82 protein-coding genes and 2 pseudogenes (1 of these 84 running past the window's edge) are annotated in these 115,343 nt (G+C 61.8%); 42 read left to right on the forward strand and 42 right to left on the reverse strand.

The window, feature by feature from the left end:
* Positions 1-443: 443 nt before the first annotated feature.
* Positions 444-1,400, reverse strand: a complete 957-nt coding sequence (locus L6D74_RS23215; RefSeq protein ID WP_236190576.1) for a threonine dehydratase — start codon at positions 1,398-1,400, stop codon at positions 444-446.
* 94 nt (positions 1,401-1,494) lie between these two features.
* Here L6D74_RS23215 and L6D74_RS23220 point away from each other — a divergent pair, with 94 nt between their 5' ends.
* The 3 genes from L6D74_RS23220 to yghU all read left to right on the forward strand — a co-directional run bounded on the left by L6D74_RS23220 (position 1,495) and on the right by yghU (position 4,088).
* Positions 1,495-2,337 carry a helix-turn-helix transcriptional regulator gene (locus L6D74_RS23220; protein WP_236190577.1) on the forward strand — a complete coding sequence of 281 codons (843 nt, stop codon included), beginning with the start codon at positions 1,495-1,497 and terminating at the stop codon, positions 2,335-2,337.
* A gap of 242 nt (positions 2,338-2,579) precedes the next feature.
* Complete coding sequence (locus tag L6D74_RS23225) at positions 2,580-3,056, forward strand: hemerythrin domain-containing protein (protein WP_039770748.1); 477 nt, start codon at positions 2,580-2,582, stop codon at positions 3,054-3,056.
* Between the two features lie 192 nt (positions 3,057-3,248).
* Positions 3,249-4,088 (forward strand): glutathione-dependent disulfide-bond oxidoreductase, encoded by an 840-nt coding sequence (gene yghU / locus L6D74_RS23230; RefSeq protein ID WP_085648953.1) that lies wholly within the window; start codon positions 3,249-3,251, stop codon positions 4,086-4,088.
* A gap of 57 nt (positions 4,089-4,145) precedes the next feature.
* Here yghU and L6D74_RS23235 read toward each other — a convergent pair whose 3' ends face one another.
* From L6D74_RS23235 to L6D74_RS30170, 3 genes and pseudogenes are all read right to left on the reverse strand, one after another.
* Positions 4,146-4,637: a DUF2269 family protein gene (locus tag L6D74_RS23235; protein WP_039770753.1), complete on the reverse strand. Its 492-nt coding sequence runs from the start codon at positions 4,635-4,637 to the stop codon at positions 4,146-4,148.
* A 2-nt stretch (positions 4,638-4,639) separates the two neighbouring features.
* A complete protein-coding gene (locus L6D74_RS23240; RefSeq protein ID WP_236190579.1) occupies positions 4,640-5,767 on the reverse strand; it encodes a saccharopine dehydrogenase family protein in 1,128 nt (375 codons plus the stop codon).
* 141 nt (positions 5,768-5,908) lie between these two features.
* A pseudogene (locus tag L6D74_RS30170) lies at positions 5,909-5,983 on the reverse strand (LysE family translocator); the annotation flags it as partial.
* Between the two features lie 153 nt (positions 5,984-6,136).
* Between L6D74_RS30170 and glcD the strand changes: the two are divergent.
* The 4 genes from glcD to L6D74_RS23260 all read left to right on the forward strand — a co-directional run bounded on the left by glcD (position 6,137) and on the right by L6D74_RS23260 (position 12,609).
* Positions 6,137-7,636 carry a glycolate oxidase subunit GlcD gene (gene glcD, locus L6D74_RS23245; protein WP_236190581.1) on the forward strand — a complete coding sequence of 500 codons (1,500 nt, stop codon included), beginning with the start codon at positions 6,137-6,139 and terminating at the stop codon, positions 7,634-7,636.
* On the forward strand, positions 7,636-8,700 hold the full coding sequence (gene glcE / locus L6D74_RS23250) for a glycolate oxidase subunit GlcE (RefSeq protein WP_236190583.1): 1,065 nt from the start codon (positions 7,636-7,638) through the stop codon (positions 8,698-8,700). The genes glcD and glcE overlap by 1 nt, the downstream gene beginning before the upstream one ends.
* A gap of 3 nt (positions 8,701-8,703) precedes the next feature.
* The gene (gene glcF, locus L6D74_RS23255) at positions 8,704-9,921 is read left to right on the forward strand and encodes a glycolate oxidase subunit GlcF (RefSeq protein ID WP_236190585.1); all 1,218 of its coding nucleotides are present in this window, start codon (positions 8,704-8,706) and stop codon (positions 9,919-9,921) included.
* A gap of 105 nt (positions 9,922-10,026) precedes the next feature.
* Positions 10,027-12,609: a bifunctional diguanylate cyclase/phosphodiesterase gene (locus L6D74_RS23260; protein WP_236190587.1), complete on the forward strand. Its 2,583-nt coding sequence runs from the start codon at positions 10,027-10,029 to the stop codon at positions 12,607-12,609.
* Positions 12,610-12,636: 27 nt separating this feature from the next.
* Here the strand turns inward: L6D74_RS23260 and L6D74_RS23265 are convergent, their stop codons facing one another.
* Positions 12,637-12,852 (reverse strand): hypothetical protein, encoded by a 216-nt coding sequence (locus L6D74_RS23265; RefSeq protein ID WP_064595557.1) that lies wholly within the window; start codon positions 12,850-12,852, stop codon positions 12,637-12,639.
* 257 nt (positions 12,853-13,109) lie between these two features.
* Here L6D74_RS23265 and L6D74_RS23270 point away from each other — a divergent pair, with 257 nt between their 5' ends.
* Positions 13,110-13,880 (forward strand): helix-turn-helix transcriptional regulator, encoded by a 771-nt coding sequence (locus L6D74_RS23270; protein ID WP_064595555.1) that lies wholly within the window; start codon positions 13,110-13,112, stop codon positions 13,878-13,880.
* Positions 13,881-13,948: 68 nt separating this feature from the next.
* Here the strand turns inward: L6D74_RS23270 and L6D74_RS23275 are convergent, their stop codons facing one another.
* The 5 genes from L6D74_RS23275 to L6D74_RS23295 all read right to left on the reverse strand — a co-directional run bounded on the left by L6D74_RS23275 (position 13,949) and on the right by L6D74_RS23295 (position 45,013).
* Positions 13,949-15,904, reverse strand: a complete 1,956-nt coding sequence (locus L6D74_RS23275; protein WP_236190589.1) for a MacB family efflux pump subunit — start codon at positions 15,902-15,904, stop codon at positions 13,949-13,951.
* Between the two features lie 2 nt (positions 15,905-15,906).
* Positions 15,907-17,055 (reverse strand): macrolide transporter subunit MacA, encoded by a 1,149-nt coding sequence (macA, locus tag L6D74_RS23280; RefSeq protein ID WP_074687877.1) that lies wholly within the window; start codon positions 17,053-17,055, stop codon positions 15,907-15,909.
* A 66-nt stretch (positions 17,056-17,121) separates the two neighbouring features.
* Positions 17,122-25,422: a non-ribosomal peptide synthetase gene (locus tag L6D74_RS23285; protein ID WP_236190590.1), complete on the reverse strand. Its 8,301-nt coding sequence runs from the start codon at positions 25,420-25,422 to the stop codon at positions 17,122-17,124.
* A complete protein-coding gene (locus L6D74_RS23290; RefSeq protein ID WP_236190591.1) occupies positions 25,419-38,417 on the reverse strand; it encodes a non-ribosomal peptide synthetase in 12,999 nt (4,332 codons plus the stop codon). Before L6D74_RS23290 ends, L6D74_RS23285 begins: the two co-directional genes overlap by 4 nt.
* Before the next feature lie 185 nt (positions 38,418-38,602).
* On the reverse strand, positions 38,603-45,013 hold the full coding sequence (locus tag L6D74_RS23295; protein ID WP_236190592.1) for a non-ribosomal peptide synthetase: 6,411 nt from the start codon (positions 45,011-45,013) through the stop codon (positions 38,603-38,605).
* A gap of 492 nt (positions 45,014-45,505) precedes the next feature.
* Here L6D74_RS23295 and L6D74_RS23300 point away from each other — a divergent pair, with 492 nt between their 5' ends.
* The 4 genes from L6D74_RS23300 to L6D74_RS23315 all read left to right on the forward strand — a co-directional run bounded on the left by L6D74_RS23300 (position 45,506) and on the right by L6D74_RS23315 (position 49,010).
* Positions 45,506-46,300 carry a helix-turn-helix transcriptional regulator gene (locus tag L6D74_RS23300; RefSeq protein WP_064595544.1) on the forward strand — a complete coding sequence of 265 codons (795 nt, stop codon included), beginning with the start codon at positions 45,506-45,508 and terminating at the stop codon, positions 46,298-46,300.
* A 62-nt stretch (positions 46,301-46,362) separates the two neighbouring features.
* Positions 46,363-47,778 carry an AdeC/AdeK/OprM family multidrug efflux complex outer membrane factor gene (gene adeC, locus L6D74_RS23305; protein WP_236190593.1) on the forward strand — a complete coding sequence of 472 codons (1,416 nt, stop codon included), beginning with the start codon at positions 46,363-46,365 and terminating at the stop codon, positions 47,776-47,778.
* A 150-nt stretch (positions 47,779-47,928) separates the two neighbouring features.
* Positions 47,929-48,534, forward strand: a complete 606-nt coding sequence (locus L6D74_RS23310; protein WP_039770777.1) for an SCO family protein — start codon at positions 47,929-47,931, stop codon at positions 48,532-48,534.
* Positions 48,534-49,010, forward strand: a complete 477-nt coding sequence (locus L6D74_RS23315; RefSeq protein ID WP_236190595.1) for a copper chaperone PCu(A)C — start codon at positions 48,534-48,536, stop codon at positions 49,008-49,010. Before L6D74_RS23310 ends, L6D74_RS23315 begins: the two co-directional genes overlap by 1 nt.
* A 51-nt stretch (positions 49,011-49,061) precedes the next feature.
* On the opposite strand, the gene L6D74_RS23320 is transcribed toward L6D74_RS23315, so the two are convergent.
* Positions 49,062-49,478, reverse strand: a complete 417-nt coding sequence (locus L6D74_RS23320) for an organic hydroperoxide resistance protein (RefSeq protein ID WP_236182834.1) — start codon at positions 49,476-49,478, stop codon at positions 49,062-49,064.
* 158 nt (positions 49,479-49,636) lie between these two features.
* Positions 49,637-50,650, reverse strand: coding sequence for an ABC transporter substrate-binding protein (locus tag L6D74_RS23325; RefSeq protein WP_236190597.1), 1,014 nt, complete (start codon positions 50,648-50,650; stop codon positions 49,637-49,639).
* Positions 50,651-51,088: 438 nt separating this feature from the next.
* On the opposite strand from L6D74_RS23325, the gene L6D74_RS23330 reads away from it, so the two are divergent.
* Positions 51,089-53,299, forward strand: a complete 2,211-nt coding sequence (locus L6D74_RS23330) for an LTA synthase family protein (RefSeq protein WP_236190599.1) — start codon at positions 51,089-51,091, stop codon at positions 53,297-53,299.
* Positions 53,300-53,348: 49 nt separating this feature from the next.
* Here the strand turns inward: L6D74_RS23330 and L6D74_RS23335 are convergent, their stop codons facing one another.
* A complete protein-coding gene (locus tag L6D74_RS23335; RefSeq protein ID WP_236190601.1) occupies positions 53,349-55,385 on the reverse strand; it encodes a TonB-dependent receptor in 2,037 nt (678 codons plus the stop codon).
* 325 nt (positions 55,386-55,710) lie between these two features.
* Here L6D74_RS23335 and katG point away from each other — a divergent pair, with 325 nt between their 5' ends.
* The gene (katG, locus tag L6D74_RS23340) at positions 55,711-57,978 is read left to right on the forward strand and encodes a catalase/peroxidase HPI (RefSeq protein WP_236190603.1); all 2,268 of its coding nucleotides are present in this window, start codon (positions 55,711-55,713) and stop codon (positions 57,976-57,978) included.
* A gap of 323 nt (positions 57,979-58,301) precedes the next feature.
* On the opposite strand, the gene pepN is transcribed toward katG, so the two are convergent.
* The 6 genes from pepN to L6D74_RS23370 are packed head-to-tail and all read right to left on the reverse strand — an operon-like array spanning position 58,302 to position 64,815.
* Positions 58,302-60,959 carry an aminopeptidase N gene (gene pepN, locus L6D74_RS23345; RefSeq protein ID WP_236190604.1) on the reverse strand — a complete coding sequence of 886 codons (2,658 nt, stop codon included), beginning with the start codon at positions 60,957-60,959 and terminating at the stop codon, positions 58,302-58,304.
* A gap of 10 nt (positions 60,960-60,969) precedes the next feature.
* Entirely contained in the window at positions 60,970-61,800 is an 831-nt protein-coding gene (locus L6D74_RS23350; RefSeq protein ID WP_064595529.1) for a DUF2797 domain-containing protein, read from the reverse strand.
* A complete protein-coding gene (locus L6D74_RS23355) occupies positions 61,797-62,057 on the reverse strand; it encodes a YeaC family protein (protein WP_011333626.1) in 261 nt (86 codons plus the stop codon). Before L6D74_RS23355 ends, L6D74_RS23350 begins: the two co-directional genes overlap by 4 nt.
* A 30-nt stretch (positions 62,058-62,087) precedes the next feature.
* Entirely contained in the window at positions 62,088-62,957 is an 870-nt protein-coding gene (locus L6D74_RS23360; protein WP_236190605.1) for a rhomboid family intramembrane serine protease, read from the reverse strand.
* Entirely contained in the window at positions 62,954-63,928 is a 975-nt protein-coding gene (locus tag L6D74_RS23365) for a metallophosphoesterase (RefSeq protein WP_172829526.1), read from the reverse strand. Before L6D74_RS23365 ends, L6D74_RS23360 begins: the two co-directional genes overlap by 4 nt.
* Positions 63,925-64,815, reverse strand: a complete 891-nt coding sequence (locus L6D74_RS23370; protein WP_011333623.1) for an NAD(+) kinase — start codon at positions 64,813-64,815, stop codon at positions 63,925-63,927. The genes L6D74_RS23365 and L6D74_RS23370 overlap by 4 nt, the downstream gene beginning before the upstream one ends.
* A gap of 115 nt (positions 64,816-64,930) precedes the next feature.
* Here L6D74_RS23370 and L6D74_RS23375 point away from each other — a divergent pair, with 115 nt between their 5' ends.
* Complete coding sequence (locus L6D74_RS23375) at positions 64,931-65,881, forward strand: DUF1853 family protein (RefSeq protein ID WP_236190606.1); 951 nt, start codon at positions 64,931-64,933, stop codon at positions 65,879-65,881.
* Between the two features lie 74 nt (positions 65,882-65,955).
* Here L6D74_RS23375 and L6D74_RS23380 read toward each other — a convergent pair whose 3' ends face one another.
* Positions 65,956-67,239, reverse strand: a complete 1,284-nt coding sequence (locus L6D74_RS23380; protein WP_064595516.1) for an arsenic transporter — start codon at positions 67,237-67,239, stop codon at positions 65,956-65,958.
* Positions 67,240-67,407: 168 nt separating this feature from the next.
* The gene (locus L6D74_RS23385; protein ID WP_007956924.1) at positions 67,408-67,965 is read right to left on the reverse strand and encodes an NADPH-dependent FMN reductase; all 558 of its coding nucleotides are present in this window, start codon (positions 67,963-67,965) and stop codon (positions 67,408-67,410) included.
* A 185-nt stretch (positions 67,966-68,150) separates the two neighbouring features.
* Between L6D74_RS23385 and L6D74_RS23390 the strand changes: the two genes are divergently transcribed.
* Together L6D74_RS23390 and L6D74_RS23395 are read left to right on the forward strand one after the other, a co-directional pair.
* A complete protein-coding gene (locus tag L6D74_RS23390) occupies positions 68,151-68,387 on the forward strand; it encodes a hypothetical protein (RefSeq protein ID WP_007956926.1) in 237 nt (78 codons plus the stop codon).
* An 85-nt stretch (positions 68,388-68,472) separates the two neighbouring features.
* Entirely contained in the window at positions 68,473-69,366 is an 894-nt protein-coding gene (locus L6D74_RS23395; RefSeq protein ID WP_236190607.1) for a LysR substrate-binding domain-containing protein, read from the forward strand.
* On the opposite strand, the gene L6D74_RS23400 is transcribed toward L6D74_RS23395, so the two are convergent.
* The 3 genes from L6D74_RS23400 to dnaQ all read right to left on the reverse strand — a co-directional run bounded on the left by L6D74_RS23400 (position 69,332) and on the right by dnaQ (position 73,130).
* A complete protein-coding gene (locus L6D74_RS23400) occupies positions 69,332-69,946 on the reverse strand; it encodes a GNAT family N-acetyltransferase (protein ID WP_085648926.1) in 615 nt (204 codons plus the stop codon). The two genes, L6D74_RS23395 and L6D74_RS23400, sit on opposite strands and share 35 nt — an antisense overlap.
* A gap of 14 nt (positions 69,947-69,960) precedes the next feature.
* Entirely contained in the window at positions 69,961-72,216 is a 2,256-nt protein-coding gene (locus L6D74_RS23405) for an Orn/Lys/Arg family decarboxylase (RefSeq protein WP_236190608.1), read from the reverse strand.
* A 155-nt stretch (positions 72,217-72,371) separates the two neighbouring features.
* A complete protein-coding gene (dnaQ, locus tag L6D74_RS23410; protein ID WP_039770804.1) occupies positions 72,372-73,130 on the reverse strand; it encodes a DNA polymerase III subunit epsilon in 759 nt (252 codons plus the stop codon).
* A gap of 188 nt (positions 73,131-73,318) precedes the next feature.
* On the opposite strand from dnaQ, the gene L6D74_RS23415 reads away from it, so the two are divergent.
* Positions 73,319-73,624 (forward strand): DUF2388 domain-containing protein, encoded by a 306-nt coding sequence (locus L6D74_RS23415; protein WP_064595508.1) that lies wholly within the window; start codon positions 73,319-73,321, stop codon positions 73,622-73,624.
* On the opposite strand, the gene rnhA is transcribed toward L6D74_RS23415, so the two are convergent.
* Positions 73,625-74,086: a ribonuclease HI gene (gene rnhA / locus L6D74_RS23420; RefSeq protein ID WP_039770807.1), complete on the reverse strand. Its 462-nt coding sequence runs from the start codon at positions 74,084-74,086 to the stop codon at positions 73,625-73,627. It lies immediately after the preceding gene.
* A 92-nt stretch (positions 74,087-74,178) separates the two neighbouring features.
* A complete protein-coding gene (locus L6D74_RS23425) occupies positions 74,179-74,937 on the reverse strand; it encodes a methyltransferase domain-containing protein (protein ID WP_011333614.1) in 759 nt (252 codons plus the stop codon).
* A gap of 65 nt (positions 74,938-75,002) precedes the next feature.
* On the opposite strand from L6D74_RS23425, the gene gloB reads away from it, so the two are divergent.
* The 9 genes and pseudogenes from gloB to L6D74_RS23470 all read left to right on the forward strand — a co-directional run.
* Positions 75,003-75,770 carry a hydroxyacylglutathione hydrolase gene (gene gloB, locus L6D74_RS23430; protein WP_236190609.1) on the forward strand — a complete coding sequence of 256 codons (768 nt, stop codon included), beginning with the start codon at positions 75,003-75,005 and terminating at the stop codon, positions 75,768-75,770.
* Positions 75,771-75,869: 99 nt separating this feature from the next.
* On the forward strand, positions 75,870-77,345 hold the full coding sequence (locus L6D74_RS23435) for a transglycosylase SLT domain-containing protein (protein WP_064595503.1): 1,476 nt from the start codon (positions 75,870-75,872) through the stop codon (positions 77,343-77,345).
* A 365-nt stretch (positions 77,346-77,710) separates the two neighbouring features.
* A complete protein-coding gene (locus L6D74_RS23440) occupies positions 77,711-79,543 on the forward strand; it encodes an extracellular solute-binding protein (protein ID WP_236190610.1) in 1,833 nt (610 codons plus the stop codon).
* Positions 79,540-81,381, forward strand: coding sequence for an extracellular solute-binding protein (locus L6D74_RS23445; RefSeq protein ID WP_236190611.1), 1,842 nt, complete (start codon positions 79,540-79,542; stop codon positions 81,379-81,381). Before L6D74_RS23440 ends, L6D74_RS23445 begins: the two co-directional genes overlap by 4 nt.
* Positions 81,382-81,385: 4 nt before the next feature.
* Positions 81,386-82,459: a microcin C ABC transporter permease YejB gene (locus L6D74_RS23450; protein ID WP_085613068.1), complete on the forward strand. Its 1,074-nt coding sequence runs from the start codon at positions 81,386-81,388 to the stop codon at positions 82,457-82,459.
* Position 82,460: 1 nt separating this feature from the next.
* On the forward strand, positions 82,461-83,480 hold the full coding sequence (locus tag L6D74_RS23455) for an ABC transporter permease (protein ID WP_007956945.1): 1,020 nt from the start codon (positions 82,461-82,463) through the stop codon (positions 83,478-83,480).
* Between the two features lies 1 nt (position 83,481).
* Positions 83,482-85,092, forward strand: coding sequence for an ABC transporter ATP-binding protein (locus tag L6D74_RS23460; RefSeq protein WP_221399400.1), 1,611 nt, complete (start codon positions 83,482-83,484; stop codon positions 85,090-85,092).
* 19 nt (positions 85,093-85,111) lie between these two features.
* Complete coding sequence (gene fabI / locus L6D74_RS23465) at positions 85,112-85,906, forward strand: enoyl-ACP reductase FabI (protein ID WP_003202751.1); 795 nt, start codon at positions 85,112-85,114, stop codon at positions 85,904-85,906.
* A 765-nt stretch (positions 85,907-86,671) separates the two neighbouring features.
* Positions 86,672-86,874, forward strand: a pseudogene (locus L6D74_RS23470) (VOC family protein); the annotation flags it as partial.
* A 70-nt stretch (positions 86,875-86,944) separates the two neighbouring features.
* On the opposite strand, the gene L6D74_RS23475 reads toward L6D74_RS23470, so the two are convergent.
* From L6D74_RS23475 to L6D74_RS23495, 5 genes are all read right to left on the reverse strand, one after another.
* Positions 86,945-88,147, reverse strand: coding sequence for an NHL repeat-containing protein (locus L6D74_RS23475; RefSeq protein WP_236190613.1), 1,203 nt, complete (start codon positions 88,145-88,147; stop codon positions 86,945-86,947).
* 181 nt (positions 88,148-88,328) lie between these two features.
* Entirely contained in the window at positions 88,329-89,294 is a 966-nt protein-coding gene (locus L6D74_RS23480) for a sensor domain-containing diguanylate cyclase (protein ID WP_236190615.1), read from the reverse strand.
* Positions 89,295-89,355: 61 nt separating this feature from the next.
* Positions 89,356-89,934, reverse strand: a complete 579-nt coding sequence (locus L6D74_RS23485) for a hypothetical protein (protein WP_236190617.1) — start codon at positions 89,932-89,934, stop codon at positions 89,356-89,358.
* Between the two features lies 1 nt (position 89,935).
* The gene (locus L6D74_RS23490) at positions 89,936-92,098 is read right to left on the reverse strand and encodes a xanthine dehydrogenase family protein molybdopterin-binding subunit (protein ID WP_236190618.1); all 2,163 of its coding nucleotides are present in this window, start codon (positions 92,096-92,098) and stop codon (positions 89,936-89,938) included.
* 17 nt (positions 92,099-92,115) lie between these two features.
* The gene (locus L6D74_RS23495) at positions 92,116-92,571 is read right to left on the reverse strand and encodes a (2Fe-2S)-binding protein (protein WP_007956954.1); all 456 of its coding nucleotides are present in this window, start codon (positions 92,569-92,571) and stop codon (positions 92,116-92,118) included.
* 240 nt (positions 92,572-92,811) lie between these two features.
* On the opposite strand from L6D74_RS23495, the gene L6D74_RS23500 reads away from it, so the two are divergent.
* Entirely contained in the window at positions 92,812-93,642 is an 831-nt protein-coding gene (locus L6D74_RS23500; RefSeq protein WP_236190619.1) for an alpha/beta fold hydrolase, read from the forward strand.
* Positions 93,643-93,680: 38 nt separating this feature from the next.
* On the opposite strand, the gene L6D74_RS23505 is transcribed toward L6D74_RS23500, so the two are convergent.
* Positions 93,681-94,073, reverse strand: a complete 393-nt coding sequence (locus L6D74_RS23505; protein WP_236190620.1) for a GFA family protein — start codon at positions 94,071-94,073, stop codon at positions 93,681-93,683.
* A gap of 110 nt (positions 94,074-94,183) precedes the next feature.
* Between L6D74_RS23505 and L6D74_RS23510 the strand changes: the two genes are divergently transcribed.
* Together L6D74_RS23510 and L6D74_RS23515 are read left to right on the forward strand one after the other, a co-directional pair.
* Entirely contained in the window at positions 94,184-95,332 is a 1,149-nt protein-coding gene (locus tag L6D74_RS23510) for a GGDEF domain-containing protein (RefSeq protein ID WP_064595475.1), read from the forward strand.
* 38 nt (positions 95,333-95,370) lie between these two features.
* The gene (locus L6D74_RS23515; protein ID WP_236190621.1) at positions 95,371-96,042 is read left to right on the forward strand and encodes a class I SAM-dependent methyltransferase; all 672 of its coding nucleotides are present in this window, start codon (positions 95,371-95,373) and stop codon (positions 96,040-96,042) included.
* Between the two features lie 4 nt (positions 96,043-96,046).
* On the opposite strand, the gene L6D74_RS23520 is transcribed toward L6D74_RS23515, so the two are convergent.
* The 3 genes from L6D74_RS23520 to L6D74_RS23530 form a co-directional block, all read right to left on the reverse strand.
* A complete protein-coding gene (locus L6D74_RS23520) occupies positions 96,047-97,201 on the reverse strand; it encodes an NnrS family protein (protein WP_085648913.1) in 1,155 nt (384 codons plus the stop codon).
* Positions 97,202-97,203: 2 nt separating this feature from the next.
* Positions 97,204-97,452: a transmembrane sensor/regulator PpyR gene (locus L6D74_RS23525; protein ID WP_085648912.1), complete on the reverse strand. Its 249-nt coding sequence runs from the start codon at positions 97,450-97,452 to the stop codon at positions 97,204-97,206.
* 165 nt (positions 97,453-97,617) lie between these two features.
* Positions 97,618-98,964 (reverse strand): XAC2610-related protein, encoded by a 1,347-nt coding sequence (locus L6D74_RS23530; protein WP_210709508.1) that lies wholly within the window; start codon positions 98,962-98,964, stop codon positions 97,618-97,620.
* Between the two features lie 148 nt (positions 98,965-99,112).
* Between L6D74_RS23530 and L6D74_RS23535 the strand changes: the two genes are divergently transcribed.
* Entirely contained in the window at positions 99,113-99,616 is a 504-nt protein-coding gene (locus L6D74_RS23535; protein WP_236190622.1) for a VOC family protein, read from the forward strand.
* Between the two features lie 35 nt (positions 99,617-99,651).
* On the forward strand, positions 99,652-100,485 hold the full coding sequence (locus tag L6D74_RS23540; RefSeq protein WP_236190623.1) for an AraC family transcriptional regulator: 834 nt from the start codon (positions 99,652-99,654) through the stop codon (positions 100,483-100,485).
* Positions 100,486-100,525: 40 nt separating this feature from the next.
* On the opposite strand, the gene L6D74_RS23545 is transcribed toward L6D74_RS23540, so the two are convergent.
* The gene (locus L6D74_RS23545) at positions 100,526-100,897 is read right to left on the reverse strand and encodes a DUF6124 family protein (protein WP_236190624.1); all 372 of its coding nucleotides are present in this window, start codon (positions 100,895-100,897) and stop codon (positions 100,526-100,528) included.
* A 356-nt stretch (positions 100,898-101,253) separates the two neighbouring features.
* A complete protein-coding gene (locus L6D74_RS23550) occupies positions 101,254-101,841 on the reverse strand; it encodes a LysE family translocator (protein ID WP_236190626.1) in 588 nt (195 codons plus the stop codon).
* Between the two features lie 142 nt (positions 101,842-101,983).
* Here L6D74_RS23550 and L6D74_RS23555 point away from each other — a divergent pair, with 142 nt between their 5' ends.
* Positions 101,984-102,739 carry a type 1 glutamine amidotransferase domain-containing protein gene (locus L6D74_RS23555; RefSeq protein WP_236190628.1) on the forward strand — a complete coding sequence of 252 codons (756 nt, stop codon included), beginning with the start codon at positions 101,984-101,986 and terminating at the stop codon, positions 102,737-102,739.
* A gap of 8 nt (positions 102,740-102,747) precedes the next feature.
* Here L6D74_RS23555 and L6D74_RS23560 read toward each other — a convergent pair whose 3' ends face one another.
* Together L6D74_RS23560 and L6D74_RS23565 are read right to left on the reverse strand one after the other, a co-directional pair.
* Positions 102,748-104,985 carry an ATP-binding protein gene (locus tag L6D74_RS23560; protein ID WP_221399393.1) on the reverse strand — a complete coding sequence of 746 codons (2,238 nt, stop codon included), beginning with the start codon at positions 104,983-104,985 and terminating at the stop codon, positions 102,748-102,750.
* Complete coding sequence (locus tag L6D74_RS23565) at positions 104,982-105,587, reverse strand: biliverdin-producing heme oxygenase (RefSeq protein ID WP_085613048.1); 606 nt, start codon at positions 105,585-105,587, stop codon at positions 104,982-104,984. Before L6D74_RS23565 ends, L6D74_RS23560 begins: the two co-directional genes overlap by 4 nt.
* Before the next feature lie 275 nt (positions 105,588-105,862).
* Here L6D74_RS23565 and L6D74_RS23570 point away from each other — a divergent pair, with 275 nt between their 5' ends.
* A complete protein-coding gene (locus tag L6D74_RS23570) occupies positions 105,863-106,483 on the forward strand; it encodes a LysE family translocator (protein ID WP_236190629.1) in 621 nt (206 codons plus the stop codon).
* Here L6D74_RS23570 and L6D74_RS23575 read toward each other — a convergent pair.
* The gene (locus L6D74_RS23575; RefSeq protein WP_039770856.1) at positions 106,480-106,893 is read right to left on the reverse strand and encodes a VOC family protein; all 414 of its coding nucleotides are present in this window, start codon (positions 106,891-106,893) and stop codon (positions 106,480-106,482) included. The genes L6D74_RS23570 and L6D74_RS23575 overlap by 4 nt on opposite strands.
* A gap of 109 nt (positions 106,894-107,002) precedes the next feature.
* On the opposite strand from L6D74_RS23575, the gene L6D74_RS23580 reads away from it, so the two are divergent.
* The 5 genes from L6D74_RS23580 (at position 107,003) to L6D74_RS23600 (ending at position 111,000) form a co-directional block, all read left to right on the forward strand.
* Positions 107,003-108,085: a bifunctional transcriptional activator/DNA repair enzyme AdaA gene (locus L6D74_RS23580; RefSeq protein ID WP_085613046.1), complete on the forward strand. Its 1,083-nt coding sequence runs from the start codon at positions 107,003-107,005 to the stop codon at positions 108,083-108,085.
* 23 nt (positions 108,086-108,108) lie between these two features.
* Positions 108,109-108,906: an isocitrate lyase/PEP mutase family protein gene (locus L6D74_RS23585; protein WP_236190630.1), complete on the forward strand. Its 798-nt coding sequence runs from the start codon at positions 108,109-108,111 to the stop codon at positions 108,904-108,906.
* Positions 108,907-108,909: 3 nt separating this feature from the next.
* Positions 108,910-109,527, forward strand: a complete 618-nt coding sequence (locus tag L6D74_RS23590) for a DNA-3-methyladenine glycosylase family protein (RefSeq protein ID WP_236190631.1) — start codon at positions 108,910-108,912, stop codon at positions 109,525-109,527.
* A gap of 86 nt (positions 109,528-109,613) precedes the next feature.
* Positions 109,614-110,102, forward strand: a complete 489-nt coding sequence (locus tag L6D74_RS23595) for a GFA family protein (protein ID WP_236190632.1) — start codon at positions 109,614-109,616, stop codon at positions 110,100-110,102.
* 100 nt (positions 110,103-110,202) lie between these two features.
* A complete protein-coding gene (locus L6D74_RS23600; RefSeq protein WP_236190633.1) occupies positions 110,203-111,000 on the forward strand; it encodes a MipA/OmpV family protein in 798 nt (265 codons plus the stop codon).
* Between the two features lie 6 nt (positions 111,001-111,006).
* On the opposite strand, the gene L6D74_RS23605 is transcribed toward L6D74_RS23600, so the two are convergent.
* Positions 111,007-112,212 (reverse strand): molybdopterin molybdotransferase MoeA, encoded by a 1,206-nt coding sequence (locus L6D74_RS23605; protein WP_236190695.1) that lies wholly within the window; start codon positions 112,210-112,212, stop codon positions 111,007-111,009.
* A complete protein-coding gene (moaB, locus tag L6D74_RS23610) occupies positions 112,209-112,748 on the reverse strand; it encodes a molybdenum cofactor biosynthesis protein B (protein WP_039770868.1) in 540 nt (179 codons plus the stop codon). Before moaB ends, L6D74_RS23605 begins: the two co-directional genes overlap by 4 nt.
* Before the next feature lie 298 nt (positions 112,749-113,046).
* Between moaB and L6D74_RS23615 the strand changes: the two genes are divergently transcribed.
* From L6D74_RS23615 to moaC, 3 genes are all read left to right on the forward strand, one after another.
* Positions 113,047-113,946: a LysR family transcriptional regulator gene (locus tag L6D74_RS23615; protein WP_236190634.1), complete on the forward strand. Its 900-nt coding sequence runs from the start codon at positions 113,047-113,049 to the stop codon at positions 113,944-113,946.
* A 159-nt stretch (positions 113,947-114,105) separates the two neighbouring features.
* Entirely contained in the window at positions 114,106-114,948 is an 843-nt protein-coding gene (gene fdhD, locus L6D74_RS23620) for a formate dehydrogenase accessory sulfurtransferase FdhD (RefSeq protein ID WP_236190635.1), read from the forward strand.
* Positions 114,945-115,343 carry the 5' portion of a cyclic pyranopterin monophosphate synthase MoaC gene (gene moaC / locus L6D74_RS23625; RefSeq protein ID WP_039770876.1) on the forward strand. The gene runs 87 nt beyond the window's last position, so only the first 399 of its 486 coding nucleotides appear in the window; the start codon lies at positions 114,945-114,947; its stop codon lies off the right edge, out of view. The genes fdhD and moaC overlap by 4 nt, the downstream gene beginning before the upstream one ends.

Genomic DNA, 115,343 nt, shown 5'->3' on the forward strand with positions numbered 1-115,343 from the left:
ATCTGAGCCATGATCAAACTCTTCAGTTCAAACATCTTTGGGTTTTGAGAAAACCCTAAACTTGGCTCAGCAATCGTTGGTTACATCTTTGATTTCTCGCGGAGTAACTTGTGATGCTGATAATCTTTCTGACTATCAGTCTAACTCCACAAGCACCCACACGAATTGCTTGATTCAGTTGTTAAAGAGCGGTTGGTTAAGATCTTTCGTCTCAACCGAGGCGCGCATTCTACAGCAGCCTCATTTGCTGTCAAGTGATTATTTTCATTTAAATTCAATCACTTGCGTTAGAAGCAACTCAAGTTGCTCGCTAGCGGGAGGCGAATAATACAGGATCAAAACAGATGGTCAACCCCCCGAGTAAAAATTCCTTTCCATACCCGACAGGCCAGGTCGTACCTGCGAAAACTACCAAGCTCCGTACCGACTATATAAAGAAGCAATCATCCAATCACCCCCGCATAGATCGTTCGATCAACATTCCCCCCGGACAGAATCACACCGACCGTTTTCCCCTCCCGCCTTTCATGCTCCTGCATCAAGGCCGCCAACGCGGACGCGCCCGCCCCTTCCGCAAGGTTATGGGTATCGGTGTAATACACGCGCATGGCCTCGGCTATTTCCTCTTCGCTCACCGAGACGATCCGCGCCGCCCCCTTCCTATAGATGTCGAACGCCTCGGCAATAGGCCTGCGCACAGCAAGGCCGTCGGCAAAGGTGTTGGCCGACGCGGTTTCACAGATCGTTTTCGCTTCGAAAGACAGTTTGGCGGCCATTGCTTCCGTCGACACCACCCCTACTATCTCGGTACTCAGGCCCAACACATCCCGGGCAGCAATCACACCGCAGATTCCCGAACCACAGCCGATGGGCACATAGACGGTGTCCAACTCTGGCGCTGCACTGAACAGCTCAAGCGCATACGTCGCAACGCCCTTGACCAGTTCGGCATGAAATGGCGGCACCAGGTACAAGTCATGTTCCTGCGCCAGGCGAGCAGCCTCTTCGCGAGCTTCATCGAAGTCACGCCCGTACTCGACCACCTCACCGCCGAACCCGCGCATGGCGTTGTTCTTTTCCATTGAGTTGCCCTTTGGCACAACGATCAATGCCCTCAGCCCCACGGCACTGGCTGCCAGTGCAAGACTTTGGCCATGATTGCCACGCGTCGCAGAAACGATGCCTTTGACGCTCGGGTGCTCACGGCGCAGCCAGTTCATGAATGTAATGCCACCGCGCACCTTGAAGGCTCCGGTCGGTGTGTAATTTTCGTGTTTGACCCAAACCGTGCATCCCAACCGCTCGGCCAGCAAAGGCCAGCGATACTGGGCGGTAGCCGGCATCACCTGGTAAACCTGGCGGGCAGCGTGTTCGAGGTCATCGCGCGTGATTGTATGCATGAGCGTCTCCTTGGCTTTGCCCCAGTCTAGGCACGCAGGCGTCGCGTCGGCTTTCAAAAAACGAACCTGACTTTTATGCCATCCCTTCACTACTATGACGCTCATGAGTCATCGAAACCGTCAGCACATCACACCCCTTGCGGAACCGGTCCGTCGCATCGAGGCAGGTTCGTGGACGATCGAATTGCTGCCCGGCGCAGCCTACTCGGCACGCTACGTGGCGACCCAGTCAGCGATTGGCTTTGCCTTCGACAGCCAACGCGGCCTGCATGCCATCGGTACTGACCGGGTACGTCCCTTCGACGCGATGCCCAATGGCCTGGCGTTTGTCCCGGTCGGCTGTGATGTGTTGTCCGAGTCCCCCGTGGGCGGTGAATACCTGCGGGTCATCCGCACCAAAGGGGGTGCGTTGGCCGGAGATCGGCCATTCAACAACCGCATCGACCCGCAGGCCATTCTCCTCGCCCAGCGAGTGCGCAGAGCGCTGTTGCAGCCCAAATGGGACGATGACTGGGAAACCTGGGCGCTTGCGCTGGCTGAGCGCGCCGCAGTTCAGGACGTGCCAGTGCACCGCGGCTCGATCACCGACAGCCGAATGCGACGGCTGGATGAGTTCATTGACGCAGGTCTCAATGGCCCGCTCGATGTACTGTCGATGGCACACCTGCTCGAATTGTCCGAAGGCTATTTCACTCGCGCCTTCAAACAAGCCACGGGCAAAAGCCCCCATAGCTATTTGATCGACCGGCGCCTGGCCAGGGCTCGGGCGATGATATGCGACGGGAAAACGGCCTTGTCGCAGGTCGCCCTGGCCTGTGGATTCAATTCCCAGGCGCACCTGGCAAGCGCCTTCAAACAACGACTTGGCGTGAGTCCGGCACAATTACGCAAAAGTACTTGCCACAGCGCCAGCACCGGTAAACAACATCCGTCGTGATCGCTGTCTTCTGATCCGAAAAATCACGCCCACAACCCTTCGGGTCGTGTTCTGCAATGCCGATTGCACGTCGTTCATGCAGGCTGCACGAACCCCCTCAGCCCTGCTATCGCACAACCCCTGATCCAGACGCCTTTGGCCGAGACGCGCGACTGGCATGGCAAATGCGTTGTTCTTCGGGAATCCACGGCGCCGAGAGACATCGGACTGTGTTCTAACCCTGAATAGCAGAGGCAACCAACATGAACGCGATCGACCTTCTGAAAGCCGACCACGAGAAAGTCAAAGGGATCCTGAGTCAACTCAGCGAATCGACGGACCGGGCCCTGAAAAAACGTGTCGAGCTACTGGGCAAACTGGAAATGGAGATCTCGATCCACACCCGACTCGAAGAGGAAATCCTTTATCCGGCCTTCAAGGAAGCCGGCACCAAGGAACAGGACATCATGTACTTCGAAGCCAAGGAAGAGCACCGCACCGTGGATTCGCTGGTGCTGCCAGACCTCAAACTGACTGATCCGGGGACGCCCGAGTTCGCTGGTCGGGTCAAAGTGGTCAAGGAGCTTCTGGAGCATCACATCGAAGAGGAAGAAACCGAGATGTTTCCGCAGGCAAAAAAACTCCTCGGCAAAGCGAAGCTCGATGAACTGGGCGAACAAATGGAAGCGATGAAAGCCAGCTACAAAAAGGAAATGATGGCCGGCAACGTGGCGGCGTGATGTTCCCGAAACCCAGAAAGCCCGGCATCTGCCGGGCTTTTCTTTGGGTTGATATCACGCTCGATTCCCGCGAATTTTCATCCGCCCGCCGGTGGCATTCAAACGCCGTTGTGTGGTGTCCTGTCCGTCATGAGCCCGCTGTTCCCATACGGGCTCACAACATTCCGGCCATTAACCGATGAGGTCCGTTTCATGAGCAAGACGTCTTACGTGCCACCCAAGGTCTGGAAACACAGCGCGCCTTCCGGCGGCCAATTCGCCAATATCAATCGCCCGATTGCCGGGCCGACGCATGAAAAAACGCTGCCGATCGGCAAGCACCCGCTGCAGCTCTACTCACTGGCCACGCCCAATGGCGTGAAGGTAACCATTCTGCTCGAAGAATTACTGGCGCTCGGCTGCACCGACGCTGAATACGATGCCTGGCTGATCCGCATCAACGAAGGAGACCAGTTCTCCAGCGGATTTGTCGAGATCAACCCCAACTCGAAAATTCCGGCTTTATTGGACCGCAGCGTGGAACCGGGCATTCGCGTATTCGAATCCGGGTCGATCCTGTTGTATCTGGCGGAGAAATTCGGCGCCTTCCTGCCCTCCGATCCGGCGGGTCGCACCGAAACCCTGAACTGGCTGTTCTGGCAGATGGGTGCTGCGCCGTATCTGGGCGGTGGCTTCGGGCATTTCTATGCGTATGCGCCGGAAAAACTCGAATACCCGATCAATCGATTCACCATGGAAGCCAAGCGTCAGCTGGATGTACTCGATCGCCGCCTGAGCGAAAGCCCTTACCTTGCCGGCAACGACTACACCATCGCCGACATCGCGGTCTGGCCGTGGTACGGACAACTGGTGCGCAACAATGTGTACTCCGCCGCCGAGTTTCTGAGCGCCCATGAATACACCCACGTGCAGCGCTGGGCGCAAGAGATTGCCGAACGACCTGCGGTGATTCGCGGCCAGCGCGTCAACCGGACGTGGGGCGATGAAGCGAGCCAGGTTCCAGAACGGCATCAAGCAAGCGATCTCGATTGAACTTCACCTGATACGACGCAACGTCCGGTGCGAAGTCTGTATCGGGCGTTGCGTTCGCTACACCAACAAGTCAGCCCACTGTCCCGGCGTCATCTTCGTCACCATCAGCAGCACGATCACGAACATCCCCAGAAAACCGGCAACCCCCATCCAGAACCATTTTCGGTACACGCAACGGTACTCATCGGCAAGCCCGCCCCCCGTTTCGACTGCGCTCGACGCCATCATGTACAAACGCTTCTGAAGCACCAATACCGGTAACCAGAGCGACCCGACGCACAGGAAAATGATCAAGGAGGTCAGGACCCATTCCGTGGTCAGAGGCAGTCCGGCAAGCCTGGTCAACCCGTAACCCGTCACGATCTGGATAAAGCCCGCCGGCGTGGTGATCCAGGCGTCGAACCGTACGACCATTCTCGACACGTGCGCTATCACCAAAGGGTTGGCTGTACGGCTCGCGGCGATCAGGTAGAGGTACGAGCCCATGCCGAATCCGAACAGGAAAACCGCGGCGACGATGTGAATGTATTTGAGGCACAGATAGAGCACGGTCAGTTCTGCCCATCAGAGAAATGCATCGACAGGCTCAGATTCTGCGGATCGTTGATGGCCGCCATGTATTCGTCGACAGTGATCTCGCCCACGCAAGGACGCGCGCCAGCCTCGGGCGGATATCCCCGGGCGATTTTCGCAGCCAGGGCAACGGCTGCGCAGCTCGGGATCTCCGGCCCCTTGTCATTGCGGGCGGTGAGCTGGACCGTCATGGCCAGCGGATTGCCGTCGATGCCGAGCCCCTTCACGTCGATGTACATCGCGCTTTTGCCATCACCGAATCGCTCGAACCAGGTGCCCCAACGATGAAGCCGCGCCGCCCAGGGAACATGATCACGAAACGCACCAAACCTGCGGGCCAGGGCGAACAGGCCGTTGGCCACTCCACCCAGCTTAAGGCCCGCACCCGCCTTGAAACTCAAGGTTCGGGCACCATAGCGGCTGGCAAAAATGTCCATGTCCGGCACGTCGACATTCGCCAGCACCCGAACGCCCAGGTGAGGCATCTTGCGCAACGTCAGGTCGAGCCAGCCTGCCACCTCATGAACCTGGCCATTCCTGAGCTGCCTGATCGGCTTGCCGGCGTAGGCCAGAACACCTTCAACCGTCGAAAGGCCCGGCATTTTCGCCGACGAGGAAATGCCATGTTCGATCGAATCGATACGAGAGAAGCGATACTGATGCTCATCGATAAGGGCCGATGAAAGTGTCGGCACCGAACTGCAACCGCTGAGAATTGCCACGCCAGCCTGTTTCGCACGGGCATCGAGGACTCCGATGCCGTTGACGAACGTTCGGCAGTCGGACAAGTCGCAATAATGCACACCCGCGTCTATGCAGCGCTCGGCGACCGCATAGGATTGCCCTTGAAACGGGCCCCCGGTGTGGATGACCAATTGGATGTTCATCGTTTTCAGAACCGCTTCAAACCCTTCCCCCATCGCATTGCCGCACCAACTCTCGCAGACGACGCCCGACAGGGTTTTCAGCTCGTCGACTTTGCGCATCAGTTTCTGAGGGTCGCGACCGGAGATCACCAGCGTGATGTCCGGCATCGCAATCAAATGCCGGCTGACAATGCTGCCGAAATTCCCGTAACCGCCGACCACTAAAACCCTGAGTGCCACGCAATGCTTCCTTGAAATAATTGAATGATTTCAGTCGTACCTCTGTGAGCTACGCACCTGCTGACGCATCGTCAGAATCGCAGCCCCGAAGCCGATGAACCGGTCTCACCACCCGGATGGCCCAACGGGACAGCGCAGGCTAAGGGGCTCGGGTCCAGGGCTGGCAATGGCAATCGCGGCAACCTGGGTAAAGGCCAGAATCGAGTGAGAGTCCATTCCATGCTCATTGGGGTGAAGTGGCGGCATATTACAGGAGCACGCGGGACAACGAACTACCGGACGCTACGCTTTACTTCTCGGTGTCAGCGGCCCAATGATGGAAACCGGCACCGACCTCGAATAACGACAACGGAGGGTCGCCCACCGATCATGAACATTCTCTACGACGAACAGGTCGACGGCGCCTTGCCCGACGTCGACAAAGCCGCGCTTCTGCAAGCCCTGCAGCACCAATGGCCAGACCTGGACGTGCTGCATCAGCGCGAGGAACTGAAACCGTACGAGTGCGATGGCCTCTCGGCCTACCGCACCACGCCGCTGCTGGTGGTACTGCCACGGCACATCGATGAAGTTCAGGGCGTGTTGCAGATCTGCCATGAACGACGGGTGCCGGTGGTGGCCCGGGGCGCGGGGACCGGTTTGTCCGGCGGTGCATTGCCGCTGGAAAAAGGCGTGCTGCTGGTGATGGCGCGTTTCAACAACATCCTGCAGATCGACTCAAAGGCCCGCACTGCACGGGTTCAACCCGGTGTGCGCAACCTGGCGATTTCCCAGGCCGCCGCGCCGTTCGGGCTGTATTACGCACCTGACCCTTCCTCGCAAATCGCCTGCTCGATCGGCGGCAACGTGGCGGAAAACGCCGGTGGTGTGCATTGCCTCAAGTACGGCTTGACCGTGCACAACCTGCTCAAGGTCGAGATCCTCACCGTCGATGGCGAACGCCTGACGCTGGGTTCGGACGCACTGGATTCCCCCGGTTTCGACCTGTTGGCGCTGTTCACCGGTTCCGAAGGCCTGCTCGGGGTCATCACCGAAGTCACGGTCAAACTTTTACCCAAACCGCAGACGGCCAAAGTGCTGCTGGCGGCGTTCGACTCCGTGGAAAAGGCTGGCCGCGCCGTGGCGGATATCATCGCGGCCGGCATCATTCCCGGTGGCCTGGAGATGATGGACAATCTGGCGATCCGCGCTGCTGAAGACTTCATCCACGCCGGTTATCCGGTGGATGCCGAGGCGATTCTGCTCTGCGAACTCGATGGCGTTGAAGCCGATGTTCACGATGACTGTGCGCGGGTCCGACAAGTGCTCGAGCACGCCGGCGCCACCGAACTGCGTCAGGCCCGGGACGAAGCCGAACGCGTGCGATTCTGGGCCGGACGCAAAAACGCCTTCCCCGCCGTGGGCCGGTTGTCGCCGGACTATTACTGCATGGATGGCACCATCCCGCGCCGCGAGTTGCCCGGCGTACTGCATGCGATTGCACAGCTTTCAGCCGAATACGGCCTGCGAGTCGCCAACGTATTCCATGCCGGCGACGGCAACATGCATCCACTGATTCTGTTCGACGCCAACCAGCCCGGCGAGCTGGAACGTGCTGAAACGCTGGGTGGCAAGATCCTCGAACTGTGCGTCAAGGTCGGCGGCAGCATCACCGGTGAACACGGCGTGGGCCGGGAAAAAATCAACCAGATGTGCGCGCAGTTCAACAGTGATGAGCTGACCCTGTTCCACGCCGTCAAAGCCGCGTTCGATCCCGGCGGCCTGCTCAACCCCGGCAAAAACATTCCGACCCTGCACCGCTGCGCCGAATTCGGCGCCCTGCACGTGCATCACGGGCAGTTGCCCTTCCCCGAACTGGAGCGGTTCTGATGGGCGACGCGATGGATTTCGATGACAGCGCCGCGCTGCTCGAACAGGTCAACCGGGCACTGGAAAACGCCACGCCGCTGCGCATTCAAGGGGCCAACAGCAAGGCGTTTCTCGGGCGCATCGTCGGTGGCGAGATTCTCGACACCCGCGCCCATCGCGGCATCGTCAGCTACGACCCGACCGAACTGGTGATCACCGCACGCTGCGGTACTCCACTAGTGGAACTGCTGGCCGTGCTGGACGCTTCGCAACAGATGCTGGCGTGCGAACCACCGGCCTTCGCCGACGATGCCACGGTCGGCGGCATGGTCGCCAGTGGCCTGTCCGGGCCGCGTCGGCCCTGGTCGGGATCGGTGCGCGACTTTGTGCTCGGCACACGGATCATCACCGGTCATGGCAAACACCTGCGGTTCGGCGGCGAAGTCATGAAGAACGTCGCCGGTTATGACCTGTCGCGCCTGATGGCCGGCAGTTACGGCTCGCTCGGGGTGATCACCGAAGTCTCGCTCAAGGTGCTGCCCAAACCGCGAGCGTGCCTGAGCCTCAGTCTGGAAATGCCCAGCGAACAGGCGTTGCTGCGTCTGGCCGAATGGGGCCAGCAACCGTTGCCGATCAGCGCCGCGTGTCACGATGGCCAGCAACTGCATTTGCGTCTTGAGGGTGGCGAAAGTTCGGTGGCGGCCGCCCATGATCGCCTGGGTGGCGAGCTGATCGACAGTTCGTTCTGGGCCGATCTCAACGAACAACACCTGGCCTTCTTCGACGAAGACCAACCGCTCTGGCGCCTGTCCGTGCCGCTGAACACGCCGCCGCTGAACCTGCCCGGCCAGCAGTGGCTCGACTGGGGCGGCGCGCAACGCTGGCTCAAATCGACGGCCGAAGCTGCGGTCATTCGCAAAGTGGTCGACGAAGTCGGCGGGCATGCGACCTGTTATAGCCACGGTCTGATCGACGAGCCGTTCCATCCTCTGGCGCCCGCCCTGCTGCACTATCACCGCCAACTCAAACGACAACTCGACCCCCGGGGCATTTTCAATCCCGGGCGTCTGTACGCGGAGCTTTGAGCCATGCAGACCACCCTCAGCCCGCAAGCCCGGCAACTGCCCCGCGCCGAAGAGGCCGAAAGCATCCTGCGCACGTGCGTTCATTGCGGATTCTGCAACGCGACCTGCCCGACTTATCAATTGCTCGGCGATGAACTGGACGGCCCGCGCGGACGCATCTACTTGATCAAGCAAGTGCTCGAAGGCAACGAAGTCACGGCAAAAACCCAGCAGCATCTGGATCGCTGCCTGTCATGCCGCAACTGTGAAACCACCTGCCCTTCCGGCGTGGACTATCACAACCTGCTCGACATCGGCCGGGCGGTGGTGGACGCCGCCGTCCCGCGGCCGCTCGGGCAGCGTCTGTTGCGTGAAGGACTTCGACGCGTCGTGCCCGATCCACGGTTGTTCAAAGGGCTGATCAACGCCGGCCAGATGTTTCGGGCGCTATTGCCCCATACCCTGCAAGACAAACTGCCACGCAACGTGGCGCTGCCTGCCCCACGACCCGCCATCCGTCATGCGCGGCAAGTGCTGATGCTCGAGGGTTGCGTGCAGCCAGGTTTGTCACCCAACACCAATGCCGCAGCGGCGCGGGTGCTGGATCGTCTGGGCATCAGCGTGATTCCTGCTCGCGAGGCTGGCTGCTGCGGCGCGGTGGATTATCACCTTGACGCCCAGGCCACCGGCCTTGAGCGCGCCCGCCACAACATTGATGCGTGGTGGCCGGCCATCGAACAGGGTGCCGAGGCGATCGTGCAGACCGCCAGCGGTTGCGGTGCATTCATCAAGGATTACGGGCATTTGCTTCGCGCCGACCCGGCCTATGCCGAAAAGGCCAAAGCCGTCAGCGCGCTGGCAAAAGATCTGGTTGAGGTGCTGCGCGAAGAGCCGCTCGAATCCTTAGGCATCCACGCCAATCAACGTGTGGCTTTCCATTGCCCCTGCACCTTGCAGCACGCGCAGAAACTTGGCGGTGCGGTGGAGTCGGTGCTGACACGACTGGGCTTCGACCTGACTGCCGTCCCCGACGCCCATCTGTGCTGCGGCTCGGCAGGTACTTACTCGATCACCCAACCGGCACTGGCCAGGTCACTGCGCGACAACAAACTCGCTGCGCTGGAGAGTGGTCATCCCGAGATCATCGCCACCGCCAACATCGGCTGCCAGATACACCTCGACGGCGCCGGCCGCACGCCCGTCAGGCACTGGATCGAGCTGGTGGACGCGCATTGCCGATGAAAGTCCGAGGTGCCTGCTAACCTTCAAGCGGTGGCGCAGACAAGACTGAACATTGCGTCGTTCCAAATGTTCTAGATGCCGTAATCACGGATCAAGGATGAGCGAATGGACTTCTCCACTCATGCGGCCCCGCTCCCCTCGCCTCAACGTACCGCCACCCGGCGTCTCGCGTTTGCCGTAGGCGCGCTGTTCGTTGCCGGGGTCATCACGGCAGTCGGTGCCCTGTTAAGTATTGCGGCGCGGCTCGATGATGACGATGTGAACGACAACCTGTTCTATACGACCCGAGCACTGGAAAACCGCATCCTCGCATCAAAAAACTACATCACCAGTTACGCCTACTGGACGACGGCCTATGAGCATCTGAGCGGTCAGGTCGACACAAACTGGGCCTACGTTGAACAAAACCTGGGTAAAACCCTGTTCACCAGCGATGGCTATGACGGCGTATTTGTACTGAACCGGGAACAGACCAAATATGCGGTGGTGCGCGGCCAGTTGGTCGAAGCAGATATCTCCAGTTTTCTCCAGGCGTCCGCCACTGCGCTGGTCGACCAGGTACAACTGCAAAGCGACCTCACCAGGCCCGTCAATACCTATTCATTGTTTGAAGACTGGCCGGCACTGGTGACGGCGGCGGCCATCATTCCCAATGACGAGCGCCCCACCGAAGAACCCCGTAACACCTCTGTGCTGGTATTCGTCGACAAGCTGACGCCAGCCAAACTGCGAAAGATCGGCAGCGGCTTCGGCCTGAACAACCTGACCCTTGCCCCGGACGAAACCATCGAAGCAGGCCAGCCCAGAGTGCCGCTGGACAGTACCGGTTACAGCCTGGTCGCTGACCTGGAGCGGCCGGGGCAACGGTTGTTGTGGTCATTGCTGCCCACGCTTGGCAGCATTTTGCTCATTCTCATGCTGTTGACCGGTTACTTTTTCCGGCATGCCTTGCGTTCGTCGAAGTACGTGGACAACAGCCTGGAAGCAATGCAGACCTCACACCAGGCAATGCAAGCGGCCAATCAGGCCCTCGAGGCCAGCGAGGAGCGTTTTCGCGCCGTGGCTGAAGCGGCCTCCGACTGGATCTGGGAAATCGACCGGCATCTGTCTCTCACGTATCTCTCGGCGCGCTTCAGTACCGTGACCGGCTATGCACGTGAGCAGTGGCTGGGACAGGACATCATGCAGTTACTGTTTTGCGATACCACGCCGCTGGAGCTGTGGCTCAAGAAACTGAACGAAGAGGTCAACGCCAGTGACCTGCGCTGTACCTACCGCGATGAGACGGGGCAGCAACGCTATTGCCGGCTGTCCGCCCGGCCGATCGTCGAAAACCATTGCATCGTCGGTTATCGCGGCACCGCCAGCGACATCACCGATGAAGTCGCCGCCCATGCACAGATCCAGCACCTGTCCATGCACGACGCGCTGACGGGGTTGCCCAACCGCAACAAGCTGGCGCGCTACCTGGAAGAAGCCCTGCAACTCAAGGAGCATGCCGCGCCCCTGTCACTGCTGATGATCGATCTGGACAACTTCAAGCCGATCAATGACTCATTGGGCCATCCTGCCGGTGATGCGGTCCTGCAGGAAGTCGCCAGACGCCTGCGCGAATGCACACGGGATCACGACATTGTTGCGCGGCTCGGAGGCGACGAGTTCGTCGTCGTACTCAGTGGCATGGACTCGCATCAGGAAATCGACAGGTTCTGCACACGCCTGATCGGCAGTCTGCATGAGCCGGTGATGTTCGAGCATCATCCGTTGCACATCGGTGCCAGCATCGGCATCACCCTGAGCCGGCGCCACGGCTTCGAAGCCGCAGAGCTGATTCGCTGCGCCGACATCGCGCTCTACCAGGCCAAGTCGGAAGGCAAGAACACCTGGTGCTATTTCGAAGCGCACATGAGCGACCAGATCCAGACGCGCCGGCAACTGGAAGACGACTTGCGCAAGGCGCTGAAAGACAACGAGCTGGTGCTGCACTATCAGCCGCGTTACAAGGTGGACGGCAAGGAAATCGTTTCGGTTGAAGCCCTGGTGCGCTGGCAGCATCCGACGAAAGGGCTGCTCGGTCCCGATCTGTTCATTCCCTTGGCGGAGCAGACAGACCTGATCGTCCCCCTCGGTCGCTGGGTACTGCGCGAAGCCTGCCGGACCGCCCTGACATGGCCTGAAGAAATCCTCTTGTCGGTGAACCTCTCCCCTGCCCAGTTTGCACTGAGCGACGTCGTCCAGGACGTGCGCGAAGTGCTGGTCGAAACCCGTTTTCCAGCCAGCCGCCTGGAACTGGAGATCACCGAAAACGTCATGCTCAACGACACCGACGGTGCGCTGACGACCATGAACGCACTCAAAGAACTGGGCGTGCGGTTGAACATGGATGATTTCGGCACCGGCTACTCCTCGCTGGGCTACTTGCGTGCCTATCCGTTCGATGGCATCAAGATCGACAAGCGCTTCATCGCGTCCATCAGCACCGGCAGCAATGATCGTGCGGTGGTGCAAGCCATCATCGGGCTGGGCAAGGCCATGGGCCTGAACGTCACGGCCGAAGGCGTCGAGACCGAAGAGCAACTGGCCATTCTCGGCAAGGATCAATGCAACGAAGTGCAGGGTTATTTCATGAGCCGGCCCATCGACAAGACGGCGTTCGCGCGTCTCTTGCAGGCCACGGGGCGTCTTTGACTCGTCGGCCGGCACCTGGTTTGCGCTTCATCCGCTTGCCCCCGCCTCGTTGCGGGTAAACACGTTGCCCGCATCGCGCACCAACTGACGCCATTCGGCGTTGCTGATGAGCCCCTGTTCCAGCATGTCGTCGGCCCCCTTGAGCAAGTCGTCATATTGGTCCTGCGGATCGAACGGCTCTTGCGATTGTGTCGCCAGCTTGCGCCATGCCGACAGTGACTCTTTCTTGCGCTGATCGTACATTTCGAATGTCTCGCTAAGATGACACGCGGTAGAGCCGTGCTGCTTCTGCGTCGTTCTACGCATTCGACGAATGGAAGCCGACCGGGTGGCGGCCACTGAATGTTGGTTATGAGCTAATAACCCCTTCATTAAACGGTCGCTCAAACGTTGTACTAGGATAGGATCCAAATTTCCCGATTTGTGGTCGCCGGCCAAGGACTTCCGCCGGAGACTCGGGGAAAGCGCAATTCCCCCATTGCTACTCATGGATGAAACACATGAACTCACACCTGTTCCCTCACATCGGCAAAGTCATCGCCAGCACCGGCAGCCGGCATTTTCCGCGAATGCTGCACGACCTGATCCTCACCCAACTGGCCGTGGATGCCACACACATCCGGCAGATGCGCGTGGAGCCGGTCGCACGTACGCAACCGCGCACCGAGCAGGAATGCCCCAAAGAGGCGGCACTGACGGCCGAGACGGTGTATTCCGAACTGAGCACCGATCCCGGCAACAGTGACGTGCCCGCCCCCGAACCCTCCACGGTCACCGATGCTTCGCAGTTGCACCTGACCCGGCGCAAGGACGGTTACCGTTATGTGATTTCCGTGTACCGCTGCGGCCCGTCGAAGCGCTTCTCCGCGCGAGAGCGCAGTCTGTTGCAGGACATCTCCCCGGTGTTGCTGCCGATGGTGGAAAAGCACATCCACGCGCTGCAACCGGCGAGTGCGGATCCCGAGGCGCAGGCCGCAGCGACCGAAGCTTCGCTTCAAGGCCTTGAAACCCTGCGCCTGCGTTTTTGCGAGCGCGTGCAGCAACTGGGCCTGAGCCTGTCCAACCGTGAACTGGAAGTGTGCGTCGGTCTGCTGGCCGGGCGCACCGCGCCTGAACTGGCCGAGCAATTACAACTGAAGGTCAATACCGTCGAGAGCTACCTCAAGCGCGCCGCCATCAAACTGGGAATCAGCGGCCGCCATTCGCTGATGCGCTGGATGTATTCGCCTGAGGACTGCCCGGCCGCCTGCGACCCGTCCAACGCTGCCTGATCGATCACACGCCTGTAAAAAAACCGCTGTCCTGCCAGGGACGGCGGTTTTTTTTCATGTCCGGCCCCTCAGTCCCGCGCCAAGGCCTCGATCGGGTCGAGCCGCGATGCATTGCGCGCCGGCACGAAGCCGAACACGATGCCGATCAGCGTCGAGCAGATCACCGCCGTCAACACCGAGCTCAACGAGAACACCATTTCCCATTCCTTGATGAACAGCGAAAACAGGTGGCCGATGGCGTAACTCAACGAGATTCCAATCGCCCCGCCCAGCAGACAGACCATCACCGCCTCCACCAGAAACTGCTGACGAATGTCCGACTGCCGCGCCCCGACCGCCATTCGGATACCGATCTCGCGGGTCCGTTCGGTGACCGACACCAGCATGATGTTCATCACCCCGATGCCGCCGACCACCAGCGAAATCACTGCAATCAGCGACAGCAACAGCGCCAGAGAGCGGCTGGTTTTCTGCACCGTCTGCATGACGCTGTCGAGGTTGTTGGTGAAGAAATCCTTGGTGCCGTGGCGCTGCAGCATCAGTTTGTTGACGTTGTCTTCCACGACCTTGCTCGGTTGGCCGTCCTTGATCCGCACGCTGATGCTGTCCAGGTAGCGCTGGCCCAACAGCCGCCCGGCTGCGGTTTCGTAAGGCACCCAGACGTTGAGCGACTTGCTCGACGAGAAGATGTTCTTCTTTTCTGCCGCCACACCGATCACGGTGCACGGCAGGTTGCCGATCAGGATCACCTGTCCCAGCGGATCGACTCCCTCGCCGAATAACCGTTGGCGGGTGTTGTGATCGATCACCACCACCTGCGCCTGGCGTCGGGCATCGTTTTCACTGAACGCAATGCCCGACTCCATCTTGATTCCGCGCACCTGGAAGTACAGATCGCTGACGCCGTTGACCTGGGCATCGAGATCGATGTTGCGATAGCGCAGCAACAGATTGCGCCCGACCACCGGCGTGGCGCTGTCGACGTAATACAGCTGGTTGAGCGCCGTCACATCCGCCGGCACCAGGGTTTCGATGGCCGCCGAGCGACTGTCGCCGAAACTGGTGCCGGAATAGATATCGATGGTGTTGCTGCCGATGGCCTGAATGTCCTTGAGCACATAGCGCTTGGCCCCTTCCCCGATGGCCGAAATCGACACCACCGAGGTGATGCCGATGACGATCCCAAGCATGGTCAGCAGGGTGCGCATGCGATGCGAGATCAGCGCGACCCAGGCCATGTTGAAGGCCTCCTTGAACAACCCGAGGCTGGCCACCAGACGCCGCGCCCCCGTGGATTTGGGGACCGCGTCCTCATTGCTCAATGCCGTGCTGTCGCGCTCGTTGCGGCGGTCGCTAAGGATTTCGCCGTCACTGACCTCAATGATGCGCTCGGCATTGGCCGCGACCTTGGGGTCATGGGTCACCAGAATCACCGTGTGCCCGGCCGCGTGCAGCTCCAACAGGATGCGCATCACCTCCTTGCCGCTGGTGGTGTCGAGGGCGCCGGTCGGCTCGTCCGCGAGGATCACTTCGCCGCCGTTCATCAGCGCCCGGGCGATACTGACCCGCTGCTGCTGACCGCCCGAGAGTTGGCTCGGGCGATGGGTCAGGTGCCCCTCCAGCCCAAGGCGCGCCAACAATTCACGGGCTCGCGCATGGCGTTGTGGTTCCGGCGTGCCGGCGTAGATTGCCGGCATCTCGACGTTGTGCATCGCGCTCAAGTGCGGCAGCAAGTGGTAGCGCTGGAAGATGAAGCCGAAATAGTCGCGACGCAGTTCGGCCAGCGCCTGGCTGTCCAGATCGCGGGTTTCCCGGCCGTTGATCCTGTAGCTGCCGGCTGTGGCGTAATCGAGGCAGCCGAGGATGTTCATCAGGGTCGATTTGCCGGAGCCCGAGGCGCCGATGATCGCGACCATTTCCCCGGCATGGATCGTCAGGTTGATGTTCTTCAGCGCGAGGAATTCGCGATCGCCAGCCTTGAAGCTGCGGCTGATGCCGGTCAGTTGCAGCAGAGGTTCGCTCATGCTCATGCCCCTGCCACTTTCGTCACCGGATCACCGATCACCACCCGGTCGCCTTCGGCCAGGCCTTCGTTGACCTGCACCTTGACGTTGTTGTTGATCCCGGTCTGCACATTGCGCGACTGCGCCTGGCCCTTGGCGTCCAGCACCCGCACCGGGAAGCTGCCATCGCTGTTGCGTGGGCCCAGCGCGGCAACCGGAATCGTCAGCACCGATTTGGCGGTGTCGAGCACCACCCGCACCTGAGCGGTCATGGAAATACGCAAACGGTGATCGGGATTCGGCACCTCGAACAGCGCGTTATAGAACACCGCAGTGTTCTGCTTCGGCGTGCCGGCGGGCGGCGTTTCGAGGAAGTTCTGCGGCGCAGGCTCAGTGCCGCGCAGTTTGCCGTAATAACGTTTGTCCTCACCAAGAATGGTGAAGTACACCTCCTGCCCCGGTGCAATGTGAATGACATCGGCCTCCGACACCTGAGCCTTGACGGTCATGGTGTCCAGGTCCGCCAGTTTGAGCAGGATCGGTGCCAGCTGGTTAGCGATCACGGTCTGGCCTTCCTGGGTCACGATGCCCACCACATCGCCGTCGATGGGCGCGACGATTCGTGTGTAGGCCAGATTGACCTTGGCGGTGTCGATCTGGATGTGTGCGCTCTTGATCTGTGCATCCAGCGACAACAGATTGGCCTGCTGCACTTCGTAGTTCGATTGCGCGGTTTCGAAATCCTGCCGCGAGATCGAGGCGTCCTCCTGCAGGTTCTGATAGCGCTCGTAGATGGCCTTGGTCTGGCGCAGTTGAGCCTGAGTCGCCCGGCGCTGGGCTTGCAGATTCTCCTCATCGACCTGTGCCTGACGCAGGGTGTTCTGCAGCACCAACGGATCGATTTCCGCCAGCCACTGGCCCTTCTTGACCTTGTCGCCGACCTTGACCTTCAGCGACTTCAACTGCCCCGAAACCTGGGCGCCGACGTCCACCTGCTTGATGCCCTCCAGCAAACCGGTGGCCAGCACTGCGTTTTCAATGTCAGCGCGTTCGACCGTGGCGGTCAGGTATTGCGGCGCCTCGGCCGGCGCCTGCACCGTGTAGAACACCAACCCGGCCACCAGCGTCAACGCGATTCCCAGACCGACTTTGCGCACCTTCGACTGTTCCATAAATGACCACAATTCCGTTCAGGGTTGAGCCCGGCCAGCGGCCGGGTTCCAGGATAAAAACATCAATCAGGACAACACTTGCCCCGCCGCCACCGTCAGCCCGTCATGCCACCACGCTGCAAGACTGAACACGTTGGGCGCCTTGAGGATCGTGAAGTGGTTGCCCGGGCCGTACCACACCGCCAGATCCCTGGCCTCACGCTGCCAGCCTTCGAGCATCGCCGCCTGTTCGCGCTGGTTGCCCGAGGCGTCCAGCGTCGGGTCGTCCACCAGCGCCAGACGCACCGGACCGGTGTAGGCCAGCGCCGGCCGATAGACCGTGCGCAGTGCGGTGGCGAACGTGCGCACCGGGCCCTGCATCGCATCGAGTGACGCGCGTTCCGACAGCACACCCGCGCGCACCATCCCCTCGTGCAGCAGGCGCATTTGCGTGCTGTCGTCGGCTTCGGCGAACGTCAGCGCATCGATGCCCAGAGACTTGCCGCTGGACAGTTGCAGCGACTCGATCAGCCGCAACAGCGCCGCCGTCGTGGTGTAAGGCTTGCCCACCACACTGTTGCCGCCCGGCGATTCACTGTCGATCAGCATCAGGGATGCCACTTCGCGCCCCGCCGCCTGCAACTGCGCCGCCATGGCGTAGGCCACCCAACCACCGAACGAATGCCCGATCAAATGCACCGGTCCTTGCGGATACAGCTGTTCAAGCGCCCGCCGGTAGAACGTGGCGGCGCTTTCGACCCGGCTGTGCGGCACCGTCGCGCCGTCCAGGCCTCGGGGTTGCAGCCCATGAATCGGCCACTCCGGCCCCAGCGCCTCAGTCAGGTGGAGGAACCCGGTAACACTGTCGCCGGCACCCGGCACGCAGAAAATCGGTGCATGTCCGGTGTGACCGGTCTGAATGGTCAGGATCGGCTGATAGGCCGTTGGCGCTGGCGCAGTTGCCGTTTCCAGCGCCTGAGTCAGGGCCTGCCCCAGAGCCTGAACGTGCGGTGCTTTCATCATGCTCTGGTGATCGCCCGGTACGTCGATGCAGTGCAACTCGGCACCTGGCAATTCTTCAGCCCAACCGCGCGTGGCGCTGAGTCGTGACATTTGCGCCGAACGCTCCGTGGCACGCAGCAGATGCAACGGCAGGCCGATCGGGTTGATCCGGTAATGCGCCAACGCATGCCCGTGGGCCACTTCCCGGTCGAGGTAATGCCAGGCATCCGCCGACGAGACAGCCGCCAGTTCGGGCCTGAGCAACTGTTGTTCGTGACAATGGTTGAACAAATCGGCGAACGCCCACTGCTCAAGTTCGGTCTGCAACATGGCCAGACGCGCCAGTGCCTGCTGCCCCTGCGTCTCGCGTCCGGCCCAATGCGCCGTGCAATGCAGAAGCAATTGGCGCTTGTGTACATGTGCATCGTTCCACAGCGCCTTATCCGGATCGGCCAGACGTGGCACGTAGGAGTCGATCAGCCCGACGAACGCCACTGACTCGTCCATCCCGAGTAGTTGCGCCGCGATTTCATAAGCCAGCACGCCACCGAACGACCAGCCGGCAAGCCGATAGGGGCCGTGGGGTTGTGTGGCGCGGATCACCTCGACCAGCCGGGTTGCCAGGCATTCCATGGTGCGCAGTTGCGCCATACCGGGATCGATACCCGGCAAGCCGTAAATCGGGAACTCGCCGCCGATATGCAGGCCCAGCGCCGGAAAATACAGGTCCCGACCACTGAACTCATGCACCAGGAACAACGGCGTGCCCCGCTCGCTTGCTCGCACCACGACCACACCGTCATGGTGTTGCACAGCGTCATCGCGCTGGCACAACAGCGTGGCAGCAGACTCGACAGTTGGATGCTGGAACAGCTCGGCCAACGAAACCGGCATGTCGGCCTTTTGCATCAGATCGACGAGCCGCACCGCCAGCAGCGAATGCCCGCCCAGTTCGAAGAAGTTGTCATGGCGGCCTACCCGCCCGACTTGCAACACTTCAGCCCAGAGCCCGGCCAGTGATTCCTCAAGAGGATTGGCCGGCGCCTGATAGTCACGCATGACCAGCGCTTGGTGTGTCGGCGCGGGCAAGGCTTTGCGATCGACCTTGCCGTTGTTGTTCAGCGGCAGGCTCTCCAGCACCACCCAGGCGGTCGGCACCATGTACTCCGGTAACCTGGCTTGCAGCAGCGCGCGCAGAGTAGCGCTCTGCAATGCAGGATCGTGCGCCGTGTAATAGGCCACCAGCCGCGTTGGCTCCTGTCCGTCGCGTCGGGCCAGAACCACCGCTTCCTTGACCCCCGGACAGCTCAGCAGGCGGTTTTCGATTTCTCCGAGCTCAATGCGGAAGCCGCGAATCTTCACCTGGTCATCATTGCGGCCGATACATTCCAGTCGCCCCGGCGCCTGCCAGCGGACCAGGTCGCCCGTGCGATACATCAAGGCTTGCGGGTTGTCGCTGAACGGATCCCGGAGGAATTTCTCGGCACTCAGTTGAGGCCGATTCAGATAGCCCAGCGCAACCCCCTGACCACCGATGTACAACTCACCGATGACGCCGAACGGCACCGGTTGTTGCCGGTTATCCAGCACATACACGCGGGTATTGCCGATGGGGCCGCCAATCGAAACGCTGTCCGCATCCGGCGCCACCTCACGCACTTCGAAGGTGGTGGCGTACGTCGTGGTTTCGGTCGGGCCATAACAATGCACCAGGCGCAGGTCCGGTGCTTCGGCGAGCAGCTTTCGAAACGCCGCCGGATCGCCACGCTCCCCACCGCACAGCAGGATGCGCAGCCTTTTGAGCGCTTCGGGAATCAACTGCACGTACTGATTGAACAACGCGGTGGTGACGAAGAGGATCGTCGCCCCGCACCGGTCAAGCTCTCGGCCGAATGCCTGTGGGTCGAGCAAAATCCCATGATCGATCACGGCCACCTGGCCACCGTTGAGCAAGGCGCCCCAGATATCCATGGTGCTCGCGTCGAACGCCGGGTTCGAAGCGAATGCCACCCGGTCCCTCGGGTTGAAATCGGCGTAGCCGCAATCGATCACAAGGCGGGTAATGCCGCGATGCGGCACCATGACCCCCTTCGGCGTGCCCGTGGAGCCCGAGGTGTACATGATGTACGCCAGCGCCTGCGAGGACTGAGGCAGATCCGGGTTGTGCGAAGGGCTCCCGGCAAGCGCCAGGGTATCCAGATCCATTCGTCGCACCGGGTACTCGATGGCCTGATCGCTGCCGGTCAACAGCGCGACCGCCTGACAATCCTGCACCATGAATGCCTGACGCTCGGCGGGTGCGTTGATGTCCAGCGGCACATAGGCCGCCGCACACTTGATGATCGCCAACTGCGCGATCAACAGTTCCAGCGAGCGTGGCAACAGAATCGCCACATGATCGCCAGGCTGCACACCTTGAGCGATGAGATGATGCGCCAGGCCGTTGGCGCTGCGGTTCAGTTCTGCGTAACTCAACACCTGCGTCCCGTGCACCGCGGCAACGGCTTGCGGATGCTCGGCGGCCTGCATCTCGAAGACCCGGTGCACGGTAAGCACTTGCGGACAATCCCGTGCGGTAGCGTTGAATTCGTCGAGCAACTGCGTGCGTTCCTGATCATCGATTATCTGCGCGTGTTCCAGCACTGCCTGGTCGTTGTTGACCATGGCCTGCAACAGACGCTGGAAATAACCGACATAACGCCGTGCCGTCGCCTCATCGAAGAGCGCTGTGGCGTACTCCATCCAGCCATTTATCCCGTTGGGCGATTCACCCAGGGTCAGGGTCAGGTCGAACTTGGCGAAGTGACTCGGCTCCGCCACCGCTTCCAGGGTCAGATCCCCCAGCGCCAATACCGGCCCGTCGCTGTTGCGCCAGTTGAACATGGTCTGGAACAGCGGGCTGTGGGCCAGGCTGCGGGCCGGTCGGGCGATTTCCACCACTTGCTCGAAGGGCAGGTCCTGATGGGCCTGGGCTTGCAGGGTCAGCGCCTTGACCCGCGCCAGCAGCGCTTCGGTGCTCAACTCACCGGAAGTATCAATGCGTAACGCCAGGGTATTGACGAACAACCCGATCAGTCCGTCGATTTCGGCCCGGAAACGGTTGGCCACCGGCGAGCCGACCACCACGTCCGATTGCCCGGCCAAACGACCGAGCAGCATCGCCCACGCACCCAGCATCGTCATGTACAGCGTCACGCCATGGCGCTGGCTCAAGGCTTTGAGCCCGGCGCTCAAGCGCTCGTCCAGGCACACTTCGACGCTGCTGCCGGCGTAATCCTGTTGCGGTGGTCGCGGTCGGTCGGCAGGCAACGTCAGCAAGGCTGGCGCATCGGCCAGCGTGCGTTGCCAATATTCGCTCTGGCGCTGCAAAACCTCCCCGCTCAGCCAGCGTCGCTGCCAGACGGCATAGTCGGTGTATTGCAACGCCAGCGGCGGCAAAGGGTCCGCCAACCCCTGACTGAAAGCCTGATACAACGCCATCAGCTCGCGGGTCAGCACCTCCATCGACCAACCGTCGGAGATGATGTGATGCAAGGTGATCAGCAACACATGGTGATCGTCGGCCATACGCACCAGCCGTCCGCGAATCAACGGATCATCCTGCAAGTCGAACGGGCCGGAAGCTTCCCCCTGAATCAGCGCCTGCAAGGCTTCATCGGCCTGCGGGTGCTGGCGCAGGTCCTCGACCCGCAGCAGCACACCGCTGTCGGGCGGAGTAATCAGCACCTGGGCTTCGCCGTTGTACGGCGTGAAACGGCTGCGCAGGCTTTCGTGGCGGGCGACAATCCGGGCCAGCGCCCGCTGTAGCGCATCGGCGTCGAGCACACCGCGCAGACGCAGACCGATCGGAATGTTGTAAGCGGTGTTGGCACCTTCCATCTGCGCCAGAAACCAAAAGCGCTGCTGGGAAAACGACAGCGGCAATGCGCCTTCCCGTGGCACCGGCAGGATCGGTGGCTGCGTCGAGCATCCGGCCTGGGCAAGCGACTGCGCCACCGACGCCAGGTCGGCATTGGCGAACAACTCGCCGAGCGCTAGCTCCACACCCAGCCGCTGACGCACTTGCGCGACCATGCGCATGGCCAGTAACGAATGGCCGCCCAACTCAAAGAAATGATCCTGACGCCCTATCCGTTCGACCTGCAGAACCTCGGCCCAGATCTGCGCCAGCGTGCATTCGAGCTCGCCTTGCGGCGCCTCGTACTCGCGTGTGAGCAGCGCCGTGCGCTCCGGTAACGGCAAGGCCTTGCGATCGAGCTTGCCATTGGCGGTCAACGGCAAGCTGTCGAGCCTGACGAACGCGACCGGCACCATGTATTCGGGCAACTGGCCCAGCAAATGCTCGCGCAGTTGCGCCACAGCCAGTGGCTGCACCTGCGCCTGCTCGGTGAAATAGGCGACCAGCCGTGGTTGTCCGGGCTCTTCTTCACGGGCCAGCAGCACCGCTTCCTGAATGCCGGGAAGCTGGTGCAGACGGCTTTCGATTTCCCCCAGTTCTATACGCATGCCGCGAATTTTCACCTGGTCATCGTTGCGCCCCAGGTATTCGATCGTCCCGTCCCGGCGCCAGCGGGCAAGGTCGCCAGTGCGATACAGACGCGCATTCGGGCGTTGACTGAACGGGTCCGGCAGAAAGCGTTCGGCGGTCAGTTGCGCACGGTTCAAGTAACCACGCGCCACGCCTCGGCCACCGATATACAGCTCGCCGGGCACCCCGATCGGCACCGGACGCTGTTGTTCGTCGAGCAGGTACACCGAGGTATTGCTCACCGGTTTGCCGATGTGCAGCGCCTCCCCCGCCTCGATCCGTCCAGACGTAGCGACTACGGTGGCTTCGGTCGGGCCATAGTTGTTGATCACATCGAAATGCTGATTGCGCGAAAACTGACGCAAGCGATCGCCACCGATCAACAGGGTGCGCAATGTCGGGTGCTCGAGATGCCGGCTGAAGGCGTATTCGGCGACCGGCGTCGGCAGGAAACTCACGTCCAGCGGTTGCGCGCACCACCAGGCCAGCAGCCCGTCGACGTCTTCACCGCCGTCCTGCGCAGGCGCCAGGTGCAGGGTCGCGCCGACGCACAGAGCTGGCCAGACTTCCCATGCCATCGCGTCGAAGCCGAACCCGGCCAGACTCGACGTATGGCGGCCGGCACACAGGTCAAACGCGTTGCAGTGCCAGTCGACCAGATTGGCCAGTGTCTGGTGTTCGACCATCACGCCCTTGGGCAAACCGGTGGAGCCGGAGGTGTAGATCACGTAAGCCAGGTTCGCCTCGGACAGACCTGATACCACCGGGTTTGCGTCATTGCCTGAGCGCCAGGTGCACGGATCAAGATCGAGTACCGGCAGCTCCTGTCCCGGCAGCCGTGCGAGCAGGTCACTTGAGGTCAGAATCGCCACTGGCTCGCAATCGCTCAGCAGATAATTCAAGCGTTCGGCCGGATGCGCGGGGTCGATCGGCACATACCCGGCGCCTGCCTTGAGGACTGCGAGCAATCCGGCCAGGGTATCCAGCCCTCGCCGGGCGACGATGGCTACCCGGTCATCCGGCTGCACACCCAGATCGATCAAGCGATGCGCCAGAAGGTTGGCCTGGCGGTTCAGTTCGTGGAACGTCAGTTGCTTGTCCAGATGCACCGCCGCCAGCGCTTGCGGTCGCGCGACGACCTGCGCCTCGAAGCGTTGATGAATTGTCTGTCCGCGAACGTATTCGACATCGCTGGCGTTGAACCCCGTCAACAGCTGTTCGCGCTCCGGGGCGGGCAACACCGACAGTTGACTCAGCGGCGTATCCGCCGCGTGCTCCAGCGCCTGCAACAGGTTTTCCATGGCACACAACATATAGCCGCAGATGCGCTGCGCCTCGACTTCACGGGTGGCCAGCAGCGTCAGGCTGAAGTGATCGCCAAAGTCATCGATGCTCAAGGTCAGCGGGTAATTGGTGCGTTCCTCCGCATGCAGGACGCTGATCCCCTCCCAGGCCGAAAGCGCTTCGGCACTGGCATTGGCACTCGAGGTGCTGTGCCGGTAGTTGAGCAGCGAACTGAACAGCGGCGATGACCCGACCACCCCGCTGCAGCGCTGGGCCAGCACCAGCGGGGCGTGCTCATGGCGCATCAGGCTCGTCAGACGTGCCTGGGTGGCCTTCACCGCCTCACTCGCTGCCAGCGCGCTGACCTCGACCCGGAGCGGCAAGGTGTTGATGAAAATGCCCAGCGCGCGGTCGGTCGACTCCGCCCCTTGCATTCGCCCCATCAGCACGGTACCGAACACAACGGCGGACTTGCCGGTGAGTGCATTCAGGACCTGCCCCCAGCCGAGATGGAACAGACTCGCGACACTCACCCCGAGCGAGCGGGCACTGGCTCGCAGGCGCTGCCCCAGCAACGGGTCAAGTGGCACACCGCACTCTTCGATGTCGCTGCCGTCGCCATGCACGCCCTGCAGGCCGAACGGCAACGTCGGCTCGTCGATGTCACCGAGCATCTCGCGGAAAAACGCCTCGTGCTCGGACTCGCTGATGCCTAGCCGCGCCTGGGCGACATAATTGCGAAACGGTACGGGCACTCCCAGTCTGGTGCTCTGTCCTGACAGGCACGCCTGCATTTCCTCGCTGACCACAGCGAGCGCCGAGTGATCCATCGCCATGTGGTGAAACAGCAATATCGCGACGATACGCCCGGCCTTTGCATCCCAGGCATGAGCCAGGCGCAATAGCGGCGCAAGTGTCACGTCGAGACGGAAATGCCGGGCGTCGAATCGCGCATGCAACTGCTCAAGGACATCGCCCTCAGCCGCATCAAGCTGCACGTTCTCCAAAGGCAACTCGACACTTCGCAGGACCACTTGCACCGGCGTGTCCAGTCCTTCCCAGACGATGGCGGTGCGCAGAATGTCGTGGCGCTCGATGACAGTCTGCAGAGACTGAACGAATGCCTCGAACCGCTCGGGTCCGCTGAACGCGAATTTCGCCTGCATCACATACGGATCACCCTGTGCAGCGCTCGCGTGGTGGTAGAGGATGCCCTCCTGCAACGGCGTCAGCGGATAGATGTCCTGGACATTGGCGCCGCCGCCAGGGATCTGCGCGACAATTTGATCGAGGGTGTCCTGGTTCAGGTCAACCATCGTCAGCATCGCCGGGGTGACCCGTGTTGTGCCCGGTGAAATGCCATTGACCGGCACTGCAACCTGCCCTTCCCGTGCGGGCGAGTAACCGCCCGCCTCGATCAGCTCGATCAATGCCGGCTTGTGCTCGCGCAATGCGGCCAGCAAGCTCGGTTCACTCAGGGCCTGCTTGTTGCCATTGACCCGTAATTGTCCGTCCGTGATTGCCAACTGGATGTCTTTTGTCTTCAGCGTCGCCAACAGTTCATTCAGGCTCACAGGACGATCTCCATTCTTTCCGTGATAGCTGCGTAACCAGCCAGAGTCGGTTGCTCGAACAACGTCCGGACATCGGCTTCGATACCTGCCTGTTGCAGGCGCCCGATCAGACTGACCGCCAGCAACGAATGCCCACCCAGCTCAAAGAAATGGTCTTGCCGTCCGACGCGCTCGACCTTGAGCAATTCGCACCACAGGCGCGCAAGGAGGACTTCCATCTCGCCGACCGGCGCTTCGTATTCGCGAATGCTGACTGCAGCCGAATCCGGTGCGGGCAGCGCCTTGCGATCGACCTTGCCGTTGGGGCTCAGCGGCAGGCTGTCGAGCGCGACGAATGCCGACGGCACCATGTAATCGGGCAAGCGTGCCAGCAAGTGTTCGCGCAACGCCTCGATCCCCGGTTGCCCGACTTCGGCGTGCCGGGTGAAGTACGCCACCAGACGCTCCTCACGCACCAGCACCACGACTTCGCGCAGCGCTGGATGGCTGAGCAGTTGCGCTTCGATCTCACCCGGTTCCAGACGCAGGCCACGCAGCTTGACCTGGAAGTCGTTGCGCCCGATGAATTCGAGCTGGCCATCGGCGCGGTAACGCACTCGGTCGCCCGTGGCGTATAGCCGATCGCCGGCCACGAACGGGCTCGGGATAAACCGTTCAGCCATCAACTGCGACAGGCCCAGATAACCCCGCGCAACCCCGGCACCACCAATGAACAACTGACCGATCACGCCCATCGGCACCGGCCGCTGAGCGGCATCGAGGACATATAGACGGGTGTTGTTGATCGGCCGTCCGATCGGCAACGCGCTGTCCGGCACCGGCATCGACGGTTCCAGCGTCCACGCCGTGCTGTCGACCGTGGCTTCGGTCGGGCCGTAAACGTTGTGCAAACGCACCTGCGGTAAACGCTCGCGCACACGGCGAGCCAGCGCCGGCGTCAGGTCGCCGCCGCCACAGAACACGTCGGTAAGGCTGCTGCACTGGCTGACATCGTCCTGCTCGAGGAACTGTTGCAACAGCACCGGCACAAACTGGATCACGCTGATCCGCTGTTCGCGAATCACCCGCGCCAGATACGCCGGTTCACGGTGTCCGTCGGGACGCGCCAGCACCAGACGCAACCCGGCACTCAACGGCCAGAACAGCTCCCAGACCGAGGCGTCGAAACTGAACGGGGTCTTCTGCAACAAGGCGCCGTCCGTCACGACGGGACACAGCTGCGAACTCCAGTGCAGCAAATTGCCGACGCCGCGATGCTCGACCATCACGCCCTTCGGCGCACCGGTCGAGCCGGAGGTGTAGATCACGTAGGCCAGGTTCGAAGCGCTCAGGCCCGGCACTTGCGGGTTGTCCTCCGGGTTGGATGTCCATTGCGCCTGATCCAGATCGATCACCCGCGCAGTGCTCTCGTCGAGCAAGGCGCGAGTCGCCCCATGCACCAGCACCGCTACCGGCGCGCTGTCCTTGAGCATGTAATCCAGACGTTCCGCCGGGTACGCCGGGTCCAGCGGCACATAGGCACCACCCGCCTTGAGAGTGCCGAGCAGTCCGACGATCAGCTCCAGCCCGCGCTCGACGCAGATTGCCACCCGCGAATCCGGCCCCACGCCCAGCTCACGCAGGTAATGGGCCAGGCGATTGGCCTGTGCGTTGAGTTCGGCGTAGATCAGCCGCTGCTCACCGGCCTGCAACGCGATGGCTTGCGGCGTGCGTTGCACTTGCGCCTCGAACATAGCGTGAACGGTTTGCTCCAGATCGTCGGCGGTGTCGGTGACGTTAAGGTCGTAAAGCACCCGCTGACGTTCTGCGCCGTCAAGGATCGGCAAGCGGTTCAGCGGCTGATCCGGAGCCTGCTCCAGAGCATCCGCCAGTTGCTCCAGCGCGGTCTGCATGTAGTCGCAGATCCGCTGAGAGCCGATGCTCGCCGGGGTCATGGCGGTGAGCACGAACCCGCTGCCCAGATCATCGACCCCCAGACTCAGCGGATAGTTGGTGCGCTCTTCGCTGCTCAGGGTCTCGATGCCCTGCCAGGCCTGACGCCGGTTTTGCTGTTGCGCCGCGTCGGCGCTGTGCCGGTAGTTGAGCATCGAACTGAACAGCGGTGACGGCGCGGCGACGCCACTGCAACGCTGGGCCAGCGCCAGCGAGGCGTGTTCATGGCCGAGCAGCGCGCTGAGCCGCGCATGCGTCGCCCGAGCCCCATCACGCACCGGGGTTGCTCCCAGATCGACCCGCAGCGGCAAGGTGTTGATGAACATCCCCAACGCCCGGTCGGCCCCCTCGCCGCCCTGCATCCGGCCCATCAGCACCGTGCCGAACACCACCCGCTCCTGCCCGGATGTCGCGGCCAGCACCTGCGCCCACGCGAGATGAAACAGGCTGGCCACGCTGATGCCCAGTTGCCGCGCGAGGCTGCGCAGACGCTGGCCGGTGGCGGCGGTCAGGGCCTGTTGCGTTTCCTCAATGTCGCGACCGTCTCCTTGCACATCCTGCAAGCCGAACGGCAGGGTCGGCTCGTCGATGTCGCCGAGCATGTCGCGGAAGAACGCCTCGTGCTCCTGCTCGCTGACACCCAGCCGCGCCTGTGCCACGTAGTTGCGGTAAGGCACGGCCGCGCCCAACGAAGCTTCGTGCCCTTGCAGGCAGGCGAGCATTTCTTGCTGCACCACGTCCAGCGCGGTGTGATCGAGCACGACATGGTGGAAGAGCAACATCGCAACCACCCGGTCGTGGGCCGGATCACGGGCATACACCAGACGCAGCAACGGCGCCTGGCTGATGTCGAGGCGGTAGTGCCGGGCATCGAAACGCTCGTGCAACTGCTCAAGGATGTCGCCATCCGCCGGATCAAGCACGATCTCCTGCACCGGCAAGTCTGCGTGACGCCAGACCACTTGCATCGGCTCGGCCAATTTCTGCCAGATCACCGCCGTGCGCAGGATGTCGTGACGGGCAATGACCTGGCGCAGCGCCGCGACAAAGCTGTCGACTCGCTCGAGGCTGTCGAAGGCCAGCCGCGATTGCAGCAGGTACGGGTCGCCCTGCTCCGCGCTCAAGTGGTGATAAAGAATGCCCTCCTGCAACGGCGCCAGCGGATAAATGTCCTGCACGTTCGCCGCACCACCCGGCACGCTGGCGACGATGCGGTCGATGCTGGCCTGATCCAGTTCGGTCAGGCTCAGCAGCTCCGGGGTGATGCGGGTGCAGTCGGCAGGAATGCGGTTGGCCGGCACTTCGATTTCGCGACCGCTGCCCACCGCTGCCGCCAAAGCAGCCAGAGTCGGCTGGCTGAACAGCACGCGCACGTCGGTGTTCAGGCCGATCTGGCGCAGGCGTTCGATCAGGCTCACGGCCAGCAGCGAGTGGCCGCCCAGTTCGAAGAAGTTGTCGTGACGTCCGACCTGCTCCAGTTTCAACACGTCAGCCCAGATCTGCGCCAGCGCGTTTTCCACCGGGCCTTGCGGGGTTTCGTATTCGCGGCTGAGCCAGGCGCTTTGATCCGGCTCCGGCAAGGCCTTGCGGTCGAGTTTGCCGTTGGCGGTCAGCGGCAAGGCGTCGAGGCGCACGTAAGCCGCCGGGATCAGGGCTTGCGGTAGACGCGTTTGCAGATGATTGCGCAGGGCTTCGATATCGGTCGGCGCATGCTCGGTGAACCACACCAGCAACTGGCCGTCGCGCACCAGCGCTACTGCGTCCTGCACTGCCGGATGGCTGGCCAGCGCCGCTTCGATTTCCCCCAGTTCAACCCGCACGCCGCGCAGTTTGACCTGATCGTCGTTGCGGCCCAGGTACTCGATGTTGCCGTCTGCCAACCAGCGTGCGAGGTCGCCGGTGCGGTACATGCGTCCTTCGTTGAACGGATCATTCAGGAAGCGTTCGGCGGTCAGATCGGGACGGTTCAGGTAGCCTCGCGCCACACCGGCGCCGGCGACATACAACTCCCCCGTCACACCTACTGGCACCGGGCGTTGCTGGTCATCAAGCAGATAGATACGAGCGTTGGCCATCGGCCGGCCGATGTGCAGCGGCTGGCCGACTTCGACCCGGCCGGACGTCGCGACCACCGTGGCTTCGGTCGGGCCGTAGTTGTTGATGACCGCGAAAGTCTGTTCGCGGTTGAACTGCCGCAGCTTGTCGCCGCCGATCAACAAGGTGCGCAAGGTCGGGTGTTGCAGCCCGCGGCTGAACGCATATTCGGCCACTGGAGTTGGCAGGAAGCTGACCTGCAACGGCTGCGCGCGCCACCAGTCGAGCAGTTCGTCCAGGTGCTCGTTGCTCACCGTTTCCGGCGGCAGGTGCAGGGTCGCGCCGACACACAGCGCCGGCCAGACTTCCCAGGCCATCGCATCGAAGCCGAACCCGGCCACGCTGGCGGTGTGACTGCCGGCGTGCAGGTCGAAGGCTTCGGCGTGCCAGTGCACAAGGTTTTCCAGGGTCGCGTGTTCGACCATCACGCCTTTCGGCTGGCCGGTGGAGCCTGAGGTGTAGATCACGTAGGCCAGGTCGTCCGGCGTAAACTCGGCAACCTGCGGATCAGCAACCGACAGGTCTTGCCAGGCCTCATGGGCAAGATCAATCACCGGTATGCCAGCCTGATTCGGCAAAGCTACATCGCGAACCAGTACCACCCTCGGCGCACTGTCGGCCAGCATGTAAGCGATTCGCTCGGGCGGATAAGCCGGGTCGACCGGTACATAGGCGGCGCCGGCCTTGAGGATCGCCAGCAAGCCGACCAGCATGTCCGGGCTGCGTTTGAGACAGATCGCCACTCGTGTCTCGGTAGTGACCCCCAGCCCCCGCAGATGATGGGCCAGGCGATTGGCGCGCTGGTTCAATTGCCTGAACGTCAGGCGCTGCGTGCCCGCCTGAACCGCCACGGCCTCCGGCGTGCGCGCAACCTGCGCTTCGAACAGACGATGAACACCTTGCGCTGACGGGTAAACGGCGGAGCTCGCATTGAAGTCGCCAAGCAGCTGCGCGCGCGCCGCCGCTGACAGGACGTTGAGACGTTCAAAGGCCTGTCCGGGGTTGTCAGCCAACGCTGTCGCCAGCTCCGTGAGAGCGGTGTGCATCAGCTCGCAGACCCGCTGCGCCCCCACATGATCCGGGGTCAGCACCGACAGGCTGAAGCCATCGCCCCGGTCATTGATGCTCAGGGTCAACGGATAATTCGTGCGCCCGTCCTGGGCCAGGAATTCGATGCCGTGCCAGACCGGATCAACAGGCTCTCGCGCAGCGTCGTGGCCGCTGTGTCGATAGTTGAGTACCGCGCTGAACAGCGGCAAAGGCGCGGCCACGGCGCTGCAACGCTGAGCCAGTGCCAGCGACGCATGTTCGTGTCCCAGTAAAGCCGCCAGCCGCTCATGAACCGTGCGAACCGCTTCACTCACACTCTGCCCGTCAACCTCCACGCGCAGCGGCAAGGTGTTGATGAACATCCCCAAAGCCCGATCCGCGCCCTCGCCGCCTTGCATGCGCCCCAGCAGCACGGTGCCGAACACCACGTCCCGGCGTCCGGAAGTCGCCGCCAGCACCCGCGCCCAGGCGAGATGAAATAGGCTCGCGACGCTTACCCCGTATTGCCGCGCCTGGCGGCGCAGGTGCCGATTCAATTCCACCGGCAGCGCCAGCGAGTGCTCCTCGATGTTGCGGCCGTCGCCCTGTACGTCCTGCAAGCCGAATGGCAGGGTCGGTTCGTCGATGTCGCTGAGCATTTCGCGAAAGAAGGTTTCGTGTTCGTCCTCGCTGATGCCTTGGCGGGCCTGATGGACGTAGTTGCGGTAGGGGGCGGCGGGCGGCAAAGACTCAACCTGCCCCGGCAGATACAACTGCATTTCCCGGCGAACCACCTCCAGTGCGGTGTGATCCAGCACGACGTGATGGAACAACAGCACACCTGCCACCCGGTCACGCAGCGGATCTTCGGCATATACCAGACGGATCAGCGGTGCCTGACCGAGGTCGAGACGAAAATCCCGGGTATCGAAGCGTGCACGCAACTGATGGAGGATATCGCCGTCCAGCGGACTCAAATCGACCGATTGCACCGCCAGCTCGGCCTCTCGCCATACCACTTGCTGCGGGCTCGGCAATCCTTCCCACACCAGACTGCTGCGCAGGATGTCGTGGCGCGCAATCACCTTTTGCAAGGCGTTGGCAAAAGCGTGCAAGCGCTCGACGCTGGCAAAGGCCAGACATGATTGCAGCAGGTACGGGTCGCCCTGCTCCGCGCTCAAATGGTGATAAAGAATGCCCTCCTGCAACGGCGCCAGCGGATAAATCTCCTGCACGTTCGCCGCACCACCCGGCACGCTGGCCACGATCTGGTCGATGCTGGCCTGATCCAGTTCGGTCAGGCTCAGCAGCTCCGGGGTGATGCGGGTGCAGTCGGCAGGAATGCGGTTGGCCGGCACTTCGATCTCGCGACCGCTGCCCACCGCAGCCGCCAGGGCTGCCAGGGTCGGCTGGCTGAACAGCACGCGCACGTCGGTGTTGAGGCCGATCTGGCGCAGGCGTTCGATCAGACTCACGGCCAGCAACGAGTGGCCACCCAGTTCGAAGAAGTTGTCGTGGCGTCCGACCTGCTCCAGTTTCAACACGTCAGCCCAGATCTGCGCCAGCGCGGTTTCCACCGGGCCTTGCGGGGCTTCGTATTCGCGGCTGAGCCAAGCGCTTTGATCCGGCTCCGGCAAGGCCTTGCGGTCGAGTTTGCCGTTGGCGGTCAGGGGCAAGGCGTCGAGGCGCACGTAAGCCGCCGGGATCAGCGCTTGCGGTAGACGCGTTTGCAGATGATTGCGCAGGGCTTCGATATCGGTCGGCGCATGCTCGGTGAACCACACCAGCAACTGGCCGTCGCGCACCAGCGCCACCGCGTCCTGCACTGCCGGATGGCTGGCCAGCGCCGCTTCGATTTCCCCCAGTTCAACCCGTACGCCGCGCAGTTTGACCTGATCGTCGTTGCGGCCCAGGTACTCGATGTTGCCGTCTGCCAACCAGCGTGCGAGGTCGCCGGTGCGGTACATGCGCCCTTCGTTGAACGGATCTTTCAGGAAGCGCTCGGCGGTCAGATCGGGACGGTTGAGGTAACCCCGCGCCACGCCCGCACCTGCGACATACAACTCGCCCGTGACGCCCACCGGCACGGGCCGTTGCTGCTCATCCAGCAGATAGACCTTGGCGTTGGCAATCGGCCGGCCGATGTGCAGCGGTTGCCCGACTTCGACCGGGCCGGACGTCGCGACCACCGTGGCTTCGGTCGGGCCATAGTTGTTGATCACCGCGAAGGTCTGTTCGCGGTTGAACTGCCGCAGCTTGTCGCCGCCGATCAGCAAGGTACGCAGGGTCGGGTGTTGCAGCCCGCGGCTGAAGGCATATTCGGCCACCGGGGTCGGCAGGAAGCTGACCTGCAACGGCTGCGCCCGCCACCAGTCGAGCAGTTCGTCCAGGTGCTCGTTGCTCACCGTTTCCGGCGGCAGGTGCAGGGTCGCGCCGACGCACAACGCCGGCCAGACTTCCCAGGCCATCGCATCAAAACCGAAACCGGCCACGCTGGCGGTGTGACTGCCGGCCTGCAGGTCAAAGGCTTCGGCGTGCCAGTGCACAAGGTTTTCCAGGCTCGCGTGTTCGACCATCACGCCTTTTGGCTGGCCGGTGGAGCCCGAGGTGTAGATCACGTAGGCCAGATGCTCGGGGGTCAGGTCCGGCAACTGTGGATTGCTGTCCGGCAAATGCTGCCAGGCGTCGCTGTCAAGATTGATCACCGGCACGGCACCCAGCAGGTCGCGAGTGGCCGTCTGTGCCAGCACCGCCACCGGATCGCTGTCCTGCAACAGGTAAGCGATCCGTTCCGCCGGATGTGCCGGATCGACCGGGACATAACCGGCGCCAGCCTTGAGGATCGCCAGCAGCCCGATCAGCATCTGCGGACCACGCTGCACACAGAGCGCGACGCGGTCGTCCGGTTGCACACCGAGGCCGATCAGGTGATGGGCCAGACGATTGGCGCGACGGTTCAAGCCGTCGTAGCTCAGGCGTTGCCCGCCCTGCACCGCTGCCACAGCGCCAGGTTGGATCGCCGCTCGCGCTTCAAACAATTGGTGCACCACATGGCCGTGGGCAAAGTCGCGACCGGTGACATTGAAACCGACCAGCACGCGCTGGCGTTCGGCCGCCGACAGAATCGACACCTGATTCAATGGCGCATGGCGATCCTGTTCCAGCGCGCTCAGCAAATTATGCAGTGCCGTTTGCAGGTAATCGCAGACCCGCGCGCCATCCACTTCGGGCACTGCCTGGACAGAAAGCCGGAAGCCCTGTCCAAGGTCGTCGACGCTGACCACCAGCGGATAGTTGCTGCGCTCACGAGAATCGAGAATCCGGATGCCTTCCCATCCCGGCGTCGCCGTCTGTTGCGCACTGTGGCGATAGTTGAGCAAGGTATTGAACAGCGGTTGCGAACCCGTCACGCCACTGCAACGTTGAGCGAGCATCAGCGGCGCCTGCTCATGCACCAGCAGTTGCGCCAGACGCTCGTGGGTCGCCCTGACACCCGCCTCCACCGCCGTGGCCCCGACATGGACCCGCAGCGGCAGGGTGTTGATGAACATGCCCAACGAACGATCGGCGCCCTCTCCCCCCTGCATGCGCCCCAGCAACACCGTGCCGAATACCACTTCCTCGCGCCCGCAGACCTGGGCAAGTACCTGGCCCCAGGCCTGATGCACCAGACTCGCAACACTGATGCCCAACGTGCGGGCCTGTTGGCGCAGGCGTGCGGCAAGACGCTCATCCAGTGCCAGCTCGCTGTCCACGATGTTTGTGCCATCGCCGAGTACGTCCCGCAGGCCGAACGCCAGGGTCGGTTCAGCGATGTCGCCGAGCATCTCGCGAAAGAATGCTTCATGGGCCTCGGCATTCGAACCGAGACGGGCCTGAGCGACATAGTTGCGGTATTGCACGGGCGGCGGCAGCACGCCGACTTGCCCGTCAAGGGCGTCGCTCATCTCGGCCACCAATACCTCAAGCGCGGTGTGATCGAGCACGATGTGGTGCAACAGCAGGATCCCGACCCAGCGGTTTTGCAAAGGGTCCTCGGCGTAGGCGAAGCGCATCAACGGCGCACGCTGCAAGTCCAGGCGATAGTGTCGCGGATCGAAGCGCGCCTGCATTTGCTGCAACACATCACCGTCCTGCGGATCGGCATCCACCCGCTCCAGTGCCAGCGGTACCGAACGCCACACCACTTGCACCGGCTCGTCGAGGTTTTCCCTGACCACGCTGGTACGCAGGATGTCGTGCCGGGCGATGACACTGTTCAACGCGCGAACGAACGCCTTGATCTGCGCCAGTCCGTCGAAGGCGAACTGCGCTTGCAACACGTACGGGTCACCGTCGGCAATGGCCAGATGGTGATAGAGGATCCCCGCCTGCAACGGTGCCAGGGCGTAGATGTCCTGCACGTTGTCGGCACCGCCCTCGACGGTCTCAACGATACGGTCAATGGCCGCTTGATCCAGCGTGGCCAGCGGCAGCATGTCCGGGGTGATGCGGGTGCAACCGGATTCGATGCGATTGGCCGGGACGCTGACCGTGGAGACCCCACCGAGCGTCGCCGCGAGTGCCGCCACGCTTGGCTGGCCGAACAGCACACGGACGTCGCACTGCATGTTTTGCTGACGCATGCGCTCGATCAGCTTCACCGCCAGCAGCGAATGCCCGCCCAGCTCGAAGAAATTGTCATGCCTGCCCACCCGCTCCAGCCCGAGCAAGGTTTGCCAGATCACAGCGATGCGGGTTTCGATTTCGCCAAGCGGTGCTTCAAACGCCCGCCGGGCGAAGGCTTCGTTGTCCGGCTGCGGCAACGCCCGGCGATCGAGTTTGCCGTTGGCCGTCAGCGGGAAGGCATCGAGGCGCACGAACGCACCCGGCACCATATGCTCGGCCAGCGATGCCAGCAGGTGATCGCGCAATTGCGCAACGCTTGGTTCGACACCTTCGGCGGCCAGCCAGTAGGCCACCAGACGCGTGTCGCCAGGGCGGTCCTCGCGGGCGATCACCAGCGCATCGCGCACGCCGTCGCACGAGGCAAGACGTGCCTGGATCTCGCCAAGCTCGATACGGAAACCACGGATTTTCACCTGATCATCGTTGCGTCCCAGGTATTCGAGTTCGCCGTCCACCGTCCACCGTGCCAGATCGCCGGTCTTGTACAAACGCGCTTGGGCATGCCCGCTGAACGGGTCGGCGATGAAGCGCTCGGCGGTCAACGCCTCACGATTCAGATACCCACGGGCAACCCCGGCGCCACCCACATACAACTCCCCGGTCACTCCGGCCGGTACGGGTTCCCGCCGGGCATCGAGGACGTACAGCTGCAGGTCGGGAATGCGCACGCCGATCGGGCTGCTGGCGGTCAGTTGCGCGTCTGCCGCGACCAGCGGTCGGTAGGTCACATGCACCGTGGTTTCGGTGATGCCGTACATATTCACCAGCCGGGTGCCGGCGTTGCCGATCCGCGCGTACCAGGGTTTGAGTGATCCTGGCTCCAGCGCTTCACCGCCAAAAATCACCTCGCGCAGCGAATGCTGCAACGGGCTGCGGCCCTGGGCGGCGACCAACTGCCGGAACGCGCTTGGCGTCTGGTTGAGGACGGTGACGCCCGAGCGGCAGAGCAACGCGTAACACTCGTCCGGCGAGCGACTGATGTGTTGCGGCACCACCAGCAACTGTCCGCCGTAAGCCAGCGCGCCCCAGATTTCCCAGACCGAGAAATCAAAGGCAAACGAGTGGAACAACGCCCAGACGTCTTGCCCGTTGAACCGGAACCAATCGTGGGTCGCGCCAAACAGGCGGGCCACGTTGCGGTGCTCGACCATCACGCCTTTGGGCAGCCCGGTGGAGCCAGAGGTGTAGATCACGTAGGCCAGATGCGCCGGATTCAGGTCCGGGATCTGTGGATTGAACGCCGGTTCATTTTGCAAACCTTGGTCGTCGAGGTCGATCTGCGGCACAGATAGCCCGGCAATCCGATCCAGAGTCGCGGCCTGCATCAGCACCGCCACCGGCGCACTGTCTTGCAGGGTGAAGGTGATGCGCTCCAGCGGATAAGCCGGATCGATCGGCACATATCCGGCACCCGCTTTGAGCACGCCGAGCAGGCCGGCGATCATTTGCGGGCCGCGCTCGACGCAGATCGCTACCCGATCATCCGGACGAATGCCAAGGGCGAGCAAACGATGGGCCACCTGGTTGGCCTGTCGGTTGAGTGCTCCATAGCTGTAAGTACGGCCCTCGAACAGCAACGCGACCGCCTCGGGCCGAGTGTGCGCATGCGCTTCGAATTGCTGATGGATCAACGGCGTGTCGGGAAACGTTGCCTTCGGTGAGTTGACGCCATACAGCCAGTGTTCACGCTCGGCGGGCGGCAGGATGTTGAGGCTGTGCAATGCGGCTTGCGGGTTGTTCTGCAACGCATCGACGAGACTGTCCAGTGCCGTGCGCAGGTAACCGGCGATGCGTGAGGCGCCAAGCGTCACATCGGCCAGCACCGTGATGCGCAGGTCCTGACCGAGGTCATCGATGTTGACGGTCAGCGGGTAATTGGTGCGCTCGCGCGCGCCCAGCACCTGCACTCCCGGCGACAGCTCGATCACTTCGGCGACTTCCTCCACGCTGCTGTGGCGGTAGTTGAGCATGGCGCTGAACAGCGGCGTCGGGACCGCCACGGCGCTGCAACGCTGGGCCAGTGCCAGGGACGCCTGCTCATGGGCGAGCAGCGCGGTCAGGCGCCGGTGCGTCGTCAGCACGCCGTCATGAACGCTCGACGCGCCGACATCCACCCGCAAAGGCAAGGTATTGATGAACATCCCCAAGGCCTGTTCGACACCGTCAGCCGCGTTCATCCGTCCCAACAGAACGGTGCCGAACACCACCGCCGAGCGCCCGCACAGCTGACCCAGCACCCGCGCCATCGCCAGGTGCATCAGGCTCGCCACGCTCACCCCCGATTGTCGCGCGTGGGTACGCAGGCGCTGGCTCAGATCGCTGTCGAGCATGCACGAGACTTCCTCGATGCCCTGCCCGTCACCTTGTACATCGTGCAAGCCACCGGGCAGTGTCGGCTCGTCGATGTCGCCGAGCATCTCGCGGAAAAATGCCTGGTGCGCTTGCTCATCCGACCCCAGGCGTGCCCTCGCCAGATGGTCACGATATGGCACCGCCCTCGCGACTTCAGCGCCGCGGCCGGACAGATAAGCCTGAATTTCCCGGCGCACCACATCGAGCGCGAGGTGATCCATGATGATGTGATGGAACAGCAACAAGGCAGCTACCCGGTCGTTGGCCGGATCCTCGGCGAACACCAGCCGCAGCAACGGGGCCTGTTGCAGGTCGAGGCGGAAGTATTGTGGGTCGTGGCGTGCCAGCAATTGCGCGAGTACATCCTCACGGTCATTCAGATCGACTTCCTCACAGACCAGCGGGGCTTCACGCCAGACCACCTGCACAGGTTCGTCCAGATGCTCCCAGAGGATGGAGGTGCGCAAAATGTCATGGCGCTCGATCACCCGACGCAACGCTTCGGTGAATGCCTCCAGCCGTTCGCGACTGTCGAACGTGAACCGCGCCTGCGACACATAGGGATCACCCTCGGGGGCGGAAAGGTAGTGATAAAGCAGCCCCTCCTGCAGCGGCGCCAGCGGATAGATGTCCTGCACATTCGCCACGCCACCCGGCACGGTGGCGACGATCCGGTCGATGGCCGACTGATCCAGCTGCACCAGCGGCAGCATGTCCGGGGTGATGCGCAGCGCCGGGCTCGACCAGTCGCCGCCGTGGCTCGCCACCAGTTCCAGCAACTGCGCCTTGTGTTTGGCGAGGCTGTCCCACAACGCATCGTCCAGTGCGTCGTCATCGCCCAGAATGACCAGGTCTTCATCGTCCTGTTGAAGGCGGATCGCATGGGTGGAAATAACAGCCATCAGCTCGCGAAATTGCATGGGGGTAACCTGCTGTAAATTCGGAAAAAAGGAGCGCGCAGCGGCGAGTCCGTACGGCGGCGCGCAGCCTGGAAAAGCTAAAACATCGGGGCTTGGGTGTCTGACATGGGAAGCGGGGACAAGACCCGTGACCGGCCAGTCATGGCGTCGATCCGCGGGAACCGCGAATCGACGCCGGTGTCGGCTCAGAGCCGGCGTTTGCGGTTGAGCGTCGGTATGGTGGTTGGTGGGACTTCCACCTGTTTTGCCTGTTCCGAGGTTTGCGCCGCCAGCGCGGCCAGAGTCGGCTGGCTGAACAGCGTTCGCGCATCGACGTGTAGCCCGGCCTGACGCATGCGCGCCACCAGGCTGACCGCCAGCAACGAATGCCCGCCGAGTTCAAAGAAGTGATCGTTGCGCCCGACCTGCTCCAGTTGCAGCACTTCGGCCCAGATCTGCGCCAGCCGGATTTCGACTTCGCCCTCGGGCGCCTCGTAGCGGCGACTGAGCACCGCCTCAGCCCCAGGTGCCGGCAAGGCTTTGCGGTCAACCTTGCCGTTCGGGGTCAGGGGCAATGCGTCGAGTTTTACGTAAGAACCCGGTGCCATGTACTCCGGCAAACGCTCGAGCACATGGGCGCGCAAGGTTTCGATGGGGGGTGCGTCGAAGCCTTCGCGCACGGTGAAATACGCCACCAGCCGCTCGTCCCGCACCAGCACTACCGCTTCACGCACGGCGGGATGCTCAATCAGCCGTGCTTCGATTTCCCCCGGTTCCAGACGCAGGCCGCGCAGCTTGATCTGGAAGTCGTTGCGACCGAGGAATTCGAGGTTGCCGTCCGCCCGGTAGCGCACCAGATCGCCGGTGCGATACAGGCGATCACCGGCCACGAACGGGCTGTCGATGAAGCGTTCGGCCTGCATCTCCGGCAACCCCAGATAACCCCGCGCGACCCCGACCCCGCCGATGTGCAGGTGGCCGCTGACACCGAATGGCACCGGTTGATCGTGGGCGTCCAGCACGTAGAGCCGGGTGTTGCAAATGGCCCTGCCAATCGGTAGCACGGAGTCGGGTACAGGCATGTACGGTTCCAGCGTCCATGCGGAGCTGTCGACCGTGGCTTCGGTTGGACCATAGACATTGTGCAAGCGCACCCATGGCAGTTTTTTGCGCACCGCTTGGGCCAGTGCAGCGGTGAGTTCGCCACCCCCACAAAACACATCAGTGAGAGTGGTGCACTGACTGACATCGTCCAACTCAAGAAACTGTTGTAACAGCGCCGGGACGAATTTGACCACGCTGATCTGCTGCTCGCCGATCGCTTGCGCCAGATAGGCCGGTTCACGATGGCCGCCGGGACGTGCCAGAACCAGTCGCATACCGACTGTCAGCGGCCAGAAAAACTCCCACACTGAGCCATCGAAACTGAACGGTGCTTTCTGCAACAACGCACCATGCGTCCTCGGGGGACTGATCTGCGACCCCCAATGCACCAGATTGCATAACCCCCGATGTTCGATCATCACGCCCTTCGGCGTGCCGGTGGAGCCCGAGGTGTAGATCATGTAGGCCAGGTTTGAAGCGCTCAAACCCGGTATTTGCAGGTTTTCAGTTGACGCGTCCTGCCAGGTGCAACGGGAGAAATCGATGACCGGCACACCCGGATCACCCAACAGATTGCGGGTGGCGTCATGCACCAGCACCGCCACCGGGGCGCTGTCCTGCAGCATGTAATGCAGGCGTTCCAGCGGATAGTCCGGGTCCAGTGGCACATACGCACCGCCCGCTTTGAGAATGCCGAGCAAGCCGATCACCAGATCCAGGCTGCGTTCGACACAGATCGCCACCCGCGAATCCGGTTGCACGCCTTGTTCGCGCAGATGATGCGCCAGACGGTTGGCCTGTTCGTTCAGCTGTCGATAGGTCAGCTGTTGATCCCCGGCCTGCAAGGCGATGGCGTCCGGCTTGCGTTGCACTTGTTGCTCGAACAACACCTGAAGCGGCTGATCGAGCGGACAATCGACTTCGCTGGCATTGAACTCGACCAGCAATTGCTCAAGCTCCGCCGTCGGCAGGATCGACAAGCGATTCAGCGGCTGTTGCGGAGTCTGCTCCAGGGCATCGACCAGTGCCTGCAACGCGGTTTGCACGTAGTCGCCGATACGCTGAGCACCGATGCTCATCAGGGTCCGCGTGGTGATCTGCAAGGCGCTGACCAAATCATCGACGCTCAGGGTCAGCGGGTAGTTGGTGCGTTCTTTGTTCTCCAGGGTCTGGATGCCTTGCCAGGCTGGGTCTGACGCCGATTCCTGCGCCTCAAGTTCGGTGTGCCGATAGTTGAGCAACGCACTGAACAGCGGCGCCGGTGACGCAACGCCGCTGCAACGCTGGGCCAGCGCCAGCGACGCATGTTCGTGCCCGAGCAAGTCGGTCAGTCGGGCGTGGGTGAGCAGCACCGCATCGCGCGCACCTCGATCCATATCTACCCGCAATGGCAAGGTGTTGATGAACACCCCCAGCGCCCGGTCCGCGCCCTCGCCGCCTTGCATCCGGCCCATAAAAACGCTGCCGAACACCACATGTTCCTGCCCCGACGTCGCCGCCAGCACCTGGGCCCAGGCCAGGTGCATCAGGCTGGCCACGCTGACGCCGGCCTGCCGCGCCTGAAGACGCAAGCGCCGATCCAGTTCCGGTGCAAGCGTGCGTACGGCTTCATCGATGCCGCGCCCGTCGCCCTGCACATCCTGCAAACCGAACGGCAAAGTCGGCTCGTCGATATCGGCGAGCATTTCGCGGAAGAACGCTTCGTGTTCCTGCTCGCTGACACCGAATCGGGTCTGGGCCACGTAGTTGCGATACGGCACCGCCGGCGGCAGCGGCTCACTCAGCCCTAACAGGTTGGCGCGCATTTCATGGCGCAAGACTTCCAGGGCGATGTGATCCAGCGCCAGGTGATGGAACAACAGAATCGCCACGATCCGCCCGTGGACCGGGTCGCGCGCATAGATCAGCCGGATCAGCGGCGCCTGACTGACATCGATGCGATACCGCCGGGCATCGAAGCGCTCATGCAGTTGCGCGAGGACATCGCCCTCGACCGGATCAAGATTGACTTCCTGTACCGGCAACTCGGCTTCGCGCCAGACCACCTGCACCGGAGTGGTCAAACCTTCCCAGACCACCGCAGTGCGCAGAATATCGTGGCGCGCCATGACCTGACGCAGCGCCGCCGCATAGGCCTCGACCCGCTCGACGCTGTCGAACGCCAGCTGCGACTGCAGCAGATACGGATCACCCTGGGCAGCAGTGATGTGGTGATAAAGGATGCCTTCCTGCAACGGCGCCAGCGGATAAATGTCCTGCACGTTGGCCGCCCCGCCCGGCACCGTGGCGATGATCCGGTCGAGGGTGGCCTGATCCAGTTCTACCAACGGCAACAGATCCGGGGTGATCTGCGTGCAACCTGGCGGAATACGGTTGGCCGGCACTTCGACCTCGCGACCAGTGCCCACCGATGCGGCCAGTGCCGCCAGCGTCGGCTGGCCGAACAGCACGCGCACATCGCTGCTCATGCCGAGCTGGCGCATGCGCTCGATCAGGTTGACCGCCAGCAACGAGTGCCCGCCCAGCTCGAAGAAGTGATCGTGACGCCCCACCCGCTCGACTTGCAGCACCTCGGCCCAGATCTGCGCCAGGAGAATTTCGACGTCGCCTTGCGGGGCTTCATATTCGCGGCGGATCAACGCCTCCGGCCCCGGCGCCGGTAACGCCTGGCGATCCAGTTTGCCGTTGGCCGTCAGCGGCAGCGCCGTCAAACGCACATAGGCCGATGGCAGCATCGCGCTGGGCAGACGGGTCTTGAGGTGAGCATGCAGCTGCGTGATGTCCAGCGGTTGGCGTTCGGTGAACCAGGCCAGCAATTGCCCGTCGCGCACCTGCACTACCGCATCGCGCACCGATTCATGGCTGCTCAACGCGGCTTCGATTTCACCGGGCTCGATGCGCACGCCACGGATTTTCACCTGATCGTCGTTGCGGCCCAGGTACTCGAGGGTGCCGTCCGGGCGCCAGCGTGCGAGGTCGCCGGTGCGGTACATCCGCGCGTTGGGCTGGCGGCTGAAAGGATCGTCGAGAAAGCGTTCGGCGGTCAGCTCCGGCCGGTTGAAGTAACCCCGCGCCACCCCGGCGCCTCCGACGTACAGCTCGCCGGCCACGCCAATCGGCACCGGGCGTTGTCGGTCATCCAGCAGATAGGCCGTGGCATTGCTCACGGGTTTGCCGATGTGCAGCGTCCGGCCCGGTTCGATTCGCACCGAGGTCGCGACCACTGTCGCTTCGGTCGGGCCATAGTTATTGATCACCGCGAACGTCTGCTGGCGATTGAACTGGCGCAGGCGATCGCCGCCGATCAGCAGTGTGCGCAGGGTCGGGTGTTCGAGGTGACGGCTGAAGGCGTACTCGGCAATCGGGGTCGGCAGGAAACTCACGTCCAGCGGTTGCGCACGCCACCAGTCGAGCAGCGCGTCGATGTCTTCGCCGCCATCACGGGACGGCGCCAGGTGCAGGGTCGCGCCGGCACACAGCGCCGGCCAGACTTCCCAGGCCATGGCGTCGAAGCCGAAGCCGGCGAGGCTTGACGTGTGGCAACCGGTGCTCAGGTCGAAGGCCGTGCAATGCCAGTCGACCAGGTTCGATAGCGTGTGATGCTCGACCATCACGCCCTTGGGCTGGCCGGTAGAACCGGAGGTGTAGATCACGTAGGCCAGATGTGCAGTGGTCAGACCCGAAACATCAGGGTTGAGATCGTTGATCGGCCAGCCGCGCGTGTCGATTTCAATCACCGGCACGTCGAGCACCGGCAAACGTTCGCGCAGATCGTGCTGGGTCAGGACCACGGCCGGAGCACTGTCGCGCAATAAATAGCCCAGCCGTTCCGCAGGATGAGCCGGATCGACCGGCACATAACCGGCGCCGGACTTGAGAATCGCCAGCAGCGCGACCAGCGTGTCCAGCCCTCGGCGCGCGACCAGCGCCACGCGGGCGTCGGGTCGTACGCCGAGCCCGATCAAATGATGGGCCAGGGCGTTGGCCTGTCGGTTCAGCTCGGCATAGGTCAGCCGCTGTCCCTGGAATTCGGCCGCTACCGCATCCGGGCGTGTCGCCACTTGCGCTTCGATGCGCTGGTGGATGGTCAGGTTTTGAGGGTATTGGGCGCGTGTGTCGTTCCACTGCTGCAAGAGCGCCGATTCGGCCGGCAGGCTCAGGCTGAAATCACCCACCATCAGCGCCGGGTCTTCAAGCCCCTGCTCCAGCACCCACAGCAAGCGCCCGCTCAGCGCCGCGATTTCATCGGCGTCAAAGTAGGCCTCGTTGTACACCATGTACAAACTGTCTTTGTCGTTGTTGAGGGTGCTGAGCAAATGCACTGCCAGCGGCGTGCCCTCCTCGTGATTCGAGACCTTGATGACTCGCGCCTGGGCTTCGCCGTAGCGGTACTCGTGAACATCCTGCTCGTAGGACACCGTCAGTTCGAACAGCTGGGAGCGATCCTCGCGCAGCAGACCCAACGCGCGATTCATTTCGCTCAGAGGGAAACGCTGATGGCGGAAATCGCGCTTCAGCTCATCGCGAATCGCCGTGATCAATTGACCAAACGACAGGTCACGACCAAAGCCCATCCGCACCGCGCTGACCTGAGTGAACAGCCCGAGCGTTGACTTGAACCGGGCGCTGGAACGATTGAGCAGCGGTACACCCACTACCCATTCGTCACGTTGGGCGGTTCGACTGAAATACACGTGCAAGGCCGCCAGCAACACATGGAACGCCGAACCGCCGCATTCGCGGGCCACGTGCTTCATGCGCTCGTGCAAACGCGCGGGAAAGGCCCGGGAAAATATCCAGGTCGGGGCCGCATTGCCGGCAAAGCGCTCTTGATAACGGGGCAGCAGTAACGGCTCGGGAAGGTCGCCGTACTTGTCCAGCCAGTACGCTCGGTCGTGGGCATAACGTGCGGATTGGTAATACCGCGCATCGTCGTGGATGAAGTCGACATAGGACGGCGCCGAACCCGGCGGCTGTTGCCCAAGCGCCAGCGCGTTATAGATCTCGTCCAGCGACTTGAGCATCTCGCCAAAACCCCAACCGTCAACGATCAAGTGATGGGCGAGGATCGAGAGCCAATGATGGTCGGCATCGATACGAATCAGCAGGAACCGGAACAACGGCCCGCCGTCCAGTGTGAACGGCTGCTCGATGCGTTCCTGAATCAGCCGGCGTGCCGCGGACTGTGGATCGGGTTGCGTGCAAACGTCATGGATCGGCATGGGAGCCGGCAAGGATCGCGCAAAGCGCTGGAGGGGCAACCCGTGTTGGCCGGCCCCCTGCAGCAGAATCGTGCGCATCGCGTCATGCCGGGCCACGAGACCTTCAAGCGCCGCCTGCATCAGGGCCGGATCCAGCGGCCCGGTCAGTTCGACATAGCCACCGATGTTGTACATCGGCGAATTTCCCTGACGCAATTGATCGAGCCAGATGTCGCGCTGGGCGGCAGTCAGCGGAAAGGCCTCGGAAATCGCGGACAGACCGTCCGCCGCGTCGGCAGCAAATTGGTTCATAAGATCCATCTCACGTGATTTGGCGCGTATTCAAGCATCGGCCCCGAAACCCGCGTGACACGTAAAACCCGGACAACACTCCCCACTTTGTACAGTTGTGCGAACCAACAGGGCCTGAGAAGTCAGCTAATCCCCTAAAAGTTCGGAAAGAAATGACTGAAAATCCTGTAGGACAATCGCCACACTCGACTACCCGCTAGCGCCCCGCAATGGCGCGGCACCGCGGTCCGAACCCCGGAATCCGGGGTTCGTACTAGATCGTACAGTCACAAACTACGAGTCCTTACACATTGATCTGACAGAAACGTGACGCCATTTTTTCGGAAATGGTGGCACTTTGTGTCCCTGTTTTCCCCTACAGACGTAGGACAAATGCATAGGCTTAAATCCCGTTCCAGATCGATTTTCAGGAGAAACAACTGGGTGGGCGTTTCACGGGTGCATGCACGGCAGACGATTCGGCAATGGCTCTAAATCAAGGATGACAAGGATATGAATCTGACCGGCAGTCTTCGCAACATGGAAAATCCGCACTTTTACTGGCAACTGGGTGAACTGATCGCCAGCACCGGCAACGAGCGTTTTGCCACCAACATGTTCCAGCTGGTCGACAACCTCGTTCCGGTCAATCGCGTCGATCTCAGTGAGTGGACCCTGGACGAACGGGAATCCAGCGTGGTCGAGATCAAGGCGTTGGGCAGCGCCGGTTTGCCGGACACCTTCCCGCCCCCGGCCCCGTTGCAGCACCCGGACGACCACCCGCTGCTGCAACAGATGATCGAGATGAACGACTCGCTACTGATTCAATTGAAAGCCTCGCTCCAGCATCGACACCCGCACCACAGCGTTCACCAATGCAATCTGGTATCGCGCACGTCCAACCGCCGCTGCGTCATCTCGTTCTACCGCCCCCACACGCATCGGGTGTTTTCCCTGCCGGAACTGTCGTTCCTCAAGCGCCTGTCCGACACCTTGTTGCCATTGATCGAGCGCCACGCGCACATCAGTCGCCAAATCACCGCCAGGCAACCCCGCGCGCCACAAGCCGATCAACCTCAGACACCATTGCAACAGGTGTTCGACGAACGCCTGGCGTTGGGCGACATCACCTTGTCGGTGCGAGAGAAAGAGGTCTGCCTGGGCCTGCTGACCGGCGGCACCGTGCCGCAGATGGCGGAAAAGTTGCGGGTCAAAAACAGCTCGATCGAGACCTACCTCAAACGTGCGGCCGCCAAGCTTGGGGTCAGCGGGCGACACGGTCTGGCGAAATGGATGGCCGGGGCCTGATCCGGCATTTTTCTCATTCCGGGCGCCCGGCGTCCGCCCTCATTCGTGAACGAGGCTGTTTGATGTTCAGGTTGCCGATTTCCCTGCTGTCCGCTGCGCTGCTGGGCGGTTGTTCGTTGATTCCCGATTACCAGCGACCGGCATCGCCGAGTGCCGCGCAGTATCCGCAAGGTCCCGCGTATGCCGCGCAATCCCCGGTCACGCCCCGCGCCGAGGACTGGCGCGCACTGTTCAATGACCCGGCGTTGCAGCAACTGATTGAAAGCGCGCTGGTCAACAACCGTGATCTGCGGGTGGCCGCGCTGAACGTCGAGGCGTTCCAGGCGCAGTACCGCATCCAGCGCGCCGATCTACTGCCGGCGGTCTCGGCCAATGCCAACCAACTGCGTCAGCGGGTGCCGTCCAGCGTGACCCGAACCCAAGCGGCGATCACCTCGACCTACTCGGTGAATCTGGGCATCAGCGCCTATGAACTGGACTTCTTCGGCCGGGTGCGCAGCCTCAGCGAGCAGGCGCTGCTGACCTGGCTGTCCACCGAAGAGGCCCGGCGCAGTGCGCAATTGAGTCTGGTGGCCAATGTCGCCAACGCCTACCTGACCTGGCGCGCCGATCAGGAGTTGCTGGCGCTGGCCCGGGAAACGCTGGCCGCCGACGAGCGCAGCCTGCACCTGACCACCCGCAACCGCGAGGCCGGTAAGTCCTCGGCGCTGGATCAGATTCAGGCGCAGACCAGTGTCGACAGCACTCGCGCAAGCCTGGCCCGTTATCAGCGTCAGGTCGCCCAAGACTTGAACAGTCTGACGCTGCTGGTAGGCGCGCCGGTGCCCGAGCACCTGCCGGCGCGTCCGCTGGACAGTGATCTGGTGGCAACCGTGCCGGCCGGGTTGCCGTCCGATCTGCTGCAACGTCGGCCGGACATTCTCCAGGCCGAATACAAGCTGCGCGCTGCCAATGCCAACATCGGCGCGGCGCGGGCGGCGTTTTTCCCGAGTGTCAGCCTGACCGCCAATGCCGGGACGTCCAGCCGCGACCTGTCCGGGCTGTTCAAGGGCGGCTCCGGGGCCTGGACGTTCCAGCCGCAGATCAACCTGCCGATCTTCAACGCCGGCAGTCTGCGCGCCAGCCTGGACTACGCGAAGCTGCAAAAAGACATCAGCGTCGCCGAGTACGAAAAGACCATTCAGACGGCATTTCAGGAAGTGTCCGACGGCCTCGCGGCGCGCCAGACCTACGAACAACAGCTCCAGGCCCAGCGCGATCTGGTGCAGGCGACCCAGGATTATTACGACATGGCGCAGCATCGCTATCGCAGCGGCGTCGACAGCAGCCTGACGTTCCTCGATGCTCAGCGTTCGTTGTTCAGTTCTCAGCAAGGGCTGATTACCGACCGGTTGGCGCAACTGGTGGCGCAAGTGAATCTGTACACCGCGCTGGGCGGCGGCTGGAGCCCGGTCGAGTCGCCACCGCCAGCACCTTGAGTCATGTTTTCTTACACCTTTTGTCGCCAGATCCCACATTGCCCGGCGATCGAAAACCGGCGCAGCGGATCATTTTGGTATCATGCGCCGCTTTTACGGTTAACCCCCCGCCTGTCCTGCCGACCGGCGGGCTCCAAAGGGCGGTATGAAATGACGGCTTTGTTGACTCGCCGCAAGGTGCTTGCGGGAATGGGCGTACTCGGTCTCGGCCTGCTCGCCGGCTGCGACACCCGCGGCGAACTGTCGTACAAGTACGGCAAGGATCTGAGCGACAAGATCCTCGGACGCACCTTCAAGCTCAAGGACACCGAAGGCAACACCGTGACGCTGTCGAGCTTTCGCGGCCTGATGCCGATGATCTTCTTCGGCTTCACCCAGTGCCCGGCGATCTGCCCGACGACGCTGGCCCGCGCCGCGAAAATCAAGAAGCTGATGGGCAAGGACGGCGACATCCTGCAAGTGGTGTTCATCACCCTCGACCCGGAGCGCGACACCCCGGAAATCCTCGACGCCTACGTCAAGACCTTCGATCCAAGCTTCGTCGCGCTGTACGGCACCCTCGAAGAAACCAAGGCCACCGCCAAGGAATTCGACGTGTTCTACGAAAAAGTCCCGGCCGGCGACACCTATACCCTTTCCCACACCGCCACCAGCTATGTCTACGACACCCGGGGCACGTTGCGCGTGGGTCTGTCTCAATCGCTTTCTGCACAAGAGTGCACGGAAGATTTGCTTACCGTCATGGAGGTCTGCTGATGAACCCCTTTCTGAACCACATCAAACGTGCCGCACTGGGCCTGTCCCTGCTGGGCCTGGCGTTCCAGGTATCGGCGCAGACCAAGGTCGACGACGCGTGGGTGCGCGCGACCGTGCCGAACCAGTCGGCCAGCGGCGCGTTCATGACCGTCACCGCCGACAGCGACAGCAAGCTGCTCAGCGTTGCTTCGCCGGCGGCCAAGGACGTGCAGATTCATGAGATGAGCATGAAGAACGACGTGATGAGCATGGGCCCGGTGAAATCGGTCGACCTGCCGGCGGGCAAAACCGTCAACTTCGATCCGAATGGCTACCACGTAATGCTGATGGGCCTGACAGCTCAACTGAAGGAAGGCGACAGCGTGCCGCTGACCCTGACTATCGAAAACGCCAAGGGCGAAAAGGAAACCGTGGAAGTGAAAGCGCCGGTCAAGGCGCTGACCATGGAAGGCCACGATCACAGCAAGATGCATTGATCGAATGATTGAGCCGGCCTGCCCGCGCAATGCGGGCAGGCCGGTGCTGTTTCAAACCAGCTTCACCTCGGCCTGGATGTTATTGCGCGTCGCCTTCGAGTAGGGGCACACCTGATGCGCCGCTTCCACCAGTTTCTGCGCCGCTGCGCGCTCCATCCCCGGCAGACTCACATTGAGTCGGGCCTGTAACAGATACCCGCCCGCATTGGTGCCAAGGTCGACTTCGGCATCTACCGCCACGTCGGCGGGCAGACTGATCTTCTCTTGCGCCGCCACCGCTTTCATCGCACCGATGAAACACGCCGACCAGCCTGCCGCGAACAATTGTTCCGGATTGGTCCCGCCGCCACTGGAGCCGGGCGACGACAGCTTTACGTCGAGGATCCCGTCGGAACTGCGCGAGGCGCCGTCACGTCCGCCGGTGGTGTGGGTTTTCGCGGTGTAGAGGACTTTTTCGATCTGACTCATGGCGATCTCCTGAATGGAAAACAGCAGACTGTTCACTCGGCGCCTCCCGTCGCAGCCTTGAGGTGCGCCACCCGTTTCACACAGCCCTCTCACTATAGACGCGAGTTTGCCGCTTACCCGACCGGCGGACGTGCGGGTTGTTCAGAAATGACGGCCGTTCAACTCCCCGCCCCGCCATGCGCCTCTTCAAAGAAATAATCCTTCCAGCTGTCCGCCTTGTTTTTCAGCACGCCCAGCTCCTGCAATTTCTCTGCATAGATAAAGGTGCGCTGCGGCACCACGGTGAAATCGATTTCCGGATCGGTGACGATTTTCTCGACCAGTGCCAGCGGCAGCTTTGACTGTTCCACCCGAATGTAGGCCTGAGCCGCCGCAGGTTTGTCGGCCTTGATGATCTTCTCGGCCTCGGCCAGGGCGTCGTAGAACGCCTTGTAGGTTTTCGGGTTTTCGTCGTGGAATTTTTCCGTTGTGTAGAGCACGTTGAACGTGGCCTGGCCGCCGAGCACGTCGTAGGAACTCAGCACTTTATGCACGTTGGGATTCTGCAACGCCTGGTACTGGAACGGTGGGCTGGAGAAATGCGCGTTGATTTCCGAGCCGCCAGCGATCAGTGCAGCCGTCGCATCAGGGTGCGGCAGGCTGACGGAGATGTCGTCGAATTTCTTGTATTGGTCATTGCCGAATTCCTTGGCCGTTTCGATCTGCAGCGTGCGCGACTGGAAGCCCACACCCGCTGCCGGCACGGCGATGCGATCCTTGTCGCTGAAGTCCTTGAGGGTTTTGACGTTCGGGTTATTGGTCAGCAGGTAGTTGGGCATCGAGCCCAGTGAAGCGATGGCCTTGACGTTCTGCTTGCCCTTGGTGCGATCCCACACGGTAAGCATCGGCGGCACGCCCGCCGAGACCACGTCCAGCGATCCGGTGAGCAGCGCTTCATTCATGGCGGTGGCGCCGGAAATACTGTTCCAGTCGACCTTGATGTCCAGGCCCTGGGCCTTGCCATGCTTCTCGATCAAGTGCTGATCGCGTACCACATCCAGAATCAGATAACCGATGCCGAATTGCTGGGCGATGCTGATCTTGCCTTCGGCTTGTGCAGTGTTACCGAGCAATGCGCCGGCCAGCGAGGCCGCCAGCAGCGTCAGTGCAGAACGTTTTAACGGTAGGGCCATGACAACCTCGCAGTGATTTACAGGGAAATCTGTGAGGCCGGACTCTATCGCTATAAAAAACGAAATTTAAATACCGTTATCGCATATTGATATCACCTGAACGTCAGACTTGCAGAAACGCTCGCAAGTCCGCGCCCTAGCCATCGACACCGCTGCAGCCAGCTGCTCGGCGACATCTTTACGCTGACCGCTTCGGAAAGCCAATGTCACACGCAGGTGAATGCCGCTTAAACAGCCTGAAACAATAAAACCGCCGCCGCACTCAGGCCGGAAAACCGCCAGGACGGTCGCCGATCAAGGCCCCGGCTCATCCGGGTGGCTAACAGCACCCTCCGGGGAGCAGATCACCCAGCCGTTTAAAAAGGCGATCAGACAGCCGACGCTTGGTATCATCGCCCACACTTTTATGACGGTTTAATGGCTGGAAGGTCTTTTTTTGTGAGCGCTCTTTTTCAACGGCTGCGGTGCCTGGATGCCCGCCTTCTCTCTCTGGTTTTTCTGGTACTGATAGTGCCGGTGTGCCTGCGGGCGGCACTCGGCTGGTCGAGCCTGTTCGGTTACCTGTCGGACCTGGCCATCGGCAGTCTGCTGGTGGTGGTGTTGCACCGCCGTCCCTGGTGGCTGGCGCTGCCGGTATTGCTGTTCTGGGGATTGCTGGCGGTGGCGACCGCGGAACTGGTCAGCGCGGTAGGTCGCCTGCCGACCGTAGCGGATCTGCATTATCTGATCGACCCGCAGTTCGTGGAAAACTCCACCGGCGGCGGCTTCGCCCATCCCGGCGTGGCGGTTGCGCTGCTGGTGGCCCTGGCCGTGTGGCTGCTCAGTCATTGGACTCGACGTGCGACACCGGTTCGCGCTCTGCCCCGTGCAACCTGGGCGACGCCGGTGCTGCTGTTCTCCGCGTATTGGGGCGCGCAGCACTTAAACCCGAGCGATGCCGATCCGTGGCGCCTGTACAACCTGCCGCACCAACTGCTGGCCGCGCAGGTCGCCGACGTGCAGATGCAGGCCGAAGAATGGCTGGAGGGTGACACCCAAGTCGCGCCCCCACCGATGGCCGGTCTCACCGATGTCGATCTGAACGGTCACCCGTTGCTGGCGGCCAAGGGCCAGGCGCGCAATGTGCTGATCGTCGCCCTCGAAGGCATTCCCGGCGCTTACATCGGCGCCAATCGCCAGGCCATCGGCAGCCATTATCAGGAAGACCTGATGCCCAACCTCAGCCGCTGGGCCGAGCGCGGCATGAACACCCCGGATTACGTGCTGCACACCCACCAGACCATTCGCGGCCTGTACGCCATGCTCTGCGGCGATTACGACAAACTCGACAACGGCACGCCCAAAGGCGTGGAAATGCTGACCCAGCACGAACGCAATCAGGCGTGCCTGCCGGCCCAGTTGCGTCAGCACGGTTTTGCCACTCACTACCTGCAAGGCGCAGGGCTGCGGTTCATGGCCAAAGACAAGATCATGCCGCACATCGGGTTCGATGCGACCCATGGCCTGGAATGGTTCACCAACGCCAACTACCTGGAATTCCCGTGGGGCAAGGATGACAAGGCGTTTTTCGAAGGCGCACTGAAATACGTCGGCGAACTGAAGAAGCAGAAACAGCCGTGGATGCTGACGCTGCTGACCGTCGGCACCCACCAGCCCTACTCCGCGCCGGAGGATTACCTGCAACGCTACGACACGCCGAAGCAGGCCGCCGTCGGTTATCTGGACGATGCACTGGAACAGTTTCTCAGCGGCCTCGAACGCCAGGGCGTGCTGAAAGACACGCTGGTGGTGATCACCTCGGACGAATCCCACGGCATCGACGGCGTACGCCTCGCGTCGTCCTGGGGCTTCAACCTGACCCTCGCGCCGGAACAGGCGCAACTGCCGCGCCTGAACGCCGGGGTCTATGGTCACGTCGATCTGAGCGCGTCGATTCTGGATTACTTCGACTTTCCGGTGCCCTCCGCCCTCAGCGGTCGCTCGTTGTTTCGCGATTACGATTCGGGCCGCGAAATCATGTCGTTCACCAACGGCAAGCTGCGTTACCACGACGGTCGCGGCCTCCTGACCGAATGCGACATGCCGCGCCGTTGCCGCAATTACGCAAGCCAAGGTTTCATCGCCGAAAGCGCCACGTTCAAGGGCAACGCCAGCAGCCAGAATGCCCGGGATATCGCCGCCCGCGCCTCGGCCCTGGATCTGTCGCTGCTGCGCACCCCGCTCAACCAGCGTTATCAGTTCGGCAGCGCCAACGTCATCCCGCTGCAAGCGCAGATCAAGGACGACTGGGCCGACAACCTGATCGGCGCGCAGTATCTGGAAATGCCCAAGGGCTCCCATACCCGCGTGCGCCTGACCGTACGTTCGGTCGATCCGCAGCAGGCAGCGTACATTCAGCTCAAGGCCAAGGAGTTCGAACAGGACGTGCAACTGGGCCTGCCGACCGAGATGGTCGCCACGGCGGATCAGCCGCTGGAGATGGATTTCAGTTTCGACAACCCGCAACCGCGCAAGGCGTTCTCGTTCCACTTGTTGGGGTATGGGCTGGGCGCCGTGGAAGTCAGTGATTTCAGCGTGATCACCGAACTGCCGGGGCAACAGGATCTGCTGGACGAGATCCCGGAGGAAGACACCGCTCAATCGAGTTGAGGTCGACGCCAGCGTCGCAACGACGCTGGCGCCTGTCCGGTGTGACCGATCAGAACGTGGTGCGCAGCCCTACCTGAACGCTGCGCCCTTCTGCCGGCGCAATATCCCGCAGGATTGAGCTGGCGTAACGCACGGTCTGGTTGGTCAGGTTCTCGGCATTGACGAAGGCCAGCCACTTGCTCTGACCAACATCGAAGTGATAACCCACATTGGCCCCCAGCGTGGTGTAGCCGTCGGTGCTGCTTTCGTTGTCCGGCACCCGGTGCTGGGAACTGGCGTGTTCCACATCGATCCGCGCCTGCCAGCGATCCAGCTCCCACAACAACCCAGTGTTTAACCGCAGCGGCGCGATGCGCGGCAGGTCCTGGCCGTTGTCGAGGTTCTTGGCGCGGGTGTAGTCGCCCGACAGCTCCAGCGCAAACTTGCCGTAGGCGTTTTCGCCAAGGGTCCAGCGATCCTGCGCTTCGATACCGCTGAAGCGCGCCCGTACGCCGGAGTAGGTGTATTCAGGAATGCCGTCGGCGTCTTCCTCGCCTTCGTCGTTGAGCGTGCGCCCCGTCCCGAGCAGACCAATGTAGTTGGAGAAATGGCTATAGAACACGCCGACGCTGCCCTTGTGCGTACCGTTGTCGAAACGCAGGGCCAGGTCGCTGGAGACGGCTTTTTCTTTCGACAGTCCCGCGTCCCCGACTTCATAAGTGCCGGTGGCGACGTGGGCGCCGTTGGCGTAAAGCTCATAGAACGTCGGCGCGCGCTCGGTGTAGCCCAGCGTGGCGGCGACCGACCAGATCGGCGTCAGCGTGTACACCGCACCGGATGACAGGCTGCCGGCGGTGAAGCTGCTGGAGCGATCGGCATTGGCGAAACGCTCGTTGCCTTTGGCGTCCGGATCGACCGTGGTGTGCTCAAGGCGTCCGCCGAGGGTGAACAGCAGACGATCCGTGGCTTGCAGCTCTTCAAGAATGAACAGTGCACCGGCATCGGTATCGGTGTGCGGCACGAAGGCTTCTTCGCCCAGCGCCGAGAACTCGTTGCGACTGACTTGCGCGCCAATCACCCCATTGAACGGCCCCAGCGGCTGATGCCGGGCCTCGACCCGCGCCTCGTAGCCCTTGTTCTTGAACGTGGTGCCGACTTCGCCGCCCTCGATTTCCCGGTGCTGGTAATCGGTGTAGCCAGCGTCGAGTTTCACCGAGCTGAACGGGCCGTCGAGGTTGCGGATTTCCGAGGCGAACGCGTAGTGCTCCTGCTCCATGCGGATGCGCACATCGTCTTCGGCCGGCGAGCCGTAGTTCGAATCGTAATTGCTGTACGACAGCCCCGCGTAACCGTCATCCCAGGTGTAGGAACCGCCCACCGCACCACCGTCCTGACGACCGTCGCTGTTGGCCAGCCGATGCTTTTTCGAATCGCCATCGTCATTCGCCCGTTCACGGCCGGTTCTGGCGTAGCCGGGGATTTTCAGGTCATTGAACTCGCGGGCGCTGGCGTCCAGGTGCAAGGCGAACTGGCCGTTACCGGCTTCGAGCTTGCCGGCGCTGCTGCGGGTGGTGTCGGCGCCGCCGTAGCGCAACTCGCCGGCACCGTGGATGCCGTCGATGGCTTCGGTCGGGATGCGATTGTCGAAGGTGTTGACCACCCCGCCGATGGCGCTGCCGCCATACAGCAAGGCTGCGGGGCCGCGGACGATTTCGATGCGTTCGACGTTGACCGGATCCAGCGGCACTGCGTGATCGTAGGACAGCGACGAGGCGTCCAGCGCGCCGACGCCGTTGCGCAGGATGCGAATGCGATCGCCGTCTTGCCCGCGAATGATCGGCCGACTGGCACCCGGGCCGAAGTAGGACGACGACACGCCCGGCTGCTTGTTCAGGGTTTCGCCGAGGCTGCCCTTTTGTTGCAGCGTCAGGCTGTCACCGCTCAACACGGTCGAGGGCGAGGCCAGGGTCTGACTGCCCAGCGGATTGCCGGTGATGACTTGCGGTTGCAGTTCCAGCGGGTCGGCGGCAAATGCGGGCGAAGCGATCAGCAGCGCCGAGGCCATGAGCGTCAGGCGGGGTTGGAAGGTGTGGAAGCGGGAAGGCATTTCAGGAATCCGTCAGGCAGAAAAGTAAGGATCGATGCCAGCGCTACACAGGGTGTATTACCGACGCCAATCAGATGAAATCATTTTTATGTTATACAATAACATTTCCAATGACCATCCCGTTTCACCCAGACACATGCAAACCAGCGCTCAAGCACGGGCATTTCAGCGCCCTGCCCTGCAGGTTCCCTGCACTTCGCATAAGAGACTGCGCCTATCAGGCACCAATAGTCGGCCTATTAGCTGACTTGCCAAGTCGGGTCTAGCCTTACTAGTCCGAAGTCGGCACGAGCCGGCCGCAGAAGACCTGATAAGGATCCCGAACATGGCAAATGAATCGAAATGCCCGTTCAATCACGCCGCCGGCGGTGGCACGACGAACCGCGATTGGTGGCCGAATCAACTGAACCTGAAAATCCTGAGTCAGCACTCGCCCGCATCCGATCCGATGGGCAAGGACTTCGACTATGCCAAGGCTTTCAAGAGCCTGGATTTCCAGGCCCTCAAACGCGATCTGACGGCGCTGATGACCGACTCCCAGGATTGGTGGCCAGCGGACTTCGGCCACTACGGCCCGCTCTTCATCCGCATGGCCTGGCACAGCGCCGGCACCTATCGCACCGCTGACGGCCGTGGCGGCGCCGGCTCCGGCCAGCAACGCTTCGCCCCGCTCAACAGCTGGCCGGACAACGTCAGCCTCGACAAGGCCCGACGGCTGCTGTGGCCGATCAAGCAGAAATATGGCCGCAACATTTCCTGGGCCGACCTGATCGTGCTCACCGGCAACGTCGCGCTGGAATCGATGGGCTTCAAGACCTTCGGTTTCTCCGGCGGCCGCGCGGATGTCTGGGAACCGGACGAAGACGTGTACTGGGGCTCGGAAAACAAATGGCTGGGCGGCGATAACCGCTACGGCAAGGATCCGGAATCCATGCAGCCGCCGGGCGAAGGCACGCTGGTGGCCGAACCCGCCGAGCACGGCAATGAAGAGAGCCGCACCAATCAGGGCGAACGCAACCTCGAGAACCCGCTGGCCGCGGTGCAGATGGGCCTGATCTACGTGAACCCGGAAGGCCCCGAAGGCAATCCCGACCCGGTGGCCTCGGCCAAGGACATCCGCGAAACCTTCGGCCGCATGGCCATGAACGACGAGGAAACCGTCGCCCTGATCGCCGGTGGTCACGCCTTCGGCAAGACCCACGGCGCAGGCCCCGCCGACAACGTCGGACCGGAACCGGAAGCCGCCGGCCTCGAAGAACAAGGCCTGGGCTGGAAGAACAGCTTCGGCACCGGCAAGGGCGCCGACACCATTACCAGCGGCCTGGAAGTGACCTGGACCACCACCCCGACCAAGTGGAGCAACAACTACCTGGAAAACCTGTTCGGCTTCGAGTGGGAACTGACCAAGAGCCCCGCCGGCGCCCATCAGTGGAAACCGAAAAACGGCGCCGGCGCCGGCACCATCCCCCACGCCCACGACCCGAACAAACGCATCGACCCGACCATGCTCACCTCCGACCTGGCCCTGCGTTTCGACCCGGCCTACGAGAAGATTTCGCGGCGCTTCCTGGCCAATCCCGATCAACTGGCCGATGCCTTCGCCCGCGCCTGGTACAAGCTGATTCACCGTGACATGGGCCCGCTGTCGCGCTACCTCGGCCCGGAATTGCCCCAGGAAGAACTGCTGTGGCAAGACCCGATTCCCGAGGCTAGGCATCCACTGGTGGACGACAGCGATATCAGGGCGCTGAAAGGCAAAATACTGGCGTCGGGGCTGTCCATTTCGGAACTGGTTTCCACCGCTTGGGCGGCCGCATCGACCTTCCGGGGTTCGGACAAACGCGGCGGCGCCAATGGCGGACGTCTGCGTCTGGCACCGCAAAAGTTCTGGCAGGCCAACCAGCCGGAGCAACTGGACAAGGTGCTGAAAGTCCTTGAAGGCATTCAGAACGAGTTCAACGCCGGGGCGTCGGGCAAGCAAGTCTCGCTGGCGGACCTGATCGTGCTGGCCGGTAACGCCGGTGTCGAGCAAGCGGCGCAAAACGCCGGGCATACGGTGACCGTGCCGTTCAATCCGGGGCGCACCGATGCGACTCAGGAGCAAACCGACGTTGAGTCGTTCGGTTTCCTCGAACCGCACACCGACGGCTTCCGCAACTACGCCGCCAACACCTACCGCGTGCCGGCTGAAGCGCTGCTGATCGACAAGGCGCAACTGCTGACCCTTTCCGCCCCGGAAATGACCGTACTGATCGGCGGCCTGCGCGTGCTGGACACCAACGTCGGCAAAACCAGACACGGGGTATTCACCGACAAACCCGGTTCACTGACCAACGACTTCTTCCGCAACCTGCTGGACATGGGCGTGGAATGGAAACCGACGTCGAAAACCGAGTTCGAAGGCCGCGACCGTAAAACCGGCAGCGTGAAATGGACGGCGACCCGGGTCGATCTGGTATTCGGTTCCAACGCGATACTGCGGGCGCTGGCCGAGGTGTATGCCAGCTCCGATGCGAAGGAAAAGTTCGTCAACGACTTCGTTGCTGCATGGGCGAAGGTGATGGATCTGGATCGGTTTGATTTGCGGCAATAAGGGCTTTTTCATCTGGCCACAAAAAACGCCGCTCATTGAGCGGCGTTTTTTATAGCCGGTTCTGCGGAAGTAATGCGGTGTAGCTGAAACCCAACCCCCTCACCCCAGCCCTCTCCCCGAGGGAGAGGGAGCCGACCGAGGTGTATTGCGCGATACATCGACCTGAAGAATCGAGTCGATTATGGATTCGGTAAAGCAGGATCAGGTCGGCGTAAATCTGAAGCATCCCGCAATCAGTCCCCTCTCCCTCCGGGAGAGGGTTAGGGTGAGGGCTGGATCTAAAGTTGAAACACCATCTCAAGACCAACCCAAAACGACCAGCCTCAAGCCAAACTCTTGCTCACCACCTCATACACATCACTGGACAGCTGCCCCGAAGCCAAAATCCGCTCCAGTTCCGCCTTCATCAGCGCCTGACGAGCGCCGTCATACTTGCGCCAGCGGGTCAGCGGCGCCAGTTGACGCGAAGCGATTTGCGGGTTGAAGCCGTTCAGCTCAATCACCAAATCGGCGAGGAAGCGATAACCAGAGCCATCCGCCGCGTGGAAGTTGATCAGGTTCTGCCCGGCGAACGCACCGACCAGCGCACGCACCTTGTTCGGGTTCTTGATGTTGAACGCCGGGTGCTGCATCAGCGCTTTCACCCGCTCCAGACCGCCCGGCAAGGTGCTGCCGGCCTGCACGCTGAACCACTGATCCATGACCAGCGGATTGTCCTTGAAGTGCTCGGCGAAACTGGCCAGTGCGGTGGCTTTCTGCTCGTCGAACGGCGAGTTGACCAGCACCGCCAGCGCGGTCAGGCGTTCGGTCATGTTGTCGCAGCTGTCGAACTGTTCCAGGGTTGCTGCCAGCACTTCCGGCTTGCCGCTGAGCATCAGGTACGACAGCGCGATGTTCTGCAACGCGCGACGGGCGAAGTGCTCGGCTTCGGCCACGTACGGGGTTTGCTTCGACAGGTCGCGGTTGGCCTGATAACGCAGCCACAGGGCCTCGAACAGGTTGTCCGCCAGTTGCTGACGGGCGAATTCGCGGGCGGTGTGGATCGCGTCGACGTCGGCGATTTCGCTGATTTCGGTCAGGTACGCCTCACTTGGCAGCGAGAGCATTTCCGCGACCATCGCCTGATCCAGTGTTTCGTCCGACAGCACGGTGCGCAGCGCGGAAACCAGACGCGGGTCGAGCACCAGGCTTTCGCCCTTCTGCTGCTGGCCGATCAACTCTTGCAGCACCTGCACCGACAGTTGCTGGCCGGCATCCCAACGATTGAAACCATCGGTGTCGTGCTGCATCAGGAACATCAGCTGATCGCGGTTGTACGGGAAGCTCAGTTTCACCGGCGCCGAGAAGCCACGCAGCAAGGACGGCAGCGGTTGTTCGGCGATGTCGACGAAGGTGAAGGTCTGCTCGGCTTCGGTCACCGAAATCACCCGGGTGGTGCCTTGAGCCGAGGCTTCGCCGGCCAGACGCAGGGCAATCTCGTTGCCTTGGCTGTCGAGCAGGCCCAGTTCGACCGGGATCACGAACGGCAGTTTTTCAACCTTGTCCGGGGTTTCCGGGCAGCTCTGGCGGAAGGTCAGGCTGTAGGTTTTCGCGGCGGCGTCGTAAGACTCGCTCACCGCCAGACGCGGTGTGCCGGCCTGGCTGTACCAGCGCTTGAACTGAGTCAGGTCGACGCCGTTGGCATCTTCCATGGCCTTGATGAAGTCATCGCAGGTCACGGCCTGGCCGTCGTGGCGTTCGAAGTACAGATCGCTGCCCTTGCGGAAGCCTTCGGCGCCCAGCAGGGTGTGGATCATGCCGACCACTTCCGAGCCCTTTTCGTACACGGTCAGGGTGTAGAAGTTGGAAATCTCGATGAAGCTGTCCGGGCGCACGGCGTGGGCCATGGGACCTGCATCTTCGGCGAACTGGTGGGTACGCAGGTACGCCACGTCCTGAATGCGCTTGACCGTGGCCGAGTTCATGTCAGAGGAGAAACCGGCATCGCGGAACACCGTGAAGCCTTCTTTCAGCGACAGCTGGAACCAGTCGCGGCAGGTCACGCGGTTGCCCGACCAGTTGTGGAAGTATTCGTGGGCGACGATCGCTTCGACCCGCTGGTGCGCGGCGTCGGTGGCGGTTTCGGCGCGGGCCAGCACGGCGCTGGAGTTGAAGATGTTGAGGCCCTTGTTCTCCATGGCGCCCATGTTGAAGTCGTTCACGGCGACGATCATGAAGATGTCCAGATCGTACTCGCGACCGTAGACCTCTTCGTCCCAGCGCATCGACTTCTTCAGGCTGTTCATGGCGTGCTGGCACTTGTCGATGTTTTCCGGCTCGACATAGATGCGCAGCGCCACATTGCGGTTGGTCATGGTGGTGAAGGAGTCTTCAACGCACCACAAGTCACCGGCCACCAGCGCAAACAGGTACGCCGGTTTCATGAACGGGTCTTCCCAGGTCGCCCAGTGCCGGCCATCTTCGCCAGGGCCGCTGGCGATCGGGTTGCCGTTGGACAGCAAAACCGGATAGCTGTGCTGCTCGGCCACTACGGTGGTGGTGAACTTGCTCATCACGTCCGGACGGTCGAGGTAATAGGTGATCTTGCGGAAGCCTTCGGCCTCGCACTGGGTGCAGAACATCGTGCCGGACTTGTACAGGCCTTCCAGTGCAGTGTTGGTTTCCGGGTGGATCCTGACGCTGGTGTCGACCGTGAAGGTTTCGCTGGCCGGTTGCAGGGTCAGGTGATTTTCCGTCAGCTGGTAGTCGGCGGCGCTCAGTTCCTGGTCGGCCAGGGTCACCGAGAGCAACTCCAGTTGCTGGCCATCGAGCACCAGCGGCGGCAGGCCCGGGCCACGGGCCGGGTTGCGGCGCATCACCAGTTGCGCGTGGACCAGACTGTGGTCCTCGAACAACTCGAAGGTCAGGTGTGTTTCGTCGATCAGGTACTCGGGCGCCTGATAGTCCTTCAGGTAAATCATCTTCGGTTGTTCGGTGCGCATGCTGAAGTCCTTATTGATGCACGGCGAGCTGGTAGGCCGTGTATTTACGAATGTTGATCACGCCGGTGTCGAAGATCAGGTACTGGCCCTTGATCCCCAGCAGCGTGCCTTCGGCAATCGGGTTCTTGTCCAGGTTGAAGCTGACGATCTTGGCCGGGTACTGCTCGACCGGGTAGCGGATTTCCAGCGGATCGACATCGGCGATGGTCTGAATGGCCTGGAGACCGAATCGCTCCTGCAAACCTTGCAGACCCGGGGCGCAGCTTTCGAACAGTTGATCGCGCACCTGCGCCAGATCCACCGCCGCCGCGTCGCCCTTGAGCAAGGCGCGCCAGTTGGTCTTGTCCGCCACCTGGCTGCGGAACAGGTCTTCGACGAAGCCCGACTGCTGCCGCGTCGAAACGCGCATGATCGGCAGCGCCTGACTGGCGCCCTGGTCGAGCCAGCGGGTCGGCAACTGGGTGGCGCGAGTGATGCCGACCTTGATCCCCGACGAATTGGCCAGGTAGACGATGTGGTCGGTCATGCAGAACTTCTCGCCCCACTCCGGCTCACGGCAGGTGCCGGCCTCGAAGTGGCAGCGCTCCGGGCTCATGATGCAAATGTCGCACTGGGCGAGTTTGGTCATGCACGGATAGCAGTAGCCTTGACTGAAACTGGTCTTGGTCCTGCGCCCGCAATGGGTGCAGTGAATCGCCCCCAGGTATTCCAGACGCACCGTGCTGCCGATCAACGGGTTGACCGGCACCTCGACGTCATCCAGACGAAACGCGTACTGCACGTTCGGCCCGTCCAGGCGCGCCGACATTTTGCTGATTGCACCGCGGCCGATCTCGATCAATGGAGGGCGTCCGACTTGAACAGGATGTTCGGCACTTCGATCGACTTCGACGCGCATTCCTGCGGGCCCATGTAACCGGTGCGCTCTTCCTCGGGCAGGTTCTGCATTTCCCAGGCGATCATCGCCTGCAACGACAGCTCGCGCTGCTCGGCGGTGAGTTTGCCGCCGTCGGACCATTTGCCGATCTCTACCGCCAGTTTCAGGCTCTGGTAGATGTCCGGGGTGATGTTCTTGATCAAATCGTTAAAAGAGGACATCAGGGTCTCCGTGCTCTTTATTCAAAAAATTCAGGCGGCCAGTTTACGGCGGTTGTACAAACCGCCCAACAAACCGGTTAAGCATCCGATGAGTAACCCGCTGACGTGGGCAGCGTTGGCGATTTCGCCGAAACCGATCATCGAGATCAGCCCGGACATGCACACCAGCAACCACACCAGCATCATTGCCAGCACGCCGCGCGGCAGGCGATAGGCCGGGTTCGGCGCCAGCAACTGGAAGATCCAGCAGTGACCGAGCAATCCGTAAAGTACGCCGGACAGGCCGCCGAACAGGCTCGGGCCGCTCCACGCGAATTGCGCATAGTTGGAAACCAGGCCGAACAGCAGCGTCAGACCGATCAGGTTGACGCTGCCCTGGCGCGACTCGATGCGCCGCCCCAGCTCCCAGTACCACATGCCGTTCATGGCCAGGTGCAGGATGCCGAAGTGGATCAGCATCGGCGTAAACAGGCGCCACCACTGCCCCGCTGCCAGGCTGTCGGCCAGTGGTGTGAAGTGGATGTAGTCGCCAACCACGCGGAAATCGAGGAAGGTCAGCCAGCGCATCGTCTCGAGGTTATCGCCGAGAAACGTCAACCCGCCGACGATCAGGCTCAGCAGCAGAATGAACCCGGTGGCCTTGGCATGTTTCAGTTGTTCGGCAAAGCTCGGGCGCTTGAACGTCGGCGCCACCGGAATTTCCAGCTGCTGATCGGGGTCGCCCGCCGGGAAACGCTCGTACAGCGAGCGCACGTCGTCGCTGATTTCCGAGGGCACCCACAACACCTGCTCGCCCGCCTCTTCGCTGACACGATGGGGCACTTGCATGCGTTGCAGCAGTTTGACGAAACCACTCAGGTCCGCCGCCAACGGCACACGCAAGACGGCTATGGCACTCATCGCAGCACCTCCGGCCGCTCGACGTCGACCCAGACAAATTTATGCGGATCGAGGCGGGTTTCCTGATCCAGACGATAGGCCACCAGTTTGCCGTAGAGCACCGCGCTGTAATCCAGGCACGCGAGGTTGGGGCGGATCGGCGCCGGTTTGCCGCTGCGCCAGTAATGACCGACGAACAGCAACGGCTCATCGACGCCGTAGCGCAACAGAGAATTCTTTTCGCTGGAGGTCAGCGGCTTCTGCGCCACCGGCTCCGGCAGTGCGTCGGGCTGAAACACGATGTCGCCGTAGGTTTGCGGGTCGTCTTCCCAGAACTTGGTGCGGAAGAACGAACGCACCAGGCCATCGCCGCTGGTCATGGTCAGGCCATCCGGCAGGCGCATGTCGGTGCCGCGCAGCAGGCGATCGAACACGGTGCAGGCGAAACTGCCCGGCACCGCCGAGGCCTGAAGGAAGTGCTCGTCGATGCAGCCATCGGGGAACAGCGCGCGCAGCGGCTCGATCAGGCCGGCATCCCAACAGGCATGCACCACGCGGAAACGTCCGGCGTCGACGAACAGCGGCAGTTGGTAGAACCATTGCTGGAAGTCGTGCCAGTCACCCGGATGGTTTTCGAACTGGGTCAGGGTTTCATGCAGCAGGCGGGCATGGCGCGGGGTGTGTTCACGGACGAACTGCTTGCCGCTGCCCGGAGGCGCCGGAGTGCTCCAGCCGAGTGCGTTGAACTCGTGGTTGCCCATGATGCACAACGCCTGACCGGCCTCGACCATATCGTGGACGATGTGCAGCGCCTCGCGAATCCGCGGGCCGCGGTCGATGATGTCGCCGACAAACACGGCCATGCGCGACGGATGCCGCCAGACCCCGCCCTGCTTGTGATAACCGAGACGGTCCAGCAGGTGTTCCAGGGTCAGGGCGCATCCGTGCACGTCACCAATCAGGTCATAACTGCGCGCGGGATCGAGCATCAGTCGCCTCCACCACCCAACTTGCTGCCCCAGCCGAGCTTGGTCCGGCAGACTTCGTAGTAGTTGTGGTCGAGCGGATGGATCAGCCGCAGCTTCTGCGCTTTCTTGCTGACGGTGATGGTGTCGCCCGGCGCGCAGGTGAAGTGGTTCTGCCCGTCGCAGGAGACCTGCGGGTAGATCTGCATATCTTTGGACACGACGATTTTCAGCTCACTGTTGCCATCGACCACGATCGGTCTGCCCGACAAGGTATGGGGGTACATCGGCACAATCACAATAGCGTCAAGCTTGGGATGCATGATCGGGCCACCGGCGGACAGTGCGTACGCGGTGGAACCGGTCGGAGTGGCGACGATCAGGCCGTCGGCCTTCTGGCTGCAGACGAACTGGCCGTCGATGTACAGCTCGAACTCGATCATCCGCGTCGATTTGCCCGGGTGCAGCACCACGTCGTTCAGCGCATCGCCCTGGCCGATGGCTTCGGCGTGGCGACGGACTTCGGCTTGCAACAGGAAGCGGTTTTCCACCAGATAATGGCCGTCGAGCACTTCGGCGACCTTGATTTCCAGCTCGTCGGGGCGAATATCGGTGAGAAAGCCGAGGCTGCCACGGTTGATCCCGAGTACCGGAATATTGTGTTTGGCCAGTGCCCGCGCCGCGCCGAGCAGGCTGCCGTCACCGCCGACCACGATCACCATGTCGCAGACTTCGCCGAGCATCTTGCGCGACGAAGTTTGCAGGCCATGGCCCGGCAGGACTTCGGCGATGGTGTCTTCGAGAATCACATGCAGGTGACGATCGAGCAGGAAGCGTTTCAGTCGGCGGACGGTATCCAGCACCTGGGAGCTGCCCAGGCGACCGATGATGCCGATATTACGAAATTGCTCCATGGGACTCCTGCGGGGGACTGAGACGGCGAAAAGCACGATTATGGGCGAAAGCGCCGGATAGACAAAATCCTTTCAGCCCCAAGGCTGCACCGGTGTTTGAGGCTATGCTCGCAAGATGATCCTATTTCCCGATTTGCTGCAGTTGCCCCACCAGTTACGTCACCCGGAGGTGCGTGATCTGGCGTGGGTGATCCTCGCCCCGCCGATGCTCGCCGCTACCCCGTGGCCGCAGCGCCATCCGCTGGCGGGCAGCGACTGGGTCAGCGACCCCGAGCGGCTGGAACACTGGTTGCGCCAGCTCGACCGCGACAGTTACGGCCTGCTGCACTGGCTGTCCCAGGCCCGCACCCGGCGCCTGGGCCTGTATTACGAGCGGTTGTGGCAATTTGCGGTGGAGCAGGCGCCAGGCATCGAACTGATCGCCGCCAACCTGCCGATCCGCCGCGAAGGTCACACCCTCGGCGAGCTGGACATGCTGCTGCGCGACCGCGACGGCGTGCATCACCTGGAACTGGCGATCAAGCTCTACCTCGGCCCACAGAACGGCGACGGGCATGATCCGGCGTCGTGGCTGGGGCCGGGCTGTCATGATCGACTGGATCGCAAACTGGCGCATTTGAGCGAACATCAGCTGCCGATCTCCGCGCGCCCGGAAAGCCGCGAAGTGCTGGCGGCGCTGGATGTCGGATCGTTCAGTGCGCAACTGTGGCTGGGCGGATACTTGCTGTATCCGTGGCCCGGCCAGTCGGTGCCACCCAGCGGCGCCCATCCTCAGCATTTGCGTGGCAGTTGGCTGCATCAGAAAGACTGGCCGGCGTTTGTCGCTCAGCGCCCGGCCGGACGCTGGCAACCCCTGCCCCGCCACGCCTGGCTGGCGCCGGCGCACTACCCGGCGGAGCAGACCTGGAGCAACGGGCATTTGCAGGCCTGGCTCGATGAACTCGAACCGCTGGCCCCGGCGCAACTGATGGTGCGCCTGACCGAAAATGCCCGGGGCGAATGGGAAGAAGCCGAGCGGCTGTTTCTGGTGTCGGACCTGTGGCCGAATGTGCCGGGCCAATCCTGATTTCTGTGCCGTCTGATCCGGCCCCTTCGCTGGCAAGTCGAGTCGTCGCACCGCAGCGATTGAGCCGACTCGGTCTAAATGGAAAGTCTCACGGCGAGTGCCGCCAAGGTCACCAACAGAACCGGCACCGTCAGCACGATCCCGACCTTGAAGTAATACCCCCAGCCGATCTTGATGTTCTTGCGCTCCAGCACATGCAGCCAGAGCAAGGTCGCCAGACTGCCGATCGGGGTGATTTTCGGCCCCAGGTCGCTGCCGATCACGTTGGCGTAGATCATCGCTTCCTTCACCACACCGCTGGCCTGGCTGGCATCGATCGACAGCAGACCGACCAGCACCGTCGGCAGGTTGTTCATGATCGAGGACAACAAGGCCGTCAGCACCCCGGTGCCCATCGCCGCTCCCCATACACCGTAATCGCCGAATACATTGAGCCACCCGGCCAGATAATCGGTGAGCCCGGCGTTGCGCAGCCCGTAGACCACCAAATACATGCCCAGCGAGAAAATCACGATCTGCCACGGCGCCTCTTTCATCACCTTGCGCGTGGAGATCTTGTGCCCGCGCGCGGCAATCGCCAGCAACAGCGCCGCGCACACCGCCGAGATCGCACTGATCGGAATGCCCAGCGGCTCCAGCGCGAAACAGCCGATCAGCAGAATCACCAGCACCGCCCAACCGGCGTAGAACGTGGCTTTGTCGTGAATGGCGGTTTGCGGATGTTCAAGCTGTTCCGGGTCGTAGGCCTTGGGAATGTCGCGGCGGAAGAACCACAGCAACATGCCCAGCGTGGCAGCGACGCTGACGAAGTTGACCGGCACCATCACCGCCGCATACCGGTTGAATCCGATGTGAAAGAAATCGGCCGAGACGATATTCACCAGGTTCGACACCACCAGCGGGAGGCTCGCGGTGTCGGCAATGAACCCCGCGCCCATGACGAACGCCAGGGTCGCCGCCGGAGAAAAACGCAGGGCCAGCAGCATGGAAATCACGATGGGCGTGAGGATCAGCGCCGCCCCGTCATTGGCGAACAATGCCGAGACCAGCGCACCCAGCAGCACCATGAAGGCAAACAGCTTGCGCCCGCTGCCCCGTCCCCACCGCGCTACGTGCAACGCCGCCCAGGCGAAGAACCCCGCCTCGTCGAGCAACAGGCTGATGATGATCAGCGCTACGAACGTGCCGGTGGCGTTCCAGATGATTTGCCATACCAGCGGGATGTCGCTCAGATGCACCACGCCGAAAATCAGCGCAACGATGGCGCCGAATGTTGCACTCCAGCCGACCCCGAGGCCTTTGGGTTGCCAGATCACCAGGGTAATGGTCAGCAGGAAAATCAGTGAAGCAGCGAGCATTCGCGACAGCCTTCAGTAAAAGAAAAATTGAACCGCACCACAAAACCTGTGGGAGTGAGCCTGCTCGCGATGGCGGTGTGTCATTCAACTGATGTGCCAGCTGATACACCGAGACCGCGAGCAGGCTCACTCCCACAGGGTCGATATCTTGTCAGAAAAATCAGCGAATCACTTCTTGTGCTGCGCCACCCACTCGCCAAAAGCATTGATGAAACTTTGCAGGAACGGCTTCACCGACTCGTTCAGTTTCCCCGCCTCATCGAACGCCGTACCCGCGCCACCCAGGTAGGCTTCCGGCTGCTGCATGCACGGCACGTTGAGGAAAACGAAGGACTGACGCAAATGCTGGTTGGCGCCAAAACCGCCGATGGCACCCGGCGAAACGCTGATCACCGCTCCCGGTTTGCCGCTCCAGACACTCTTGCCATAGGGCCGCGAACCGACGTCAATGGCATTCTTCAAAGGCGCCGGCACCGAGCGGTTGTATTCCGGGGTGACAAACAGCAGAGCGTCGGATGAGCCCACTTTTTGCCGGAAAGTGCTGTAGGCTGCCGGCGGTGAATCGCCGTCGATGTCTTCGTTGTAGAGTGGCAGATCGCCAATTTCGACAATGTTCAGCTTGAGATTGGCCGGTGCCAGTTCCGCCAGCGCCAGGGCGACCTTGCGGTTGATGGACGCCTTGCGCAGGCTGCCGACCACTACTGCGACGTTATAGACATTGCTCATTGGAAGACTCTCGACTGTCCGTGGGAGGAGCCAGTAGTTATAGATGATCCGATGACGATTCCACCAGACGCCGAAGGTTATTTCCCGCGTCTGGAATATTTTTTTCATGTAGGAAAACTTACCAAGCTCGATGACGGTCTACCAAGCCGCAAATCAAGCGTTTTATCTCCAGAGGTTCTAAGCAGATGGCAGCAGTACTCGTCGGTCAGTTCCATGCAAGAGATGCGGAAGGCCGCGTTTATTCCGTGCATGAGTTCCAGGAATCCAACCCGTCGGCAGACGGTTTCACCGGCACGGAGCCCGTTACCACCTACAAGCTGGCGATTGGCGACCGCGTCAACAAGATCGACGACAACGAGTTCCTGCTGGTTCAGTCGGGCATCACCCTGATCCGCGAACCCGAGCCATCGGTCGCTTCATAACCGATCGTTATGAGCAGAAGTCATCCGCGCCGAGTTGGGGTAGGATTCAGCCACTGACCCCAACGGCCGGACATGGACTTCACGCATGCGTTTACGTCATATCGAAGTGATTCAGGCGCTTTTGCAGACCGGTCACGTGGGCACCGCCGCCGAATGGCTGCAACTACCGGCGCCCGAGGTCGAGGAGCGTTTGCGCGAAGCCGAGAGTCAGCTTGGTTTCATGCTGTTCGCCAGCGTACGCGGACGACTTCAGCCAACCCCGGAGGCCCGGGCGCTGCAAGTCGAGATCGGCCACATCTATGAAGCGCTGGAACCGGTGCAACGGCTGGCCAGCAGCCTCAAGCAATATCTCGCCCCACCCTTGCGGATCATCGGCACCCCGCCGCTGGCCCAGCAACTGCTGCCGCAAAGCCTCGCCGCCCTGCGCCGGCACCTGCCCGACGTGCCCTGCACCCTGCTCAGCGAGCCGACCCGCGACATCGTCCGCCACCTGCTGCTGCGCGACAGCGATCTGGGCCTGAGCCTGCACGATCCACAACACCCCGATATCCATTGCCAGCCGCTGGCCCAGGGCAAGTTGCAATTGCTTGCGCCCCACGGCTGGCTGCAACCGAAGCAGAAATACATTTCCCTGCAGGATCTGGGCGGTCAGGCGATGGTCGGCCTCGAGGGCCAGGACCCGCTGAGCCCGGCCCTGGAAAACAAGCTCCAGGCCCTGCGCCCGGCGCCGACCATCCAGACCCGGGTGCAGACCCACCAGATGATGCGCAGCATGGTAGAAGCCGGCGAAGGCCTGGCGATCGTCGACCCGTTCACTGCCCTTGGTGCGCGGGCGGGCGGTCTCGATGTCTGCCCGTTGTCGCCGGCGGTGCCGATCAGCCTCTATGCCCTGACCTTCAAACACGCCACGCCGTCAGCGGCGATTCAGACGCTGCTCGGGATCGTCACGGAACAAGCCGAGGCGATGCTGGCGAACTGATCGGATGCTCCAGCGGGTTATCGAACAATCGATACCAGAACAGCGCCACTTCGGCGGTGTTCGGATCGATGCCGCGATAACGCAAGTGGTCGATGCCGCCGATCACATACCCGCAGCGCTCATACAGACGGCAGGCGCCGAGGTTGTTGTTCTGGGTTTCCAGCATGATCCCCGGCAGCTTTTTCTTGCGGCTCCAGAACTGCGCCACGTCCAGCAAGGCCTTGGCCACACCATGGCGCCGTGCCGGAGCGTGAACCGCCAGTTCATCGATATGGGCGAAGCCGTTCCAGTTAGTGCTGATCACCAGATGCCCGACCGGCTCATCCTCCAGGTACGCCATGAAAATCGCACTGTCAGCGGCGTCGCGAAAGCTGCTGAACTCCTCCGGATCGATGCCGTAGCACTTGCGATACGGCACGATAGGCGTCACGGCCCATTGCGCCACGGGTTTGCCGATTTCGGCCGTGCCGTAGGCGGCCACCTCGAAGCTGAAATCGCTGCCCCAGATGTAAGCGGCAAAACCGTCGTCGGCGACTCGCACCGACAACCCTGGGTATTTCGGATTCATGACCGGTTGCATACTCGGGAAAGCCCTCATTCCTTGACGCAATCGACGGTGTATTGCCGTCCATTGCCCTCATCTTCGTGTTGCAGACCGTGCACATCGACCACAAACCCCGGAAACATTGCGTCGAACGTGCGGGCAAACCTGAGGTATTCGATGATCGAGCGCGTGGATTCGGTAAAGCGTTCGCCAGGCATGATCAGCGGAATGCCCGGCGGGTACGGCACCAGCATCACCGCTGCCACCCGGCCTTCCAGCTCATCGATCGGCACCGCCTCGACTTCGCCGCGCACCAACTGGTCGTAGGCGTGGGCCGGTTTCATCGCGATTTCCGGCAGCACCGTGTACATGCGCTTGAGGTGTTTGGCGGTGGCGTTGCTGCGATAGCAGGCGTGGAGTTGATCGCACAGATCGCGCAGGCCCATGCCGCGATAACGCACAGGATCTTCCTGGGCGACACACTTCAGGCAGGTGTCGAGACTGACGTTGGCGTCGTAGCTGCGCTTGAACTCCAGCAGTTCGGTCAGCAGCGTGCTCCACTTGCCCTTGGTGATACCCATGGAGAACAGCACCAAAAATGAGTACAGGCCGGTTTTCTCCACCACCAGTCCGCGCTCCCAGAGGAAACGGCTGACCACTGCCGCTGGAATGCCCTTGTCGCTCAAAGCGCCGCCAGCAGTCAGGCCCGGCATCACCAAAGTCACTTTGATCGGATCGAGCAGCACATAATCGTCGCTGACCTCGCCGAAACCATGCCAGTCCGCGTCGGGCTGCAGCAGCCAGTCCTCGGTCTGCACCCGGTCGATGCCTTCGACACCCGGCGGCTGCCAGATCGAAAACCACCAGTCGTCGGCGGCAATGTGCTGGCGCAGATTGGCCAGCGCCCGGCGAAAGCTCAGGGCTTCGTCGAAGGTTTCCTGTAGCAATGAACGTCCGGCCGGCCCTTCCATCATCGCCGACGCCACGTCCAGCGAAGCAATGATGCTGTACTGCGGCGACGTCGAGATGTGCATCATGAACGCTTCGTTGAACCGGTCGCGATCCAGCTTCCGCGCCCCGCCGTCCTGCACATGAATCATCGAAGCCTGACTGAACGCCGCCAGCAGTTTGTGGGTGGAATGGGTGGTGAACACCAGCGGACTGTCCTCGCTGCGCGAGGTGGCCATGCCGTAACGACCGGCGAAAAATTCGTGAAACGCGGCGTAGGCGTACCAGGCCTCGTCGAAATGCAGGACTTCGACACTGTTGCCCAGACTCTGCTTGATCAGCTCGGCGTTGTAGCAGAGGCCGTCGTAGGTGGAGTTGGTGATCACCGCCAGTTTGACTTTCGGTTCGCGGCCCTTGGTCAACGGGCTGGCATCGATCTTGGCCTGGATCGATTCGCGACTGAATTCACTGAGCGGAATCGGGCCGATGATGCCCAGCTCGTTGCGCTCCGGGCACAGGTACAGCGGAATCGCGCCAGTCATGATGATCGCGTGCAACACCGACTTGTGGCAGTTGCGATCCACCAGCACCAGATCATCGCGCCCGACCATCGAGTGCCAGACGATCTTGTTGGCGGTCGAGGTGCCGTTGATCACGAAAAACGTGTGATCGGCGCCGAAATTGCGCGCGGCGCGTGCTTCCGCCTCGGCCAGCGGCCCGGTGTGGTCGAGCAATGAGCCCAGCTCCGGGACCGACACCGACAAATCCGAGCGCAGGGTGTTTTCCCCGAAGAACTGGTGAAACGCCTGCCCCACCGGACTCTTGTGATAAGCCACCCCGCCGCCATGGCCCGGGGTATGCCAGGAATAATTGGAATCGGCGGTGTGCTGCACCAGCGCCTTGAAGAATGGCGGCAACAGGCCGTCCAGGTACTTGCGTGCCGCCCGCGCCACTTGCCGGGCGAGAAACGGCACCGTGTCTTCGAACAGGTAGAGAATGCCGCGCAACTGATTGAGCTCGGCCATGGCATCGGCCGGGGCGTTTTCCAGGGTGACTTGCTCGCCGAGGGCAAAAATCGGCAGATCCGGCGCCCGCACCCGGGCCAGACCGATCAGTTCGGCCATGTTCTGTAACAGATGGGAGTTGGTGCTGGCGTCTTCGGCGGCAATCAGCATGCACGCCAGACCATAGTGGGTCGACGCCACCAGCCGTCCTTCGGTGTAGTCCGTGGCCGAAACGATACTGAAACCTTCCAGCTCCAGCTCTCGGGCGATGCCGCGAATGCGTTCACCGGCAACCGTGTCGGCCTTGATGTCGCGGTGGACGATCAACACCGGGAACTTCAAATCTTTGTACATGAGGCTCAGTGTCCTGAGGCGGCGGAGAGTGATCTGCCAATGTCCTCAGGGTAGAGGGTCGGAGCGGATGTGGCGAGGGTGGCCAGTTGTCAGTACTGCCAAAAACAAAGGATCGCCTGAACACGGCCTGGATGTTCGGGCGATCCTTTTTTGCCTTACGCCTGAGCTTCGGCTTCCAGCAGTTGAGTCCACAACGCCGGGGCACCGGCCGATTTGGCGATGATTTCCAGGCGCACCTGGTGTTCGGCCAGCTCGGCTTCGGTAGCGCGAATGATCCGCCCCGGTTTGCGATCTGCCGGCAGACGGCGGATTTCGGTGGCCGAGTTGTCCGCGCCCTCGCCCGTGCCATTGCCGTCGGAGGCGTTGCCGGCCAGCGACAGGCTGGTCTGGCCACCGGTCATGGTCAGGTAGACGTCGGCGAGAATCTCCGAGTCGAGCAATGCGCCGTGCAGCTCACGGCCGGAGTTGTCGACGCCGTAGCGTTTGCACAGGGCATCGAGGCTGTTGCGCTGACCCGGGTGACGTTCCCGGGCCATCATCAGGGTGTCGAGGATCGTGCAGTGCTGCGTGATGTCCGCGCGATCCTGCTGGCCCATCAGGGCGAATTCATTGTTGATGAAGCCAACGTCGAACGCCGCGTTATGGATGATCAGCTGCGCGCCGTTGATGAACTCGAAAAATTCGTCGGCCACTTCGGCGAAGCGCGGCTTGCCGACCAGGAATTCGTTGGTGATGCCGTGAACGGCGATCGCGCCTTCATCACTCTCGCGATCCGGTTGCAGGTAAACATGAAAGTGCCGGCCCGTCAGACGTCGACCGATCAGCTCGACACAACCGATTTCGATAATCCGGTGGCCGTCGGTCACCGGCATGCCGGTGGTTTCGGTATCGAGTACAACGGATCTGGTGGCCATCAGTGTTCAGCTCTCAACGGGGTCAATCGTGCAAAAGCGGCGATGTTAACACGCTCGCGGTACGCGTCGCGCGCCGTCAGGTGACCGGCGCTCATGCAGTTTTTAACAATCATTAGCAATGTTCATAAAGTCGGCGGCAAACCGCCTTGTTAGCGTGCGCGGCTTGTTTCCTGCGGATTGAGAGCGTCATGAAGACTGCATACGTTTTAATGCTCGGCGGCTGCCTGCTGGCGGCCGAGGCGCACGCCACCAGTTTCGTCATCAGCACCGACATCACCATGAGCCTTACGCTCAGCTCCAGCAAAGGCACCAGCGGTTCGTTCAAGGACGACAAGATCGTGTTGGCGGCCAAGGATGACGCCGCGGCGTTCGTTGCCAGCGACGGGGACATTCGCGGCGCACAGATGGAAGCGGCGCTGACGCGAATTCGCAGCCTGCTGCCAGGTCAGCCCTATACCGACCTGCAACTGGCCACGGCCATTTTGATGCTTTGATCAATCCTGCTTGTAACCGCGAACCTCATCCACCCCACGGTTGGCCAACTGGTCAGCCCGTTCGTTGCCGTGGTGGCCGATGTGGCCGCGGACCCATTTCCAGGTGACCTTGTGGCGGTTGACCTGCTCATCCAGCTCTTTCCACAGGTCAGCGTTTTTGACTGGCTCCTTGGCGGCGGTTTTCCAGCCGCGTTTCTTCCAGTTGGCCATCCACTCGTTGATGCCTTTCATCACATATTGCGAGTCGGTGACCAGCAGCACTTCGCACGGACGCTTGAGGGCTTCGAGGCCGCGAATCGCGCCGAGCAACTCCATGCGGTTGTTGGTGGTGTTGGCTTCGCCGCCCCACAGTTCCTTTTCGACGCCCTTGCACACCAGCAAGGCGCCCCAGCCGCCGGGGCCGGGGTTGCCTTTACAGGCGCCGTCAGTGAACAGTTCTACGCTATCGACGCTTTCGCTCATGCCAGTCTATCCAGAAAAAATGCGTGGCCTCGCCGATCACGGATCGACGATGGCCAAGGCCGGGATATACCCGGCCATAAATAAAAGAAGGTTTACGGTTCGATGCGCCGGCGATTGACCTTGGCCATCGGCAGCGGAATCAGCTTGCCCATCGGCTCGCGGCGTTCCTGACGCACCGGACGCAGGCCGACCACGATCTTGCGCGCGACCAGTAAATAGAAGCCGCCGCCCGACAGTTGCCAATCGCCGGCCTTGCGTTCCCAGCCGGCCAGACGGGCCTGCCACTTGGGTGACGCGAGCGGCGGACGATAGCACCCGAAGCGGCGTTTCTCCAGCGCGAAGCCCAGCAGGTTAAGCCAGTCCGCCACCCGCGACGGCGAGATACAGCGCGCCTGATGCAAGGCGTCATGGGCGAACACGTGGCGCAGCCCCCAGGTGCTCCAGGGGTTGATGCCGACAATCAGCAGATGCCCGCCGGGGCGCACGCTGCTGGCCGCTTCGCGCAGAAGACCGTGGGGCGACAGACAGAAATCCAGGCCGTGCTGCAACACCACCACATCGGCGGCGTGCTCGCTCAACGGCCAGGCCTGTTCTTCGCAGACGATCTCCACGCCCGGCAAGGGCGCGCCCAGCCGCACGTTGCGCTGCACCTGCGGCGCCGACGGCGGCGTTTCGGCGGACGGGCCGTAATGCACCAGATAGCCGCCGAAGAACCGGCCCAGCTCGTCTTCGAGCATGCGCCGTTCTTCGTCCAGCAGAAATTGCCCGAGGGGGCCGGACAGCCATTCACGGGCTGCACCGATCAGCGCGAGCCAGTCAGGATCGGCCTGAGCGAACGCTTTATCGATCATTGCATTCTCCAACACGCCAGGAACCTCTAAGATGCGCCAATGTTACCCGCTTGGCGAATTCGACGATGATACAGATCAGTGCCCTGCCCGCCTTCACCGACAACTACATCTGGTTGTTACAGGATCATGCCACCCAGCGTTGCGCGGTGGTCGATCCGGGGGATGCCGCCCCCGTGCAGGCGTGGCTCGACGCGCATCCGGGCTGGGTGCTCGACGACATCCTCATCACTCACCATCACCACGACCATGTCGGCGGCGTCGAGACGCTGAAAAAGGCCACCGCTGCCACGGTCTACGGACCGGCCAGCGAAAGCATTCCGGGGCGCGACGTGGCCCTCAAGGACAACGACACGGTGCGCGTGCTCGGCTGGGACTTCGACGTCCATGCCGTTCCCGGCCACACCCTGGGACACATCGCCTACTACCATCATGGCCTGCTGTTCTGTGGCGATACCCTGTTCGCTGCCGGCTGCGGCCGTTTGTTCGAAGGCACGCCGCAACAGATGCACCAGTCGTTGAGCCGTCTGGCGGCGCTGCCGGAAGACACCCTGGTCTACTGCACCCACGAATACACCCTGAGCAACCTGAAATTCGCCGCCGCCGTGGAGCCGGGCAACCGGGACATCGCCGCCCGTCTGGAAAAAGTCAGCCAGCAACGTGCGAATGGCGTGATGACGCTGCCCTCGACGCTTGCGCTGGAAAAGCTCACAAACCCGTTTTTGCGCACCGGTGAAATATTGGTTACACAAAAAGTGGACGAACGGAACGGCCCTCAAAACCGGGCGCCGAGTGAGGTTTTTGCGGCTCTGCGGGCATGGAAAGATACGTTCTAAGTGGCTCCCTGCCTGGCACAAAAATTCTGAATGGTTGACCGCAGGGGGTGCGCTTTCTAGAATCGCCCGACATTTTTGCCCGGAACTTACTTCCAGCCAATGTCGTCATCCATACGTAAGTCCGTCAATTCAGATGCATTGACCCGCCTGGCGCAAGCCATCGCGGTGGCTGTGTCCGCCACACTGGCGGGCTGTTCCAGCCATGCTCCGCAGACTGAAGCGACACATACGCCGAACATTGCTGCGCGAGCCAAGCAGAAGCCCATCTGGTTGTCGGAAAAGCCCAGCCCGCAGGTGCCTCAGGACATCTGGGAACGCATGCGCGGTGGCTTCCAGCTTCAGGAAGGTCTGGGCGTGAACCCGCGCATCGAGCAACAGCGCCTGTGGTTCGCCAGTAACCCTTCCTTCCTCGAGAACGCCGGCGAACGCGGCAGCCTCTACATTCATTACATCGTCGAGCGCCTCGAAGAACGCAACATGCCGCTGGAACTGGCGCTGCTGCCGGTCATCGAAAGCGCCTACAACCCGATGGCCTATTCCCGGGCCGACGCGGTGGGCCTCTGGCAGTTCATCCCGTCCACCGGGCGCTATTTCAACCTGCGTCAGACCCGTTTCTACGATGGCCGTCGCGACATTACTGCCTCGACCACGGCAGCGATGGACTACCTGACCCGCCTGCACGACATGTTCAACGGTGACTGGTTGCTGGCACTGGCCGCGTACAACGCCGGCGAAGGCACGGTCAGCCGCGCCATCGAACGCAACGAAAAGCTCGGCCTGCCGACCGACTACTGGAACCTGCCGCTGCCGGCGGAAACCCAAGCCTACGTGCCGAAACTGCTGGCGCTCTCGCAAGTGGTCCTGACGCCTGAAGCCTATGGCGTGAACCTCAACCCGATCGCCAACGAACCGTATTTCCAGGTCGTCGAAATCAACCAGCGCATGGACCTGTCCAAGGTCGCGGCGGTGGCCAACATCGACGAAGACGAGCTGTTCCAGCTCAACCCCGCCTTCAAGCAGCGCACCACCATCGACGGCCCGCAGCACCTGCTGGTGCCGACCTCGAAGGCGCAGTTGCTGACCGCCAGCCTGCAGACCATGCGTCCTGACGAACTGATCAGCCCGCGTTCGCTGAAACCGGTGTTCGAAGGCGCCGATCCGAGCGAGATCGCCCAAGCCAAGCGTGCCTATCGGGTCAAGCGTGGCGACAACCTCGGTTCCATCGCCAAGGCCAACAAGGTCGAGGTCAAGGACCTGCAACGCTGGAACAAGCTCACCGGCAAGAACCTCAAGGTCGGCCAGACCCTGGTCATGCAGGACACCAGCAAGCGCACACCGGCGCGCAGCAGTGGCGGGCGCATCAACACGGTCATCGCAGCCAACAGCAAGACCAGCAGCAAGACCAGAGAAAAGGACGACGGTAAACAGACCCAGTACAAGGTTAAACGCGGCGACACGCTGTACGTGGTAGCCAAGCGTTTCAACGTCGAGATGCAGCACCTCAAGCGCTGGAACCCGGGCGCCGGCAAGGCGCTCAAGCCTGGGCAGATGCTCACGGTCTACCAGCCGCACTGACCAAGAGCCCCTGAATTTCAGGGGCTTTTTTTCGCTTGGATCAAAAGCCTTCCCTCACCCTAGCCCTCCCGAAACGTCGGACCGCCCGTAGGGAGAGGGGACCGATCCGGGGATATTGGAGATCTACGCCGACTTGAACGACTTGCTTTGAATCCATAATCGACTCGGTTTTTCAGGTCGATGTATCACGAAAGACATCGCCGTCAGTTCCCTCTCCCTCCGGGAGAGGGTTAGGCGGGCGGCGTTCCGATGAGGGAGCGCTTTCCTTTGCCGATTAACCCCACATTAACCTCTGTCTTTTTCCTGTCCATACAAGCTGTTACTGTACGGCCCACAAAGCCCAAGCCGCCTGGATCGGATCTGACTTGAAGCGTCCCCTCCTCCTGCTCCTGATCAGCCTGGCCTTGAGCTCCCCCGTCAGCGCGACGATCACCGAAAGCCACGGTTATGCGCAGTTCGGCACGCTCAAGTACCCGGCCAGATTTACCCACTTCGACTGGGTCAACCCGCAAGCGCCCAAGGGCGGTACGTTGCGGGTGATGGCGTTTGGCACCTTCGATACGCTCAACCCCTACACGTTCAAGGGCACCAGCCCGGTCACCACGGCGAATTTCCTGCAATACGGCATCAACGAGCTGAACGAGCCGCTGATGGTCGGCACCGGGCAATACGCGCCGTCCGGTGACGAACCGGCGTCCAGTTACGGTTTGATCGCCCAGTCGGTGGAGTACAGCGAAGATCGCAGCTGGGTGGTGTTTAACCTGCGCCCGCAAGCGCACTTCCACGACGGCACGCCGATCACCGCTTACGACGTGGCGTTCTCCTACCGTTTGCTGCTCAAGGAGGGTCATCCGCTGTACCGCACCGCCCTTCAGGAAGTACTGCGCGTCGATATCCTCAACCCGCAACGCATCCGGTTTGTGCTTAAGCGCAGCGGCAATCCGTTGCTGATCCTGCGTCTGGGCGAATTGCCGGTGCTGCCCCAGCATTACTGGAAGGGCCGGGATTTCAAGGCCACCACCTTCGAGCCCCCACTGGGCAGCGGGCCGTACCGCATCACCTCGGTCACACCGGGCCGGCAGTTGATTTTCGAGCGGGTCAAGGACTACTGGGGCAAGGACCTGCCAGTCAATCGCGGCAAATACAACTTCGATCGCATGGAAGTCGAGTTCTACCGCGACAGCGATGTGGCCTTCGAAGCGTTCAAGGCCGGCGAGTTCGACATCTATATCGAGCATCAGGCGAAGAACTGGGCCAATGGCTACAACTTCCCGGCCGTGCGCCGTGGCGACGTGATCAAGGCGCAGATCCCGCACCAGATCCCGACCCAGAGCCAGGGTCTGTTCATGAACACCCGGCGCGCGACCTTCGCTGACGTCAAGACCCGCGAAGCCCTCGGCCTGATGTTCGACTTCGAGTGGACCAACCGCGCCTTGTTCAGCGAGGCCTACAAGCGCACCACCAGCTACTACCCCAACAGCGAGTTCAGCGCCGTCGGCCTGCCGGTCGGCCATGAATGGCTGATGCTCAAGCCGTACAAGGATCAACTGCCGGCGCGTCTGTTCACCGAACCGTTCACGCTGCCGCAGACCGACGGGCGCGGCATCCCCCGGGAAACCATGCGTAAAGCCCTGGCGTTGCTGGCTGACGCCGGCTGGAAGCTCAACGGCCAGCGCCTGCAGAACGCCGCCGGCCAGCCGCTGCGCTTCGAGCTAATGCTGGTCAATCCCAGCCTGGAGCGTCTCTATCAGCCGTACATCGAGAACCTCAACAGTATCGGCATCGAGGCGCGCCTGCGCACCGTCGATCGCGCGCAGTACAAACAGCGCCTCGATCAATTTGATTTCGACATGATCTCGATGACGCTAGGCCAGACCTTAAGCCCGGGCCTGGAACAATGGCAGTACTTCCACTCCAGCCAGGTAAACGTCAAGGGCAGCAAGAATTACGCGGGCATCGCCAATCCGGTGGTCGATCATCTGCTTGAACACTTGCTCGCCGCGCAAACCCGCGACGAACAAGTCGCCGCCGGCAAGGCACTCGACCGAGTGTTGCTCTGGCAGCACTACAGCATTCCCAACTGGTACCTCAATTATCACCGTCTGGCGTACCGCAACCGGTTCGCCTTCGTCACCACGCCGCCCTACACCCTGGGCCTGAGCGCGTGGTGGCTGAAATCTTCGGAGAAAGATCGATGAAGCCTATCCGCGCCCTGCTTGTGCAGGCCAGCGGTCTGCTGTTCGCCGGGCTGGCTTGTGCCGCCCCGCAACACGCCGTGACCCTGTACAACGAGCCGCCGAAATACCCCGCCGACTTCAAACACTTCGATTACGTGAACCCCGACGCACCCAAGGGCGGAATCTTCCGCCAGGCCGGCTTCGGCGGCTTCGACAGCCTCAATCCTTTCATCAGCAAAGGCGTGCCGGCGGACGATATCGGGCTGATCTACGACACCCTGGCCAAACAGGGCCTGGACGAGCCATTCACCGAATACGGCCTGATCGCCAGCAAGATCGAAAAGGCCCCGGACAACAGCTGGGTGCGCTTCTACCTGCGTCCCGAAGCGAAGTTTCACGACGGCCACCCGGTACGCGCCGACGACGTGGTGTTCAGCTTCCAGACCCTGACCAAGGAAGGCGCGCCGATGTATCGCGGTTACTACGCCGACGTTGAGGAGGTAATCGCCGAAGATCCGCTCAAGGTGCTGTTCAAGTTCAAGCACACCAACAACCGCGAGCTGCCGCTGATTCTCGGACAGTTGCCGGTGCTGCCCAAACATTGGTGGGCCGAGCGTGATTTCAACAAGGGCAACCTGGAAATTCCTCTTGGCAGCGGCCCGTACAAGGTCACCCAAGTGAAGGCCGGGCGTTCGGTGCGTTACGAGCGGGTCAAGGACTACTGGGGCAAGGACCTGCCGGTCAATCGCGGTTTCTACAACTTCGACGCAATGACCACCGACTATTACCGCGACAACACCGTCGCACTGGAAGCGTTGAAAGCCGGGCAGTTCGATTACTGGCTGGAAATGGCCGCGAAAAACTGGGCCAATGCCTACAACGTGCCAGCAGTGACCGAAGGGCGGCTGATCAAGGAACAGATTGCCAACAGCAACCCGACCGGCATGCAGGGCTTCGTCTTCAATCTGCGCCGTCCGGTGTTTCAGGACGTGCGGGTACGCCAGGCCCTCGGCCTGCTGTTCGACTTCGAATGGACCAACAAGCAATTGTTCAACGGCGCTTATGCGCGCACCCGCAGCTACTTTGAAAACTCGGAAATGGCCGCCACCGGCCTGCCGGATGCAGAACAGGTGGCAATCCTCGATCCGTTCCGCAGCCAGCTGCCGGCGCAGGTGTTCAGCGAAGCCTTCGAGAATCCGAAAACCGACGCCAGCGGCATGATCCGCACGCAACAGCGCGAGGCGTATCAGCTGCTGCAAGAGGCCGGCTGGAAAATCGTCGACGACAAAATGGTCGACGCCACTGGCAAACCGGTAGCCATCGAATTCCTGCTGGCGCAAACCGAATTCGAGCGCGTGTTGTTGCCGTTCAAGCGCAACCTCAGCGATCTGGGCATCGATCTGGTGATTCGCCGCGTCGACGTCTCGCAATACGTCAATCGCGTGCGTTCGCGGGATTTCGACATGATCGTAGGCAGCTTCCCGCAGTCCAACTCGCCGGGTAACGAACAGCGCGAGTTCTGGATGAGCGCCGCCGCCGACAAGTCCAGCAGCCGCAATTCAATGGGCCTCAAGGACCCGGTGGTCGACCATCTGGTGGAAAACCTGATCAACGCCGATTCGCGCAAAAGCCTGGTGGCCCACGCCCGCGCTCTGGACCGCGTGCTGCAATGGGGCTACTACGTGATCCCCAACTGGCACATCAAGACCTGGCGCGTGGCGTACTGGAACCACATCGGCCACCCGAAAGTCTCCCCCAAATACGACATCGGCATTAACACCTGGTGGGTCAAACCCGATGCGAAACCTGCGGTAGAAGTCGAAACCCAACTGCAAGCCGACCCTGTGGGCACGGAGTAATCAGATGCTGGCTTACATTTTTCGGCGACTGCTGCTGATCATCCCGACCCTGTTCGGCATTTTGCTGATCAACTTCGTGATCATCCAGGCCGCGCCCGGCGGGCCGGTGGAGCAGATGATCGCCAAGCTCGAAGGTTTCGAAGGCGCCACCAGCCGCATCGCCGGCGGCGGTGCCGAAGTGTCGGTGGCCGGCTCCTCCTATCGCGGAGCGCAGGGCCTGGACCCGGCGCTGATCAAGGAAATCGAGAAGATGTACGGGTTCGACAAGTCGGCCCCGGAACGTCTTTGGATCATGGTCAAGAACTACGCGAAGCTGGATTTCGGCGACAGTTTCTTCCGCGACGCCAAGGTCATCGACCTGATCAAGGAAAAGATGCCGGTGTCGATCTCCCTCGGGCTGTGGAGCACGCTGATCATGTACCTGGTGTCGATCCCGCTGGGGATCGCCAAGGCCACGCGGCACGGCAGCCATTTCGACGTCTGGACCAGTTCGGCGATCATCGTCGGCTATGCGATTCCGGCGTTCCTGTTTGCGATTCTGCTGATCGTGGTGTTTGCCGGCGGCAGCTATCTGGACTGGTTTCCTTTACGCGGCCTGACCTCGAACAACTTCGATGAACTGAGCCTGGGCGGCAAGGTTCTCGATTACTTCTGGCACCTGGCGCTGCCGGTGACAGCGCTGGTGATCGGCAACTTCGCGACCATGACCCTGCTGACCAAAAACAGCTTCCTCGACGAAATCAACAAGCAGTACGTGGTCACCGCCAAGGCCAAGGGCCTGACGCGCCACCGCGTGCTCTACGGCCATGTGTTCCGCAACGCGATGCTGCTGGTGATCGCCGGTTTCCCCTCGGCGTTCATCGGCATCTTCTTCACAGGTTCCCTGCTGGTGGAAGTGATCTTCTCCCTCGACGGCCTCGGCCTGATGAGTTTCGAAGCGGCGATCAACCGCGATTACCCGGTGGTGTTCGGCACCCTGTTCATCTTCACCCTGCTGGGGCTGGTGGTGAAACTGATCGGCGACCTCACTTACACCCTGGTCGATCCGCGCATCGACTTTGCCAGCCGGGAGCATTGAGATGAACCTGTCCCCTCTCAACCGCCGGCGCTTCGAACTGTTCAAGGCCAACAAGCGTGGCTGGTGGTCGCTGTGGCTGTTTCTAATCCTGTTCGGCCTGAGCCTCGGTGCCGAGCTGATCGCCAACGACAAGCCGCTGGTGGTGCACTACGACAACAACTGGTACTTCCCGGCGATCAAGCGCTACCCGGAAACCACCTTCGGCGGCGAATTCCCGCTGGAAGCCAACTACAAGAGCCCGTACATCCGCGAACTGCTCAAGGCCAAGGATGCGTGGGTGCTGTGGGCGCCGATTCCGTTCAGTTACCAGAGCATCAACTACGACCTGAAAGTCCCAGCCCCCGCACCGCCGTCGGCGGACAACCTGCTGGGCACCGACGATCAGGGCCGCGATGTACTGGCGCGGGTCATCTACGGCTTCCGGGTCTCGGTGCTGTTCGCCCTGACCCTGACCGTGCTCAGCTCGATCATCGGCGTGATCGCCGGCGCCTTGCAGGGCTTCTATGGCGGCTGGGTCGATCTGGCCGGCCAGCGCTTCCTGGAGATCTGGTCGGGGTTGCCGGTGCTGTACCTGCTGATCATTCTTGCCAGTTTCGTCCAGCCGAACTTCTGGTGGCTGCTGGGGATCATGCTGCTGTTCTCGTGGATGAGCCTGGTGGACGTGGTGCGCGCCGAGTTCCTGCGCGGGCGTAACCTCGAATACGTGCGCGCAGCCCGGGCGCTGGGCATGCAGAACGGCGCGATCATGTTCCGCCACATCCTGCCCAACGCGATGGTTTCGACCATGACCTTCATGCCCTTCATCCTGACCGGCGCCATCGGCACCCTCACCGCCCTGGACTTCCTCGGTTTCGGCTTGCCCGCCGGCAGTCCGTCGCTGGGTGAACTGGTGGCCCAGGGCAAATCCAACCTGCAGGCGCCGTGGCTGGGCATGAGCGCGTTTGCGGTATTGGCGCTGATGTTGAGTTTGCTGGTGTTCATCGGCGAGTCCGCTCGCGATGCCTTCGACCCGAGGAAGTGACATGAATCAGGACAATCTGATCGAAATCCGCGACCTGGCCGTCGAATTCGGCATCGGTGATCGCGTGCAACGGGTGGTCGAAGGCGTGAGTTTCGATATCAAGCGCGGCGAAACCCTGGCGCTGGTCGGCGAAAGCGGCTCGGGCAAGTCGGTGACGGCGCACTCGATCCTGCGCCTGCTGCCCTACCCGCTGGCGCGGCATCCGGCCGGCAGCATCACCTATTCCGGGCAGAACCTGCTGGAGCTGAGCGAAAAGACCATCCGTCACATTCGCGGCAACCGGATCGCGATGATCTTTCAGGAGCCGATGACTTCGCTCAACCCGCTGCACTCGATCGAGAAGCAGATCAACGAGGTGCTGGGCATCCACAAGGGCCTGACCGGCAAGGTCGCGACCAAGCGCACGCTGGAGCTGCTGGAGATGGTCGGCATCCCCGAGCCGCACAAGCGCCTCAAGGCCCTGCCCCACGAATTGTCCGGCGGCCAGCGCCAGCGGGTGATGATCGCCATGGCCCTGGCCAACGAGCCGGAACTGCTGATTGCCGACGAACCGACCACTGCGCTGGACGTGACCGTTCAGCTGAAAATCCTCGACCTGCTCAAAGAATTGCAGGCCCGATTGGGCATGGCGCTGTTACTGATCAGTCACGATTTGAACCTCGTGCGAAGAATTGCGCATCGTGTATGTGTCATGCAGCGCGGTTGCATCGTCGAACAGGCATCGTGCGCAGAGCTGTTCCGTTCGCCGCAGCATCCGTACACTCGGGAACTGCTTGGCGCGGAGCCCAGCGGAGGCCCGGCGAGCAATAAAATCGGGGCGCCGCTGCTTGAAGTCGAGGATCTGAAAGTCTGGTTCCCGATCAAGAAAGGCCTGCTCAAGCGCACGGTGGATCACGTCAAGGCAGTGGACGGCATCAATTTCAGTCTGCCTCAGGGTCAGACTCTGGGGATCGTGGGGGAAAGCGGTTCCGGCAAATCCACCCTTGGCCTGGCGATCCTGCGATTGATCGGCAGCCAGGGCGGGATCCGTTTTGAGGGCAAGCAGCTAGACTGCCTGACGCAGAGCGAGGTCCGGCCGCTGCGCCGGGAGATGCAGGTGGTGTTTCAGGACCCGTTCGGCAGCCTGAGCCCGCGGATGTGCGTGAATGACATCGTTGGCGAAGGTCTAAGGATTCACAGGATGGGCACTGCCGCCGAGCAGGAAGCGGCAATTATTGCGGCATTGAAGGAGGTAGGTCTGGATCCGGAAACCCGGCACCGCTACCCCCACGAATTTTCCGGTGGGCAGCGGCAGCGTATCGCCATTGCCCGGGCCCTGGTGCTCAAACCGGCGCTGATCCTGCTGGACGAGCCGACCTCGGCTCTCGACCGGACGGTGCAGCGGCAAGTGGTGGAGCTGTTGCGTTCACTGCAAGCCAAGTACAACCTGACGTATTTGTTCATCAGCCATGACCTGGCTGTTGTGAAAGCGCTGAGCCACCAGCTGATGGTGGTCAAGCATGGCCAAGTGGTCGAACAGGGAGACGCGCAAAGTATCTTTGCCGCCCCCCAACATCCGTATACACAGCAGTTGCTGGAGGCCGCTTTCCTGGCACCAGCCACTGCGCAATAACCTGAAAGAGGAGCAACACATGGGTTTTCTCGCCGGTAAGCGCGTACTGATCGTCGGTGTCGCCAGCAAGCTGTCCATCGCATCCGGCATCGCTGCCGCCATGCATCGCGAGGGCGCTGAGCTTGCCTTCACTTATCAGAACGACAAACTGAAAGGTCGCGTAGAAGAGTTCGCACAGGGCTGGGGTTCGAGCCCTGAGCTGTGCTTCCCGTGCGACGTGGCCAGCGATGAAGAAATCGCCAAGGTCTTCGAAGAACTGAGCAAGAAGTGGGACGGCCTGGACTGCATCGTGCACTCCGTCGGCTTCGCCCCGGGCGACCAACTGGACGGCGACTTCACCGAAGCCACCACCCGTGAAGGCTTCCGCATCGCTCACGACATCAGCGCCTACAGCTTCGTGGCCCTGGCCAAAGCCGGTCGCGAAATGATGAAAGGCCGCAACGGCAGCCTGCTGACCCTGTCCTACCTGGGCGCCGAGCGCACCATGCCGAACTACAACGTGATGGGCATGGCCAAGGCGTCGCTGGAAGCCGGCGTGCGTTACCTGGCCGGCTCCCTGGGCCCGGACGGCACCCGCGTCAACTGCGTATCGGCCGGCCCGATCCGCACCCTGGCGGCTTCCGGCATCAAGAACTTCCGCAAGATGCTGGCCGCCAACGAAGCGCAAACCCCGCTGCGCCGCAACGTCACCATCGAAGAAGTCGGCAACGCCGGCGCCTTCCTGTGCTCCGACCTGGCGTCGGGCATCAGCGGTGAAATCATGTACGTGGACGGCGGTTTCAACACCACCGCCATGGGCAACATCGAAGAGTAATCTTCGCGCTGCCGATAAAAAGCCCGCCTATTCAGGCGGGCTTTTTCATGCCTGCTACTCCCACTGTTCAATCGTGTGTTCATGGCACTTCTAACATGGAGGGAAAGTTAAATTACCATTACAGTTTGCAAGTCTGTTCACATACGGTTGATAAACCTGAAAAACCCCAGACTGAGTATTGTTGATCTCTCTGGTGTGAAAGCTATTGGGATCTTCCGGATGTGTACCACCTGACAGGCACGTTACATTGAGCTCACAGGTAGGGAATGGGCGCATTCCGTCTGTAGTGGGAATATGCCTGATTGGCTGAACATTAAGCGTGCATGTACGCAGATTTGGATTGCTTGCCCATGCGTCATCACAGATGTCTGCCTTAGCTTGAATTGACAGATGCAAAAAACTTAATCCAATTATGATTAACGTTGTTTTTTTTATAGTTCGCATAATCTCCACCTCTGCACGTCCAGGAACCAAACGATAGATAGTTAAGAAGCAGAACATTGTGCGAAAACATGACAGGCAGAATAAACCATCACAACACCACGATGACATCACTGCACCTTAACCATAGGCAGCCTTCAAGCCGTAACTAATAACTTGAAAGCCTTCGTCAAGCTTCAACAATTGACACAACCTACACAACTGTCACTTCTGACAGTTACTACAAATGAATGACTATAAAAAAGCCTTTTCTAATCGCGCGAACTTATTGATGCTGAATCTCTCTTGGACAAGTCACCTTTTACAAACATGATCACGCTAATTTATTTTGGCGTGGTGTTGGGGCTGGAGGAATGGCATGCCCTTGCCGAGCGTTTGAAGGCACTCGGCACACGGTTCGTGATCGAGCCGGGGATTCGTTTTCAGGGACTGGTGGGGAACAGGCGACGATGTTTCTGTTTGATCCGTGTGGGAACGCATTGGAGTTCAAGGCGTTCAAGGACATAGGGCAACTATTTGCCCAGTGAGTCATTTCAAGAAATATTGAAGGCCGCCAAAAATGACGGCCTCGAAGACCGCGCGGGTCAAGAATCAGAACTAATTCAGAACACCATAAACGTATGGTTTGCTTTCCCGCGCATCGACCGCAACGAGTACACGCTCCTGGTTCGGCGAGAGTATCAACCCATACAGATTATTCAATTGATCAATTACAACAACACCTTGATCACGGTAATCAAAATCCCTACTGCCGTCAGGCAGAAGACGAAGCCAGAATGCTTTCGTGTTAGCTCCGGCATATCCACCAACAAGAATTCGGCCATTGGAATCAACAGCAACTTCGTTACACCACACGAAGTAACCTGGTCTATCCGCTGGAATTTCCACAAAAACGCTTTCTCCATTGTTAAACATCGGATCAGTTCTGCCGTCATGGGTCAGCTTTGATACGCGAATCACATGACCAGCAGATCCCATCGCCGTGCCTGCACAAATGATTCCCGACAGGTCGAGGGCGATAGTCGCTACTGTGCTATTTAAACCATCCGTTTCCCAATACCCTGATTTACCAAAGGACTGATCAAGCTGGCCGTCTGATGAATATCTCCCGACTGCATGTGTCAATATCGGATCAGAGTCCTCTCGTCGAGCATCTCCCGCCACTAGAATTTTCCCGTCATCCATCACCGCTAAACTGCGACCCCGAGACACCTGATCGCTAAATCGAATAACGATGGAACCCTGATCACCGAACCCAGGATCGGGATCACCACCAGGCAGCAAACGTTGGAGTAGCGTTTGTTCTGGAAGGCCGTCCTGCCCGAATCTGTCAACAAGCAACAGAATTTTCCCATCCGCCTGAACAGCTATGCTCGGAGAAAAATCCTCACGAAAAGGTGATATTTTGGTACCAAAAACCAGATCTGGACTCCCAGTGGAATTGAACCTGGTCAAGGCGAGATTTCCTTCAAACTGGTTATTCCCTGCTTTCCCGAGCAAAAGAATTTTTCCGCCAGGCTGTAATGCCAAATGAATCGGCCGAGAATCAGGCCATGTACTGAAAGACCATTTAGCTACACCACCTTCCCCAAACTGAAAGTCCTGTGCTCCATCTACAAAAAAATGATAAATCCAGCACATCCCTGACCGATATACAGCGGTGTAAAACCCACTCTGGCCATCTGTAATAATTGATCTGACTGAACCAATTCCGCCTGGAATTTCAACTTTTCCATCTGCGCCAAATGCAGGGTCCAGTTCTCCAGATTTTAGAGTGTTAGAAACGATCATCCTGGTCATGTTATTCACCTCGGAGTTGGCTGTTCTCCCTCTCCGAACGCTCCAATAAACGATTACCGTTGCGGGAAAGAGCTTGCGTCATTACGCAAAGCCATATTGCGCTGCCCCGCCCCTCCTGGAACCTGTCAGAAATATCAGTTCAAGTATCTTCAGAAGCCACATCAATGGCTTTGTGCGCCAATCAACAGCGCTTCAAGGCCTGCTTGTGCGCATACATCGCCTCATCCGCGTCCGCCAACAGCTTATCCACGGTGTCATGGCGCTGCGGGTTGTATTCGATCTGGCCGACGCTGAAGCGAATCGCGTAACCGCGGTGCAACGTGGCATTGCGTTCTTCGAGGATTTCCTTGAGTCGCGCCATGATCGCCGTGGTTTCGACGTGGCTCGAGCCGGTCAGCAACGCCACGAACTCATCACCGCCTAGCCGTCCCACCACATCGCTCTCGCGAAAGGCGATGCGCAGCACATCGGCGAAAGTCTTGAGCGCGCTGTCGCCCTCGGCGTGCCCATAAAGGTCGTTGATCTGCTTGAAATCATTGAGGTCGAAAAACAGCAGCGTCGCCGGTTTTTCCAGGCGTGCGCAGGCGTCCAGCGCATGCTGGGCGAGCATCTTGAAGCCGCGACGGTTGGACAGCAGCGTCAGCTCGTCCATGCTCGCCATCTGCACGGCCATCAGTTCCTGCTCGGCCATGCCCGCCAGATCGCGCAGCAGGGCGCGCTCCTCTTCGTCGAGATCTCGGGGTTTGGTGTCGATCAGGCACAAGGTGCCCATCTTGTTGCCGCTGGGTACGGTCAGCGGATAACCGGCGTAAAACCGGATGTTCGGCTCCCCGGTAACCAAAGGGTTGTCGTGGAAACGCTCGTCCTCTCGGGCGTCAGGTACCAGCATGAGCTCGTCCCTGAGAATCGCATGGCCACAGAATGAAACAGAGCGTGGCGTTTCGGTCGTGTCCAGACCCACGCAGGACTTGAACCATTGCCGCTCCTTGTCCACCAGCGTGACCAGCGCGATCGGCACGTTGAACAGCCGCTTGGCCAGTCGCGTCAGCCGGTCGAAGCGCTCTTCCGGTGCGGAATCGAGCAATTTCAAATCATGCAGCACTTGAACTCGGACAGCTTCATTGGCAGGTTTGCCGGGTACCAGCATCACACACTCCTTTGTCTTCGATGCAGTTGAGCGTAGCCCGAATCAGCGATGACTCAACCTCTCATCCACCGGCCACCGGACACGGCCCGCCCGCATCGGCCCAGAGTTTGAACTGGGTCACGAAGATATCGTGCGGCACCGGCACCGGCGCGCGCCCTGCCCCGGGACTCCAGCCCCAGAGCACCAGTTTGTCCTCGCTGACGTGTTTGATCAGCGCGGCGAAATCGCGGTCACCGTTGCTGGCGCGGTCCTTGATCATTACGCACAAACGATCCGGCGGCAGACCGATCCAGGCCATTTTGTGCGCGGCCGGCGGCAGGCTCCAGTGCGGCGCACCCGGTGGCGCATGGGGGCCGTAACTGGCCGGCGGATTGCTTTCGGCGTGGCAAGTGGCGCAGGGCAAACCGGCGGCGCCCTTGCCGTCCATGCCGCGCACCACGTTCATCGCGTGGGGGATGCCGGCGTCGAACTGCAACGGCGAATCACCGGGAATGTGGCAGTTCTGGCAGCGCGGGCTCTGGAAGACTTTCTGCACCGTGCCGAAAGCTTTCAAGGCGTCCTGATCGTCGGCAAACAGATCCGAGGCGTAACCGCCCAGCCCAAGCAGAATCACCGTGCCCAACAACAGATGTCGTTTCATCTCACACCCCCGACATTTGCAGTGGCAGTTCCCGCAGGCGCTGCCCGGTCAGGGCGAACACCGCGTTGGCCACCGCCGGCGCCGTGGGCGGCACACCCGCCTCGCCGATGCCGCCGGGCTTCTCGCTGCTCGGCACGATGTGCACCTCGACCAGCGGCATTTCATTGAGCCGCAACACCTGATAGTCGTGATAGTTGGACTGCACGACATGGCCGTCCTTGAGCGTCAGTTTGCTGTGCAGCGCCATGCCCAGGCCGAAGGTGATGCACGACTCCATCTGCGCCGCGATGCTTTGCGGGTTGACCGCAATCCCGCAGTCCACCGCGCACACCACCCGATGCACGCGGATCGCCAGATTGTCCTGGGACACTTCCGCCACCTGCGCCACATAGCTGCCGAACGACTCATGCACCGCCACGCCCAGCGCATGGCCCTCCGGCAGCGGGGCTTTCCAGTTGGCCTTCTCCACCGCCAGGTTCAACACGCCGAGATGCCGGGCATGATCCTTGAGCAGCGTTCGTCGGTACTCCACCGGGTCCTTGCCCGCCGCCGTGGCCATTTCATCGATCAGCGATTCCATGACAAACGCGGTGTGGCTATGGCCCACCGAACGCAGCCAGAGCACGTTGATCCCGGTGGTCGGCGAGTGCAGATCGACCTGATGATGGGCCAGGCCCTTGATGTACGGGCTGTCGGAAACGCCCTCGACCGACGTCTGGTCGACGCCGTTCTTGACCATGGTTTTCTCGAGCATGGTGCCGGCCATGATCGATTGCCCGACCAGCACATGCTGCCAGGCCAGCGGCAGGCCGTCGGCGCCGAGGCCGATCTTCGCCTGATGCAGAAACATCGAGCGGTAGTAACCACCGCGAATATCATCTTCGCGCGACCACACGGTTTTCACCGGCATCGCAGCAGCTTTGGCCACTTGCACCGCTTCGGCGACAAAGTCCGAGGTCGGGTTGGCTCGGCGACCAAAACCACCACCGAGAAATTCGGTGTGAATCTCCACCTGCTCCGGCTTGAGCCCGGTGATCTTGCCGGCAACCATCTGATCCAGCGTCTGGAACTGGGTACCGGTCCAGATCTCGCACTTGTCGGCGCTGATCTTCACCGTGCAGTTGAGCGGCTCCATCGGCGCGTGGGCCAGATACGGCACGCTGTATTCGACGTCGATTTTCTTCGCTGCCTTGCCGAAATTGCCCTTGGCATCGCCGGCCTGCGCCGCCGAGGTGCCCGGCGTGGCCGCCAGTTTGCGGAAACTCGCCAACAGCTTTTCACTGCTCAGATCAGCGTTCGGCCCCAGATCCCAATCGACCTTCAGCGCATCGCGACCGAGTTTCGCCGCCCAGTAATGCTCGGCGACCACCGCCACACCGGTCGGCACCTGCACCACTTTGTGCACGCCGGGAATCGCCAGGGCTTCTGCGCCCTCAAAGGATTTCACCGTGGCGCCGAACGCCGGCGCGCGCGCCACCATCGCGGTCATCAATCCGTCGAACTGCACGTCCATGCCGAATTTGGCGCGACCGGTGATTTTTTCCGGGGTGTCGAGGCGTTTAGTGGGTTTGCCGATGACTTTCCAGTCCTTGGCTTCTTTAAAGGTAATCGACTTCGGATCCGGCACCGGCAGTTGACCGGCGGCGTCCGCCAGCTCGCCGTAGGTGGCGCGGTTATCGCCTGCAATCACCACGCCGGCTTCGGTGCGGATCGTCGACGGCGCCACGTTGAAGCGCTTGGCCGCCGCCTCGATCAGCATCTGCCGGGCGGTGGCGCCGGCGAGCCGGTAACGGTCGAACTCCATCCAGGTTGAAGTGGAGCCGCCGGTAATCTGCATTCCGCCAAAACCGGGCATGCCGTAATCGGCTGCCGAGGCTGGCGAGTGCTCAACGCGAATCTTCGACCAGTCGGCGTCCAGCTCTTCGGCGATCAACATGGTCAGGCCGGTCCAGATGCCCTGGCCCATTTCCGAATGGCCGAGCAGCACGGTAACGCTGTTGTCCGCCGCAATCCTCAGGAACGCGTTCGGCGCAAACACCTTGCCTTCATTCTCGGCCGCCATGGCGAACCGGTTGCCGCCAGGCACCACGAACGCCACCACCAGACCACCGCCAAGCACGGCGCTGCCCTTGAGAAATCCACGACGGGATACAGGACTGTTCATCACTCACCTCCCCTCGCTCAGCCGATGTCGGCAGCACGTTTGACCGCCGCGCGGATTCTTGGATAGGTGCCGCAGCGGCAGATGTTGCCGGAGAGCGCCTGATCGATATCGCTGTCGGTGGGTTTGGGAATTTTCGCCAGCAATGCGGCGGCGGACATGATCTGCCCGGACTGGCAGTAGCCGCATTGCACCACGTCCAGTTCCGCCCAGGCCTGCTGCACCGGGTGCGAACCGTCGCTGGACAGGCCTTCGATGGTGAGGATTTTCTGGCCGTGAGCGACGGCCGTGGCCGGCGTGATACACGAGCGCAGCGGCGCGCCATCGACGTGCACGGTGCAGGCACCGCACTGGGCCATGCCGCAGCCGAATTTGGTACCGGTCAGGTGCGCGACATCGCGCAGGACCCAGAGCAACGGCATGTCCGCAGGGACATCGAGCTCCTGATCCTTGCCATTGATGTTCAAGGTCAGCATGGGGGATTTCCTCAGACTCACGGTGTTCTGAAGGGCGTTGCTACGGCCATCGTTGGCGGTGCGCGCCTCGGCTTATCCCTTTCAGCTAAGCGCATTTTGACCCGACGACCAGCCGCCGCGACCACCGGTCATCCGGCACCGTTCGGAAAATCATCGATCAGGGTGTCGTTTTTGCTCCTACAGTTGATACCGCTTGTCACCGCAAAAACTGCCCTTTCACACTTTCCAGGAGTCGCGAACATGGGATTTGTCACAACGAAAGACGGCGTCGAAATCTTCTACAAGGACTGGGGGCCCAAGGACGCCCCGGTCATCCACTTCCACCACGGCTGGCCGCTGAGCGCGGACGACTGGGATGCGCAGATGCTGTTCTTCCTGGCGCAGGGATTCAGGGTCGTGGCCCACGATCGACGGGGCCACGGACGTTCGAGCCAGGTCTGGGACGGTCACGACATGGATCACTACGCCGACGATGTGGCGGCGGTAGTCAATCATCTGGGGACGCAGAAAGCCGTGCATGTCGGCCACTCCACCGGTGGCGGCGAAGTGATTCACTACATCGCCCGGCATGGCGAGGATCGGGTATCGAAAGCCGCGATCATCAGCGCCGTGCCGCCGCTGATGGTGAAAACCGAGAGCAGCCCCGGTGGTTTGCCCAAGTCGGTGTTCGACAATCTTCAGGCGCAACTGGCAGCCAATCGCGCGCAGTTCTATCGCGACGTGCCCAGCGGGCCGTTCTACGGCTACAACCGCCCTGGCGCCAAGCCATCGGAAGGGATCATTGCGAACTGGTGGCGCCAAGGCATGATCGGCAGCGCCAAGGCGCACTACGACGGCATCGTTGCCTTTTCCCAGACCGACTTCACCGCTGACCTCAAAAGCATCTCGATTCCGGTGCTGGTGATGCACGGCGACGACGACCAGATCGTGCCCTATGAAAACGCCGGCGTGCTGTCGGCGAAACTGCTGAAAAACAGCACGCTGAAGATCTATCCGGGCTTCCCCCACGGCATGCCGACCACCGAGGCTGCGACGATCAACGCGGATCTGCTGGCGTTCATTCGCGGCTGATCATATCCGCCGGGGTCAGGCGCCCTGCCTGACCCCGGCTATTCTTCGGTTCGCCCCGTTCTCTCGCGATCGCGCACGTAATGTCTGGCCAATGGAAAGGCCGGTAGCCACGACTCGCGACGCACCGTCCACAGCTCGTAGGTGGGCTGGCATTGATCTGGTGCATCCAGCGCGCCGAGATTGACCTCGACTTCATCGCCACTGCGGCCGAACACCGACGAGCCACAGCGCGGGCAAAAATGTCGCCCCGCGTAGTCATGGGTCTCGCCGCTGATCGTCACCGCCACCTCGGGAAAGATCGCCGACGCGGCAAACAGCGCGCCCTGGTGTTTGCGGCAGTCAAGACAATGGCAAACGCCAACCCTGTAGGGTCGCCCTAACGCCTCGATCCGCACTTCGCCGCACAGACAACCGCCGGTCAATCGTTCCATGGGACACCTCCGCCTGAAAATGGAATATCCGGTGAGTGAAAATAGCAGCCCATTGGGGGAACGCTTACAATCGTGGCCCATTAACACTATCCAGGCAGACCTGTCCTTTCATGGCGCTCGATCCTCTCACGATGCTCACCATTTCCACCGCCCTGGCCGCGGCGGCCGCCCTGTATCTGGCGGTCGAATGGCGCAGTATCCGCGAATCTTCCCTGCTGTTCTGGAGCGCCGGTTTCGCCACCATCACCGTCGGCTCTAGCCTGGCCCTGCTGCGCGCCAACGGCTATCCGTTGATCGGCATCTGGTTCGCCAACGGCCTGCTGGTGGTCGCGCACTGGCTGTTCCTGCTGGGAGTCGCGCGGTTTACGCAGCGACGGTTGTCGCGGGCCTGGTACTTGATGTTCCTGCTCTGGCTTTCGTTGCTGCTGTTACCGGAAGATCCGTCGTGGTCGAAGATCATGCTGATGGCCAACTCGCTGCTGGTGGCCGCATCGATGCTGCGGGCCAGCCTGTTGCTGCGCCCTCATGGCAAGTCGTTGAGCGTCGGCGCGGTGCAGTTGCGTTATGTGTTGCTGATCCACGGCGCGTTCTATTTCACCAAGGCGATCATCGCGGTGATTCCAGGCACGCTGATCGATCTGGCGTCGTTGCGCGGCGAAATCATTCAGATTTCCCTGGTAGAGGGCGCGATGGCGATCATGCTGATCGCGCTGTCGATGACCGGCACCGAGCGCTACCGGCGGGAAAAACAGATTGCCGAACTGGCCGCCCGGGACCCGCTGACCGCGCTGTACAACCGCCGCGCCCTGGAAGTCCGCGCACCGCGCCTGCTCGACGAAGTCTCCAGCACCCGCCCCGGCGCGCTGCTGCTGATCGACATCGACAATTTCAAACTGATCAACGACCTGTACGGCCACACCGCCGGCGACCGGTTACTTATCGCCCTCAGCGAAATGATCCGCGCGGTGCTGCCCAAAGGCGCACTGGCGGCGCGGTTGGGCGGTGACGAATTCGTGATGCTACTGGGCGACGCGTCCCACGCCCAGATCATGGATCTGGGCAGTGCGCTGCGTGAGCAGTTTCAGCAGATGACTTCCCAGACCTACACCACTCCGCAAGCGGTCACTCTGAGTATTGGCGCCAAGGTGTTCGATCAACCACCGGCCAGCCTCGCAGCGCTGATCGAGCAAGGAGACAGCGCGCTTTACGAATCCAAACGCGGCGGTCGCAACCGGATTCAACTGGCCGACTACACCTGACCTATCCTTGCCTGCATCCCGCGATCAAGGAGTCCGTCATGTCCTCGCCTGAATCCACCCTCCTCCAGAGCTGGCAGCACAACGCCCGGGCCTGGACCGAAGCCGTGCGCAGCGGCGCCATCGAGAGTCGCCGGCAGGTGACCGATCAGGCCATGCTGCTGGCGGTGATGGGGCGCCAGCCCGAACGGGTTCTCGATCTGGGATGCGGTGAGGGCTGGCTGTTGCGGGCGCTGGCCGAGCGCGGGGTCGACGCGTTAGGCGTGGACGGTGATCCGACGCTGATCGAGGCCGCGCGCGAGGCAGGATCATCGCCCGCGCAGGTCGCCAGTTACGAAGATCTGGTTGAGGCGAAGGTCGACATCGGCCGTGATTACGACCTGATCTGCGCCAATTTTTCCCTGCTGCATCAGGACATCATTCCGCTGCTCGCGGCGATGCATGCACTGCTCGTGCCGGGCGGTGCGTTGGTGATCCAGACGCTACATCCGTGGTCGGTGGCTGCCGGTGATTATCAGGACGGCTGGCGGGAAGAAACCTTCGACGGACTCCAGGGCGATTGGCAGCCGATGCCGTGGTATTTCCGCACCTTGTCCAGCTGGCTCAATGCGCTGGACATGGCCGGCCTGCAGTTGACCGGCCTGCGCGAGCCGCAGCATCCGCAAAGCCCGGTGCCGCAGTCGTTGCTGATGATTGCCGAGCGTCGCGGCTAAAAAGCTACAGCCTCGGTTTGAGCAGGATCGCGGTGTAATGCCGCAAAAACAGCGCGAACCCCGCGCACCAGAGCACCACTGACAGCCCCAGCCCCAGACTGGAAAACGGCACCAGCAACACCCGGCAACCCGCCGCGATCAGCACCAGCGCAAAGCCCAGCACCATGCCTTTCGATGGCTGCAACAACCGGCCGGTATGCCCAAGGCTGACCCGCGCAATCATCGCCAGAATCAACCCGCCCACCCCGCCGACCGCCAATGCATGGGTCGCCAGGCTTTGCTGGCCGATCAAGCCGAGATGCCACAGCGCCATGGCCCAGGTTGCCAGCGCCATCCAGGCGTAAGCCAGATACAGCGACCACAGCAGCGGCACCCGCCACATCCCGCGATCATGCCAGCGGATCAGCCGCATCAACTGCAAACTGCCGGTCAGCACAAACAAGCCTGCCAGCCACAGCCGGGGTGAATCATTGAGGCCTGCCGCAAAAGTGACTGCGGTCAGCAGGCTGCCGATCAACAGCAAGCGGGTTGGCAGTGGGTTGGCGGCCGGCGCCGGTGGACGGTTCAAGCCGCGCTGGATGAAAAACGGAATCACCCGCCCACCGATCACGGTCATCAGCGCTGCCACCAGCCACAAAGCGCCCAGAACACCCTGGCGTTGCAGGCCGGCGTCGTCGTTGTACAGGCCAATCAAAGTCAGCGCCTGACAACCCGCCATCAACCCGAGCACCAACACAATCGGATAGTTGTCGCGCTTGCGGGCGGCGACCAGATCCCGTCCCAGCATCACCGCCAGCAGCGGCAGAAAACCCCATTGCAGCGCCAGAATCAGCCCGGTCGGCAACGGCAGCCACCAGGCCACACGCCCGAGTAGCCAGACCGACACCAGAGCGATCAACGCCCCGCCGCGCACGCCGGGAGTGCCGGTCCAGTTGGGCACCGCAGTCAGCAGAAACCCGGCAACGATCGCCGATGCGAATCCGAACGGCATCTCATGCCGATGCCATGCAAGCATGCCGCCCGCCGGTTGCAGATCGAACCAATTGCCGTAAAGCCACAGGCCCCAGATCAGGATCGCCAGCGCGGCGAATCCGGACCCGGCCAGAAACAGCGGCCGAAAGCCCAGGCTGAACAGCGGTGTATCGGCGAGTCTGCGCATGTTCAAGCCACCACGGCGGCGTGATGCTGACCCAGCCGATATTGCGACAGGAGGCGCATCACGTAGCCGATTTTGATCAGCGTCGGGCCGATGATGGTCATCGCATGCATCGCCACCAGCAACGCAATCGGCATGTGGCCCTGGTACAGATAAGCGCCGTAGATTCCGGCCAGCAACATGACCAGACCGGCTGCGAGCACTTTGCTCGACAGGTGCAGAACGTTCAGCGGATTCTCGAAGAAAGTGAACATGTTTCGTACTCCTGAGCGAATCAGTTTGTACGATTGATATATCAACTCTTGTGCCAGATTTTTTATCGTTAAAAATCAGCTAGATAATCCATAAGAAGTCAATATGACTCGACCAGGAAAGAGTCATATTGACTTCTATGTTTGTCATAACGACAACAATCGCCTTCAGGGTTGCTTTGCGTAAGCCCCTCTGAAATCAGAAAACTCGCCGGCCCCCTCCACTTGCACCGCTCCGTCGAGCAGCCGCAATCGATAGAGTGGCTCGGCGATCTGATCCTGACCAATCACCAGATTGCCCGCCTGCAACGGCCACTGCCGGTTCTCCTGACGGGGTGGCTTGCCCGGTTGCGTCACGGCCATCTGGATCAACGCCTGCTCACCCGCGCCCTTCTCGGTGGCCGGCACGATTTTGATCGTCAGCCACGCCGATCGCTCGTCCGGCGCCATCATCACGTAACGTCCTTCACGCTGATCGCCCGTGGGCGTCTGAAACTTTTGCGGTGCAACCCGGAATGCCGTCGGCCGTGCTTCGAAGATCAGAGACTTGTCGCCGTCGTGCCATGTTCCGCCCTGAAAGCCGTGCTCATCAGGCTCACCTGCCACGTACCAGTCGCCGGTGACACGGCCCTGGGCGTCCAGCTCATGCAGCAATACAGCTCCGTCATCGTAGGTCTCGCCCACCAGCCGGATCGGTTGGCCATTGCCCGTTTTCGTATAACGAACCTCGCCAATGTAGACGCCACCCAGCATCTGCCACCACAGCTCGAATGCGATCTTGCCGTCAAGCTTGCCCCGCAGCATCACCGGCGCTTCACCCACGGGCCCCTCAAGGCGACGCTGTTCCAGCCATCTGCCATCCTTCAACTCCCGCTGCGTGACGTCGGTATAACCCGCCGGCATCAGCGGGCTGCCTTCGGACGGCCGCTGCGTCACCTCGATGGTTTCGGTCACCTTGACCGGCGAATTGTTCTGCACCTGCCAGGTACGGCTCTGGCGCCAGCAGCAACCGCTTTTCGCGTGAGTGACCACGCGATGAGCGGCGGAATCGACTTCGAACAACCCCAGATACGGTTCGCGAGTCAGCTCCGACAATGCCTTGTTCGGCACCAGTACCGGGCTCGACGGATCGAACAGATAGATGTCGTAGGACGCCGCGCCGTAGCCACCGTCGTTACCGTTACGGAGCGCCAGATCCTGGTGTCCATCGAAATTGAAGTCGCCAAACACCACCAGACGTTGCTCGTCGCATCGCAAGGCCTTGGCTGAATCGTTGAGCGGAACCAGGTCGACGGCATCGGCCGTGTCGATTCGTTGCAACACTTCGCCACTGGACTTGTCGCGCAGGATGACTTGTGCCGCCACTGGTTCGAAGTTCTGCGTCGGTGGATGCTCGATGGTCACATCGACGCTGTACCTGTTTGCCGGATCCGAGAGCTGACAGCTCAACGGTTCGGCACTGGCCGACGCGGCGGCAAACAGGCAGAAAAAAATCCATGTACGAGAGGCAACCATGATGCAGAGCGTCCTTGCGGCAAAATCGGGGCGGCAAGTCTAACGACAAACGTTTTGGGGCGCACTTGTCGATCTATGGCGCCTACGACCCGCTTCGGACTGACTACGCTATTAATCCAGCGTGTCCAACCTGCCGAGGATGACTGCCATGCAACGCTTTCAAAAGCTGACGCCTTGCCTGTGGTTCGACGATCAGGCCGAAGCGGCGGCGAAGTTCTACTGCTCGATCTTCGACCACTCGAAAATCACCGCCCTCACCCACTACAGCAAGGTCGGCCAGGAATTTCACGGCCGCCCGGAAGGCTCGGTGATGACCGTCAGTTTCGAACTCGACGGCCAGACCTTCACCGGGCTCAACGGCGGCCCGGTGTTCACGTTCAACGAGGCGATTTCGTTTCAGGTCAATTGCCAGAACCAGGAGGAAGTTGACCATTTCTGGGGCAACCTCAGCGCCGGCGGGCCGGTGCAAGCGCAGCAATGCGGCTGGCTCAAGGACCAGTTCGGTGTGTCGTGGCAGATCGTGCCGGTGGCGTTCATGCACATGATGACCGACCCCGACCAGGCCAAAGTCCAACGGGCAATGCAGGCCATGTTCGGGATGAAAAAACTCGACATCGCCGAACTCGAGCGAGCCTTCGCCGGCCAGAGCTAATACACTCGGACACTGGCCTGCCGAGAACCCCAACAATGAAACACGCTGCCGCCAAAAACTCCGAACAAGCCCCGCGCTTCTGGCGCGACGACGCCCTGCCCTTCATCGAAGCGCGGGCGATCGCCGACGGGCGTGAGGTCTGCTATTCACGACACTCCCACGCGCACTTTTCCATCGGTGCCATCACCGCCGGGCGCAGCACCTATGTGCATGAGCAATCCTCGTTCGAAGTGGCGGCCGGCACCGTGGTGCTGATGAATCCGGGGGACGTGCACGCGTGTAACCCGATCGGTGACCAGCCGTGGTCGTATTTGATGTTGTATGTGGAAACGCCGTGGCTGACGGATCTGCAGCATCAGCTGGGGTTCAGTGCGGAACTTGAGTTTCGGCGGTTTTCCGATACCCATTTGAATGACGCCCGCCTGTTTCACGACTTGAATGCGTTGTACGGCGTGCTGGTCGACGAGCAGCAAGACGTGCTGCGTAAACAGAGTGCCGCGGTGGAGTTTTTCAGCGACCTGCAACTGCGCCTGAACCCGATTGAACCTCCGTTGCGCGAACCGAACTTCAAACTCGAACGCGCCGCCGACTTTATCCGCCAGCACTGCACCGTGCTGCTCAGCCTCGACGATATTTGCGCGGCTGCCGAACTGTCACCGTCGTACCTGATCCGTGCTTTCAAACAGCACTTCGGCATGACGCCCCATGCGTTTTTGGTCAACCAGCGCATCCAGTTCGCCCGCGAGCGTCTGCGGCGCGGGCAGTTGATTGCGGATGTGGCGCTGGAGGCGGGGTTTGCCGATCAGGCGCATTTTCAGCGGGCGTTCAAGCAGCATTTGGCGGCTACGCCGGGGCAGTATCGGGGATAACAACAAAACGGCCCGCAATGGGCCGTTTCGGTTTCAGCACTCAGGCACGAGGCTCAGCCGCCACGTCCAGATTATCCAACGCCCGATTCACCGCCAGTTCCCCCAGCATGATCAGTTGCGCGATCCCCAGCAGCACATGCCGATGCGAGCCGTCCACCAGCCCGGCGAAGTCGGTGGCCATGGTTTTGGCCGAGGTCAGGGTTTCGCAGGCGTCGGCCAGCAGTTCTTCGCTGTCGATGCCGGGGGCGATGAGGTAGCGGGTGTTGGGTTTGAGCAACGGTTTTCTGGGGTGGAACGGATTGAGGTAGTGGTCGAGGGCGCGGTCGGCGGCTTCGTGGAATTTCTTGGAGTCGAGGGTTTCGTAAGGCGAGGTCGGGTCGGTTTCAGGCGGGTTTGGCGTTGGTTTGATCATGGTAAAACTCCCTGATTGATGGAGCTGCCACGGTTCGCTGCGAAACGAAGGGAGGTGACAGCTGTACGCGGGTTCGCAGACCGGGAATCAAGGAACCCGGCATACCCGAAGGTATCCCGCGCACAACCGTCATGACGCGATCAGCCAAAAAGCTGAACGGAAACGACGCTCTGGGCGCCTTGATTGATCCGGGCTGCGAAACCCGATCGCTGATTCGTCAGCGACCGACCCACGATAAAACCCGGCCCCAAGGCCCACAAGCCGGCGGATTCTGGCGGATGCGTAGGCAATGGCGCAAGTTCGCGTGGCTTGTCGGACGCATCCTTAAACACCTTTAAACCCAAGCCCCGCCACACTCACGGCAGCAACAGATACCCCGCACTCACCGCCAACAGCAACGCCATCACCCGGTTGAACAAGCGCATCCCCGCCGGATTCCCTAGATAACCGCGCAAGAAGGTCCCGGCATATGCCCAACACCCCACCGACAGATAACAGATCACCAGATACACCGCCGCAAACTGCCACACCAGCCGCGCTTCGCCGTCAGCGACAAACGCGCCCATCCCCGCCACGCAGGCCAGCCAGGCCTTGGGGTTGAGCCATTGCATCACTGCGCCATAGAGCATTGATGGCGCACGTTTCGATTCGCCTGCACTCAACTGGCCGTCATCGGTGGCCAGTTTCCAGGCCATGAACAGCAGAAACGCCACCCCGGCCAGTTGCACCACGCGGGTCAACGACGGCCACAGTTTGAGCACTTCATGCAGCCCCAAGCCCATTAACACCAGCAACAACACGAACCCCAGCGTCGCCCCGGCCACATGCCGCTGGCTGGCGCGGAAACCGAATTGCGCCCCCGAACTCAATGCCACGATATTCACCGGCCCCGGAGTAATAGACGCGGCCAGGGCAAACGCCGCCATCGACACAATCAGACTCATCGCACACCTGCTTCAAATCAAGGAACAAGGCACCCACCGTAGCCAACACACACCGGACGGTATTGAAGGAAATTACCCCTGCACGCGCAGACCCACTACGCTCTGGCTATGCGATCACTTTTGACCAGGAAGTCTGCCCTCGATGATTCTGATTCTGCTGCCCAGCACCGATTACGACCCGACCGAAAGCAGCGTGCCCTGGCAGGCATTGCGCAACGCGGGCATCGGAGTGCGTTTCGCCACGCCACAAGGCTTGCCCGCCCACGCCGACCCACGTTTGGTGACAATCGGTTTCGGCCCGTTGAGCCCGATGCTGATGACGCGCAAAGCCGATCTGGACAGTTACACGCAGATGATCGAGTCCGAAGCGTTCAAGCAGCCGCTGGCGTATGCCGATGTTGATACGAGCCAATTTGAGGGTCTGCTGATTCCCGGCGGCCACGCCAAAGGGATGCGCACGCTGCTCGAATCGACGCAGGCTCAGCAGATCGCCCTGCAATTTTTCAAGGCCGAAAAACCCGTGGCGGCGGTGTGTCATGGCGTGCTGTTGCTGGCCCGGACGCTCGACCCCGATACCGGGCGGTCGGTGTTGTTCGGGCGCAAAGTGACGGCATTGCTCGCGGCAACCATGGAGTTGCCGGCGTGGCTGATGACGGCTGCCTGGCTGGGGCGCTACTACCGCACCTACAAGCAGACCGTCGAGGCGGAAGTGAAAACCGCGCTGGTCAGCAAAGCCGACTTCAAACGCGGGCCGCTGATCGCCAAGCGCGATTGTGCACAGAAACTGCAATCAGGATTTGTGGTGCGCGACGGCCAACTGCTGACAGCGCGCTGGCCAGGCGATTGCCATCGATTCGCCGCAGAATGGGTGGCCATGTTGCAGCCACCCGAGCGCTGATCCGCGTTTCAGTCCAGACGCGGCACGGTGAAACGGAACTCACTGCCCTGCCCCGGCTCGCTCTCGGCAACGATCTGCCCGCCATGGGCCTCGACGATGCCTTGCGTGATATACAGGCCCAGCCCGGTGCCGGTCGGATTGCCTTCCTTCACCGTCCAGTAACGGTCGAATACGTGCGGCAAGTGATCCTTGGGAATGCCTTCGCCGCTGTCGCGCACCGTGAAGACGATGTCGTCACCGACCGACTTGGCATACACGTCGACCGTGCCCAGGCGCGGAGTGAACTTGATCGCGTTGCCGACCAGATTCGACAGCACCTGAAACAACCGCTCGGGGTCGGCATGGATGCTCAGATCGGGATCGGCCTCGAACGAAATGCTGATGTCCTTGTCCAGCGCCAGCGGCGCGAGCAGCGATTGCGCCTCTTCGAACATCTGCGCGACATCGAGTTTCTGCGGCGCGATGGTGTAGCGGCCGGCGTCGATTTTCGAGGTGTCGAGCAAGTCTTCCAGCAGCGTGTTCATGCGTCCGGCGGCTTGTTGCATGGTGTCGATGGCGGTGGAGATGCGCCGCGAGGTGTGCGGCCCGTCGGAGCTGAAAGCCTTCTGCATCATGCCGCACAGCATTGAGATCACGGTCATCGGGTTGCGCAGATCGTGGGAAACCACCGCCACCAGCTCATCGCGGGCACGCACCGCTTCCTGCTCGCGGCGCACCTGACGGGCCAGATCATTTTCCAGCGCCGAGCGACGCAAGTCGTTGGCGGCGAACAGATCGCCGTGACTCCACTTGGTGGAAATCCCGGCCATCTCGACCTTCCAGATTTCGAACGAAGTACGCGGCCGCAGACGAAGGCCGGCGTCAGAGTTTTCCAGGTCCAGCGGCTTGCGCGGATCGCCGCTCCAGTTGATGTTCTCTTTGACTTCGGGGCGGAACCACAGCACGCCGTTGTCCACCGGTTTGGGCAGGCTCATGGCGAGCACACCGCTGGCGACCTGCTGATAGTGCGCGGCCGGCGGATAGACGCTGGCCAGGTGATGACTGGCAAACACCGGCTCGCCACGCTCCTGCAACCATTTGTGCAGGGCGCGAATCTCTTCCGGCTCCGGGCAGTTGCCGTAACGGTGCAATTGCTTGTCTTCGATAATCGCGATGCCGCCGGCATTGGCCAGCGCCATCAGGACTTGTGGCTGGTTGGCCAAACCATCGAATACGTTCTGTGGCGAATCGATCATCGCCTGATTAAGCAACGCCAGCGCTTCGACTTTTTCTTCCCGTTGACGGCTGACTTCCAGCGCTTCCATCGCGCTGATCTGCAACGACAGCACCTGGCCGATGGTCTGGCACGCGGTACGCAATTCATGCGGTACATGCAGCGGCTGGCGATTGCCGCAACTGATCAGGCCCCAGAGCTTGTCGCCCTTGAGCAGGGAAATGCTCATCGAGGACAGCACACCCATGTTTTTCATGTACTGGCAGTGGATCGGCGACACGCTGCGCAGTGTCGCAAAGCTCAGGTCCAGCGGGGTCTGGGTGTCCGGGCGCAACTTGGGCACCAGCGGCACCGGTTGGTAGTCGGCATTCGGGATGATCCGTAGCCAGTTGGTGCGGTACAGCTCCCGGGCCTGCTCGGGGATGTCGGAGGCCGGGAAAAACAGACCGTTGAAGACTTCCATCGACGGATCGGACGCTTCGGCGATGACCTGACCGTGGCCCTCTTCTTCGAAGCGATAGATCAGCACCCGGTCGTAACCAGTCATGGCCTGGATTTCCTTGACGCTGATGTCGTACAGCGCCTGCAGGCTCTGGGCCTTTTGCAGGCGCGCGAGCATCCGCCCCAGATGGGTTTCGGTGCCGGCGACGTTGCGCGGCTGGAAGTTTTCGACGTGGATTTCCAGCTCCAGAATCAGCACATCCTGATGCCGGTGCACCAAGCCTTCGAACGCGGTGCCGTTGAGGCGAAAGTGCAGCGGCGGCGCATCGGACAAGGCCGGTTGCTGCAAGGCTTGGCGAACCTGTGCGGCATGGGCATCGCCGATCAGGCTTTGCAGGGGCTGGCCGATCAGCTCTTGCGCCGGGCGTGCGAGCAGGGTCTCGACGTTGGCGCTGATCTGAATGATCGAAAGGTCCGGCTCGCTCAGGGTCAGCAGCAAACCGTGCGGCTGGATCGCGCCGGGAAAGCGGATCGGCTCGTCGGCACAGTTGGCCAGCAACTCTTCAAAGGCTTCTTTGTCTTGCGGGTTCATACCAGAACCTCCTGGCTTTCGAGCCACTGCTCGAAACAGCTGAATGTAGTGTGGGCGGCCGCCACGACGGCTTCACGCTCGTCGGCGTCCATCGGGCGACTGCCCAGGTATTCGATGAAATCGCGCCAGCGCCGGCCCGTGGCAGCGCCGTAGATGTCCAGAAACGCTGCGCCGTTGTCCGCGCCGAGATTCAACCGCGTGGCGATCTCCCGGCGCAGGATCTGTCCGCCAAGGGTTGCACCTTCCAGCACGTACAGCACGCCAAGACAGGCGGCGGCGGAGTCGATGGCGGGCAACTGGCGGCAGAGCGAAAACTCTCCGCCGCTTGCGCCCAGCGCCTGCAGATCGCGTTGCAGGGTCGGGGTCTTGAGGCGCGAAACCAGATCGAAATCGGCGGGGATCTCGCCGCTGTCCTGCAATGCGCTTTCCAGTGGCTGATAGAAGCCGTAATAGGCGCGCATCAGTCGCTCGAAAGCCTGCAGATCAAGGGTATCGGAGAAGAAAGGAAGGCGTTTTTCCAGAGCAATGTGCAGTTCGGCCGTGCCGGCGCGCAGATCCTGCAACACCGGTGGTACATGAACCTCGCGGGCCTTTGCTTGCATGTAGTCGCTCGTACAGTGGGCCGCCTGGGGCCATGGGGGAATGGAGAAGCATTGCGCGAAAGCTTACACGGCAATTGGCCTTTCTGACCCGCCAGATGATTTTTTTCTGGCGGATTCATCACCCTGTGACGGTTTCAGAGTTGACGAGAGCGCAGAAAGTTCGAACGGATTGACGCCCGTCCATCGCTGTACTGCGACTCTGCCGCCTGACTGTACGGTTCAGGCCCCCACGCCCGCGTGATAAAAATACCGCTCCCGTCACCGGAGCCCGCACCATGGATCTTGCCACCCTCTCCCTGTTCCTGCCCGCCTGTTTTGCCCTGAACATGGCGCCGGGGCCGAACAACCTGCTGTCGGTCAGCAATGCCACCCGCTACGGCTATCGTCGCGCCTGCGTGGCCGGGATCGGTCGGTTGCTGGCGTTCGCCGGGATGATCGCCCTCGCGGCGGCGGGGCTGGCGGTGGTGCTGCAAACGTCTGAACTGTTGTTCTATGGGATCAAGATTATTGGCGCAGGGTATCTGTTGTATCTGGCTTGGCAGCTGTGGCGGGCCAATCCTGCCGCCGAAGACGCGGTTACTACGCCGGCAAACGGGCTTCTGGCCCTGGCGCGTCAGGAGTTTTTAGTGGCGGCAGGCAATCCCAAGGCAATTCTTATATTCACTGCTTTTCTGCCGCAATTCGTCGACCCGGCCCGCGCCATCACCCCGCAGTTCATGTTGCTGGGCGTGCTGTTCCTGCTGCTGGAATGGATCGCCATCAGCGCTTACGCCTACATGGGCCTGCACATGCGCCGCTGGTTCGCCGAGCCGCGCGGCAAACGGATCTTCAACCGTTGCTGCGCCGGGCTGCTGTCGGCGGCGGCTTCGGTATTGTTAATGGCCAAGCGCGCCTAAGCTTCGGACGGGCCCTTGAGTTCGACCTGATTGCCGTCCGGATCGAAGCAGTACAGCGACAGGCCGTAGCCCTCGGCGCCAAAACGGGTGGCGGCTTTTTCGACGGTCAGGCCGCAGGCTTGCAAATGACTGACCAGCGCCGCTTCATCGAACGGCTCGATGCGCAGGCAGAAGTGATCGACATTGCGCCGTTCGCTGCCGGCAGCGGCGCCGCCCTTGCGGCCGATTTCCCCGTCGAGGTCGACCAGATCGATCATCGACGTACCGGCGCGCAGGTGCACCAGACCGAACTTTTCATTGCGTTTGACCACTTCGGCACCGAAAACCCGGTCGTAGAAATCAATGCTGCGTTGCAGATCCGCAACGCGCAGCACGATGTGATCGATGTGTTGAATCGTGAACGGTGGCATACCTTCATCTCCCGAGTTGTAGCGACCCGATCACTGTAGTGCAGCGGCCCGAAAATTCACTGTCGATTTTTCGGTGGAGCCATCGAATAACTGGTTTTATCCTCGGCCCATGAACATACAGACCGCTGTCCTGCCACCCCACGCCGAAATGGTTCGCGCCATGCTCGAACGCGACACTGCCTATGAAGGCGTGTTCTTCACGGCCGTGAAAACCACCGGGATCTTCTGCCGCCCCAGTTGCACCGCGCGCAAGCCGAAACCGGAAAATGTCGAGTTCTTCGCCCACGCTGACGAATGCCTGTCCGCCGGTTACCGCGCCTGCTTGCGCTGTAAACCGCTGGACGCCGCGGCCATCGCCCCGGATTGGGTACAGCGGCTGCTCAAAGCCGTCGACGCCGATCCGGAGCTACGCTGGAGCGATGCGCAATTGCTCGCCGAGGGCATTGAGCCGCTGAAGCTGCGGCGCTGGTTCAAGCAGCATTTCGGCATGACCTTCCACGCGTGGCTGCGCACCCGCCGGCTCGGCATGGCGTTGGGCGGGATCAAGCAAGGCACGTCCATCGACCACGCCGCGTTCGATTCCGGCTATGAATCCCTCAGCGGTTTTCGCGATGCGTTTCAGAAATCCTTCCACATCACGCCGGGACGCGCGGCAGCCAGCGAGCCGCTGCTGTTCACTCGCCTGACCACGCCGCTGGGGCCGATGATCGCCATGGCCGAACGCCGTGGACTGGTGCTGCTGGAGTTTCTCGACCGCCCGGCGCTGACCCGGGAAGTCGAGGAACTGCAAAACCGCTACGGCTACGTGGTCGCACCGGGGCACAACGCGCATTTGCAGCAGATCGAAAACGAGCTGGCGCTGTACTTCGCCGGCAAACTGAACGAATTCAGCGTGCCGCTGCACCTGCCCGGCAGCGAGTTTGCCCGCCAGGTCTGGAGCGAACTGCGGCAAATCCCCTACGGCCACACCAGCACGTACGGCACCATCGCCGCACGGCTGGGCAAACCCGGCGCCAGCCGCGCGGTGGGCCTGGCCAATGGGCACAATCGGCTGTCGATCGTGGTGCCATGCCATCGGGTGATCGGTGCGGACGGCTCATTGACGGGCTATGGTGGTGGACAACCGCGCAAGGCGTTTTTGCTCAGACTGGAAAATGCCGCCGTGCAGCTGACGCAACAACTGGCTTTCTGAACAACCGACAAGAAGGGATCTCGATGAACGCGCTCGACACTCAGTTTCACCAGTTGCACCACGATGGCCTGCTGATCCTGACCAACGTTGCCGACGCCACCGGCGCGCGACTGGTCGAGCAACTGGGTGGCAAAGCGGTCGCCACCAGCAGCGCCGCGGTCGCCTGGGCCCACGGTTACCCGGACGGCAATACTCTGCCGCTCAAGCGTTTGATCAGCAGCGTGGAGTCGATTGCGCGAGTCATCAAAGTGCCGTTGAGCGTGGACATCGAGGCCGGTTATTCCGATGACCTCGGCCGGGTCGCTGAAGTGATCGATGCCGTGATCGCTGCGGGTGCGGTCGGGATCAATATCGAAGACGGCAGCGGCACGCCGGAACTGCTGGTGCGCAAGATCGAAGTCGCGCGACAAGTGGCCGACAAGCGCAATGTGAAGCTGTTTATCAATGCCCGCACCGACGTTTATCTGAAACGCCTGGTGCCTGCCGAGGATCGCGTCGCCGAAACCCTGCACCGCGCCGCGCTTTATCAGGCAGCCGGGGCCGATGGGTTGTTCGCTGCCGGGGTGACGTCCTCCTACGAAATCGAAGCGATCTGCAAAGGTACGACCCTGCCGGTCAACGTCCTGGGCTTTGCTTGCCTGCCCTCCCCCGAAGAACTGCAAACCTTTGGCGTGCGCCGCTTGAGCGCCGGTTCCGGGATCGCCGAGTTCCTGTACGGCGCCATGGGCTCACTGGTGAAAAGCTTCCTCGCCAGCGGCAAGCTCGACACCCATGACCTCAAGGCCTTCGCCTATAGCGAAGTCAACGGTTTGCTGAAGTAACTCATGCCCGATCCCTACCAACCGGCCAGTAATTTTCTGGCCAGCCTCGACGCCGACTGGCAGCGCCACATTGCTGCCATAGGCCCTTGTCTGCATCAGCCGCATCCGACGCGCGATCCCTATGAGTCGCTGGTGCGGGCGATTGCCTATCAGCAACTGCACGCCAAGGCGGGCGATGCAATTGTCGGGCGGCTGGTGGGGTTGTTTCCCGGGCAGTCGTTTCCGCGTCCGGAGCAGATTCTGGCGACGGGCTTCGACCGACTGCGCAGTTGCGGGTTTTCGGCAGGCAAGATTGTGACGATTCAGGGGATTGCCCAGGCGACCCTGGACGGTGTGGTGCCGGATTACTCGACCGCGCTGGCGATGGAGGACGAAACTCTGATCGAGCGTCTGGTCAGACTACGCGGGGTTGGACGCTGGACTGTAGAGATGTTGCTGATCTACAGCCTGGAGCGGCCGGATATTCTGCCGGCGGATGACTTTGGGGTTCGCGAGGGGTATCGGCGGTTGAAGGGGCTGGAGGTGCAGCCGACGCGCAAGCAGATGATTGACATCGGATTGGCGTGGAGTCCGTTTCGCACGGTGGCGGCATGGTATTTGTGGCGGGTAGCCAAGCCGTAGAACGCGTTATCGCTCATCGCGAGCAGCACACTCACCCCATCTCTTCTAGGCTGAACCGCACCGACAAAAAACACCGGAGGCCACTCATGCAGCTCGAAGGCTCCTGCCACTGCGGCGCGGTTTCATTCACCCTCGACAGCACCCACCCCTACCCTTATCAGCGCTGCTACTGCTCGATCTGCCGCAAGACCCAGGGCGGTGGCGGCTATGCGATCAACCTCGGCGGCGATGCGGCCAGTCTCAAGGTACGCGGGCGCAAACACATCACGATCTACCACGCAAAAATGAAAGACGCAGGCGACGCCCGCGCCCACCGCAGCAGCGCCGAGCGGCACTTCTGCTCGCAGTGCGGCAGCGGCCTGTGGCTGTTCAGCCCGGAATGGCCGGAGCTGATCCACCCGTTCGCCTCGGCGATCGACACGCCGTTGCCGGTGCCGCCGGAACACACCCACCTGATGCTCGGCTCGAAGGCACCGTGGGTCGAAGTGCAGGCGAATGCCAAGGATCAGCAATTCGAGGTCTACCCGGAAGAATCCATCGCCCAGTGGCACGAACGGCTGGGACTGAGCCGATAACCGCCTTCACAGTCTTTGACAGTTTCCCGACAAAGCTGCCAAAGATCGCCGGCCGCCACCTCACTAGCATGGGCGCATCCAATCTCCCCTCGGGTGCCCCATGCCGGTTTCGTTACGCACATTTTCGTTGTCCCTGACCTCCCTCTGCCTGCTGCTGCCGGGCGACTCGCTACGCGCCGAAGACTGGCACGCCACCCTGCGCGCCGGTGCCGCCAGTGCGCCGCGTTACAGCGGCAGTGATGAGCGGGTGGTGGCGCCATTCGTGGGTGTCGAAATCGTCAGCCCTTACGGCGTGTTTCTCGACAGCAGCCGGGGCCTCGGCTGGGGCTTCGACGAAGAGGATTTCGACCTCAGCGTCTACGTCGGCGCCAGCGACGTGCGCAAGGATCGCAAGACCGGACTCAAAGGCTCGGACGAGCTCAACGGCATGGGTTCGATCAAGTCTCGCCCGGTGATCGGGCTCGACGGCACGTATCACATGGGCCCGATCATCCTCGGCGCGAGTTTCGAACATGCGCTGGAAAAGGATGACGATGACCATGACACCGGCTCATCGTGGAACCGCCTCAAGCTAAGCATCAGCGCGCCGCTCTACGAAGGACGTTTCGGCAAAGTCACCGGCGGCCTCAACAGCCAGTTCGGCGACAGCAATTACATGCGCACCTGGTACGGCGTCAGCGATGCCCAGGCCTCGCACAGTCAGTTCCGCGCGTACAAGGCCCGGGCCGGATTGGTCAGTCGCGGCGCGGATCTGACCTGGTCGTTGCCGCTGGATGAACAATGGAGCGTGTCGACCGTGCTGGCGGTGCAGTACCTGAGCCACGAAGCGGCCGACAGCCCGATTGTCGAGCGCCGGTTGCAGACCTCGTTGGCCGGACAAGTGGTCTACACCTTTTGATCGCGCTCAGAACAGCTCGCTGAACGGAATGAAACGCAGCGGGTCGCCAATCTGCAAGGTGCTGTTCTCGGGGATTTCCACCAGTCCATCGGCCCAGGTCGCACCGAGCAGCACCCCGGAACTCTGGTTCGGATACAGCGCCGCCTGCCCGCCCTCCAGACGTACCCGCAGATACTCCCGACGGCTGCCAGGTTTCGGCCAATCGAAGCCGGCGTTGACCGTGAAGCTCAGCGGCATCACCTCTTCCACGCCTTGAATGCGCAGCAGGTACGGGCGCGCCAGCAGGCCGAAGGTCACCAGTGCCGAGGTCGGATTGCCCGGCAGGCCGATCACCGGCACCGTGCCGAAATGGCCGACCGTCAGCGGTTTACCGGGTTTGATCGCGAGTTTCCACAGCAGCGGTTTGCCGTTGTCGCGCAGCACCTGGCCGAGAAAATCGGCATCACCGGCAGACACGCCGCCGGTGGTCAGAATCAGATCGGCCGCCACTTGCAGTTGCTCGAGTTTGAGCCGGGTCTGCGCCGGACGATCGGGAAGAATCCCGGCGTCGATCACTTCGCAACCCAGTTCACGCAACCAGTGGTCGAGCAAGGTGCGGTTGCTGTTGTAGATGCTACCGGGACGCAAGGGCTGGCCCGGTTCCACCAGTTCATCCCCGGTCGACAGCAACGCCACGCGCGGACGACGCACCACCGGCAAATGGGTCATGCCCTGCCCTGCGGCGACGGCCAGCTCGAACGGGCCAAGGCGTTTGCCGGCGCGCAGCAAGGTGTCGCCGACGCGGTTCTCCTGGCCCTGGGGACGGATGTTCTGGCCGACCTTCAGCGGTTGCAGGAAACGTACGCGACCGTCCTCCAGCACTTCGACGTTTTCCTGCATCTCCACGCAATTGGCGCCCATGGGCAACGGCGCACCGGTGAAAATCCTTGCGCAGGTGCCAGATAGCAAGGCGTCCGGCGCCATCCCGGCATAGACCCGTTGCGACACGCTCAACGGCTGGCGATGCAGGTCGGCAAGGTTGAAGGCGTAACCGTCCATGGCGCTGTTCGGCCACGGCGGCAGATCGAGGGTGGCGACCAGATCGCTCGCCAGCACGCGCCCGCGCGCTTCATTGAGCGGCACCGATTCGCTGTCCGGCAGGCGTTGTTCATCAGCCATCGCCAGCAGTTGGTCGAGGGCGTCCTCGACCGGCATCAATCCCGGCTTGCTCATCCGCGCGGCCCGCAGGCTTGCACCGGCTTGAGGTGCGGAACGAAGTTGCACGGGCGGTGACGGTTATCCAGTTGTTCGGCGAGGATGCCTTCCCACGCGGTGCGGCAAGCGCCGGTGGAACCCGGCAGGCAGCACACCAGCGTGCCGTTGGACAGCCCCGCCAGCGCACGGCTTTGCACGGTCGAGGTGCCGATGTCGAGAATCGAGATGGCGCGGAACAGTTCGCCGAAACCGTCGATCTGCTTGTCCAGCAGGCAAGCCACGGCTTCCGGGGTGCTGTCACGCCCGGTGAACCCGGTGCCGCCGGTGATCAGCACCACTTGAATGCCGTCGTCGGCGATCCACTGCGCGACCTGGGCGCGGATCTTGTACAGGTCGTCCTTGAGCAGGTTGCGTTCGCTCAAGGTGTGGCCGGCCTCCAGCAGGCGGCTGACAAGCAACTGGCCGGAGGTGTCGCTGGCGTAATCGCGGGTATCGCTGACCGTCAGCACAGCAATATTCAGGGGAACGAACAAGGCATCCGATTTCACACTCATGGCACTCTCCGGCCGTCGTCAATTCAATGGATGACGAGCCTAAGTGCCGCTTGCGAGGACTGTCTAATCACTCTGGCCAACCACACTATCGACCTGCTCTATCGGTGATTTTCTTCAACCCCTCGACCACTGTCCGGCCTAATAAAACCGGGGGTCATCGAAACCCTCGATAGGCTCTTAGACACTGCCGATTGGACGAAAAAAGCCCTCGGTGGGATCGTCGCTTGCAGCGCTTTCCGTGCGCCGTACGCATCTGCGTCAATACTCAATCAAAATTCCTTATCGAGCAGGTGCCGTCGTGGACATCAAACAACTCAAGTTTCTGATCGCGCTGGACGAAACCCGCCACTTCGGCCAGGCCGCCGCGCGCTGCCACATCACCCAGCCGACCCTGTCGATGCGCCTGCGCAATCTGGAGGACGAGCTGGATCTGGTGCTGGTCAATCGCGGCCAGCGCTTCGAAGGGTTCACCCAGGCCGGCGAGCGCGTACTGGCCTGGGCCCGCACGCTGCTGGCGGCCCACGACGGGTTGTTTGCCGAAGCCGCTGCCTGCCGGGGGCAACTGGTGGGTAACCTGCGGCTGGGGCTGGTGCCGCTGAGCAACTTCAATCCGGTCAATTACATTCAGGGTTTGTCCGGGACTTATCCGGAGCTGAAATACAGCCTGTCGTCGCTGAGTTCGGACGAGATCATCGAAGGCCTGGGCAACAATCAGCTGGACCTGGGCGTGTGTTATCTGGACCACGTCAACCCGAACTATTTCGAGTTCTTCGAGATTGGCGAAACCCGTGTCGGCCTGCTCTACGACACCCGCCACTTCCATTTCGAAGGCCCGGAAATGAGCTGGGAAGACGCCGCCGAACTGCCGCTGGGGATGATCACCACCGGCATGCACTATCGAAAGTCCATCGACTTGAGTTTCCGCAGTCGCGGGCTGAATCCGCAGCCGATCATGGAAAGCGACTCGACCTATCAACTGCTGCAGGCGATTCACCAGGGCTTCTGCTGCTCGATCATGCCGCTGGACAGCGGGCTGCAAGAGCCGATCGAGCACCTGGCTTTCATTAACCTGCCGGATGCCAGCGTGCTCGCGCCGCTGGGGCTGGTGATGCGCAAGACCGAACCGCGCTCGGCGATTGCCGAGAAGTGTTTTGCCGAGGCGCGCAAGATGTTCGGGATCGAGGCGCCTGTCGTTTAACCCTCCCCAAGTTGCCTGAAACGTTGCACTTCGGTGCAACGACTTCAGGTCCGCCTGCGGTCATCGACCAATCCAATCACTGCATCGGAACAAGCGATTGGACGCACTTTTCCCTGCCCCGTAGCCTGAACCCACTTCAGCGCTTCGAGGATTTTCAGGATGCTGTGCCAAGTTGAACAACTCATCGAACCGGGCGACGCCAACGCCCCCGCGCCACAACCGGCGTCAGTGGCTTATCGCGAATACCTCGACGACGCGCCGTTGTCCCACGCGGCGCTGGCGGCGGAAATCGCCTTGGCCATCAGCTACAACGGCCTGAATCAGGCGGTGATGATGGTCTCGCCGGGCAACATCGAAGACTTCATTCGCGGCTTCAGCCTGAGCAATGCCATCGTCGACCGCCTCGACGATATCCAAGACATCCGCCTGACCCATTTCGACCAGGCCTGTCAGGCCGACGTGCAGATTTCCAGCCGCGCGTTCTGGGCCCTGAAGGATCACCGCCGGCAGATGGCGGGCACCAGCGGTTGCGGCCTCTGCGGCGTGGAAGCCCTTGAGCAGGCGCTGCCGCAACTGGAGATCCTGACCCCGACACCGTTGCCACCCGCCGCGCATTTCAACGGCATCCGCCAGCGCATCGAACAGGCCCAGCAACTGGCCCGCAGCAGCGGCGCCCTGCACGCGGCGCTGTACTTCGATGCCGACGGCGAAGCGCTGCTGTGCCGCGAAGACATCGGCCGCCACAACGCCCTCGACAAGCTGATCGGCGCCCTGCAATTCGAAGGTCTCGATGCGCGTCAGGGCTTCGTCGTGGTCACCAGCCGTTGCAGCCTCGAACTGATCCACAAAGCCGTGCGCGCCCGCCTCGGCACCCTCGTGAGCCTGTCCGCCCCGACTGCGCTGACCGTGCGCTGGGCGCTCAAACACCGCTTGAACCTGATCCACGTCCCGCACCGCAACGCCCCGCGAATCTACAGCCCGATCCAGGAGCCCACCGCATGAGCAACACCCTCACCCACCTCGACGATCAGGGCCGCGCCAACATGGTCGACGTCAGCGACAAAGCCGCCACCCGCCGCGAAGCCACCGCGCAAGCCTGGGTGCAGATGCGCCCGGAAACCCTGCAAATGATCCAGTCCAACGGCCACCCCAAGGGCGACGTGTTCGCCGTCGCGCGGATCGCCGGGATACAGGCGGCCAAGCGCACCCACGAGTTGATTCCGCTGTGTCATGCGCTGTTGCTCAGCTCTATCCACGTCGAGCTCAAGGCCTGTGAACCGGACCGCGTACAGATCACCAGCACCTGCCGCCTCACCGGCCAGACCGGCGTTGAACTCGAAGCCCTGACCGCCGCCAGCGTCGCCGCGCTGACGATCTACGACATGTGCAAAGCGGTG

This window comes from Pseudomonas pharyngis, from assembly GCF_021602345.1.
GTDB classification, from domain to species: Bacteria; Pseudomonadota; Gammaproteobacteria; order Pseudomonadales; family Pseudomonadaceae; genus Aquipseudomonas; species Aquipseudomonas pharyngis.

Coding starts and splice junctions, on each gene's coding strand:
- L6D74_RS23405 (WP_236190608.1), bottom strand. CDS start 72,216: ATGTACAAAGATTTGAAGTTCCCGGTGTTGATCGTCCACCGCGACATC.
- L6D74_RS23505 (WP_236190620.1), bottom strand. CDS start 94,073: ATGGAACGATTGACCGGCGGTTGTCTGTGCGGCGAAGTGCGGATCGAG.
- L6D74_RS23480 (WP_236190615.1), bottom strand. CDS start 89,294: ATGCTGGTACCCGGCAAACCTGCCAATGAAGCTGTCCGAGTTCAAGTG.
- L6D74_RS23220 (WP_236190577.1), top strand. CDS start 1,495: ATGACGCTCATGAGTCATCGAAACCGTCAGCACATCACACCCCTTGCG.
- macA (WP_074687877.1), bottom strand. CDS start 17,055: ATGGAACAGTCGAAGGTGCGCAAAGTCGGTCTGGGAATCGCGTTGACG.
- L6D74_RS23585 (WP_236190630.1), top strand. CDS start 108,109: ATGAACGCGCTCGACACTCAGTTTCACCAGTTGCACCACGATGGCCTG.
- rnhA (WP_039770807.1), bottom strand. CDS start 74,086: ATGAGCGAAAGCGTCGATAGCGTAGAACTGTTCACTGACGGCGCCTGT.
- L6D74_RS23450 (WP_085613068.1), top strand. CDS start 81,386: ATGCTGGCTTACATTTTTCGGCGACTGCTGCTGATCATCCCGACCCTG.
- L6D74_RS23295 (WP_236190592.1), bottom strand. CDS start 45,013: ATGAACCAATTTGCTGCCGACGCGGCGGACGGTCTGTCCGCGATTTCC.
- glcE (WP_236190583.1), top strand. CDS start 7,636: ATGGGCGACGCGATGGATTTCGATGACAGCGCCGCGCTGCTCGAACAG.
- L6D74_RS23600 (WP_236190633.1), top strand. CDS start 110,203: ATGCCGGTTTCGTTACGCACATTTTCGTTGTCCCTGACCTCCCTCTGC.
- moaB (WP_039770868.1), bottom strand. CDS start 112,748: ATGAGTGTGAAATCGGATGCCTTGTTCGTTCCCCTGAATATTGCTGTG.
- L6D74_RS23520 (WP_085648913.1), bottom strand. CDS start 97,201: ATGCGCAGACTCGCCGATACACCGCTGTTCAGCCTGGGCTTTCGGCCG.
- fdhD (WP_236190635.1), top strand. CDS start 114,106: ATGCTGTGCCAAGTTGAACAACTCATCGAACCGGGCGACGCCAACGCC.
- L6D74_RS23425 (WP_011333614.1), bottom strand. CDS start 74,937: ATGATCGATAAAGCGTTCGCTCAGGCCGATCCTGACTGGCTCGCGCTG.
- L6D74_RS23445 (WP_236190611.1), top strand. CDS start 79,540: ATGAAGCCTATCCGCGCCCTGCTTGTGCAGGCCAGCGGTCTGCTGTTC.
- L6D74_RS23400 (WP_085648926.1), bottom strand. CDS start 69,946: ATGCAACCGGTCATGAATCCGAAATACCCAGGGTTGTCGGTGCGAGTC.
- L6D74_RS23385 (WP_007956924.1), bottom strand. CDS start 67,965: ATGAGCAATGTCTATAACGTCGCAGTAGTGGTCGGCAGCCTGCGCAAG.
- L6D74_RS23260 (WP_236190587.1), top strand. CDS start 10,027: ATGGACTTCTCCACTCATGCGGCCCCGCTCCCCTCGCCTCAACGTACC.
- L6D74_RS23570 (WP_236190629.1), top strand. CDS start 105,863: ATGGATCTTGCCACCCTCTCCCTGTTCCTGCCCGCCTGTTTTGCCCTG.
- L6D74_RS23270 (WP_064595555.1), top strand. CDS start 13,110: ATGAACTCACACCTGTTCCCTCACATCGGCAAAGTCATCGCCAGCACC.
- L6D74_RS23290 (WP_236190591.1), bottom strand. CDS start 38,417: ATGCAATTTCGCGAGCTGATGGCTGTTATTTCCACCCATGCGATCCGC.
- glcD (WP_236190581.1), top strand. CDS start 6,137: ATGAACATTCTCTACGACGAACAGGTCGACGGCGCCTTGCCCGACGTC.
- L6D74_RS23455 (WP_007956945.1), top strand. CDS start 82,461: ATGAACCTGTCCCCTCTCAACCGCCGGCGCTTCGAACTGTTCAAGGCC.
- L6D74_RS23580 (WP_085613046.1), top strand. CDS start 107,003: ATGAACATACAGACCGCTGTCCTGCCACCCCACGCCGAAATGGTTCGC.
- L6D74_RS23575 (WP_039770856.1), bottom strand. CDS start 106,893: ATGCCACCGTTCACGATTCAACACATCGATCACATCGTGCTGCGCGTT.
- L6D74_RS23485 (WP_236190617.1), bottom strand. CDS start 89,934: ATGAAACGACATCTGTTGTTGGGCACGGTGATTCTGCTTGGGCTGGGC.
- L6D74_RS23395 (WP_236190607.1), top strand. CDS start 68,473: ATGCGTTTACGTCATATCGAAGTGATTCAGGCGCTTTTGCAGACCGGT.
- L6D74_RS23535 (WP_236190622.1), top strand. CDS start 99,113: ATGCAACGCTTTCAAAAGCTGACGCCTTGCCTGTGGTTCGACGATCAG.
- L6D74_RS23530 (WP_210709508.1), bottom strand. CDS start 98,964: ATGGTTGCCTCTCGTACATGGATTTTTTTCTGCCTGTTTGCCGCCGCG.
- L6D74_RS23225 (WP_039770748.1), top strand. CDS start 2,580: ATGAACGCGATCGACCTTCTGAAAGCCGACCACGAGAAAGTCAAAGGG.
- gloB (WP_236190609.1), top strand. CDS start 75,003: ATGATACAGATCAGTGCCCTGCCCGCCTTCACCGACAACTACATCTGG.
- L6D74_RS23325 (WP_236190597.1), bottom strand. CDS start 50,650: ATGGCCCTACCGTTAAAACGTTCTGCACTGACGCTGCTGGCGGCCTCG.
- L6D74_RS23380 (WP_064595516.1), bottom strand. CDS start 67,239: ATGCTCGCTGCTTCACTGATTTTCCTGCTGACCATTACCCTGGTGATC.
- L6D74_RS23500 (WP_236190619.1), top strand. CDS start 92,812: ATGGGATTTGTCACAACGAAAGACGGCGTCGAAATCTTCTACAAGGAC.
- L6D74_RS23595 (WP_236190632.1), top strand. CDS start 109,614: ATGCAGCTCGAAGGCTCCTGCCACTGCGGCGCGGTTTCATTCACCCTC.
- L6D74_RS23555 (WP_236190628.1), top strand. CDS start 101,984: ATGATTCTGATTCTGCTGCCCAGCACCGATTACGACCCGACCGAAAGC.
- L6D74_RS23320 (WP_236182834.1), bottom strand. CDS start 49,478: ATGAGTCAGATCGAAAAAGTCCTCTACACCGCGAAAACCCACACCACC.
- L6D74_RS23515 (WP_236190621.1), top strand. CDS start 95,371: ATGTCCTCGCCTGAATCCACCCTCCTCCAGAGCTGGCAGCACAACGCC.
- L6D74_RS23605 (WP_236190695.1), bottom strand. CDS start 112,212: ATGAGCAAGCCGGGATTGATGCCGGTCGAGGACGCCCTCGACCAACTG.
- L6D74_RS23550 (WP_236190626.1), bottom strand. CDS start 101,841: ATGAGTCTGATTGTGTCGATGGCGGCGTTTGCCCTGGCCGCGTCTATT.
- L6D74_RS23460 (WP_221399400.1), top strand. CDS start 83,482: ATGAATCAGGACAATCTGATCGAAATCCGCGACCTGGCCGTCGAATTC.
- L6D74_RS23490 (WP_236190618.1), bottom strand. CDS start 92,098: ATGAACAGTCCTGTATCCCGTCGTGGATTTCTCAAGGGCAGCGCCGTG.
- adeC (WP_236190593.1), top strand. CDS start 46,363: ATGTTCAGGTTGCCGATTTCCCTGCTGTCCGCTGCGCTGCTGGGCGGT.
- L6D74_RS23590 (WP_236190631.1), top strand. CDS start 108,910: ATGCCCGATCCCTACCAACCGGCCAGTAATTTTCTGGCCAGCCTCGAC.
- pepN (WP_236190604.1), bottom strand. CDS start 60,959: ATGCGCACCGAACAACCGAAGATGATTTACCTGAAGGACTATCAGGCG.
- L6D74_RS23275 (WP_236190589.1), bottom strand. CDS start 15,904: ATGAGCGAACCTCTGCTGCAACTGACCGGCATCAGCCGCAGCTTCAAG.
- L6D74_RS23435 (WP_064595503.1), top strand. CDS start 75,870: ATGTCGTCATCCATACGTAAGTCCGTCAATTCAGATGCATTGACCCGC.
- L6D74_RS23360 (WP_236190605.1), bottom strand. CDS start 62,957: ATGAGTGCCATAGCCGTCTTGCGTGTGCCGTTGGCGGCGGACCTGAGT.
- L6D74_RS23540 (WP_236190623.1), top strand. CDS start 99,652: ATGAAACACGCTGCCGCCAAAAACTCCGAACAAGCCCCGCGCTTCTGG.
- L6D74_RS23370 (WP_011333623.1), bottom strand. CDS start 64,815: ATGGAGCAATTTCGTAATATCGGCATCATCGGTCGCCTGGGCAGCTCC.
- L6D74_RS23310 (WP_039770777.1), top strand. CDS start 47,929: ATGACGGCTTTGTTGACTCGCCGCAAGGTGCTTGCGGGAATGGGCGTA.
- L6D74_RS23545 (WP_236190624.1), bottom strand. CDS start 100,897: ATGATCAAACCAACGCCAAACCCGCCTGAAACCGACCCGACCTCGCCT.
- L6D74_RS23495 (WP_007956954.1), bottom strand. CDS start 92,571: ATGCTGACCTTGAACATCAATGGCAAGGATCAGGAGCTCGATGTCCCT.
- fabI (WP_003202751.1), top strand. CDS start 85,112: ATGGGTTTTCTCGCCGGTAAGCGCGTACTGATCGTCGGTGTCGCCAGC.
- L6D74_RS23510 (WP_064595475.1), top strand. CDS start 94,184: ATGGCGCTCGATCCTCTCACGATGCTCACCATTTCCACCGCCCTGGCC.
- L6D74_RS23525 (WP_085648912.1), bottom strand. CDS start 97,452: ATGTTCACTTTCTTCGAGAATCCGCTGAACGTTCTGCACCTGTCGAGC.
- yghU (WP_085648953.1), top strand. CDS start 3,249: ATGAGCAAGACGTCTTACGTGCCACCCAAGGTCTGGAAACACAGCGCG.
- L6D74_RS23335 (WP_236190601.1), bottom strand. CDS start 55,385: ATGCCTTCCCGCTTCCACACCTTCCAACCCCGCCTGACGCTCATGGCC.
- L6D74_RS23415 (WP_064595508.1), top strand. CDS start 73,319: ATGAAGACTGCATACGTTTTAATGCTCGGCGGCTGCCTGCTGGCGGCC.
- L6D74_RS23265 (WP_064595557.1), bottom strand. CDS start 12,852: ATGTACGATCAGCGCAAGAAAGAGTCACTGTCGGCATGGCGCAAGCTG.
- katG (WP_236190603.1), top strand. CDS start 55,711: ATGGCAAATGAATCGAAATGCCCGTTCAATCACGCCGCCGGCGGTGGC.
- L6D74_RS23315 (WP_236190595.1), top strand. CDS start 48,534: ATGAACCCCTTTCTGAACCACATCAAACGTGCCGCACTGGGCCTGTCC.
- L6D74_RS23375 (WP_236190606.1), top strand. CDS start 64,931: ATGATCCTATTTCCCGATTTGCTGCAGTTGCCCCACCAGTTACGTCAC.
- L6D74_RS23475 (WP_236190613.1), bottom strand. CDS start 88,147: ATGACCAGGATGATCGTTTCTAACACTCTAAAATCTGGAGAACTGGAC.
- L6D74_RS23300 (WP_064595544.1), top strand. CDS start 45,506: ATGAATCTGACCGGCAGTCTTCGCAACATGGAAAATCCGCACTTTTAC.
- L6D74_RS23565 (WP_085613048.1), bottom strand. CDS start 105,587: ATGCAAGCAAAGGCCCGCGAGGTTCATGTACCACCGGTGTTGCAGGAT.
- L6D74_RS23355 (WP_011333626.1), bottom strand. CDS start 62,057: ATGTCCTCTTTTAACGATTTGATCAAGAACATCACCCCGGACATCTAC.
- L6D74_RS23390 (WP_007956926.1), top strand. CDS start 68,151: ATGGCAGCAGTACTCGTCGGTCAGTTCCATGCAAGAGATGCGGAAGGC.
- L6D74_RS23560 (WP_221399393.1), bottom strand. CDS start 104,985: ATGAACCCGCAAGACAAAGAAGCCTTTGAAGAGTTGCTGGCCAACTGT.
- dnaQ (WP_039770804.1), bottom strand. CDS start 73,130: ATGGCCACCAGATCCGTTGTACTCGATACCGAAACCACCGGCATGCCG.
- L6D74_RS23215 (WP_236190576.1), bottom strand. CDS start 1,400: ATGCATACAATCACGCGCGATGACCTCGAACACGCTGCCCGCCAGGTT.
- glcF (WP_236190585.1), top strand. CDS start 8,704: ATGCAGACCACCCTCAGCCCGCAAGCCCGGCAACTGCCCCGCGCCGAA.